This window comes from Rhodococcus sp. GQ147 (assembly GCF_059759155.1).
The window spans coordinates 1-115,343 of sequence record NZ_JCAXDU010000001.1 but is presented as its reverse complement, the minus strand read 5'-3'; the positions used below and the strand labels follow the sequence as shown (position 1 = coordinate 115,343).

Below are 115,343 nucleotides of genomic sequence, written 5' to 3'. Positions count from 1 at the left end.
CAGAGCACGATGCCGGAGGAGCGTGGACGGCACGGTTCAGGCGTTCTACTTCTCGTCCCGCCGGGCGTTGGCGCCGCTGTCGGTGCTGTGGCCGTGCCGGTCGCGACCGGCGAACAGGACGATGCCCACGGCGGGGATCAGCAGGAAGAACAACCACGTGTCGAAGGTGAAGAACAGCACGAGCGCGACCAGCGGCGTCAGGCCCATCACGACCTCGCGCCACCGCTCGGGATCCTTCTTCGGGATGATCACCGGAAGATCGTCCCGGGTCGTGGCCGAGCTATCGGTGAGGTGGGCGGGCAGGTCGGTGAACAGCACGTCGAGATCACCGCGCGTCCCGGCCGCCGACGCCATCGCGCTGCGTTCGTCGAACTCCGACAGCGTCAGCCGGCCGAGCGCGAAGTGCTCGCCGAGCAGGTCGAGAGCCTCACTGCGTTCTGCGTTGCCGATCCGGACGTCGGGGTGTTCGGGCATGCCGGCCACACTAACCTGTGCCGTCGGACCGGCAACAGCCACGGGCACCTCTCGAAGAGCTGTGATATCCGCTACAGGATCTCTGCAACAGCAGAAGGACGCGGCCGGGTACCGCGAGGTCAGGACGGCCCGCGGCCCTCGCCGAGGAGCCGGTAGGCCCGGCGACCCGCGACGAACAGCACACCGAAGGCGATGAGCAGCGCGATCGGGTGCCGGAAGACGACGATCACGAGCAGCGCGACCAGGATGAACGGAACCAACGTGAGCAGCTGTTCCGCCAGATCGCGTGGCCCGGTGGTGGCCATCGCGGCCGGCGCCGAGGGCAGGTCGGCGAACAAGGGGATCAGGTCGCCACGCACCGTGGCCTGCGTGGCGAGTGCGACCCGCTCGTCGAATTCCGCCAGGCTGAGACGGCCCGCGGCGAAGTGCTCGCCGAGCAGCGCTACGGCTTCTTCACGCTCGGCGGTGCCGATGCGGATGTCGGGGCGGTCGGCCATGACTCCAGGCTAGTGGTTTTTCGCGCGCATGAGCCGGTCACGGGGGCCCGATACGGCGAGGTCCCCCGCATCGTGAGCGATGCGGGGGACCGTCGGCCGTACTGCTCGAGCGTTGCTCGGGCGGGGTCCTACTTGATCTCGGTGAGCACGGTGCCCTGGGTGACCGCGGCGCCCGGCTCGACCGCCAGGCCGGTGACGACGCCCGCCTTGTGGGCGTTGACCGGGTTCTCCATCTTCATGGCCTCGAGCACGGCGATGAGCTCGCCCTCGGCGACCTCCTGGCCCTCGGCAACCGCGACCTTGACGACGGTGCCCTGCATGGGTGCGGTCACCGCGTCGCCCGACGCCTTGCCGGCGCCGCCGCCACCGCGCTTGCGGGGCTTGGGCTTCTTGCGGATCACGCCGGCGCCGCCGCCATTACCGCCGAGCGAGAACTGCCCGGGCAGCGACACCTCGACGCGGCGTCCGCCGACCTCGACGACGACGTTCTGCCGCGGCAGGGCCTCGTCCTCGTCCTCGATCGGGGCACCACCGGTGTACGGCTCGATGGTGTTGTCCCACTCGTTCTCGATCCACTTGGTGTAGACGTCGAACTTCTCGCCGTCGCCCACGAACGCCGGGTTCTCGACGATGTGGCGGTGGAACGGGATGACCGTGGCCAGGCCCTCGACCTCGAACTCGGCCAGCGCGCGGGCAGCACGCTGCAGCGCCTGCTCGCGGGTCTCACCGGTGACGATCAGCTTGGCGAGCATCGAGTCGAACTGGCCGCCGATGACGTCGCCGGCGACGACACCCGAGTCGACACGCACGCCGGGGCCCGTGGGCTCCTTGTAGACGGTGATCGGGCCGGGAGCGGGGAGGAAGCCGCGACCGGCGTCCTCACCGTTGATGCGGAACTCGAAGCTGTGGCCGCGCGGGGTCGGGTCCTCGGTGAGCTCGAGCTTCTCGCCGTTGGCGATGCGGAACTGCTGACGCACGAGGTCGATGCCGGCGGTCTCCTCGGTGACCGGGTGCTCGACCTGCAGGCGGGTGTTGACCTCGAGGAAGGAGACGGTGTCGCCCTGCACGAGGTACTCGACCGTGCCGGCGCCGTAGTAACCGGCCTCGCGGCAGATGGCCTTGGCGGAGTCGTGGATGCGCTTGCGCTGCTCGTCGGTCAGGAACGGCGCGGGGGCCTCCTCGACGAGCTTCTGGAAGCGGCGCTGCAGCGAGCAGTCGCGGGTGCCGGCGACGATGACGTTGCCGTGCTGGTCGGCGATGACCTGGGCCTCGACGTGGCGGGCCTTGTCGAGGTACTGCTCGACGAAGCACTCGCCGCGACCGAAGGCGGCGACGGCCTCACGGGTAGCCGACTCGAACAGCTCGGGGATCTCCTCGATGGTCTGCGCGACCTTCATTCCGCGTCCACCACCGCCGAAAGCGGCCTTGATCGCGACCGGCACGCCGTACTTCTCGGCGAACTCGACGACCTCGTCGGCGTTCTTGACCGGGTCCTTGGTGCCGGCCGCCATCGGAGCCTTGGCGCGCTCGGCGATGTGGCGGGCGGTGACCTTGTCGCCGAGGTCGCGGATGGACTGCGGCGAGGGGCCGATCCAGATGAGGCCGGCGTCGATCACGGCCTGGGCGAAGTCGGCGTTCTCGGAGAGGAAGCCGTAGCCGGGGTGGATGGCGTCGGCGCCGGACTTGGCCGCGGCGTCGAGGATCTTGTCGAACACCAGGTAGGACTCGGCCGAGGTGTTGCCGCCCAGTGCGAACGCCTCGTCGGCGAGCTTCACGAACTGTGCGTCTGCGTCCGGTTCGGCGTAGACGGCGACACTGCCGTAGCCTGCGTCCTTGGCGGCTCGGATGACCCGCACAGCGATTTCGCCGCGGTTCGCGACGAGCACCTTCGTGATCTGCGCGCTGGCATGACTGGGCACGGAGCCTCCTGTTGATCGATCGTTAGGTTATTTCCGTCGACGGGCAGTCTAAGCGCCATTCGGATCGACGATGTAACCGGATGCCCGTATACATTACGGCGGCCGTTCGAGCGCACAATGCTACTCACCGGTAGGTGGGACTGCCGCCGTTTCCGGCCGTGCGATCCACGGTCCACCCACCGCGACCTCGTGCATCAGTTCGCGGGTGCGCGTCAGAAGGCTCGGGACGTTCTTATCCGCGACCGTATTGTCTGGAAATCGCGCCGACATGTTCACACCCTCGGGCGTGCGGTTGATCCAGACGTAGACGTCGTGGGTGAAGCTGCGGCTGCGCAGCGCCTGAGCGTTCCATTCGGGCCACTGGGCGGCCATCGGTACGAACCGCACGTCCATGTACGAGACGACGAAACGTGGACGGATGGGCACGCCGAGGAGTTCGCCCACCCGCGCGAACGGCACTCGTGCGCTCGCGCGGGTGCGGTGCAGTTCGTCGCCGGCCCGCATCGCCAGGGTCTCGAAATCCGTTGTGTCCGTGAGTTTCAGATCGATCGGACGCAGGCCGACGAACCATCCGAGCGAACCCGCCCAGATCGGCCCGGCGCGGGTGTGCGCGGGCGCGACGGTCCGGAACCGATCCGCACCGGTGAGTTCGGCCGTCGCCCGGCCGAAGCACGCCAGCACGCCGGCGAAGAATCCCGTCCCGGCGCGTCGGCAGCATGCGGAGAAGGCGCTCGCCTCGTCGTCGTCGAACCAGCGTTCCGACAGTCGTTGCTGGGGTGTGGCGTGCGCGGGTCGCGCCCCGATCGGGAGGGGGAAGGCGGGCGGTTCGCCGCCGCATTCGGTGAGGGTCCGCCGCCAGATCTGCACGGCCTCGTCGTCGTCGTCGAGATGCGCGGACTCGTCGCGTTCGGCGGCGCCGAAGTCGATGTAGCTGCCCACCGGGAACAGGTCGGCGGCGCGACCGGTGCGCTCCTCCTCGTAGAGCGCCGAGATCTCGTGCGCCACGAGCACCACCGAGTACCCGTCGATGATGGAGTGGTCGGCGCCGAAGAAGACTGTGAACCGCTCGTCGGTGTCCTTCGCGCTTTCTGCGCTGTCGGGATCCCCGTCCGGTGTCCGCTCGAGCGTCGCGAAGACGTAGGACGGCCACAAGTGCGGGGTCGTGTAGTCGTCGAACAGACCGAGCAGGTGCTCGTGGATGGTGTCGGGATCGGCGGGATCGTGCCGGATGGGTCGCACCGACACCCGGCCGGGGGGAGCGGTGCGCCGCACCAGACCGCCGCCGCTCTGCTCCTCGTCGAGGTGCGCGTGGCTGCGCAGCGGTTCGTGCCGATCGATCCAGCGCTGCAGGGCCCGCCGGAACCGCTCGGTGTCGAGGGGCCCGGGGACCTCGAAGGCCGTGCCGAGCCAGGAGTCGCGGCCCCCGCCGTACCGGACCCCCGAGGTGCGCCTGAGATGCGCCTCGTGGATGTACGAGGCGGGACGAGGGTCCTCGCGCCAGTCGTCCTCGGCCGCACACGGCAGCCATTCGGTGAGAACGCCCGGGGGGATCCGGTAGTCGGCGAGCTCGGTGAACTCCATGACCGCGTCAGGTTCGGAGATGCCGCTTGATGCGCGTGAGCATCGCGCTCATCCCTCGCAGCCGCAGCGGGCTGACCGCCTCGGCGAGACCGAGCGAGGCATAGAAGTCGTCGGGCACGTCGAGGATCTCCTGTGCGCTGAGACCGTCGAGTCCCTGCTGCAGGATCGATGCGAATCCGCGGGTGGTCGGGGCTTCGGCGGGTGCGCTGAAGTGGAGCTTCACCTGCGACCGGTCGGATGCGTCGACGGACAGGAACAGCGGCGACTGGCACTCGGGCACCGGCTCCATCGCCGCTTCCTCGAGTTCGGCGGGAAGCGGCGGGAGCTCGCGGCTGAATTCGAGAAGCAACTGCAGCTTGTCCTGACCTTCGACGGCAGCGAAGTCGTCGACGATCTCGGCGAGGGGGGCGGGAATGCTCATGCGGCCGGCGCTTCTCCGGGCTCGTCGCCCTTGGCGATGGGCACGCGGACGGCGTTGCCCCACTCGGTCCACGAACCGTCGTAGTTGCGCACGTTCGAGTATCCGAGCAGGTAGGTGAGGACGAACCAGGTGTGGCTCGAGCGCTCGCCGATCCGGCAGTAGGCGATCACGTCGGCGTCCTGGTCGATGTCGCCGTAGATCTCCTCGAGTTCGGGCCGCGCACGGAACCGGCCGTCGGGCGCCGCTGCCTTCGCCCACGGGATCGACACCGCGGTGGGGATGTGGCCACCGCGCAGGGCGCCTTCCTCCGGGTAGTCGGGCATGTGGGTGCGCTCGCCGGTGTACTCCTGCGGCGACCGCACGTCGACCAGCGGGCCCTTGCCCAGGTGCGCGAGGACATCGTCCTTGAATGCGCGGATCCGGGCGTCGTTGCGCTCGACGACCGGGTAACCGCTCGTCGTGGCGGCGGGGATGTCGAGGGTGGTGTCGCGGTTCTCGGAGATCCACGCGTCGCGTCCACCGTCGAGCAGGCGGACGTCCTCGTGGCCGAAGAGGGTGAAGACCCACAGTGCGTAGGCGGCCCACCAGTTGGACTTGTCGCCGTAGATGATCACGGTGTCGGTGCGGCGGATGCCCTTGCGATCCATGAGCGCGGCGAACTGCTCGCCGTCGATGTAGTCGCGGGTGACGGGGTCGTTGAGATCGAGATGCCAGTCGATCTTCACCGCACCGGGGATGTGCCCCACGTCGTAGAGCAGGACGTCCTCGTCGGACTCTACGACCTTCACTTCGGGATGACCGAGATGAGCGGACAACCACTCCGTCGACACGAGACGGTTGGGATCGGCGTATACCGCGAACGAAGGGTTGCTATCGGGTGCGACGGGCACATGGGCTCCTGAGGCTGTGGTGGCAGGTGCGCCGTCGATTCTAGGCGGTACCGTGACGGGACGTGACCCGCAGTGACACCCACGGCGACCGGCCGGCCCCAATCGAGCTCGCATCGCGGGAGCACATCGACCTGCTGGTCCGGCGGTTCTACGAACGGGCCCTCGACGATCCCGTGCTCGCGCCGGCCTTCGACGTCCTCGCCGTGATCGGACTCGACGACCATCTGGTAGTGGTCGGCGACTTCTGGGAGCAGATCCTCTTCCGCACCACCCGCTATCGCGGAGCGTTCGTGCCGGTGCACCGGGCGCTGCACGGACACCACGGACTGACCCCCGCCCGGTTCGAGCGGTGGTTGCAGTTGTGGTGCGGGACCGTGGACGAGATGTTCCACGGTGTGGATGCCGAACGTGCGAAGACCAAGGCCGAGGCGATGGTGAGCTCGTTGCAGAAGACCTTGTACGGCGGCACGGCCCGATAGTGCCGGGTACGGCTCAGTTCTCGAGCGCCTCGACGGGGATCGCGGCGTTCTCGGCCCACAACCGGGCGACGGAGATGCCGACCTCGGCGAGGAGGCGCCGCACCAGCGGGAGCCCGATGCCGATCACCGACGACGGATCGCCTTCGATGCCCTCGACGAACCAGCCCCCGTGACCGTCGAGCGTGAAGGCCCCGGCCACCTCGAGCGGCTCACCGCTGTCGAGATAGGCCTCGAGTTCCTCGTCCGTGGGGATGCCGAAGTGCACCACGGTGCCGCTGTGGTCGGCGGCCTCCGCGACGACCTCGTCGTCGCGGAGACGGAGCACGGCATGACCGGTGAGCAGCTCGCCGCTGCGGCCTGCCATCGCCCGCCAGCGCTCGCGGGCCGCCTCGACGGTGCCGGGCTTGCCCTGCAGAGCGCCGTCGATCAGCAGCATCGAGTCGCAGCCGATGACGACGGCGTCGCGCAGCTTCTGCTCGCGCAGGACGGGCAGGATGTCGGTGGCCTTGGCGCGGGCAAGCTCGGTGACCACCTGCGCCGGCGGCGTGCCGGGGCCGAGGGACGCGATGAGCGCGTCCTCGTCGACCTCCGACACCTGCACCAACGGCTTCACGCCCGCCGCGTGGAGAACCGCGAGGCGGGCGGGTGAAGCCGAGGCCAGAACGAGCCGGGGCATGTCAGCCGCGGTTCGGGTACGAATACGGCGAGAACGGCGCCCACTGCCGGTGCGTCCGCGTCGGATCGCCCCAGGTCTCGGGCGGCCGGGTGTCGACCACCTCGTCGCCCGCCGACGCAGCGGCAGCGGCGAGCACGGCGACGAGAGCCGCGATCTCCTCGTCGGAGGGGTTGCCCTTGACGATGCGGATGGCAGCCGCGGTTTCGGCGACCGCGGTGCTCTCCTGGGCGGCTTCGGTCGCGTCGTCGGCGGCCGTGGCCTCGACCGCGGGCGGCTGCTCTTCGACTTCGAACTCGGTGATGATCTTGTCCTCTGCCGTCGCTGTCACAGGGCACCCCCCGGGTACGCGTCCACACAGGCATCGGATGCCCACCGGGTCGCTGTCATGTCGATCCCTCTCTCGGGTTCATCGCACGTCGTCGGCGACGTGCTACGCCGTACGGTCGCGGCAGGACCGAGCTGCGCCCGGTCCTGCCGCCGAGCGTCACAGCGGAATGTTTCCATGCTTCTTCGGCGGGAGCGAAACCATCTTCCGCTCGAGCAGGCGCAGCGCGGAGACGATCTGTCCGCGCGTGTGCGACGGCGGGATCACCGCATCGACGTAACCGCGCTCGGCGGCGACGTACGGGTTCACCAGGGTGTCCTCGTACTCGTTCTGCAGCTCGAGGCGCAGCGCGTCGACGTCCTGACCGTTCTTGGCGGCCTCGAGCAGGCGCTTGCGGTAGACGAAGCCGACGGCGCCGGAGGCACCCATGACGGCGATCTGCGCGGTGGGCCATGCGAGGTTGACGTCGGCACCCATGTGCTTGGAACCCATGACGTCGTACGCGCCGCCGTAGGCCTTGCGGGTGATGACCGTGATCTTGCCGACGGTCGCCTCGCCGTAGGCGTAGAGCAGCTTGGCGCCGCGGCGGATGATGCCGTTGTACTCCTGCTCGGTGCCGGGCAGGAAGCCGGGAACGTCGACGAGCGTGATGATCGGCACGTTGAACGCGTCGCAGGTGCGGACGAAGCGCGCGGCCTTCTCGGACGCGTCGATGTCGAGGCAGCCGGCGAACTGCGTGGGCTGGTTGGCGACGATGCCGACGCTGCGGCCGTCGACGCGCCCGAAGCCGACGATGATGTTCTTCGCGCGCTCGGCCTGGACCTCGAGGAACTCGTCGTCGTCGAGCAGGCGACGAATGACCTCGTGCATGTCGTACGGCTGGTTCGGTGAATCCGGGATGAGCGTGTCGAGCTCGATGTCCTCGGCGGTGAGGGAGTCCTCGATCGCACCCTCGATCGGGTCGCTCGGCGCGAGGCGCGGTGCAGCGGCCTGGTTGTTGCTCGGCAGGTAGGACAGCAGGTCCTTGACGTAGTCCAGGGCGTCCTGCTCGCCGTCGGCGACGTAGTGCGCGACACCCGACTTGACCATGTGGGTGTGGGCGCCGCCGAGGTCCTCCATCGTGACGTCCTCGCCGGTGACGGTCTTGATGACGTCCGGGCCGGTGACGAACATCTGGCTGGTCTGGTCGACCATCACGACGAAGTCGGTGAGTGCGGGGGAGTAGACGTGACCACCGGCCGCGGGGCCCATGATCAGCGAGATCTGCGGGATGACACCGGAGGCCTGCACGTTGCGGTGGAAGATCTCACCGTAGAGACCGAGGGAGACGACACCTTCCTGGATGCGCGCGCCGGCGCCTTCGTTGATGCCGATCAGCGGACGGCCGGTCTTGAGGGCCAGGTCCATGACCTTGACGATCTTCTCGCCGTAGACCTCGCCGAGGCTGCCGCCGAAGACGGTGGCGTCCTGCGAGAAGACGCAGACGTCGCGGCCGTCGATCGTGCCGTAGCCGGTGACGACGCCGTCGCCGAGCGGACGGTTGTCGGCCAGGCCGAAGTTGGTGCTGCGGTGGCGAGCGAGGGCGTCGAGTTCGACGAACGATCCTTCGTCGAGCAGCGCCTGGATGCGCTCGCGAGCGGTCAGCTTGCCCTTGGCGTGAACCTTCTCGACTGCGGCCTCACCGACCGGGACCTTGGCCTGTGCTTGACGGTTGCGCAGGTCGGCCAGCTTGCCGGCGGTGGTGTGGATATCGGGCGTACTCGCCGCCTCGGGCGCGGACGGCTCCTGGACAGTGGTCATGGCCAGTCAGCTTAGCGATCGTCATACAAGGCCGCTGCATCGAGGTCCCGAAGGCCGGACCACCGCTCCGGACCTACCGGCGGGTAGGTGGCGAAGGCCCACTTTAGGCTGTCTACATGGCATCCGACCGGCCCACGACCGATCTCCTCGCCCTCCGCACACCGCTCGACGAGGCGGCGTTGCGCGATGCCCTCGTCGGCGTCGAGCGCGAAGGTTTCTACACACGTCTCGACGTCGTCGCCGACACGGCCTCGACGAACGCGGATCTGCTCGCCGTCGCCGCGACCGGCGACGACCGTCGCGTGCTGCTCGCCGAGTTCCAGCACGGCGGCCGCGGTCGCCACTCCCGCACCTGGAACGGTGTGCCCGGCGCGCAGGTCATCGTGTCGGTCCTGCTGCGGCTGCCCGAGTGCCCCCTGCAGAACCTCGGTTGGCTCCCGCTGTTGTGCGGCATCGCCGCCGTCGACGCTGTGCGATCCGTGACCGGCGTTGCGGCACAACTGAAGTGGCCCAACGACGTCCTCGTCGACGGACGCAAGCTCGCCGGGATCCTCGTGGAGGTCGCGGCCACCTCGCCGGTGCCCACGGTCGTCGCTGGCATCGGCATCAACGCCACCCTCGGACGCGACGAACTGCCCGTCCCCACCGCCACCTCGCTGCTGCTCGAGGACGCCACCGAACTCGATCGCACGCCGCTCGCGCAGGCGCTGCTCGCCGGCTTCGGCGAGCGGATCCGGGCGTGGGCCCGGGCGGGATGGGACACCACCGAACTCGCCGCGGCCTACCGCGAACGATGCGGCACGGTCGGGCAGCGCGTCCGTGCGATCCTGCCCGGCGACACCGATCTGCACGGCGTCGCGACCGACGTCGACGACCAGGGACGGATCGTGATCCGCCCCGACGGCGGGGAAGAGTCCGTGGCGGTCGCTGCGGGCGACATCACACATCTGCGACCGGTCTGAGCACCCTGCGACTGCTCGCATCGGTACAAGACCGACATATGCCATCGTGGGCGGTATGGGATACCCGGAGGACGCCCTCGCACCCGAGGAAGAGTTGCTGCTGCACCGGCATCCGCACTGGAAGTCTCTCGTACTGCCGACGGCCACCTTCCTCGTGTCGACGATGGTCGCCGGTTTCCTGGTGGGACTCGTCCAGGCGCGGCTCGACGGTGCCGCCGCGACCTGGTGTGGCCTCGCCGTGGCCGCGGCGTGGATCGGCCTCGTCGGCTGGCGGTGCGTCCCTCCCTTCGTCGGGTGGCTCACCACGCACTTCATCGTCACCGACCGGCGCGTCCTCGTCCGCACCGGTGTGCTCACCCACACGGGTATCGACATCCCGATGGGCCGGATCAGCAACGTCCAGTTCCGGCACGGCCTCGTCGACCGGATGCTCCGGACCGGCACGCTCGTCGTGGTGTCCGCCGCCGACGATCCCATCGAGTTCGACGACATCCCTGACGTCCAGCAGGTGCACGCCCTGCTCTACCGGCAGGCCTTCGACGCGCAGAACCAGCGCCCCGGTGACCATCACACCACCCGCTACCGGCGCGACGAGCACGGGCATGAGCACCGCAAGGGGTGGTGACCGCGAGTCGCAGGTGCGCCGACGCGAGTCGCAGGTGCGCCGAGGCGAGTCGCAGGTGCGCCGACACGACCCGCCGGTAATCCCGACAAAGCGAACCGCGATCCGTACGCTGGCGTGGTGACTGCCGTTCTACTCGCCGAAGACGACGACGCAATCGCTGCACCGCTGTCCCGCGCACTGGGACGCGAAGGGTACGACGTGACCGTCGAGGACAACGGTCCGGCCGCGCTCGAACAGGCACTGTCGGGCAGGTTCGAACTGCTCATCCTCGACCTCGGTCTACCTGGGATGGACGGACTCGAAGTGTGTCGCCAGATCCGGGCGAGCCGCTCCGATCTGGCCGTGCTCATGCTCACCGCCCGCACCGACGAGGTCGACTTCGTCGTCGGTCTCGATGCCGGCGCCGACGACTACGTCGGCAAACCGTTCCGTCTCGCTGAGCTCATGGCGCGTGTGCGCGCGCTGTTGCGCCGGCGCGGCGGCCCGGAGAACGACGACATCGTGGACGTCGCCGGGATCCGGCTCGAACGTGCCGCGCGCCGTGTCCTCGTGGACGGCTCCGAGGTGACGCTCGCCAACAAGGAGTACGAGCTCCTGCGTGTGCTGCTCGAACACGCGGGGCAGGTCGTCTCCCGCGACGCGATCCTCGAGGAGGTGTGGGGCGACGCCGACCTGCGCGGTTCGAAGACGCTCGACATGCACATGTCGTGGTTGCGCCGCAAGATCGGCGACGAGGGGCCGGCCGGGGAACGTCGCATCGCCACGGTGCGCGGTGTCGGTTTCCGGCTGAACACCGACTAGCGTCTCCGGCGTGCGCAGCCGCATCCTCAACGCCGTCCTGGCGACCGTGCTGCTCGTCGCGCTGTTGCTCGGCATTCCGCTGGCCTACACGGCGTTCCTGTTCGTCGAGGACACCGCCCGCCGCGACCTGCAGAACCGGCTCGAACGCATGGCCGACGAGATCATCGCCCAGGAGGGCACCGACGGATTCGTCGTCGGTGGTCTCGACACGAGTTCCCTGCGTCTGCTCGTCCCCACCGACGGGCGGGCTGTCGTGGTCTACCCGACACCCGAGAACGTCGCGGCGCGGCTGGACATCGGCACGCCGGTGCTCGGGGCGTCGATCGTCGAGTCGTTGTCGATGGGGACGTCCGGCTCGCTGCTCATCGAGGTGCCCTCGGAGAGCATGCGAACTCTGCAGCAGCAGGTGCTCGCCGCGGTGAGCCTGCTGGTGCTGCTGTCCGTCGCGGCGGGGGCGCTGGTCGCGGTGGCGACCGCCCGAAGACTCGCCGACCCGCTGCGCGACGTGGCGAACCGCGCGGCCCGTCTCGCCGAGGGCGACTTCCGCCCGGTGGCCCGGCGGCACGGTATCCCCGAACTCGATCGCGTCTCCGACGTGCTGGATTCGGCCGCCGTCGAGATTTCGCACCGCCTGCAGCGCGAGCACGCGCTCGTCGGCGACGTCTCGCATCAGCTCCGCTCCCGGATGACCGCGATCCGGCTGCGGCTCGACGAGTTGTCCACCCACGAGGATCCTGCCGTGGTGGAGGAGGCCGAGGCGGCCATGGCACAGGTGGACCGGCTGACCACCGCGATCGACGGTCTCGTGCGCCAGTCCCGCGACAGCAGTGCCGACCAGCGCACCGACGTCTCGGTGGTCGGCGAACTCACCGGTGTCGTCGCCGACTGGCGCGGTCCCTACGAGGAGGCGGGACGGGAGCTGGTGTTGCGCGGCGATCCGTCGTTGCGGGCGGCGGTGACCGGTTCGCGGTTGCGTGAGGCGGTGGCGGTGCTGGTCGACAACGCGCTCGTGCACGGAGGAGGCACGTGCACGGTCTCGGTGCGACAGGTCGCGACCCGCGGCGACGTCACGGTGTGTGTCGAGGTGGCCGACGAGGGAGAGGGTGTCAGCGACGAGGTCGCGCCGTACGTCTTCGACCGCGGCTTCTCCGGGGGCGGGTCGACCGGGGTGGGACTGGCGCTCGCACGTGCCCTCGCGGAGGCCGACGGCGGTCGCCTCGAACTGCAGCGACGCCGGCCGGCACTGTTTGCGCTGTTCCTCGGCGCGCCCCGCGATCGGGACACCTGTACGCCGACCGGCACGCGCGAACCCCGCTAGACCTTCTTCCCGTCAGGAGCGGTCGAGCTGCTCGCTGGGCTCGCCCAGGGGAGCGTCCGGGACCATCTCCTCCGGAAAGACGAACTTCTTGAAGCAGTAGAAGCGGAAGATCATCTGCAGCAGGTTGCCGATGATGTACGCGCTGACGAAGTCGGCGATGTTCTCCGTCGCGAGGCTCACCTCGGGTACGCGCAGGTCGAAGACGTAACTCGAGATCCATAGCGGGATGAAAGAGAGCACGACGCCGATACCGCTGACGAAGAAGAACAGGAACGCCTCGTGGGCGCGCTCGCGACCGCCGCGATTACGGAAGGACCATTCGCGGTTGAGGATGTACGAGCAGATCACCGCGACGACACCGGCGATGATCTTGGCGGTCACCGGCTTCTCGGACAGAACTGTGAGCTTGAGCGTGTAGAAGATCGCCGAGTCGATCACGAAGGTGGTGCCGCCGACGATGGCGAATTTGATCAATTCGCGATGCCGGAGCAACAGCCCCCGGAAAGGCTGGGGAACTCTGCTCAACGCTTCATCGACGATTGTCACTTGGAGAAGTGTACGAAACGAAGAGGTGGATTTCCGAAACCCGACCGCACATGTCGGCATTCCCACACCGCTGGGCGGGCCGGTGGGAGGTCCCTCGACGCTCGGCGGGGGAGCAGCGGAACGACGTCACGACATGCTGTGACACCATGGACAGCCGTGACAGGCAGACCTGAATCGTCCCCCAGATCCGATACGCCCCGCACCCTGACGACGGGCATGCCGGTCGTCACGATGATCGGTGGTGGACAGCTCGCGCGGATGACCCATCAGGCGGCGATCGCGCTCGGCCAGACGCTCCGCGTCCTCGCCGGGAGCGCCGACGAACCCGCCGCGCAGGTCAGCCCGAATGTGGTGCTCGGCAGCCATGACGACCTCGACGCCCTCCGCCGCGCCGCGACCGGCGCGCACGCGCTGACCTTCGATCACGAGGGTGTCCCGACCGAACATCTCGAGGTCCTGCAGCGCGAAGGCGTCGCGGTGCTGCCGCCCCCGCAGGCCCTGATCTACGCCCAGGACAAGATCGCGATGCGCAAGCGGCTCGGTGAGCTCGGCGCACCGATGCCGAAGTTCGCGGAGATCACCTCCGTCGAGGATGCCCGCGCCGCCCTCGACGCGCTCGGCGATCCGTACGTGCTCAAGGCCGCACGCGGTGGCTACGACGGCCGTGGCGTGTGGATTCTCGACGACCACGCCGAACTCGAGCGGGTCGTCGCCGACCAGCTCGCTGCCGGTGTCCCGCTCCTCGCCGAGGAGAAGGTCGAGTGGACGCGCGAGCTGTCGGCGATGGTCGCGCGGTCCCCGTTCGGCCAGGGCGCGTCGTGGCCGGTCGTCGAGACCGTCCAGCGCGACGGCCAGTGCGCCGTCGTCATCGCACCCGCCCCGAACCTGCCCGAGGACGTCGCCACCGCCGCCGAGCAGCTCGCGCTGCGCATCGCCGGTGAGCTCGGCGTCGTCGGTGTCATGGCGGTCGAGCTGTTCGAGACGCGCTCCGGTGAGCTGATCGTCAACGAACTGGCGATGCGTCCGCACAACTCCGGTCACTGGGGCATGGACGGTGCCCGCACCGGCCAGTTCGAACAGCACCTGCGCGCCGTGCTCGACTACCCGCTCGGCGACACGAGCCCGATCGCGCCGGTGACAGTGATGGCGAACGTGCTCGGCGCGCCCGAGGCGCCGGCGATGAGCATGGACGAGCGACTGCACCACCTGTTCGCCCGGATGCCCGACGTGCACGTGCACCTCTACGGCAAGGGTGAGCGCAAGGACCGCAAGATCGGCCACGTCAACGTGCTCGGCGCGCCGTCCGGGTCGATCGACGATCCCGAGTACGTCGCCGCCGTGCGCGAACGCGCGGAACGCGCGGCGCACTGGCTCTCGCACGCGGTGTGGACCGACGGTTGGAACGAACACACGGGAGAAATCGGTGAGTGACGTGGCACAGTGTGCACAGGTCGGCCTGATCATGGGCAGCGACTCGGACTGGCCGACCATGCAGGCCGCGGCCGAGGCGCTGGTCGAGTTCGGGATCCGCTTCGAGGTGGGTGTCGTCTCGGCGCACCGCACGCCGCAGCGGATGCTCGACTACGCCAAGGACGCCGCCGGCCGCGGGATCAAGGTCATCATCGCGGGCGCCGGCGGCGCCGCCCACCTACCCGGCATGGTCGCCTCGGCGACCCCGCTGCCGGTGATCGGCGTTCCGGTGCCGCTGAAGTACCTCGACGGTATGGACTCGCTCCTGTCGATCGTGCAGATGCCCGCCGGTGTCCCCGTCGCCACCGTCTCGATCGGCGGCGCCCGCAACGCGGGTCTGCTCGCCGCGCGCATCCTCGGTGCCTCCGATCCGGCGCTGCGCGAGCAGATGGAGAAGTTCCAGGCGGGTCTCGAGCAGATGGTGCTCGAGAAGGACGAGGCGCTGCGGCAGAAGCTGCTCGGCTGACGGAGCGTCGCCGTGCAGACGACCCCGCTGCTCGAACGCTGGAACCGGTGGGCCCGCGGGCACACCGGAGTGATCGACGGGGCGTTGGCCGCGGTGCTCGCCCTGTTCGGGGTCGCCCTGCACGTGGCGGACGCGCGATCGGTGGCGGGTCTGTTCGTCACCCTCGCGCTCACGCTGCCGCTGGCCTGGCGCAGGACCCGCCCGGTGGTGGCGGGTTCGCTCGTCGCGCTCGCCGCCTACGCGCACCTGCTCGTCCTGCCGGAGGTCCTGCCGATCGCGGCGATCGCGGTGCCGATCGCGGTGTACGCGCTCGCCGCCTACGCTCCGCGGTGGGCCGCCAACACCGCGCTGCCCGTCGCGGTGGTTGGGGGCGCACTCGCCGGAGTGCTCTATTTCGGCTACGACGGCCGCACCGCGCTCGAAGCGTTCGTGACGGCCACCTTCGTCGCGGTCTTCCTCGCTGGTGTGTGGGCGTTCGGCCGGGTCCGCGGGTTGCGTTTGCGCGAGATGGATTCGCTCACCGAGCGCAACCGGTTGCTCGAACTCGAACGCCTCAAGGAGGCCGAACTGGCCGCCACCCAGGAGCGCACCCGCATCGCCCGGGAGATGCACGACATCGTCGCGCACTCGCTCACGGCGATCATCGCGCAGGCCGACGGTGGTCGCTACGCCGCCGCGACGAACCCGGAGGCGGCCGCAGGGGCGTTGACCACCATCGCCGAGACCGGGCGTCGCGCGTTGACCGACATGCGCGGGTTGCTGTCGGTGCTCCGTGAGGACACGCCGCGCGAGTTCACCACCACACCAGGCGTCGGCGACGTGCCGGCGCTCGTCGAGCAGATGCGCACGAGCGGGCTCGAGGTCGAGTTCTCGGTCGACGGGCAGAGCCGCGAGGTGCCCGAGGGACTGGGGCTGTCGGTTTACCGGATCGTGCAGGAATCGCTCACCAATGTCCTCAAGCACGCGGGTCCCCGCGCCCGCACCCACGTCCGTCTCGACTGGCGGCCCGACACGCTCGTCGTCGAGATCGTCGACGACGGCAGGGGAGCGGCGGCGCTCGTCGAGGCCCGCCCGGGTGGGCAGGGGCTGACCGGTATCGAGGAGCGGGCCCGGCTGCACGGCGGTCGCGCGGCGGCCGGTCCGAGGGACGGTGGCGGCTACCGGGTCCGTGCCGAACTGCCCGCACCGGCGGTCTCCCCCCTAGGGTGGCGTCCGTGACCGAACCCGCCCGCGACACCCGATCCGACACGACCATCCGTATCGGGCTCGTCGACGACCAGCAACTCGTGCGCGCCGGTTTCCGCATGGTGCTCGAATCGCAGCCGGACATCGAGGTCGTCGTCGAGGCGTCCGACGGCGAGGCCGCCGTCGCCGAACTCGAACGGGTCCGCGCCGACGTCGTGCTGATGGACGTGCAGATGCCGCGGGTCGACGGGATCTCGGCGACGCGGTCGTTGCTGCGCTCGGCCGACGCGCCGAAGGTCGTGGTGCTCACAACCTTCGACAACGACGACTACATCGTCCAGGCGATCGCCGCCGGTGCGAGCGGCTTCCTGCTCAAGGACGCGCCGCCCGAGGACCTGCTGGCCGCGGTACGGACGGTGCACCGCGGTGACGCCGTGATGGCCCCGCGCGCCACCCGCTCACTGCTGCACCATGTCTCGCCGTTGCTCGACGGTGCGGAGCGGCGCGCGGTGCCGGTCGCGGTGCCCGAGGATCTGACTCCACGCGAACTCGAGGTGCTCGTCGCGATGGCACACGGCCTGACCAACGGGGAGATCGCCGAGCGGTTCGTGCTCTCCGAGACGACCGTCAAGACCCACGTGGGCCGGGTGCTGGCGAAGACGGGATCGCGCGACCGCGTGCAGGCGGTGCTGTTCGCCTTCCGCGCCGGTCTCGTGCATCCCGACGATCTGCTCGGCTCGGGGGAGTAGGACCGTGGTGCCATCCCGGAGACGACCGGTCCTCCCGGGGTAGGACACCGGGGCGGCGAAGATCGACTCGCGGGTCGATGTGCGTGCGCCGCATCGTTTCTAGCGTCGAAGCATGACTTCGATCAGCTCTTTCGTACCGGCATGTTCGGCTCAGGGGGTCGCCCGCGTCTACGGGCGCGGCGACGCCGAGGTGCGTGCCCTCGACGGGGTGTCCGTCGCCTTCGCGCGGGGACGCTTCACCGCGATCATGGGACCGTCCGGATCCGGCAAGTCGACACTCATGCACACCCTCGCCGGTCTCGACGGTGTCGATTCCGGGCGCGTGATCCTCCACGGCGACGGCCGCCGCGCGGACGTCGAGATCAGCACCGCCCCCGATGCGGTGCTCACCGAACTGCGCCGCGACCGCATCGGATTCGTCTTCCAAGCGTTCAATCTGCTGCCCGTGCTCACCGCCCGCGACAACATCCTGCTGCCGATGCGGCTGGCCGGCTCGCGCCCGACGCCCGAGTGGTTCGACGAGGTGACCGGCCGGCTCGGTCTGACCGACCGGCTCGACCACCTTCCCCACGAGATGTCCGGCGGTCAGCAGCAACGCGTCGCCGTCGCGCGGGCGCTCCTGCCGCAGCCCGACGTGATCTTCGCCGACGAACCCACCGGAAACCTCGACTCGCAGTCCGGCGGGGAGGTGCTCTCGATGCTCCGGTCGAGCGTGCGGGAGACCGGTCAGACCGTGGTGATGGTGACGCACGATCCGGTCGCGGCCTCCTACTCCGATCGGGTGGTGCTGCTCGCCGACGGCCGGCTCGCCGGTGAGATCGCGCAACCCACAGCGGATTCGGTGATCGATGCGATGCGCGACCTGCGCACCTCCCGAACGGTGGTGCCGGTCCGATGAGGCATCTCGTCCTGGCCCAGGCCCGCGCCCATCGGGGGCGGTACGTCGCGTCCGTGCTGGCGGTCTTCGTCGCGGTCGCGTTCGTCGTCACCACCCTCGTGCTCGGCGACACGGTGAGTGCGTCGGTCTCGAAATCCACGGCGGCCCGGTATGAGGGGGTCGCGGCAGTCGCTCTTCCCGCCGACTCCACCGTCGCACCCGACGAGGTGCTCACGCTGGTCGCTACGACACCGGGCGTCGAGGCGGCGGCGCTCGACGTCAGCGGTCCCGTCCGGCTGATCGGAGCCGACGGGTCGTCCTCGAACGGCACCGCGACGAGCATCGCACCCGAGGGCGCCCTGCGGTGGCAGCAGCTCGGGGACGGACGCTGGCCGTCGAACCCGGGTGAGGTCGCCGTCGGCTCGTCGTCCGGCCGGGCGATCGGTGACGAGATCACCGTCGCCGGCCCGACGGGTTCCGTCCCCCCGACCACCGTGGAGGTCGTCGGTGTCGTCGATCTCGACGGATCACCGCTCGCCCTGAGCCCGGGATCGGTCTTCGGCGACGCCGCGCAGGTGCGGTCGTGGTCCGGGGACACGACGGACTGGGAGGTCCGTGCAGTCGGTGACGCCGACGCCGTGCGAGCGGCACTCGCGCCGGTGCCGGGCGTCGACGTCGTGCCGGGTGCCGATCGCGCCACGGCGGTCGCCGACGACTACGTCGGGGACGTCGCCCTGCTGCGCAACGTCCTGTTGTGCTTCGCGGCGATCTCGGTGGTCGTGGCCGGCCTGGTCATCGCCAACACCTTCTCCGTCCTGCTCGCCGCGCGCACCCGCGAACTGGCCCTGATGCGCTGCGTGGGCGTGACGTCCACCCAGGTCCGCCGCAGTGTCCGCGGCGAGGCGTTCGTCGTCGGCCTCGTCGCGGCCGTCCTCGGTGTGCTCGGCGGGTCCGGACTCGCCGCGGCCGTGGTGTCCGCGGCGCGGGCCGTGGACGCCCCGATCCCGCTCACGTCGGTCTCGGTGACGGCCACCACGGTGATCGCGGGTCTGATCGTGGGAACGGGCATGACGGTGGTCGCCGCGAACGGTGCCGCGCGGGCGGCGACCCGCGTGCGGGCGCTCGCGGCCCTGCAGCCCCTCGAGACCCGCCCCGAACCGGTGCGCGATTCGTGGGTGCGCCGCATCTGTGCCGCGCTGGCGATCGTCGGGGGCACGGCCCTGCTCGGTCTCGGGGTCGTCATGGCGAACGTGCTCGTCGCGTGCCCGGGTGGACTGCTGCTGTTCGTCGGTGTGGTGCTCGCCTCCCGCCGTCTCGTGCCCGCCGCGGTCGGTGCGGTGGGGGACGTGCTCGCCCGTGCCGGTGGCCCGCTCGCGGTGCTCGCCGCCGGCAACGCCCGGCGCAATCCGCGCCGCACCGCGTCGACGGCCACCGCGCTGTTCATCGGCGTGACGTTGACCTCGACCCTCGTCGTGGGGATCGGCACGCTCGAGGCCGGGGCGCCGGACGTGATCGACGAGCAGTTCCCCGTCGACATGGCCGTGACCGCGCCCGAACGCGACGGGCTCGCACCGGAGGTGACCGCGCGGCTGACGGCGGTCGACCGGGTGAGCAGCGGCGCCGAACTCGCGGCGGTCGACCTCACGATCGGCGGCACGGAGGCGTCGGTCCTCGGCGTCGATCCCGCGGCGATGGCCTCGACCGTCCGGACCGACGTGCGCCTGCCCGAGGCCGGGACGATCGTGCTCGAACGCTCTCTGGCGAGGTCGGTGGGCGTGGACGACGGAGCCGTCATCACCGTCGGCGGCCCGGCGGGCACCCGCGAGCTGACCGTCGCCACGACCGAGCCGGGGATGCCCGACATGATCGAGTGGAGCGACCTGACCGCCGTCGCCGGCCCCGTCACGGCGGACACCGTGTGGCTGAAACTCGATCGAGGAATGTCGGACGAGGACCTCGTCGCCGTTTCCGACGACCTGTCTCGGGTCGCCGCGGCCGAGGTTCCGGGCAGCGAGGTGGTCGGTGCGGTGCAGATGCGGCAGATGCTCGAGAAGATCCTCGACACGATGCTGCTGATCGTCGGCGGGCTGCTGTCCGTGGCCGTGGTGATCGCCCTGATCGGCGTGGGCAACACGATGGCGTTGTCCGTGCTCGAGCGGCGACGGGAGACCGCGATGCTGCGCTCGGTGGGTCTCTCGCGGGCCGGTGTGCGGAGTCTGCTCGTGCGGGAGGCGTCGATCATAGCCGGCGTGGCGTCGCTGCTCGGCGTGGTGCTCGGCCTGCTGCTCGGGGCGGCCGGCACGGCCTCGGTAATCGGCCCGGGCCACATCGCACCAGGTTCGGTGCCGTGGTGGCAGCTCGCGGCGATCGTCCTGGTGGGCGGTGTGGCGGGCGTCGTCGCCTCGCTCGTCCCCGCCCAGCGCGCGAGCCGGGTGTCGCCGGTCGCGGCGATGGCGGGGTGACGGTCGGTCCTCCGCCCGACGGTGCTCCCGGTCGACCGGAACGCGCCCGAGTCCTTCCGCGGCTCGGGGGCGTTCGTCGTCGAATCGGCGGTTCGAGACGACCGGCCGAGAACTAGGCCGACGAAGTCGGCAGAGGATCGGACCGATCGAGTCGGCGTAGGCTCGAGCCGTGTCGGGACGGGACCGGAAGCGTGCCAGGGCGATACGGGTGTCGCGCGGGGTCCCGTCGGTGCGGTTCGTCACCGCGCTCGCGACGGTGTGGGGCAGGGCCTGGGGCGGCTCGGTGTCCTTCGACGACGAGTTCGGCTTGTTCGTCTGCAGCGGTATGCGCGGTGGCTTCGCGCGCGGCGGCACCACCGTCGGCGGTGTCTTCCTCACCCGTAGGCCACCGACGCGGGCGCTGCTGCGCCACGAATCCGTGCACGCGGACCAGTGGGCCCGTTACGGCATCGGCTTCGCGGTGCGTTATCTGTGGGAGGAACTCCGCAACCCGGGCTCTCGCAACAGGTTCGAGATCGAGGCGGGACTCGCCGATGGCGGCTACCGCGCGGAGCGCGGGATCACCCGTCCAGACGAACCGTGATCTTCTCGCTCGCGACGCGGCGTTCGGTGGCCTCCGGGTCGGGATTGCTCACCTGTACAAGCGACGCCCGGGCCGCGAGCACCGCGAGCAGTCCGGCGACGAGAGCGTCGGGCTGCGACCAGGACCGGGACGACAACACGCGGTCGCCGCTGCCGATACCCGCCGCCGACGCCGACTCCGTGGCGGCAGCGAGCACGTCCGACTGCGAACGTCCGGCGAGCACGGCGTCGCCCGCACCGGAGGGTCGGAACTGGTCGCCGTGCATCCGCACGTCCGTCGCATAGTCCGTGATCCCTGGCGGCAGGTCGCGCACGGGGGCACCGAAGGCGTCGAGCGACAACGCCGCGACCTCGGCAACCGTGTCGACTTCGTCCAACCGGTCGGGGGTGACGAGAGCGAGATCGGCATCCGGGTCGGCGTCGAGGACGACCTCGGCCCCTGCCCACCACACGCCCAGCAGGACCGCGGCGCTCTGCCAGTGGGCGGGAAGCAGCACCGCCACCCGACCTCCCGGAAGGACTCCGAACTGGTCGCGAATCATATTGGCCGTCTTGGCAGCCCAGTTGGCGAGGGTGAGCGCCGACAGTTCGATCCGCGCGCCGGTCGCGTCGTCGTACCAGGTGATCCGCGGACCCGCCGGATCTTCGGCGAGGATCGGGTCGAGCAGTGCGTCGGTCAGGGTGGTCACGATGTCCTTCTTCTCGGATTCTGTTCGCGCGACTGTCGGTTCACACAGGTGTCAGTTCACGCAGCGCGGGCCGTCGGAGCCCGCATCGATGGGCGGTGCGGCGGGAGCCGGGGTGGCGGTGCCACCGGCCGGGCTCACGCCGATGTCGGAGGCGGATGCGGCGGTGGACGAACCGGAGTACGACGACGAGCCGGGGCCGGTGTAGTCGCCGGCGAGCACGACCCGCACGGTGCCGGCCGGGAGCGAGGGATCGGACTCGGTGGCGAGACCACCGAGCGCCGCGGCCACCGCGCGGGTCTCGTCGGAGTCCTCATCGGCACCGAAGACCGTCGACGTGCCCACACCGGAACCGGTGTAGTTGCCCACCTCGCCCTCGACGTAGCCCTCCTCGGACAGAGCCGTGGAGACCTGGGAGGCCAGGCCGGACACGGATCCGGCGTTCGCGACGTCGACCGTAACGGTCGACGCGTCGATGTCGGGAGCGGGCACCGGGGTCGAGGTGGTCTCGCTGCCGTCCGGTTCGCGGCCGATCAACTCGGCGACGAAGGAGCGCACCTCGTCCGGATCGACCTGCACGACCGACTCGCCGTAGTCGGTCATCGCGTTGATGTCCTGCACCGGGATCGTCGAGAAGGTCACGTCGCCACCGGCGAGGCCCTGCAACTGCGTCGCGAGCGCCATGATGTCCCAATCGGAGTCGAGCACCACCGAGCGCTGCACTGCGGCGGTCAGCTGACTCACCTTCGACGGGTTGGACAACGTCTTGGCGCTGAGCACCTTCTGTGCCAGCGACGCCATGAACACCTGCTGCCGCACGATCCGGTCGAGATCGCCGCGCGGCAGGTCGTGACGCTGGCGGACGAAGCTCAGTGCGTCCGAACCCTGCAGGGTCTGCTCACCGGCATCGAAACGGGCACCCGACAGCGGCTCGTCGACCGGTGCGTTCAGGCACACCTCGACACCGCCGACGGCGTCGGTGAGCAGCACGAAGCCGAGGAGTCCGACCTCGGCGTAGTGGTCGACCGTCACACCCGTCAGGTCGGCGACCGACTCGATGAGCGCCTCCCGGCCTGCCTGGGTCGATTCCTTCTCGAGTTCGGCCTCGGTCGCGTCGGCGTCCGCTTCGACGAGCTCGGCGCGCCGGTTCGCCTTCGTGGCGCCGTAGGCCGCGTTGATCTTCGACATCCCGATCTCGGGCACCTCGACGTAGGTGTCGCGGGGGATCGACATCGCAGTGGCCGACCGGCCGTCGTTCGGCACGCGGATCAGGATGATCGTGTCGGTGTTGTTCGCTACTTCTTCGCCGGCGCGCAACGCGTCGAGCTCGCGCTGGGAGAGAGGATTGCCGTGCGCGTCGGTGCGGCTGTCCGTGCCCACCAGCAGGATGTCGACGGCGCCGTCCTCGCCGTCGCCGAGGGCCAGGCCGCGGACCGAGGCCAGCGACGACTGCAGCGCGTCGACGCTGCGCCACGCCGCACCGGTGACGACCAGCACGAGGCACGCCGCGATCGCGACGGCGATCTGCCACGGCCTTCCGCTGTACACCCGTGCCTCCGCCGGTGCTCCGGGGCTGCGTGAGGGCGGCTCGCGACGCGCGGAACGCCGGGACTGCCGGGGACCGGGATCCGACCCGTACCTGCCGTCGGCAGCTGTCGGATCGCCCGCGCGGGTGCGACGTCCCGTGGGGGCGGGACGTCGGCCGGTGCGGCGACGCGGCTCTGGCGGCACCTGGTACTCCTCCTGTGGGTGGTACGGGGTCTGTGGATGTAGCTCTCGGTTGAAGGCTACTGGTGGGGACGCTCGCCCGGCGCGCACCACTCCGGCGTGCCAGACTTCTCCGGGTGCGTAGCGTTCTCGTCACCGGAGCCCGTGGCCAGCTCGGCCGTCATCTCGTGAACCGCGGCACCGCGGCGGGGATACCGATCCGCGGTGTCGGATCGTCCGAGGTGGACATCACCGATCCACAGGCCGTGGCCGCCGCGGTCGAACCGGGATCCGTGGTGATCAACGCCGCCGCGTACACCGCCGTCGACGCGGCCGAGACCGACGAGGACCGGGCCGCTGTGGTGAACGGCACGGGCCCGGGCGTGTTGGCCGCCGTCTGTGCCGACAAAGGTGCCCGTCTCGTCCATGTCTCCACCGACTACGTCTTCGCCGGCGACGCGACCGAGCCCTACTGCGTGGACGCGCCGACCGGCCCGCGCACGGCCTACGGCCGCACCAAACTCGCCGGTGAACGGGCGGTGCTGGAGGTGCTTCCCACCGCGCACGTCGTGCGCACCGCCTGGGTGTACACCGGCGACGGCAACGACTTCGTCGCGACCATGCGGCGGCTCGAGGGCGAGCGGGAGACCCTGCGCGTCGTCGACGACCAACGCGGTTGCCCCACCTACGCGCGCGACCTGGCCGACGGACTGATCGAACTCGCCGAGCACGGTGACCGGATCCCCGGTGGGATTCTGCATGCCACGAACGCCGGAGAAGCGACGTGGTTCGACCTCGCCCGGGCGGTCTTCGAGGAGATCGGCGCCGACCCGGAGCGGGTGCAACCCTGTGGCAGCGACGAGTTCGTCCGCCCCGCGCCGCGGCCGGCCTATTCGGTGCTCGACGACAGTGCCTGGATCGGTGCCGGCCTGACGCGCTTCCGTCCGTGGCGGGAGGCACTGCACGAGGCGATCGCCGGTAGCGGAACCGTGCCGCCCGCGCGATGACGTGGGAGGAAACGGCCCGTGAGGTGTCGCACACCGTCGAGGTCGCTAAGGTGACCGGCGTGGATTCGACGCTGGCCGTGGTGACGGTGACCTATTCGCCCGGTGAGCACCTCGAGAACTTTCTCACCTCGCTCACCTCCGCGACCGTTCTGCCGACGCAGGTGATCCTGGCCGACAACGGTTCGATCGACGGTGCTCCCGAGGCCGCCGACGCGGCACACGAGAACGTGCGACTGCTCCGGACCGGGGGAAACATCGGATACGGCGGGGCGATCAATCGCGCGGTCGCCGAGATCGACCCGTCCGCGGAGTTCGTGATCGTCGCGAACCCGGACGTCCGGTGGCACCCCGGTTCGATCGACGAACTGCTCGAGGCGGCGCGTCGCTGGCCGCGAGCCGGCTCGCTCGGGCCGCTGATCCACGAACCCGACGGAAGCGTCTACCCCTCGGCACGCACCGTCCCCACCCTCGCCTCCGGTGCCGGTCACGCGCTGCTCGGCACCGTCTGGCCGGCCAATCCGTGGACGCGTCGCTACCGGCAGGAGAACGAGGAGATCAGCGAACGCCCCGTGGGCTGGCTGTCCGGATCGTGCCTGCTGCTACGGCGAGCGGCCTTCGATTCGATCGACGGCTTCGATTCACGGTACTTCATGTACATGGAGGACGTGGACCTGGGCGACCGGCTCGGACGAGCGGGCTGGCTCAACGTGTACGTGCCGTCCGCGGTGGTCACGCACGCCAAGGGCCACGCGGCCGGACGGCACCCCGAACTGATGCTTCCGGCACATCATGAGAGTGCCTACCGCTTCCAGGCGGACCGTCACCCCCACGGGTGGCAGGCACCGCTGCGGTGGGCTCTGCGGGCCGGGCTCGCGGTGCGATCGCGAGTGGCGGTCGCAGCGGCCGTGCGGGAGCGTCGGAACGGGAGGACCGACCGGAACATTCGGGTCGGCACGACAGTGAACAGGGGAGACGATGACGAGTGAGTCGGCACCGCACACCGATGCGGTGATTCTGGTCGGCGGACAGGGCACGCGGCTACGCCCGTTGACGCTGTCGGCACCCAAGCCGATGCTGCCCACCGCGGGGGTGCCTTTCCTCACCCATCTGCTCGCGCGGATCCGTGAGGCAGGCATCAAACACGTCGTCCTCGGCACCTCGTTCAAGGCCGAGGTCTTCGAGCAGCACTTCGCCGACGGTTCCGACTTCGGTCTCGAGATCGAGTACGTCACCGAGACCGAGCCGCTCGGCACCGGCGGCGGTATCCGCAACGTGCTGCCGAGGCTGCGCGCCGACAACGTGATGGTCTTCAACGGCGACGTGCTCGGTGGCACCGATCTCGGTGCGGTGCTCGACACCCACGTGCGGACCGAGGCGGACGTGACCCTGCACCTGGTGCGGGTGAGCGATCCGCGTGCCTTCGGCTGTGTGCCGACCGACGAGGACGGCCGGGTGACCGCCTTCCTCGAGAAGACTCAGGATCCGCCGACCGATCAGATCAACGCCGGTTGCTACGTCTTCCGCCGCGAGATCATCGAGCAGATCCCCGAAGGCCGTCCGGTGTCGGTGGAGCGCGAGGTGTTCCCGGCGCTGCTGACCGAGGGCAAGAAGGTGTTCGGGCACGTCGACGCGGCCTATTGGCGCGACATGGGCACCCCGGAGGATTTCGTCCGCGGCTCGGCCGATCTGGTCCGCGGTATCGCTCCGTCCCCGGCGCTCCCGCCGCAGCGCGGCGAGTCGCTCGTGCATCCGGGTGCCTCCGTGGCCCCGGGCGCCCTGCTCATCGGCGGCACGGTCGTCGGCCGCGGCGCCGAGATCGGTGCGGGTGCCCGCCTGGACGGCGCGGTGATCTTCGACGGTGCGCGGGTCGAGGCCGGTGCGGTGGTCGAACGGAGCATCATCGGTTTCGGTGTACGGGTCGGTCCGCGGGCCTTGATCCGCGACGGTGTGATCGGTGACGGCGCCGATATCGGTGCGCGATGCGAGCTGCTGCGCGGTGCCCGGGTGTGGCCGGGAGTGAAGATCCCCGACGGCGGTATCCGGTTCAGTACCGACGTGTGAGTCGAGAGGTCGAAGTGGGTTTCGAAAGATACGTGGCCCTCGGTGATTCGTTCACCGAGGGAGTCGGCGACCCGGATCCGGCGCGTGCCAACGGGCTGCGCGGTTGGGCCGATCTCGTCGCCGGTGAGCTGGCGCGGCACTCGGAGAGCTTCGCGTACGCGAACCTCGCCATCCGGGGCCGGTTGCTGCGACCGATCATCGACGAGCAGCTCGAGACCGCCGTGGCGATGCGTCCCGATCTCGTGACGATCTATGCCGGCGGCAACAACCTCATGCGTCCGAAGCTCGACCTCGACGCGCTCGCGGCGGAATACGACGAGGCGATCGGCAAGCTCGCCGCGACCGGCGCCCGCATCCTGATGTGGACGGCCTACGACGGCAGCTGGGCGCCGGTCTTCGGGATGCTGCGCGGCCGCTGGGCCGTGTACAACGAACTCGTCCGGGCGATCGCCGATCGACACGGGGCGACCATCGTCGACTTCTGGCGGTTCGACGAGTACCGCGATCTGCGCATGTGGGACTTCGACCGGCTGCACATGTCCGCGGCCGGCCACCACAACATGGCGATCCGCGTGCTCGATCTGCTGGGCGTCGCACACGGTCTCGGACCGGTGGAGTTCGACGAGGCACCCGTCCTCACACGGGCCCAGGAACGCGCCGCGGACCGCGCGTGGATGCGCGAGTTCCTCGTCCCCTGGGTGGGCCGGCGGCTGCGCGGAGTATCCTCCGGCGACGGCATCACCCCGAAATACCCCGACCTCGGCCCTGTCCGGTTCTGACCTCACGGCCCGGTTCCGACCTCACGCTCGTCCCGGCAACCCACCGGGACGAGCGTGGTCGTCTCAGGCCCGTCGGGCCGCGGCGAGCCGGACCATGTGCGCGATGGTCTCGTGCTCGGCCTCCGGCGGAAGCGCGTCGACGGGCCACCACTGCAGGTCGGTGGATTCGTCGCTGCGCACCGGCCGGGCACCGACGGGTGCGGTCACCAGGAACCGCAGGTCGAGGTGACGGGTGGGCACGCCGAGGGAGCACGTGATCGGATGCGTGTGCGCCGACAGCAGTTCCGGATCGATCACCAGATCGGCGATGCCGGATTCCTCGGTGGCCTCGCGCAGGGCCGCGTCGACGACCGTGTCGTCCGACGGCTCGCAGTGACCGCCGAGCTGGATCCACCGCCCCACCCGCGGATGCAGGGTGAGCAACACGTTGCGGTGGTCGGCGTCGAGCACGATCGACGACGCCGTGATGTGGCCGGGCACGTGTTCGCGCAGGCACCCGTCGGGCGCTGAATCGAGGAACGCCAGCATCGTGTGCCGCAGCGATTCGGCGTCTTCCGAGTCGGTGCGCCAGGCGGTGAGCCGGTCGATCGCCGAGGCGTGCAGGGAACGCGCCGACACGACTACAGCTCCACGAGGGCGTCGCCCGGGTCCGCGGGTTCGCGCGGTTCCGGTTCGGTGAGCGGGTAACCGACGGCGACCGCCCCGAGCGGCGACCACTCGGCAGGAAGACCGAGTTCCTCGCGGACCACCTCGGGAGCGAAGATCGTCGAACCGATCCAGCAGCTGCCGAGCCCGCGGGTGGCCAGGGACACGAGCAGGCCCTGCACCGCGGCGCCGGCGGCGACGGTGAACATCGTCGCCTCGGCCGCGGTGCGACGGGCATCCGGATAATGGTGTGCGCCGTCGGGCACCCAGAAGGGGACGATCACCTCGGGTGCGTCGTAGAGGATCGCGCCGCGGGAGATCCGGCGTTCGACGGCCACCGGGTCGAGTCCGTCGCCGTGGAGATCCTCGGCCCACCTGTCGCGCATGCGGTCGAGGAGCCGGCGGCGCACCTGCTCGGTGCGCACCCACACGAACCGGACCGGACGGGTGTGATGAGGTGCGGGTGCGGTGAGGGCCTCGGCGACCGCCTCGCGCAGATCCTCGGGATCGACGGGCTCGGAGGCGAACTGCCGCACCGACCGGCGCAGCAGCAGCGCCTCGCGCCGACCGCGTTCGAGAGCCTCCTCGGTGCCGAGCCAGAACAGGTCGTCCTCGCCGCTGCGGATCAGGGCGCGGGCGGTGGATCCGTCGTCGGGCAGGCCGAGTCCGCGTACCACGGCGACGGGCACACCGCCGAGCTTGCCCTTGACCAGATCGCCTGCGGCGGCGATCTCGTCGGCGACCGCCACGGACGTCACCTGCAGTTCGTTGCCCTGCGAGTCATGGGAGCCGGCGTAGCCGTGCAGGACTGGAAGCCCGGACGAGCCGATCGCGGCGTCGGTCTGGCCGTTGCGCCAGGCGCGGCCCATGGTGTCGGTGACCACCACGGCGACCCGGACGCCGAGCAGCGCACCGATCCGTTCGCGGAGCGCCGCTGCGCTCGCATCGGGGTTCTCGGGCAGCAGCGCGAGTTCGGCGCTGTCGACATTGGATCCGTCGATGCCGGAGGCTGCCTGCACGATGCCGAGCTTGTTCTCGGTGATGAGGGTGCGGCCCTTGCGTGCCAGCACGCGCACCGCTTCCTGGTTCACCAGGCGCCGGCGGAGCGCGTCGCGGGCGTCGGGATCGGTGGGCGCGGCCACGATCCGTCCCTCGACCTTCGAGACCACTTTGCTGGTGACGACGAGGACGTCCCCGTCGGCCAGCCACGGTGCGGCCTGAGCGACGGCTGCGGCCAGGTCGTCGCCGGGCCGGAATTCGGGAAGCCCGGCGACGGGCAGGATCTCGATCGGGCCGCCCGGCGCGTGGTCGCGCACTGCAGGGTCGGCGACGGCGTCCGGCATCACAGGGTCACTCCGGCGAGGTCGAGGGCGGCGCGGGCCATCTCGGCCGTCGCGTCGGTGTCGGTCATGAGCAGGGGAACGGATCGGACCTCGACGCCTGGCACCTCGGCGTTGTCGGTCGAGTGCACGAGCCAGCCGTCGAGAATGCCTGTGCCCGAGCGGGCGCCGTAGTACCGGCCGACCGCCTCGGCGGTGGTCTCCACTCCGATGACGTCCAGGCACGCATCGGCCATGCCGCGCAGGGGCTTGCCGTCGATGACGGGGGACAGGCCGACGACCTTCGCCGACGTGGTGCGCAGCGCCCCACGGATACCGGGGATCGCGAGGATCGCTCCGACGCTCACGACGGGGTTCGACGGGGCCAGAACGACGGCATCGGCGTTCTCGATCGCCTCGAGCACACCGGGAGCGGGCTCTGCCTCTTCCGCGCCGATGTGGGCGAAGCTGTGGGTGGGCACCTGGGCGCGGTGGCGGACCCACCATTCCTCGAAGTGCACGGCCCGCTGTTCACCGTCCTCAGGATCGGTGATGACGACGTGGGTCTCGCTGCGGTCGTCGGAGACCGGCAGCAGGGTCACACCCGGCTTCCACCGCGTGCACAGTGCTTCGGTGATCGCGGAGAGCGGATAGCCGGTCCGCAGCATCTGCGTCCGGATGAGGTGGGTGGCGATGTCGCGGTCGCCGAGACCGAACCAGTCGGGGATCGCCCCGTAGGCGGCGAGTTCCTCCTTGGCGTTCCAGGTCTCACCGGCGCGGCCCCAGCCGCGTTCGGTGTCGATCCCACCGCCGAGGGTGTACATGCAGGTGTCGAGATCCGGACAGATCCTCAGGCCGTGCATCCACACGTCGTCGCCGACGTTGACGATCGCGGTGATGCGGTGTGCCGCGTCCGGATTCGGCTCCACGCCCGGAGAAATATCGAGAAGCCGGCGCAAACCTGAGAGAAAACGCGCCCCACCGACACCTCCGACCAATACAGTCACATTCACGGCCCAAGCCTAAGCGGTGCGTCGCCTACCCGGTCGCGCACCGTCCGAAACGCGTTTCGGCAAAGCGGCCGATGATATGTGAACAACGCCGCTCCGCTTGACCGCGACACACCCGAAGTGTCTAATCACATACATGTCATTCGATAATCGAATTCGAGATCCCTTGCGGTGAACCCGCATTCGAACGAGTATTCGAAGGATGGCAGCGGGTTGATCCCCGGTCATGATTCGGCGCTGCAGGTGAGGAGGGACAATGGCCGGCGAGCGCGACAGCTTCGAGCTCACTCGAAGCGATACTGCAGTCGAGGCTGTCTGTGACTACCCGGACGTCGGGGTGCCCGTCCTGAGTTTGATCTCGGGATTCGGTGACCCAGCGGACGGCGAGGAGCAGTGGCAGGAGCGTGCGCTCTGTGCGCAGACCGATCCGGAGGCATTCTTCCCCGAGAAGGGTGGCTCCACCAGAGAGGCCAAGCGCATCTGCATGGGGTGTGAGGTCCGGGACGAATGTCTCGAATACGCTCTCGCTCACGACGAGCGGTTCGGTATCTGGGGCGGGCTCTCCGAGAGGGAACGCCGTCGCCTCAAGCGCGGAATAGTCTGACGAGGAGTTCGGCCCGGTACGGGGAGTGCGGGACCGAGTGAAACACCGAATCGGATGACGAAGGCCGGGTTGCGGCCGTGGGGGACGAGCAACCCGGCCTTCGTCATGTATCCGGAACGTTTCTCAGTCCTCGTCGTCCTCGTCGAGTGTCGGATCCACCACTTCCGGTTCGACGCCGAGATAGGTGGCCACCTGGTGCACGAGGACGTCGTGCACCAGATCCGTCAGATCGTCCGGATCCTTCGCGCGCACCTCGAGAGGTCGGCGGAACAACACGATCCGCGCCCGGGTGGCAGCGCCTCGTCGATCGATCCCCGCCGGCACGAGCCGGGACAGCGGCACCGGCCCGTCGGCAACCACCTCGTCCGGCCAGTTGACCGAGTCGGGGTCGCGTGCCCGGATCTTCGGGACCTCGTCGACGGCGATGTCGAGTTTGGTGAGGCGGTCGTGCCAGCGCGCGTCGATCGGCGCGAACGCCCCCAATACGAGCAGGTCGAATTTCTCTGCGCGTGTCTTCCACGCCGGCAGGCTCTGCGGGAACAGGGGACCGCGGATTCCCCTGCCGCGGCGTGCCACGGCACGGGACGACACAGGGCGGGAACGTCGTGCGCGGACCATGCCATGGACACTACGACACGAAAATCGCTCCACCCTTTCGGTGTGTCCGAATAGTCCTGGCGCGTCCGGCGCGCTACGCTCCCAGTCGTGAGAACACTGCGTCGATGCTGCCGGCCTGGGTGCAAGAACCCTGCTGTTGCGACGCTGACCTACGTGTACTCGGACTCCACTGCCGTTGTCGGTCCCCTGGCGACCGTCGCGGAACCGCACTCGTGGGATCTCTGCGAGATGCACGGTTCGCGCATCACGGCACCCAAGGGCTGGGAACTCGTCCGATACGAGGGAGCGTTCTCGTCGGCCACCCCCGACGAGGACGATCTGACCGCCCTCGCCGAGGCCGTACGCGAGGCCGGCCTGGGGGAGCGTTCCCGTTCCGACGCGAGCGACGACGACGCCGAGCAACCCCAACGGGCCGTCGTGCCTCCCACCGCACGCACCGGCCGACGCGGTCACCTGCGTGTTCTTCCCGATCCCACGTCCTGAGCCGTTCGCACTAGGCTGAGCGAGTGCGATGTCGCGGAGGACGGTATCGCACGAGTCGAGTTCAGGAGCTAATACAGTGGCGAGAGCTGCCGAGTCGGTGTCAGCAGTCATCAAGGCCTACGACGTACGGGGTGTCGTCGGAGAGCAGATCGACGAAGAGTTCGTCCGCGAGGTCGGAGCGTCGTTCGCACGCCTGTTGCGCAGTGAGGGCAGCGCGGACCGTGTGGTGATCGGGCACGACATGCGCGCCTCGTCCCCCTCGCTCTCGCAGGCCTTCGCCGACGGGGTCACCGCCCAGGGACTCGACGTGGTGCTGATCGGCCTCGCATCCACCGACCAGCTCTACTTCGCGTCGGGCCTGCTCGACGCACCCGGCGCGATGTTCACGGCCAGCCACAATCCCGCGAAGTACAACGGCATCAAGCTCTGCCGTGCCGGTGCCAAGCCCGTCGGTCAGGACACCGGTCTGGCGCAGATCTCCGCCGACCTCGTCGAGGGGGTGCCCGCCTACGACGGCGAGCGCGGCAACATCACCGAGCAGGACGTCCTCGAGGACTACGCCTCGTTCGTCCGCGGCCTGGTCGATCTCGCGGAGATGCGTCCGCTGAAGGTGGCGGTCGACGCCGGCAACGGCATGGGAGGCCACACCGTCCCCGCCGTCTTCGGTGCCCTGCCCGTCGATCTCGTGCCGCTGTACTTCGATCTCGACGGCACCTTCCCGAACCACGAGGCCAACCCCCTCGACCCCGCCAACCTCGTCGACCTCCAGCGTCTGGTCGTCGAGTCCGGTGCCGACGTGGGCCTGGCCTTCGACGGCGACGCCGACCGCTGCTTCGTCGTCGACGAGCGCGGCGAGCCGGTCACCCCGTCCGCGGTCACGGCGCTCGTCGCCGCCCGCGAACTCGCCAAGGAACCCGGCTCGACGATCATCCACAACCTCATCACCTCGCGCGTGGTGCCCGAACTCGTCGCCGAGCAGGGCGGCAAGCCGGTGCGCACCCGGGTCGGGCATTCGTTCATCAAGCAGCAGATGGCCGAGACCGGTGCCGTCTTCGGCGGGGAACACTCGGCGCACTACTACTTCCGCGACTTCTGGGGTGCCGACTCCGGCATGCTCGCGGCGCTGCACGTCCTCGCCGCACTCGCCTCGCAGGACGGTCCGCTCTCCGAGTTGATGAGCTCCTACAACCGGTACGCGGCGTCGGGCGAGATCAACTCGACGGTAGCCGATGCTGCCGAGCGCACCGAGGCCGTCGTCGCGGCGTTCGAGGACCGCGCGGTATCGATCGACCGGCTCGACGGTGTCACCGTCGACCTGCCCGACAACGCCTGGTTCAACCTGCGTGCGTCCAACACCGAGCCGTTGCTGCGGCTCAACGTGGAGGCCCGCACGGACGGTGAGGTCGAGGCATTGGTGAAGGAGATCCTTTCCGTCGTTCGTGCGTAGGCGGAGGGACAACGGGAATAATCGAAGTGCCGGGACAGGTCGTGCCGGTGTCGGTTCGGCGGAGCACCGATCTCGGGTCGGTGGCCCCACCGGGCCCTGTCAGCCGGCTCGCCGAGGTCGCGGCGGCGGAAGGAAGGTGATGCGGTCGTGACGGCACCCTCACCGCTGTTCGACTTCGACGATGCGGGCGGTGTTCTCGCCGCCGATGTCGACGGCATCCTCAGGAGCGCGGCCCTCGGTGGCGCCCAGATCCGCGCGGTCGCCGCGGCGGTCGACGAAGGTCTGCTCGGCCGGCTCACCGACATGCACCCACGCAGTGTGGTCTTCGTCGGCACCGACGCCCGCGCCCGCTCGGCCGCGGAACTGGTCGTCGCGATGTTCGGTGGGCAGGCCGGTGTACCGCTGATCTCCGCGCCGACCACACCGCCGTGGGTCGGCGCGCTCGATGTCGTGGTGGTCTCGGGAAACGACGCCGGCGATCCAGAGCTGGCGCGCAGCATCGACGCCGGACTGCGTCGCAGCGCTGAGGTCGTCGTCGACGCCCCCGACGAAGGTCCGGTGCGGGCGGTCTCGGCCGGTCGCGCGATGTTGTTGCCGCCGCGCGTCCGGGTCCAGACCCGGTACGTGCTCGCCCGGCACGTCGCGGTGTTCTGTGCGGTGCTCGGCGTGTTGCAGCGCGCCGTCCGGATCACCGGTGTCCCGACGCTCGCCGAGGTCGCCGACACGGCCGACGAGGAAGCGGCGCGCAATCATCCGGCGAACGAGGTCTTCCACAATCCCGCAAAGTCGCTCGCGGTGCGCATGCAGTCGCGTCGCGTGGCGTTCGCGGGAGACTCCGCCGCGACGACGGTGCTCGCACGGCACGCGTCGGAGGCCCTGCTCCAGGAGGCGGGTGTGGTCGCCGGCGCTGCGGCACTGAGCGACGTGCTGGTCGCGCGCGACCGGCTCACGAATGTGGTCACCGCGAGCGGTGAGAACTACGACCCGTTCTTCCACGACGAGGAGCTGGACGGACCGGCGCCGATCGCACCGGCACGGGTGTTCGTGCTCAGCACCGACCCCGACCGCTCGGCGGCGCAGCGCAGGACGGCGGCACTTCCGGATGTGGAATTGATGTCCGTGATCGGAGAATTCGAATCGAGCACGGTTCCGACCGTGCTGGAACAGGTGGCAGTGTTGACCGTCCGCACAGAGATGGCGGCCGCATATCTCGGATTGGCAGGGGGGAGATAGTGCACCGACTCGAAGGTGCGGTGCGCTCGTACGCCTGGGGATCGCGGACCGCGATCGCCACCCTGCGTGGCCGCAATGTGCCGTCCCATCATCCCGAGGCCGAGTTGTGGCTCGGTGCGCACCCGGCCGATCCCGCCAGGCTGGTGGATCCGGACGGCGACGAGCACTCGCTGCTCGACGTGTTGTCGGCCGATCCGCAGCGACACCTCGGTGATCGCACGGTGGGGGCGTTCGGTCCCCGCCTGCCCTTCCTGCTCAAGCTACTGGCGGCGGAGGAGCCGCTGTCGCTGCAGGCGCATCCCAGCGCCGGCCAGGCGGCCGAGGGCTTCGCTCGTGAGGAAGCACTCGGCATCCCGATCGACTCGCCCGTCCGCAACTACAAGGACGCCAGCCACAAGCCCGAACTCGTGGTGGCGCTGACCCGGTTCGAGGCCCTGGCCGGCTTCCGTGACCCGAAACGGACCGTGGAGCTGTTCGAGGCGCTGGCCGTGCCGGAACTCGACCCCTATGTGGGACTGCTCGCGGGCCAACCCGATTCGAGCGGTCTGCGGGCGCTGTTCACCACCTGGATCACGTTGCCCCCGCCCGCTCTCGCAGCGTTGCTGCCGCGTGTGCTCGACGGTTGCGTCACCTATCTCGCGGCCGGACGGGACGGCGAACGCGATTTCGTTCCGGAGGTACGCACGGCCCTGCAGCTGGCGGACTTCTATCCCGGCGACGCCGGAGTGCTCGCCTCGCTGCTGCTCAACCGCATCACCCTGCAGCCGGGCGAGGGCCTGTACCTCGACGCGGGAAATCTGCACGCCTACCTGCACGGCATGGGTGTCGAGGTCATGGCGAACTCCGACAACGTGCTGCGCGGTGGTCTCACCCCGAAGCACGTGGACGTGCCCGAACTGCTGCGGGTGCTCGACTTCGGTGCGGCCTCGGTGCCGATTCTCGAAGCCGTGCCGGAGGCCTCGGCGGAGACCGGGTCGGGGCAGAGTCCGATCGAACGCCGCTACCGCACCCCGGCACCGGAGTTCGCGTTGTCCCGCATCGATCTCGGCGCGGGCGACGCCCTCGGGGTCGGTGCCGACGGACCACAGATCCTGCTGTGCACCGCAGGCGATGCCCGCGTCGAGTGCGACGGCGAGTCGGTGACGCTGAGGCCCGGCGACTCGGCGTGGTTGTCGGCGTGCGACCGGAATCCGACCGTCCACGGTTGTGCCGCGGACACCCAGGTCTTCCGGGCCCGGCTCGGGGAGATACCGGGATCGGCGACCGACGAGTCTTGAAGCAGAGTCCCGGTAGGGACGGAATCGAACCGAAGGCGAGCCCGCACGGGCTCGCCTTCGTCGTTTCCGGATGCACCTTCGTGAGATTTACAAAATCGGCTATATGTCTAGACCTAGGACGAACAGTGGCCTAGAGTCAAGATATGAGTGGTGTGCGTCACCGTGCGGTGGCGTGCCCGGCGCCATCAACGGTGACGAAGGAGACCCGACATGAGTACGGCATCCGCGGATTCGGTGGATCGACCCGACCTTCAGTGGCGCGACCGGAAACGCCATCTGTGGCTTCTGGGGCTGGTGCCCCCGACGGCGCTGTTCGTCGCAGCCGCCCTGGTGTGGGGCGGTAACGAACTCGGTCTGCAGAGCGTCACCCCGGTCCTGTGGTGGATAGGCCCCCTGCTGATCTACGTCCTCGTCCCGCTGCTCGACCTGTTCGTCGGCCCCGACGGCGAGAACCCACCCGACGAGTTGTTCGAGCAACTCGAGAACGACCGCTTCTACCGCTACTGCACCTACCTCTACTTGCCCTTCCAGTTCGCGTCGCTGGTCTTCGCCTGCTACCTCTGGTCGGCCGACGACCTGTCCTGGCTCGGCATCGACGGCGGGCTCGGCGTGATGTCGAAGATCGGACTCGCGATCTCGGTCGGCGTGGTCGCGGGCATCGGTATCAACACGGCACACGAACTCGGCCACAAGAAGATCGAATTCGAACGGCGACTGTCGAAGTGGGCGCTCGCCCCGTCGTTCTACGGGCACTTCTACATCGAGCACAATCGCGGCCACCACGTGCGGGTCGCCACCCCGGAGGATCCGGCCTCTGCCCGGTTCGGGGAGAGCTTCTGGCGATTCCTGCCCCGCAGCGTCGTCGGCAGCCTGCGGTCGGCGTGGCGCCTCGAACGGGCCCGCCTCGAACGGCTCGACAAGCCGGTGTGGAGCGTGCACAACGACGTCCTCAACGCGTGGGCGATCTCCGTCGCGCTGTACGCGGTGCTCCTCGGTGTCTTCGGTCTGTCGATCGCGCCGTATCTCGTGATCCAGGCGGTGTTCGGGTTCTCGTTGCTCGAGGCCGTGAACTATCTCGAGCACTACGGTCTGCTGCGGCAGAAGACCGCGAAGGGGCGCTACGAGCGCTGCTCGCCCGCGCACAGCTGGAACAGTGACCACCTGGTGACGAACATCTTCCTGTACCACCTGCAGCGGCACAGCGACCATCACGCCAACCCCACGCGGCGCTACCAGACCCTGCGCAGCATGGAGATCTCACCGCAACTGCCCGCGGGTTACGCGACGATGATCACCCTCGCCTACATCCCGCCGCTGTGGCGCAAGGTCATGGACCACCGCGTGCTCGACCACTACGACGGCGACATCACCCGCGTCAACATCGAACCGCGTCGACGCGAGAAGATCCTGACCCGCTACGGAGCATCGGATCCCACTACTGCGGAAGGGGAGTGATCGTGGCGTCCTACCGCTGTCCCGTCTGTGAGTTCGTGTACGACGAGACCGCCGGCGTTCCCCGTGAGGGCTTTCCGGCCGGCACCCCGTGGTCCGACGTGCCCGACGACTGGCCGTGTCCCGACTGCGGAGTCCGGGAGAAGACCGATTTCGAGGAGTACACCCAGTGAGTACCGACTACCGTCTGTTCCGTTGTCTCGTCTGCGGATTCGAATACGACGAGGCCGAAGGGTGGCCCGACGAGGGCATCGGACCCGGCACCCGGTGGGAGGACATCCCCGACGACTGGTCGTGCCCGGACTGCGGCGCCGCCAAGGCCGACTTCGAGATGGTCGAGATCGTCCGCCGGTGAACCGCTGCACGGGGGATCACTACCCGTCTTGCTTTGACGAGCACATCCGTGCGTGAGAGCGTTCCCACCATGCCGAACGCGCGGGTTCCCTTCCACGAGGCAAGTCGGGTGCTGCTGCGCTCGACGATCCTCGACGCCATGCGCGAGCTGCTACACGAACGCGACTGGTCGGCCGTCACCATGAGCGACGTCGCCCGAGCCGCCGGTATCAGCCGGCAGACCCTGTACAAGGAGTTCTCCTCCCGGCAGGGGCTCGCCCAGGGATATGCGCTGCGTCTGGTCGACGAGTTCGTCGATGCGGTGGCCGATTCGGTGTACGCCCACGTCGGCGACGCGCGGGCCGCGCTCGTGGACGGATTCACCTTCTTCTTCGAGGCGTCCGCCGCCGACCCCCTGGTGCAGTCGCTGCTGAGCGGGGAGGCCAAACCCGACCTGCTGCGGTTGATCACCACCGACGCCGCCCCCATCCTCGAGCGGGGCGCCGGTCGCCTCACGGAGACCTTCCACCACAGCTGGATCGCGGCGTCCGAATCCGACGCGGGGATCCTCGCGCGCGCTGTCGTGCGGGTCGCGCTGAGCTTCGTCTCGATGCCCCCGGCCTCGGGGCGTGATGTCGCCGCCGACCTCGCCGATCTGCTCGTGCCGTTCGTCGAACGGGCCGCCATACGCGGTTGACGTCCGGGCGTCGTACCGGAAGGTGCGGTGGACGGATCCCGTCGGGGGACGATCTGCCGGGCCTCTTCTTGCGCAGGTTGTATAGCCTGGAACCAACATCGTCTGCCGACAGGAAGAGGCATCTGCACGTGTCTGACACCACGCTCGTAGCCGACCGGGTCAACGGTCTCGATTTCAAGGTCGCCGATCTGTCCCTCGCCGAGTTCGGGCGCAAGGAGATCCGGCTCGCCGAACACGAGATGCCGGGCCTGATGGCGCTGCGTCGCGAGTACGCGGAGGTGCAGCCGCTGAAGGGCGCACGGATCTCCGGCTCGCTGCACATGACGGTCCAGACCGCTGTGCTCATCGAAACGCTCGTCTCCCTCGGCGCGCAGGTGCGCTGGGCGTCATGCAACATCTTCTCCACCCAGGACCACGCCGCCGCGGCCGTCGTCGTCGGCCCGCACGGCACCCCCGAGGAGCCCAAGGGCGTCCCGGTGTTCGCCTGGAAGGGCGAGACCCTCGAAGAGTACTGGTGGGCGGCCGAGCAGATGCTCACCTGGCCCGGCGAACCCGCCAACATGATCCTCGACGACGGCGGCGACGCCACGATGCTCGTGCTCAAGGGCGCCCAGTTCGAGAAGGCCGGCGTCGTCCCGCCGAGCGACGAAGAGCAGGACTCCGCAGAGTACAAGGTCTTCCTCGAGCTGCTGCGCCGCTCGCTCGCGGCCGACTCGAAGAAGTGGACCACCGTCGCCGAGTCCGTCAAGGGCGTCACGGAGGAGACCACCACGGGCGTCCTGCGCCTGTACCAGCTCTCCGCGGCCGGCGAGCTCGCGTTCCCCGCGATCAACGTCAACGACTCGGTCACCAAGAGCAAGTTCGACAACAAGTACGGCACCCGGCACTCGCTGCTCGACGGCATCAACCGCGGCACCGACGTCCTCATCGGCGGCAAGGCCGCGCTCGTGTGCGGTTACGGCGACGTCGGCAAGGGCTGCGCCGAGGCCCTGCGCGGCCAGGGCGCACGCGTCTCGGTCACCGAGGTCGACCCGATCAACGCCCTGCAGGCCATGATGGACGGCTACGACGTCGTGACGGTCGAGGACTTCATCGGCCAGGCCGACATCGTCATCACCGCCACGGGCAACAAGGACATCATCACCTTCGAGCACATGAAGGCGATGAAGCACCAGGCCATCCTCGGCAACATCGGCCACTTCGACAACGAGATCGACATGGCCGGCCTCGAGCGGGCCGCCGACGTCACGCGGATCAACATCAAGCCGCAGGTCGACGAGTTCACCTTCGCCGACGGCCATTCGATCATCGTCCTGTCGGAGGGCCGCCTGCTCAACCTGGGCAACGCCACGGGCCACCCCTCCTTCGTGATGAGCAACTCGTTCGCCAACCAGGTGATCGCCCAGATCGAGCTGTGGACCAAGCCCGACCAGTACGACAACGAGGTCTACCGCCTGCCCAAGCACCTCGACGAGAAGGTCGCGAAGATCCACGTCGAGGCACTCGGCGGACAGATCACGAAGCTGACCAAGGAGCAGGCCGAGTACATCGGCGTCGACGTCGAGGGCCCGTACAAGCCCGAGCACTACCGCTACTGATCCCGGCAACGCGACGGGAACGCAGAGCGCATGAGTGATCGGAAATCACAGGGCACATGGGTGATCTGATCGTCGTCGAGGGTCTCGATGGGGCCGGCAAGCGGACCTTGTCCGCCGGTCTCGTCGAGACCTGGCGCGAGGCCGGACGGAAGGTCGCGACGCTGGCCTTCCCGCGGTACGGGCAGTCGATCCACGCCGATCTGGGCGCGGAGGCGTTGCGCGGGCAGCACGGCGACACCGCCTCGAGCGTCGAGGCGATGGCGTTGCTGTGGGCGCTCGACCGTCGCGATGCTGCCGACGAGCTGCGGAAGCTGCTCGCCGACAACGATATCGTGCTGCTCGACCGGTACGTCGCGTCCAACGCCGCGTACACCGCGGCGCGCCGGAACCAGGATGCGACCGGCCCGGCGGTGGAGTGGATCCGCCGTCTCGAGTTCGAACGGTTGGGGCTTCCGGTGCCCGATCTGCAGGTGCTGCTCCGCGTTCCGGTCGCCCTCGCCGCCGAGCGTGCCCGTAACCGCGCCGCGACCGAGGTCGACCGCGATCGCGACGCCTACGAGCGCGATGCCGGTCTGCAGGAGCGCACCGGCGCGGTCTACGACGGGCTCGCGCAGCAGCAATGGATGTCTCCGTGGGAGGTCGCAGGCCCGCAGACCTCCCCGAGACAACTCGCCGTTGACATCTCAAATCTGCTTCACGACGCTCGAGGGGTGACACGATAGAGGCTATGAAGCCGAGGATTCTGGTAGTCGACGACGACACCGCGCTGGCCGAGATGCTCACGATCGTGCTGCGCGGCGAGGGATTCGAACCGTTCGTGGTGGGGGACGGCACTCAGGCGCTGGGTGCCGTGCGCGAGATCCGGCCCGACCTCGTCCTGCTCGATCTCATGCTCCCCGGCATGAACGGCATCGACGTGTGCCGTGTGCTCCGCGCGGATTCCGGTGTGCCGATCGTGATGCTCACCGCCAAGTCCGACACCGTCGACGTCGTGCTCGGCCTCGAATCGGGCGCCGACGACTACATCGTCAAGCCGTTCAAGCCGAAGGAGCTCGTCGCACGCGTGCGGGCCCGGCTGCGTCGCACCGAGCAGGAACCGGCGGAGGTCCTGAACATCGGGGACATCACCATCGACGTCCCCGCCCACAAGGTCACCCGCGGCGACGAGGCGATCTCGCTCACGCCCCTCGAGTTCGACCTGCTCGTGGCGCTCGCACGCAAGCCGCGCCAGGTGTTCACCCGTGAGGTCCTGCTCGAGCAGGTCTGGGGCTACCGGCACGCCGCCGACACCCGGCTCGTGAACGTCCACGTCCAGCGTCTGCGCGCGAAGGTCGAGAAGGATCCCGAGAATCCCGAGGCGGTGCTCACGGTGCGGGGGGTCGGCTACAAGGCCGGACCGCCGTGATTCGAACCTACCGGCTTCGGCGGCGTATCACGCGTAGGACGCTGCCGCTGGTGAGGTGGTCGCGGTCGATGAGCAGCCGACTCGCGCACACCTGGCGACGATCCCTGCAGCTCCGGGTCGTGACCTCGACCCTCACGCTGTCGCTGATCGTCATGTTCGTGCTCGGAGTGGTACTCACGAGCCAGATCACCGACCGACTGCTCGAAGTGAAGATCGACGCGGCGACCGAGGAAATGGATCGCTCGCGCGCACTCGTCGAGGGACAACTCGCGGGCGCCGACGACTCCGGTTCGCTCGCGGTCCGCCTCGACGGTGCCGCGGCGATCCTCACCAGCCGTGGCAGCGACGGGGGACAGGACACCGGCGTCGCCGGAACCTTCGACCCCGTCCTGATCGTTCCCGGCGACGGTCCGCGGGCCCCCACCTCGAGCGGGCCCGCCGACCAGATCCCGCAGAACCTGCGTGCCTTCGTCCAGAACGGGCAGATCGCGTACCAGTTCGCGACGGTCGCCGATCCCGACGGCTACACCGGGCCGGCCCTGATCATGGGCAGCCCCACCGACTCCGACATCTCGACACTCGAGCTGTATCTCGTCTTCCCGCTCGGCGGTGAGGAACGCACCCTCGCCCTCGTCCGCGGCACCCTGCTCGTCGGTGCCGTGGTCCTGCTCGTGCTGCTGGCCGCGATCTCGATGATCGTCGCGCGGCAAGTCGTGCTGCCCATCCGGTCGGCCTCCCGGATCGCCGTGCGCTTCGCCGACGGACGGCTCAAGGAACGCATGCCGGTCCGCGGTGAGGACGACATGGCGCGCCTGGCGATGTCGTTCAACGAGATGGCCGAGAGCCTGTCGCGGCAGATCACCCAGCTCGAGGAGTACGGCAACCTGCAGAAACGGTTCACCTCCGATGTGAGCCACGAACTGCGCACCCCGCTCACGACCGTCCGTATGGCCGCCGACCTCATCCACGACGGCAGCAACGAGCTCGACCCCGTCCTCAAGCGGTCCTCCGAACTGCTCGTCGCCGAACTCGACCGCTTCGAGGGCCTCCTCAACGATCTGCTCGAGATCAGCCGGCACGACGCGGGTGTCGCCGAACTCGCCTCCGAACGACTCGATCTGCGGATGTGCGCGCGTGCCGCCGTCTCGACCGTGCGGCACCTCGCCCGCGAGACCGCCACCGAGCTCATCGTCGACCTTCCGGACGAGTCCGTCGAGGCCGACGTCGATCCGCGCCGCGTCGAACGCATCCTGCGCAACCTGCTCGCCAACGCGATCGATCACGGCGAGGGCAAACCCATCCTGCTGCGGTTGCGCGCCGACGACGCGGCCGCGGCCTTCGTCGTGCGCGATCAGGGCGTGGGCCTGCGACCGGGGGAGGAGAAACTCGTCTTCAACCGGTTCTGGCGCTCCGATCCGTCGCGGGTCCGGCGCTCCGGCGGCACCGGCCTCGGTCTCGCGATCAGCGTCGAGGACGCCAACCTGCACAACGGCAAGCTCGAAGCGTGGGGCGAACCGGGACGAGGTGCCAGCTTCCGGCTCACCCTCCCGCGCGAACGCGGACGTAAGGTGGGTCGCAGCCCCCTGCCTCTCGTACCCAGCGCCGCGAAGGCCGTGCAGGGCAAGCCCCCGCCGGGTGACGACACCCCGGAGCGGCCTTCGACGGGAGAGATCCCGACCGACCCTGCGAGCACATCGTCCGAAGGAGCCAATACATGAGCCGCTCGACTCCGCGTGCAGCGGGCGTGCTCGTCGTACTCCTGACCGTGGCCGGACTCGTGCTGTCGGGATGCGCCACGCTGCCAGATTCGTCGTCACCGCAGGCCATCGGAACCCTTGAACGCGGCCCCGCGACCACCGAGGTCGCCGCTCCCGTGCCCGGTCGCGAGCCCGACCTGCTCCTGCGCGACTTCCTGCAGGCGAGCACGGATCCGACCAACCGCCACCGCGCGGCCCGGCAGTTCCTCACCCCCACGATGTCCGAGTCCTGGGACGACGCGGCGAGCGCGACGATCGTCGACAAGGTCGACGTCCTCGTCGAGGAACGCGACGGCGACAGCGCCACCTACGTGGTGCGGGCCAGCACCGTCGGCTACCTCGAGGAGGGCGGCATCTACCGTCCCGCCGACGGGGAGTTCGAGGCGCGGTTCTCCCTGGTCCGCACGGACGGGGAGTGGCGCATCGACCGGTTGCCGGCCGGCGTCATCATGGACCGCCCGCGCTTCCTCAACACCTATCAGCGCCGCTCGCTGTACTTCCTCGACCCGACCGGCACCGCCGTCGTCCCCGACCCCCGCTGGATCACGGGTACCCCCGAACAGACGGCGTCGCAGTTGATCGGGTTGCTCGTCGAAGGGCCGAAAGAGGTCCTCGCGCCTGCGGTCAAGAATCTCCTCGAGGACGTCACCGTCATCGGCTCGGTGACGAAGGCGGACGGCCGCACGACCGACGTCGGCGTCGGACTCGGCGGTATCCGCATCGACTTCCAGGGGGTCGGCTCGATGGGCCGGCAGGATCGCGAATTGCTCGCCGCGCAGGTGATCTGGACCCTCGCCAACGCAGACATCAGCGGCCCGTACCAGCTCCTCGCCGACGGCCAGCCCCTCGACGAACGGTTCCCGAACGGGTGGACCACCGCCGACGTGGCATCGATGAACCCCCTTGCCGCATCGAGCGTGACGGTGGGCCTGCACGCGCTGCTCGACGGCGCGCTGGTGAGCGTCGCAGAGACGGGTGTGACCCCCGTACGCAGCTTCTTCGGTGCGTCCGACGACCTGCAGTCGGTCGCCCTGTCGCTGGACGGAGAGCTCGTCGCCGCAGTCGAGAACACCGGCAAACCGGCACCGGAACCGGCCGTGCAACTCATGGTGGGGGCCTACAGCGAGGGCGGTGCCGAGCCGGCGGTCGACGGCGAGTCGATCACCCGGCCGTCCTGGTCTCCCAACAACAATTCGGTGTGGGCGGTCGTCAACGGGACCTCGGTGGTGCGCGCGGTGCGCGAACCCGGCACCGGGCGGGTCACCGTCGTCGGGGTGGAGGCGGGCGCGGTCCGCGGTCTCGGCGACCGCATCACCGAACTGCGCCTGTCGCGCGACGGTGTCCGCGCCGCCATGATCATCGACGGGCGGGTCTTCGTCGCGACCGTCGTGCCGACCACGACCGGCGAGTACTCGCTCACCAATCCGCGCGAGATCGGCTTCGGTCTCGGTGGTCCCGCGCTCGCCTTGGACTGGAGCACGGCCGACACGATCGTCGTCTCCCGCGCGTCGGCCGACGTGCCCGTCGTGCAGGTCGCGGTGGACGGCTCACGCATCGACGCACTCCCGAGCCGCAATCTCACCCCTCCGGTGGTGGCCGTGGAGGCGTCGACGGCCAGCGAGTTCGTCGCCGATTCCCGGACGGTCTTCCAGCTCAACAACCGCGATCCCGCGGGCGACCGGTACTGGCGCGAGGTACCCGGACTGGCCGGGATGGCGGCGATCCCGGTCCTTCCCGGCTAGAGCGTGCCGACGGTGACGCCCAGGCGTCGGTGACTTCGGGCACACTCCCGGTGTGCTCACCGCCTTTCTCGATCTCGTCCTGCCCGCCCGGTGCGGTGGGTGCGCCGCTCTCGGAGCGAGCTGGTGCCGGGCGTGCGCACGCGAGCTCTCCGATCACCCCGTGGCCGTCGCGCCGCGCGTCGACCCCGGGACCCCGGTGTGGAGCCTGGGCCCGTACACCGGCCCCAGGCGCCGCGCGGTGATCGTCGCGAAGGAGCGTGCCCGCCGGGATCTCGCCGAGCCGCTCGGGCTCGCGTGGGCCGTCGCGATCGCGCGGCTGCGCCGATGGAGCGAGCTGCCCGAGGGTCCCTTGATCGTGACGCCCGCCCCCACCCGGACGCGTGCGGCGCGGGCACGCGGAGGCGATCCCGTCACGCGTGCCGCCCGGGCCGCCGCGACCCACGACCGTCGCCTCCACGTGCATCCGATCCTGAGTGTGGCGGCCGGGGTGCGTGATTCGGTGGGGCTCTCGGCAGCCGACAGGCAGCGCAACCTCGCCGGCCGTGTCGGGGTGCGCGCCGACGGTCTGCCGCGCACGATCCCGGTCCTCGTCGTCGACGACGTGCTCACCACCGGAACCACCGCGCGCGAGTCGGTGCGGGCACTCCGACGCGCCGGATTCGACCCTCTCGGAGTGCTCGTGGTCGCCCACGCGTGAGCCCGCGGACGGGCCCGGAAAGTACCTCACCGAGTGACCGGAAGGCGACGCGATGGGAAATCGCGCGGGAACGGTGGCACACCTCCGCGTTACGTACTACCGTCGCCATCAGACCCGGAAACAACAAGGTAGACGGGTGGAAACGCCTGTTCTTCCGATTCCGGGTGAGCGCGCTCTCGCGCTCATACATCATGCCGGCGCGCGGGCTGCGCCGGCCGTAACTCGGGAGGTACGCGTGACGACCCCTTCGAAGTCCAGAGGTTCCGTTGCAGAGGCCGATGCAGCCACGGAAGGCCCACGTGCCGACGTTGTCGTGAAAGGACGCAACGTCGAGGTCCCCGATCACTTCCGGATCTACGTCTCCGAGAAACTCGCTCGGCTCGAACGTTTCGATCCGACGATCTTCATCTTCGACGTCGAGTTGCAACACGAACGCAACAGGCGTCAGAGGAAGAGTTGTCAGCGGGTCGAGATCACTGCCCGCGGAAAGGGACCTGTCGTACGCGCCGAGGCCAGTGCCGACAGCTTCTACGCTGCCTTCGAGTCTGTGATCAGCAAGCTCGAATCGCGCCTGCGACGGACGAAGGAGCGCCGCAAGGTCTCCTACGGTGAGAAGACGCCCGTGTCCGTGGCGGAAGCCACCGCGGCCCTCGCCCAGGATGACGAGCTCGCGATCTCGCCCGACCTGTCGCTCGGCGACAGCGAGAAGGAGCCTCAGGACGGTCCCGGTCGCATCGTCCGGACGAAGGAACACAACGCTGCGCCGATGACCGTCGACGACGCCCTCTACGAGATGGAACTCGTCGGTCACGACTTCTACCTGTTCCACGACAAGGAGACGGACAAGCCGTCCGTGGTCTACCGGCGACACGCCTTCGACTACGGTCTGATCAGGCTCGTGTGACACTGCCGGGAGTGACCGAAGGCACCTCGCCATCGCGGTCACTCCCGCGCAGCGCCTACCATGGAATCCGGCCGGGGTCCGATAAGGCCTCGGCCGGATTTCTTGTCCGTGCAGGTACCCGAGATTGAGGACGAACACACCAGTGCTGTCGCTGACGAAGCTGCTCCGGATCGGTGAAGGTCGCATGGTCAAGCGGCTCAAGCACATCGCCGAGCATGTCGATTCCCTCTCCCCGGACTTCGAGGCCCTGACCGACGCCGAGCTCCGGGCCAAGACGGACGAGTTCCGGAGCCGCTACCAGGATGGCGAGACGCTCGACGATCTGCTTCCGGAAGCCTTCGCGACCGCCCGGGAGGCGTCCTTCCGTGTGCTCGGCCAGAAGCACTATCTCGTCCAGATCATGGGTGGCGCGGCGCTGCACTTCGGCAACATCTCCGAGATGAAGACCGGTGAGGGCAAGACCCTCACCTGCGTGCTGCCGGCCTACCTCAACGCGATCTCCGGCGACGGCGTCCACGTCGTCACCGTGAACGACTACCTCGCCAAGCGCGACGCCGAGTGGATGGGCCGCGTGCACCGTTCCCTCGGACTCGAGACCGACGTGATCCTGTCCGGCATGACCCCGGCCCAGCGCCGCGCGGCCTACTCCGCGGACATCACCTACGGCACCAACAACGAGTTCGGTTTCGACTACCTGCGCGACAACATGACGCACTCGCTCGACGATCTCGTCCAGCGTGGCCACAACTTCGCGATCGTCGACGAGGTCGATTCGATCCTCATCGACGAGGCCCGGACCCCGCTGATCATCTCGGGTCCCGCCGACGCGTCGAGCAAGTGGTACTCCGAGTTCGCGCGCATCGCCAAGTTGCTCAAGCCCGAGGTGCACTACGAGATCGACATCCGCAAGCGGACCGTCGGTGTGCACGAGGCCGGCGTCGAGTTCGTCGAGGACCAGCTCGGCATCGACAACCTGTACGAGGCGGCCAACTCGCCGCTGGTGAGCTACCTCAACAACGCCATCAAGGCCAAGGAGCTCTACGCCAAGGACAAGGACTACATCGTCCGCAACGGCGAGGTCGTCATCGTTGACGAGTTCACCGGCCGCGTCCTGTCGGGCCGCCGCTACAACGAGGGCATGCACCAGGCGATCGAGGCAAAGGAAGGCGTCGAGATCAAGGCCGAGAACCAGACGCTCGCCACGATCACGCTGCAGAACTACTTCCGCCTGTACGACAAGCTGTCGGGCATGACCGGTACGGCCGAGACCGAGGCCGCCGAGCTCCACCAGATCTACAGCCTGGGTGTAATCCCGATCCCGACCAACCGCCCGATGGTGCGCGTCGACCAGGGCGATCTGATTTACAAGACCGAGGAAGCGAAGTTCGCGGCCGTCGTCGACGACGTCGTCGAGCGTCACGAGAAGGGCCAGCCGGTCCTCATCGGTACGACGAGCGTCGAGCGGTCGGAATACCTGTCGCGGCAGTTCACCAAGCGAGGTGTGCCGCACAGCGTGCTCAACGCGAAGTTCCACGAGCAGGAAGCGCAGATCATCGCGCAGGCCGGCCGGTCCGGCGCGGTGACGGTCGCGACGAACATGGCCGGTCGCGGTACCGACGTCGTGCTCGGCGGCAACCCCGATATCCTCGCCGACATCGAGCTGCGCAAGCGCGGCCTCGACCCGGTCAACACGCCGGACGAGTACGAGGCGGCTTGGGACGAGACCCTCGAGCGGATCAAGGCCGAGTCGAAGGCCGACGCCGAGAAGGTGCGAGCGGCCGGTGGCCTGTATGTGCTCGGCACCGAACGGCACGAGTCGCGTCGTATCGACAACCAGCTCCGTGGCCGTTCCGGTCGTCAGGGCGATCCGGGCGAGTCACGGTTCTACCTCTCGCTCGGCGACGAGTTGATGCGACGCTTCAACGGCGCCGCGCTCGAGTCGATCATGACGCGACTGAACCTGCCCGACGACGTGCCGATCGAGGCGAAGATGGTCTCCAAGGCCATCAAGAGCGCGCAGACGCAGGTCGAGCAGCAGAACTTCGAGATCCGCAAGAACGTCCTCAAGTACGACGAGGTGATGAACCAGCAGCGCACCGTCATCTACGAGGAGCGTCGCCGGATCCTACGCGGCGAGGACCTCGAGGGTCAGGTGCAGCACATGCTCACCGACGTGATCACCGCCTACGTCGACGGTGCGACCGCCGAGGGCTACGTCGAGGACTGGGATCTCGAGCAGCTGTGGACGGCGCTCAAGACCCTCTACCCGGTGGGTGTCGACCACAAGACGCTCGTCGCCGAGAACGAGGACCTCGACCGCAACGGTCTGCTCGAGGTCCTTCTCGAGGACGCCCGCGCCGCCTACGCACGTCGCGAGGCCGAACTCGAGGCCATTGCCGGTGAGAACGCGATGCGCGAACTCGAGCGTCGCGTGCTGTTGTCGGTTCTCGACCGCAAGTGGCGCGAGCACCTCTACGAGATGGACTACCTCAAGGAGGGCATCGGCCTGCGCGCGATGGCGCAGCGTGATCCGCTCGTCGAGTACCAGCGCGAGGGCTTCGACATGTTCACCGCGATGCTCGAGGGCCTGAAGGAGGAATCGGTCGGATTCCTGTTCAACCTCCAGGTCGAGGCCGCGCAACAGCAGCAGTCCGCGGGTGTGGCGGTCACGCCGGCCTCTGCGGCGGCCGCCGCGCAGGCGGCCCCGAGCCTCGCCAAGGCTGCTCCCGCCCGACCCGCACAGCCGGCCCCGGCGGCACAACAGGCACAGCCGGCACAACAGGCACAGCCGGCGGCACAACAGGCACAGCCGGCTCCGGCGGCGCAGGCGGAGCCCGCACCGGCCGCGCTGCGGGCCAAGGGTCTCGACGAGACCGAGCGGCGTCTGACCTACACCGGTCCCGACGAGGACGGCCGCGCCCACGTCGCGCGTACGACCGCCGGTTCCGACGCGCGCTCCGCGCCCAGGCAGGCGGGCACCCGCAAGGAGCGTCGTGCCGCGGCCCGGCGCGATGCGAAGACCAACCGGCGACGCTGAACGCGCTGAGTCGAAGACTCACGTAGGCGCTGAGTCGAAGGCTCACGTAGGCGCTGAGTCGAAGGCTCACGTAGGCGCTGAGTCGAAGGCTCACGTAGGCGCTGAGTCGAAGGCTCACGTAGGCGCTGAGTCGAAGGCTCACGTAGGCGCTGAGTCGAGGACTCACGATCACCCCACGACCCTGTGGCTCACCCGAGCCACAGGGTCGTGATCGTCCAGCGGTGCGGAGCACGAGGACGGGGACGCTTGCGCACCATCCGGCCGGCGAAGGCGAACACCCGGTCCCCGCGACCGTAGCTGCCGAACAGTTCCACGGTGTCGGCGTCGACGGGACGCACCCGCGTCCGCAGCAGTATCGCGGTGCTGCGTCCGGCACGCGGAGGCCGGCCCGCGGTGATCGTCGCGACGAGACGCGGATCGAGGACCGTGGTGGACTGCACCGCGGGACGGCGGCCGTCGACGACCTCGAGGACCAGGCGCACCGCCGTCTCCGCGACCCGCACGACACCCGGATCGAGCACGATCGCGGGTCGGTCGCTCGGCCCTGTGGCCGGACCTTCGATGCTCGGGCCCTCGGCCGGACGTCCGGTTCCGTCGCGGCGGAGCGTGGCGCGTCCCGAGCGTCCGTCGTGCGGCGTGGGCCGACGGGCGACGTGGCTGCGGGGACGGTGGCAGCTCTCCTCGACCGGAGGTTCGAGGCGGGTGAGGCGGCGCACGTAGCGCCCGGTGTGATGCGACATGGGCTCTCCCGAAGGGCATGAGAACGGATCGTCACGGTGACACCGTGACGGCGGATCGGTTCGGGAGAGGACGAACCGCGCACATGATGCCACATCTCCGGGCGACGGTCCCGGTTCGACGCGCGCGGGATGCGCTGCGCGAGCAGGACGTCCAGGACCTACGGTGGTGTCGTGATGCGAGGACTCGTACTCGACGTCGGTGGCGTCCTGGTCGGGCCGGGAAGCGACCCCGACACCTTTGGCGCGGCCGTGACGGTCCTGCGCGCGCGTGGGGTGCGGACCGCCCTGCTGAGCAACGATCCCGGTGGGCCCGGAGCGCAGTGGCTGCGCGATCTCGAGGGTCCGTTCGTCGACCGCGTGGTGCTCTCGGGTGACGCACGTGTCGCCAAACCCGACCCCGAGAGCTACCTGCTGGTCGCCCGGCTGCTGGACCTCGAACCCGGCGAGTGCGTCTTCGTCGACGATTCGGTCGGCAATGTGCGAGGCGCCGCCGCTGCGGGGATGGTCGGCGTACACCATGATGGTTCACACGACGTGCCGGGCGAACTGGCCGTACTCTTCGATCTCGATCCCGAGGAGATCGGGAGCGGAGCCACGGACGGCGCCGAGTCGTGGTGGCGATGTTCGGGAGGTTCGGGTCAGGAGGGGGAACGGGGTCGATGACGAGCCGGATGACGGCGCAGGACGCGTCGTACTACTACCTGGAGACGAGCAACACGCCGATGCACGTCGGGTCGCTCGCGATCCTCGAACCCCCCGAGGGCGGTCTCGACTACGAGAGCGTGCTGCGGTTGGTCGAGCAGCGACTGCCCGAGGTGCCCCGTTACCGGAAGAAGGTGCGTGAGGTCGCATTCGGGCTCTCGCGACCCGTGTGGGTCGACGACCGCGATTTCGACATCACCTACCACGTGCGGCGCTCCGCGCTGCCGAAACCCGGCTCCGACGAACAGCTGCACGACCTCGTCGCGCGTCTGGTCTCGCGACCGCTCGACCGCACGCGACCGCTCTGGGAGATGTATCTCGTCGAGGGGCTCGCGAACGATCGGGTGGCGCTGTTCACGAAGTCGCATTCGGCGCTCGTCGACGGCGAGGAGGCCCTCGACATCGTCCAGGTGCTCTTCGACAAGGAGCCGGTGCCGCGTGAGGTCCCCGAGGAATTGTGGATGCCCGAACGCGAACCGTCGGAGTCCGCTCTGCTCGTCGGAGCGCTCGCCGAACTCGTCGCGCGCCCGGGGGAGGGGATCGCCGCCGTGCGATCGGCCGTGGGCGATCTCACGGCGACCCTCACCGAGACCGTCGACGCCGTCGGCCGGATCGCCCGCACGGCAGCGCAGTCGGCGCCCGAGACTCCGCTGAACACGCAGATCTCGAGGAGCCGTCGGTTCTCCGTGGTGCGCTCCGATCTGGAGCCCTACCGCAAGATCCACTCCCGCTACGGCTGCACGATCAACGACGTGGTGCTCGCGGTCCTCGCCGGCGCGTTGCGGTACTGGCTGCTCTCCCGCGGGGAGCCGGTCACCGAGGCGACGGTGGTGCGGGCGATGGTCCCGATGTCGGTGTACACCCAGGATCCGGACGACTGCGGCGACAACGACACGATCCAGGTGCACCCGCAGGGCGAGGTGTCGTCCTTCCTGCTGGATCTGCCGGTGGGGGAGCCGAACGCGGTGGTCCGGTTGTCGCACATCGCGCATGCGGGCGAGGCCTACTCGCGGCAGCGGCGGCGGGTGGCGGCGCAGACGATGGTCCGCTTGTCGGGCTTCGCCCCGGCGACGATGCACGCGGTGGGAGCCCGGGTCGCGATGGGTTTCTCGCAGCGGATGTTCAACCTCATGATCACCAATGCGCCCGGTCCGCAGCACCCGCTCTACCTCACCGGATCCCGGCTGCTCGAGATCTTCCCGGTCTCGCCGCTGCTGAAGAATCAGGCCCTGAGCATCGCGTTGACGTCCTACGACGGCAAGATCTACTACGGTTTGAATGCGGATCGTGATGCGATGCCCGATGTGGACGTGGCAGCGACGCTGATCCAGGAATCTCTCGAGGAGTTGACGGATGCCGGCAGGTGAGAAGTGACGCGTGTCTATGTACCGGCAACGCTCGCGATGTTGCAGGGCCTCGTCGCCGACGGTGAGGTCGACGCGGTGGGCCGGACGGCCTTCGCGGTGACCCCCGCTCTGCGCGAGGCCTACACGGCGGGCGACGACGAGGAGCTCGCCGAGGTCGCTATGGCCGAGGCGGCACGCGCGTCGCTGCGGTTGCTCGGGTCGGAGGAGCCGAACGATCATCCGTCCTTCGCGTCGCGTCGGGTGGTGATCGCGGCCGACGTCGACGAGGTGAAGCCGCGACCGGATCTCGACGATGCGGTCGTCAAGCTCGCCGGGCCGATCACGATGCGTGCGGTTGCGTCGGTGCACATCGACCTGCAGGAGGCGGAGGCCGACGTCGCGCGGGCACGCGAGATCGTCGATGCCGCCGAACTGGGCGACGAGGAGGCCGAGTTCGTCCTCGGCGACGCGGAGGACCACGAACTGGCGTGGTACGCGGCCCAGGAACTGCCCTTCCTGCTCGAACTGCTCTGACCTCGCATATCGCCACGTCATAGGTGTGACGACCGTCTCTCGCTCAACCTACGCTTCCGTAACCTCTGATAACCTACGGAGCCGTAACCGGAGTGAGGAGAAACGGTCGGATGGGCCTGAAGGAATGGATCGAGAAGCCTGCGGCACACGTCGCGCCAGGGGAGAAGTCGCTCTCCAACGTCCTGCGTGGCGCGGTGGCCCGGCTGACCACCCCTCTGCTCCCCGACGACTACCTGCATCTGGTCAACCCGCTGTGGTCCGCCCGTGAACTGCGCGGGCGCATCGTCTCGGTGCGCCAGGAGACCCCCGATTCCGCGACGATCGTCATCCGTCCCGGCTGGGGCTTCGACTTCGGATACGCGCCCGGCCAGTACATCGGCATCGGTCTGCATGTCGACGGTCGCTGGCACTGGCGCTCCTACTCGCTGACCTCGTCGCCCACCTGGGACGACAAGGTCATCTCCATCGCCGTGAAGGCGATGCCCGAGGGTTTTCTGTCCAGCCACCTCGTCGGTGGGGTTCCCGAGGGCACCGTCGTGCGCCTCGCCGCCCCGAAGGGCGATTTCGTCCTGCCCGACCCGCCGCCGGCGAAGATCCTCTTCCTCACGGCCGGCAGTGGCATCACGCCGATCATGTCGATGCTGCGGACGCTCGACCGGCGTGCGGTCGAGCGCGAACTCGACCTGCCCGACGTCGTGCACATCCACTCCGCGCCGACGGCCGAGAACGTGATGTTCCGGTCCGAACTCGAGCGTTTCGACGCCACCCACGATCGCTTCCGCGTGCACGTGCGTCACACCCGTGAGAAGGGCAAGTTCGCGCTCTCGGAGCTCGACGAGGTGTGCCCCGACTGGCGCGAGCGTCAGACCTGGGCGTGCGGTCCCCAGCAGATGCTCGACGACATCACCGCGCACTGGGCCGCGGAGGGCATCGAGGATCAGGTCCACCTCGAGCGCTTCGCCGTCAGCCGCGCCGACACCTCTGGCTCGGGCGGAACGATCACGTTCGCGAAGTCCGGCAAGACCGTCACTGTGGACGGCGCCACGACGATTCTCGAGGCCGGTGAGAGCGTCGGTGCGCTGATGCCTTTCGGTTGCCGCATGGGAATCTGTCAGACTTGTGTTGTGCCGCTCGAGAAGGGGCACGTCGTCGATCTGCGATCCGGCAAGGAGCACGCAGAAGGCGAACGCGTCCAGACCTGCATCTCCGCCGCTGCCGGCGACTGCACACTGGACGTGTAGACACCGACAGCAAACCTCCGAAGGATCCCGCTTGGCCATCACCGACATCCGCGCGTTCTCTCATCTGACCGAAGACGACATCGTTGCTCTTGCAAACGAATTCGACGCGATTCGACGGGATGTGGAGAATTCGCGCGGCCCGCGGGACGCCCGCTACATCCATTCCGTCATCCGTGCGCAGCGTGTGCTGGAGGTGGTCGGACGCTGCGCGCTGTTCGGTTCGCGTCGACGGTCGCGCTGGATCATCGGTACCGCTGCGCTGTCGCTCGCGAAGATCATCGAGAACATGGAACTCGGGCACAACGTGATGCACGGGCAGTGGGACTGGATGAACGACCCCGAGATCCACTCGACATCGTGGGAATGGGATCAGACCGGTCCGTCCGAGCACTGGAAGCGCGCCCACAACTACGCGCACCACACCTACACGAACATCGTGGGCATGGACGAGGACGTGGGATTCGGCATCCTGCGGATGACGCGCGACGAGAAGTGGCGTCCGCGCAATCTCGCGCAGCCGATCGCGAACATCGTCCTCGCGCTGACCTTCGAGTGGGGGATCGCGCTGCACGACCTCTCGGCGAAGAAGGAACTCGAGGGCGTCCCGCCCGTGCAGTGGAATTCGGGGCCCAACAAGGAATTCGCAGCGAAGGCCGGCCGGCAGGTCGTCAAGGACCTGGTGTTCTTCCCGGCGCTCACCGGGCCGGCCTGGCGCAGCACGTTGTCGGCGAACCTCACCGCGAACGTGATCCGCAACATCTGGGCGTATCTCGTGATCTTCTGCGGCCACTTCCCCGACGGCGCAGAGAAGTTCACGACCGAACACTACGAGAACGAGACGCGCGGAGAGTGGTATCTGCGCCAGTTGCTCGGTAGCGCAAACATTTCCGGTGGGCGTGCGATGGATTTCCTCACCGGGAATCTCAGTTATCAGATCGAGCATCACCTGTTCCCGGACTTGCCGAGCAACCGCTACCCGGAGATCGCCGCCCGTGTACGGGCGCTGTGCGGCAAGTACGACCTGCCGTACACGACCGGTTCGCTCGCCCGGCAGTACTGGCTCGCCCTGCGCACGATCCACAAGCTCGCGTTGCCCGACCGATTCCTCAAGGCGACGGCCGACGACGCCCCCGAGACCTCCTCCGAGCGCAAGTTCGACAGGTGGCGCCCGGAGGCGCCCGCGGTGGTCACCGAGGCGTCCACCGGACGTCACCGGGGTCTGCTCACGGCGCTGCGGGTCCATGCCGAGCATGCGGTAGCAGAACGTCGTCGTCGCCTGGTGAATCGGGTCACCGGCGACCTTCCGTCACTCTGTGATTCGCGCCACAGCTCCGAATCCGGCTAACCTACGGGACCGTAACCTACGGTAGAGTAGCCCGCATGGCGATATCGGATGTCAAGGAGTACGCGCACCTGACGGAGGCGGACGTCGAGGCCATCGGCCGCGAACTCGACGCCATCCGGCACGATATCGAGGAGTCCCGCGGTGAGCGCGACGCTCGGTACGTCCGCAACACGATCCGGCTGCAGCGCGGCCTCGAGATCGGCGGGCGCCTCGTGCTGCTCGGCTCGAACAAGCGTCCGCTGTGGCTGCTGGGCACGGGCATGCTCTCCCTGTCGAAGATCATCGAGAACATGGAACTCGGGCACAATGTGATGCACGGGCAGTGGGACTGGATGAACGACCCCGAGGTGCACTCGGCCAACTGGGAGTGGGACAACGTCGACCCGTCGGCGCACTGGAAGATCACCCACAACTACCTGCATCACAAGTACACCAACATCCTCGGCATGGACGACGATGTGGGATACGGCCTGCTGCGCGTCACCCGCGACCAGCGATGGAAGCCGTTCTACCTCGGCAACGTCGCGTACAACGCCATCCTCGCAGCGCTGTTCCAGTACGGCATCGCCATCCAGCTGCTCGAGCTCGGCAAGGTCGTCCAGGGGCGCGACGACCGCGAGCTCACCAAGGCACGCGGCAAGGAGGTGCTCGCCAAGCTCGGCAAACAGCACCTCAAGGACTACGTGATCTATCCGGCGCTCACCGGCAAGTCCTGGAAGTCCACGATGAGGGCCAACGCCACGGCCAACTTCGTGCGCAACATCTGGACCAACGCGGTGATCTTCTGCGGTCACTTCCCGGACGGTGCGGAGAAGTTCACGAAGCAGGACATCGAGACCGAGACGCGTGCCGAGTGGTACCTGCGTCAGATGCTCGGCTCCGCGAACATCTCCGGCGGTAAGGTCATGGACTTCATGACCGGCAACCTGAGCTACCAGATCGAGCACCACATCTACCCCGACCTGCCGTCCAACCGGTACGCGGAGATCGCGGTGCGCGTGCGTGAGCTGTGCGAGAAGTACGACCTGCCGTACACCACCGGCCCGCTCGCGGTGCAGTACTGGAAGTCCTGGCGCACCATCGCCAAGCTGTCGCTGCCCGACAAGTACCTCAAGGACGACCGCGACGCCGCCCCGGAGACCGCTTCCGAGCGGGGCTTCGGCGGAGCGCCGGAGATCGATCCGGCCACCGGCCGCCGCGTGGGTCTGGCCACCACCATCGAGAAGACACGCAAGCGCGGATTCGTCCGCCGCGCGCTCGGCATGCGCTGACGGTCACGAGAACGAGCACGAACCCCGGCACCTACAGGTGCCGGGGTTCGTGCGTTCGGCCGGGGTTCGTCGGTTCACCAGGGGTCGTTGGACGCGAGCGCCGTGAGCAGTTCGCGCACGGCCATCGCCCGGTTGTGCGACTTGCCCTCCAACGAGTCGAAGGCACATTCGGGATCGGCGGGCGGGCCGAGATGCGTGCACCCGCGCGGGCAGTCCTCGACCGCTTCGGCCAGGTCCCCGAACGCCGCGACGACGTCGTCGGGCCCGATGTGCGCGAGCCCGAACGACCGGATGCCCGGGGTGTCGACCACCCACCCGCCCTCGGGCAGATGCAGGGCCACCGACTGGGTGGAGGTGTGACGTCCCTTGCCCACCCCGGAGACCTCGCCGGTGGCGCGGTCGGCGTCGGGGACGAGCCTGTTCACCAGTGTCGACTTGCCGACCCCCGAGTGCCCGATCAGGGCGGTCACGCGACCGTCGATCCGCTCGTGCAGGGCGGTGAGATCGTCGTCCTGACCGACGAGCAGCACCGGGATGTCGAGATCCGCGAAGTGCGCGGCGAACTCGTCGGGATCGGCGAGGTCGCTCTTGGTCAGTCCCAGCAGGGGAGCGAGACCGCCGGCATAGGCCGCGACGAGTGCGCGTTCGACGAGTCCGGTCCGTGGTGGGGGATCGGCGAGCGCGACCACGATGAGCAGCTGTTCGGCATTGGCGACGACGATGCGCTCGAACGGATCGGTGTCGTCGGCCGTGCGCCGCAGGACGGTGCTGCGGTCCTCGACCCGCACGATGCGCGCGAGCGTGTCGGGGCGACCGGAGAGATCGCCGACGACACCCACCTGATCGCCCACCACGATCGGGGTCCGGCCGAGCTCGCGTGCCCGCATCGTCGTCACGATCCGGTCGGGATCACCGCCGAGCGCGACACCCCACCGCCCGCGGTCGACGGAGACGACCATGCCCTCCTCGGCATTGCGGTGGGCCGGGCGGTCCTTCGTGCGCGGCCGCGAGCCGCGCCCGGGGCGGACCCGGACGTCGGACTCGTCGTACTCCCGCCGCCTCAGGAGTCGCTCCCCGTCAGCAGCGACTCCCACAGGCCTTCGAAATCGGGGAGCGTCTTGGCGGTGGTGCCGATGTCCTCGACCTCGATCCCGTCGACGACGAGCCCGAGGATCGCACCGGCCGTGGCCATCCGGTGGTCGGCGTAGGAGTGCCAGATACCACCGTGCAGCGGCGTCGGCTCGATGTGCAGGCCGTCCTCGGTCTCGGTGATCGAACCCCCGAGACGACCGATCTCGGTGGCGAGCGCCGCCAGCCGGTCGGTCTCGTGACCGCGCAGGTGCGCGATACCGCGCAGGTCGGAGGGCGAGGCGGCGACCGCGGCGAGGGCCGCGACGGTCGGCGCCAGCTCGCCGACGTCGTGCAGGTCCACGTCGATGCCTCGCAATTCGCCCGGGCCGCGCACGGTCAGCGTCCCGTCGGCCCACGTCACCTCGGCGCCCATCTGCTCGAGGATGCCGCGGATCGCGTCGCCGGCCTGGGTGGTCGACTCGGGCCACAGGGGCACCGAGACGACACCACCGGTGACCGCCGCGGCCGCGAGGAAGGGCGTGGCGTTCGACAGGTCGGGCTCGACGGTGACGTCGACGGCCTTGATCGTCGTCGGGGGCACCCGCCAGGTGTCGGTCTCGGAGGTGTCGACGGGGACCCCGGCCGTTCGGAGCATCTCGACCGTCATCTCGATGTGCGGCATCGACGGCACCGGTTCACCGGCGTGGCGGACCACCACGCCCTCGTCGAAGGCGGCCCCGGACAGCAGCAGACCCGAGACGAACTGCGAGGACGCGGAAGCGTCGATGGTCACGGAACCGCCGCGCACCGCACCGCGGCCGTGCACGGTGAAGGGCAGCCGGTCGCCGTCGATGTCGGCGCCGAGGGCGCGCAGGGCGTCGAGCACGGTGCTCATCGGGCGGACGCGGGCCTGTTCGTCGCCGTCGAACCGCACGTCGCCGTCGGCCAGTGCGGCCAGCGGCGGTACGAACCGCATGACGGTGCCGGCCAGTCCGCAGGCGACCTCGCCTCCGCGCAGGGGGCCGGGGGTCACGTCGAGGGTGGTGCCGCCGTCGCGCTCGGTGACGGTCGTGCCGAGCGTGCGCAGGGCCCCGATCATCAGGTCGGTGTCGCGGCTGCGCAGCGCGCCGGTCAGGGTGGACGGCCCGTCGGCGAGTGCGGCCAGGATCAGGGCACGGTTGGTGATCGACTTCGATCCCGGCAGCGTCACCGACGCTCGAACCGGGGACACGGCGCGGGGTGCTCTCCACAGACTCACCCGACCATCTTCGCCCATCCGGACCGGTGCGGGCACCCTCGCCCACCCGGTGCGCGCCGGTGTCGGTTCCGTCACCCGGCGATGCCACACTCGACGGCATGTGCGGAAGGTATGTCTCCACCGCCGACCCGGCGACGCTCGCCGTCGAACTCGACGCACTCGACGAGACCGGCGACGACAGCAGCCGGGACGGGCGGGGGCCCGACTACAACGTCGCGCCGACGACCGAGGTGCTCACCGTTGTCGCCCGGCACGACGGGGAAGATCCCGACGGTCCCGTCCGCCGCCGTATCCGCCGCATGCGATGGGGACTCGTGCCGCACTTCGCCGAAGAGGTGGGTGGAAGCGCACCACTGATCAACGCGAGATCCGAATCGGTCGCCATCAAGCCGAGCTTCGCGCGGTCGCTGCGCTACAAGCGGTGCCTCGTCCCGATGGACGGCTGGTACGAATGGCAGGTCGAACCCGCGCCGGACGGCAAGCCTCGCAAGGTGCCGTACTTCATGGCGCCGGCCGACGGCTCGCGGATCTGCATGGCCGGGGTGTGGGCGGAGTGGCGCGACCCGCGGAACCCGAAGGCACCGCCGCTGTCGAGCACGGCGATCCTCACCGCTCAGTCGGTCGAGCAACTCGGCAACGTGCACGAACGGATGCCGCTGATCCTCCCGCCGGAGCGGTGGGATGCGTGGCTCGACCCCGACAGTCTCGGCCATCCGGATCTGATCGTGCCGAGCGTCGAGGCGATCTCGGCGATCGAGATCCGCCGCGTGTCCGCGAAGGTCAACAGCATCCGCAACAACGGCCCCGAACTGCTGCAACCCGACGACGGCGCCGGCGATCAGATGGTGCTGTTGTAGGCGCTGCCGGAGCGGACGGGCCCTACGGACCGGCCGTGATCGGTGCCACGACGGCGCCGGTCAGCCGGATCAGATCGTGCGGATCCAGTTCGATCTCGAGCCCTCGCCGACCCGCGCTGCACAGCACCCGGTCCCACTGCTCGGCGGAGACGTCGATCACGGTGCGCAGACGCTTGCGCTGCCCGAGCGGGGAGATGCCGCCGACGACGTACCCGGTCGCGCGTTCGGCGGCGGTGTGATCGGCCATCACGGCCTTGCCGCCGCCCAGCGCCCCGGCTGCGGCCTTGAGCGACAGCGTCGCCGGGACCGGGATCACCGCGACGGCGAGCTTGCCGTCGGACAGCGACACCACCAGCGTCTTGAAGATCTGTTCGGCGGAAACCCCGAGGTGTGTGCCGAGTTCCTCGACGGCTTCGGCGCCGAAGGACGACGACCTCGGGTCATGTGCGTATTCGTGGACCCGGTGCGCGACCTTCTCGCGCTTCAACAACACCGTCGCGGGAGTGGATGTCGAGGCCATCCGATCACTCTAGAGAACCGGAGGTGGGGAACAAGCGCGGTGGGCACGGCGTTGCACACCGACGGGTGGATCCACCGGCCACCCGAGACCCGACGATCGGAGAATTCGTGGCAGTGCTGTGCCCGCCTCGACCGGACGCCATCGGACGTCCCCCCGATCCGGACGCCGTCGGACCGGTAGCCTTCTCGACAGGCGTCGATGAAGGGATCGGTGTGATCGAGGAGTCTGTGGAAGAACTGACCGAGCGGTTCGAGCGGGACGCGCTTCCCCTGCTCGATCAGCTCTACGGCGCTGCGCTGCGGATGACCCGCAATCCCTCCGACGCCGAGGACCTCGTACAGGAGACCTACATCAAGGCGTTCTCCGCCTTCCGGTCGTTCCGCGAGGGCACCAACCTCAAGGCCTGGCTGTACCGGATCCTCACCAACACCTACATCAACTCGTACCGGAAGCGTCAGCGGCAACCCGCGCAGTACCCGACCGACGAGATCACCGACTGGCAGCTCGCCGCCACGGCCGAGCATTCGTCGACCGGTCTGCGGTCCGCGGAAGTCGAGGCACTCGACGCGCTTCCCGACGACGACATCAAGGCGGCGTTGCAGGAGCTTCCCGAGGAGTTCCGCATGGCCGTCTACTACGCCGACGTCGAAGGGTTCCCCTACAAGGAGATCGCCGAGATCATGGGGACGCCGATCGGCACCGTGATGTCGAGACTGCACCGGGGTCGCAAGCAGCTGCGGGGCCTGTTGGCCGACGTGGCGCGCGATCGCGGTTTCATGCGGGAGAAGGCCGTGGACGCCACAACCGGAACATCGGATCAGCCCGAGAGCGGAAAGGGAGCACCGCAGTGAGCGAACCCGACTTCGATCGACTCGACTGCTCGGCGGTCATCGCGGACGTCTACCTGCTTCTCGACTCCGAATGCGACGCCGGTTCCCGCGAGAAGCTGCAGCGGCACCTCGACGAGTGCGGCACCTGCCTCGAGGCCTACGGGATCGAGGAGAAGATCAAATCGCTGCTCAGCCGCAAGTGCGGCGGGGAACACGCACCCGAGGGCCTGCGGGAGCGGCTCATGCTGCAGATCCGCCGCACCGTGGTGATCACCGAGACGGACAGCGCCGAGTCGTAGGCGGGTTCACTCGTACCGAGTCGTAGGCGAGTTCACTCGTACCGAGTCGTAGGCGAGTTCACTCGTACCGAGTCCTGGGTGAGACCCCCGAACGTGACAGGGGCCGGAAAGCTGCTGCTTTCCGGCCCCTGTCCGCGTCTCAGGCGTTGGGACGCTTGCCGTGGTTGGCGGCGTTACCCTTGCGGCTGCGCTTCTTGCGACCTCGCTTACCCATGGTGGGATCTCCTTTCTCGTTCATTACAGTGTTTCACGTGCGGTCGAGTGGTCCTGTCGGCAGGTCCGCCGCCGGAGCGTGAAACGAGGTGTTCGATGGCGGAAGACGTACGCGCGGAGATGGTATCGACCGTGTTCGAGGTCGTCGTGCGAGAGGGTGACGTGGTGGCCGAGGGCGACACGCTGGTGATCCTCGAGTCGATGAAGATGGAGATTCCCGTGCTCGCCGAGTCGGCGGGCACCGTGACCTCCGTCGGAGTCTCGGTCGGGGATGTCATCCAGCAGGGCGACCTCATCGCCGTGATCTCCTGACGGCGGGTATCTCCTGAGTACGAAAGCGGTTCCCGTGTCCACACTCAGTTCGTTGCTCGCGAGGTACACGGATCTTCCGGGCGCGGCCGTCGATCACCTCCAACGTGTCGTGGGCGAGTGGCAGTTGCTCGCCGACCTGTCGTTCGCCGACGTCCTCCTGTGGGTCGACGCGGCGCCGTCCGGAATCGTGTGCGTCGCACAGTGCCGACCCACCACCGCCTCGACGGTGATCCCCGAGGACGCCGTCGGCACGCTCGTCTCCGACAACGAACATCCTTACGTCCGTAAGGCTTTCGAAACCGGAGAGATCGTCGACGTCAAGTCGTCCCCGGGCGCCGGGATCAACATCCGTCAGGCCGTGCCGGTGCGCTGGGACGGTCGGGTCGTCGCGGTGCTCAGCCGCGACGCCGCCCGCGTGTCGCGGCGGTCGGCCAGCGCGCTCGAGACGGCCTATCTCGAATGCGCCGACGACCTCTACCGGATGATCAGCGAGGGCACTTTCCCGACGCCCGAGGCGCGCTCGGACACCAAGTCGAGTCCGCGTGCGGGCGACGGATTCATCCGGCTCGACCGGAAGGGCAAGGTCGTCTACGCGAGCCCCAACGCGCTGTCGGCCTATCACCGGATGGGTCTGAACTCCGACCTGATCGGTCAGGATCTCGTCGAGACGACCCGCGCACTGGTCACCGACCCCTTCGAGAGTCGCGACGTCACCGACTACCTCCGCGGGGCCGTGGAGGGCCGTCTGGGGCAGCGCATGGAGATCGAGGCCCTCGGGGCCACCGTTCTGATCCGTGCGTTGGTCCTGAACCCGGGAGGGAAGATCCGGGGCGCCGCGGTGATCGTCCGCGACGTCACCGAGGTCAAGCGACGCGACCGGGCACTGCTGAGCAAGGACGCGACCATCCGCGAGATCCACCACCGTGTCAAGAACAACCTGCAGACGGTCGCCGCGCTGCTGCGACTGCAGGCGCGCCGAACCGGGAACGCGGAAGCCCAGCAGGCCCTGGGGGAGGCGGTCCGTCGCGTGACATCCATCGCCTTGGTCCATGAGGCGCTGTCGATGTCAGTGGACGAGGAGGTCGATCTCGACGGTGTGTTCGACCAGCTGATCCCCATCGTCGTCGACGTGTCGACGGTCGGCAGCCAGATCCGGGTGGTGCGGGAGGGGAATCTCGGCGTGTTCCCCGCGGATCGCGCCACGCCTCTGGTCATGGTGCTGACCGAACTCGTCCAGAACGCCGTCGAGCACGCCTTCGATCCGGGCGTGAACGGCACGGTCACCGTCAATGCCCAGCGTTCGGCCCGCATGCTCGACGTCGTGGTCCGCGACGAGGGGAAGGGTCTTCCCGAGGGGTTCAGCCTCGAGGCGTCGAACCGGCTCGGTCTGCAGATCGTCCGGACCCTCGTGGCTGCCGAGCTCGGCGGATCGTTGGAGTTGACGTCCAACGAGTTCGGCGGGACCGATGCACGCCTGCAACTACCGCTGGGCAAGGTGCCGGTCGCCTGATCGTCCTTACGACCGTGCACGTAAGAAGGCCCGGCCTCCCCCGTAGGGGAGCCGGGCCTTCGAACGTCTATCGGAGTTGCTCAGACCGCCGTACGAGCGCGGGTGCGGGCGTTGCGACGCTTGAGGGCGCGGCGCTCGTCCTCGCTCATACCGCCCCAGACGCCGGCATCCTGGCCGGATTCGAGCGCCCAGGAGAGGCATTCGGCGGTGACGGGGCAACGGTTGCACACGAGCTTGGCATCCGCGATCTGCGCGAGAGCCGGGCCGCTGTTTCCCACGGGGAAGAACAGTTCCGGATCCTCGTCGCGGCAGATGGCCTTGTGGCGCCAGTCCATGCTTCTACTCTCCTTCGATGGTGCGTGTGCACCGGCTGATTGGTCAATGCGTGTTCACGCCTGTGGCACGGAGTGTTTCCGCGCGGTTACTTGTGAATGCTTTCACGAACGAGCGTGGAGTCAATAGAATCGACCACGATCGTGGGGAAGCTCACGCTGGTGTGGGCTACGAGTTCGCCAATCCCTCTTTCTACTCCCCTCGAGCCGAGAAGGCAGTGGCAATCACAGAATTCGTGCTTCTCTTTCTGTCGCTGTCCCGCTGGGGGGATCGTCAGCGGGGCGCGACGACATCGAGGATCGACGCCACGGACACGAACTCGACCTCGGTCCGGAGTCCGAGATAGTCGCCGTCGACCTGAAGTCCGATCGGGCGCGAGGCCCGGGCGCGCACGCGCGCGACATCGTCCGCACGCACCAGATGCGGCGACGCCGGCTCGCCGCGGGCGGCCAGAAGTTGTCTCACCACCCGCAGGCTCGGAAGTACCCGGGTCGTCGTCATAGCAAACACACCCAAACCGGTGTCGAACGAGGTGCCGGGATTCGTGTGCACCGGCCGGGACTCGAGATAGGTCCACGGACTCGAGTTCGACACGAACGCATAGTGCACCCCCGAAACAGGTTCGGATCCGGGCATCTCGAGCGTGAGCGCCGGTTCGGCCCGCTTCGACGCGAAGAACCGGGCCACCGCGTGCCGCACGTAGCGCGCCGTCGTCACCTTCTTGCCCTCGGCGCGGCTCAGGTCTATGGCCTCGCACACCTGGGCGTCGAGACCGAGGCCCGCGTTGAAGGTGAACCACCGCCCGTCGCAGTGGCCGAGGCCGATCCGGCTGGTCCTGCCCTCCTGCAACGACTCGAGTACCTGCGCGGTGGCCTCGAGTGGATCGGCGGACAGTCCCAGGGATCGCGCGAACACGTTCGCCGAGCCGCCGGGCACCACCGCGAGTCGCGGCAGGGTCGGATCGGCGCCTCGGTCGGGGGAGGGGCCGAGGAGGCCGTTGACGATCTCGTTGACGGTGCCGTCGCCACCGTGCGCGACGACGACGTCCATCCCGTCGGCGTGCGCCGAACGCGCCAGTTCTGCGGCGTGCCCGCGGTGGGTCGTGTGCGCGACGGTCAGCGCGAGCCGGCCTCTCAGGGCGTGAGCGAGGCGGTCGCGACCGGCCGGGGTGGTCGTCGTCGCATTCGGGTTCACGATCAGCAGGGCGCGCACGGAACATCAGCCTAAGTGGTGCCCGGCGGGTCCACTACGCTGGACGGGTGCCTCTCGAAACACCTCGCAGCAGCGTTCCGTCGACCGTGCGTGCCGCCGGTTGGCTCGTCGTCCTCGAGGGCGTCGTCGCGATGGGATTCGCGGTGTACTCGATCATCCGCGCCGCCTCGGGCGAACACGATCAGTCGGTCACCAATGGCTACGGCTTCGCGCTGTGGCTGTTCATCCTGTTCGGCGGGGTCCTGGCCGGCGGGATCGCGCTCGTGCGCGGTGTGCGCTGGGGACGTGCCGTGGCGATACTCGCGCAGCTGTTGTTGCTGCCCGTGGTGTGGTCGCTGCTGACGGACTCCCACCAGCCGGTCATCGGCACTGTGCTGGCGCTCGTCGTGGTCCCCACGCTCGTGCTGCTGTTCAGCCCGCCCACGTCGCGGTGGCTCGCGCACGAGTACGCGCCCGACGTCGACGAGTGATCCGGCTCAGCTGCCGAGCGCTTGCAGGGCAGGGCCGCTGAGCCTGAAGGTCGTCCACTCGTCCTGCGCGACGGCACCGAGGGATCGGTAGAAACCGATGGACGGCTCGTTCCAGTCCAACACCGACCAACTCAGGCGGGTGTAACCGCGCTCCACGCATTCGTGGGCGAGCGCCGCGAGCAGTGCCCGTCCGTGTCCCTTGCCGCGGTGTTCGGGACGGACGAACAGATCTTCGAGGTAGATCCCGTGCACGCCGTCCCACGTGGAGAAGTTCCGGAACCACAACGCCACCCCGACGACCCGGCCTTCGGTGCCGTCCTCTCCGGATTCCTCTGCGACGTGCGCGTACACCGAGGGCTGCGGCCCGAAAAGAGCCTCGTGGATCTGCTCGGGCACCACGGTGCACTCGTGCCGGGCCTTCTCGTATTCGGCGAGGTCGTAGATCAGCCCGGTGATCGCGGGGACGTCCTCGGGTGTGGCTCTGCGGATCACGGCGGGCTGCCTCCTGCGGTCTCGTGGGCGGATTCACCTCGCGCTGCGCCGCCGAGTGCGCGAGGATCGGGGTCGTGGCAACGGTACTTGCAGTGGCAAATCAGAAGGGTGGCGTCGCCAAGACGACCACCGTCGCGTCGTTGGGGGCCGCGCTGTCGGCGCTGGGCCGGCGGGTGCTCGTCGTCGATCTCGATCCTCAGGGGTGTCTGACCTTCTCTCTCGGGCACAACCCCGACAAGCTCGAACAATCCGTGCACGAGGTGCTCGTGGGCGGTGTCGAGACGAAGGACGTTCTGCTCGGGACAGCGGAGGGGATGTCGCTGCTGCCGGCGACCATCGACCTCGCGGGTGCGGAGGCGATGCTGCTCATGAAGCCGGGGCGTGAATACACCCTGAAGCGGGCGCTGGCGTCGGTGGAGGACGACTACGACGTCGTCGTCATCGACTGCCCGCCCTCTCTGGGCGTCCTCACCCTCAACGGGCTGACCGCGGCGCGGTCCGTGCTCGTTCCGCTGCAGTGCGAAACGCTCGCGCACAGGGGAGTCGGGCAGCTCCTGCGCACGGTGAACGAGGTGAAACAGATCACCAATCCGGATCTCGAACTGCTCGGCGCGCTGCCGACCCTGTACGACTCGCGGACCACGCACAGTCGCGACGTGCTCGCCGATGTCTCCGACCGGTACGACCTGCCGGTGCTGGCCCCGCCCGTACCCCGCACGGTCCGCTTCGCGGAGGCTTCCGCCTCGGGCGCGACGGTGCTGGCGGGACGCAAGAACAAGGGCGCCGAGGCGTACCGGGCGCTCTCCGAGAACCTGCTGCGCTACTGGTCGGGGGAGGCGGAACTCGAGACTTTCGAGACCGCCGTCGCGGACTGAGACGTCAGCACCGACCGGGACGGCTCGCTTTCAGCACCGACCGGGACGGCTCGCTTTCAGCACCGACCGGGACGGCTCGCTTTCAGCACCGACCGGGACGGCTCGCCATCAGCGCAGTGCCACGAGCTCATCGCCGCGTTGCTCGACCACGACATTCCCCGCGACGGCGACGTTCACCGTGGAGACCGTCCCGCGCTCGACGTCGATGCGCGGGCCGGGTTCACCGGTCCGTGAGTCGACTCCCACGAGGGCGTCCTCGACGGGAAGGAGCAGCGAACCGGCCATGATGTCGCCGTTGCCGAGAGTGTCCTCGACGGTCCACTGCGGGGCGAAATCGGTGGTGGACAATGCGACGGTGTCGCGGCCCGTCCACCACACGAGCACGCCGCCGCGCTCGAGGGCGGAGTCGTCCGATTCGCCGGCAGGACGCGGCAGGGCGTGCGTGTCGAGGAGGACGCCCTCGCTGTCGAAGACCTCGATGCGCGGCCCGTCGTTGTCGTCCGGGGCCAGGTAGACCGCCGTGCGGTCGCCGACCACCGCGACGATGCGGGAGTCCCCGCCCGCTTCCGGCAGCACCGACGACGCGAACTCCTCGGGCTTGGTGCTGTCGTCGGGGGTGGGATCGAGAAGGGTGAGCCGATTGGTCGGCTCGTTCGCGCACTGCTCGAGCACGGCCAGCACTTCGGCGCCCGAATCCGCCGAGCGCAGTTCGCAACCCGATCGTGGCTGCGCGTTCGGGTTCACCGGTGCGTCGACGCGCCCGTACTCGACCGTGCGCACCAGATCGGAGCGCCACATCTCGAGACGTGACTCGCCGAAGGCGATCAGGTGCGAACCGGCGCCGACGACCCGGATCGGATCGTCGGCGTCGCTCGACCGTTGCGCGCCCCGAGAGCCACTGCCCGAGTCGAGCGCGGTGACCTGACCGCATCCCCGCGGGCCGCGATAGACCGAGACCACGTCGCCCCAGGCCTCGGTGACCGCGCACAACGCCCGGTCGCGGTCGTACCGCCAGCGTTCCTCGCCGGATTGCGGGTCGCGGCCGACGACCGCACCACCGTCTGCCGTGGCGACCGTGCCGCCGGACACCACCGGTGCGGTCGTCGCCGTACTCGGAGCACGCCACAGTTCGGCGAGCGTGCGCGGAAGAGATTGCGCGGCAGCGAGAGTGGGGACAGGACCGTCCCAGGTGGTCGACGTGGTGCCCCGCGCATCCGAGTTCAGCCAGACGACACTCGCCGCCACCAGAGCGGTGACGACGAGTGCGGCTGCGACGAGAAGGTCGGTGCGGGTGCGGCGCTCGGGCGCGAGCACGTGGTTATCGGGCAGACGACGTCGAGACCGCTTCCACGTTCGACGTGTCCTGCTGCTCTGCGCGACCGGCCGGGCCCTCGCCCGAGCGGGTGCGACGGCGACGACGGCGACGACGTGCCGGAGCGGCCGCCCCGGTGTCCTCACCCGTCTCCGCTGCGGCAGGCTCGTTCTCGACCTTCACCGAGTCGTCCGAACCGGTTGCGGCCACATCCGTTGCGGAGCCGTCGGCAGACTTTCCGCGGACGGTACGACGGCGGACCCGGTTGCGCTTCGGGCGGGATCCGCCCTCGCGCTCGACGCGCTCGGGCTTCTCACCGTTCTCCGAGGCGGCGGGAGCGGCCTTGCGGACGCGTCCGGTGGCGTCGGACGGGATGTTCAGCTCCTCGAACAGGTGCGGGGAGCTCGAGTAGGTTTCGATCGGATCCGGGATACCGAGATCGAGAGCCTTGTCGATGAGCTGCCAGCGCGGCACGTCGTCCCAGTCGACGAGGGTGATCGCGATACCGGTGCGTCCGGCGCGACCGGTACGGCCGATGCGGTGGACGTAGGTCTTCTCGTCCTCGGGGCACTGATAGTTGATGACGTGGGTGACGTCGTCGATGTCGATGCCGCGGGCGGCGACGTCCGTGGCGACGAGCACGTCGATCTTGCCGCTGCGGAACTTGTCGAGTGCCTTCTCACGCGCGATCTGACCGAGGTCGCCGTGCACCGCGCCGCACGCGAAACCGCGCTCGACGAGGTCGTCGGCCACCTTCTGCGCCGTGCGCTTGGTGCGGGTGAAGACCATGGTGGCGCCGCGACCCTCGGCCTGCAGTACGCGGGCGACGAGTTCGGCCTTGTCGAGTGCATGCGCCCGGTAGATGAACTGCTGGGTGCGCTCGTGCACGGCCGACGATTCGGCCTCCTCGGCCCGGATGTGCGTCGGGCGGTTCAGGAACGTGCGGGCGAGGGTGATGATCGGGCCGGGCATGGTGGCCGAGAACAGCATCGTCTGACGACGGTCGGGGACCATCGTGAGGATGCGCTCGATGTCGGGCAGGAAGCCGAGGTCGAGCATCTCGTCGGCTTCGTCCATGACGAGCACGCCGATCTTGCCCAGGATCAGATGGCCCTGGTTGGCGAGATCGAGCAGACGGCCGGGAGTACCGACGACGACGTCGACACCCTTCTTCAGTTCGTCGATCTGCTGCTCGTAGGGGCGCCCACCGTAGATCGACAGGACCTCGAGGCCCGACTTGCGGCTGCCGGGCAGGTACTTGGAAGCGTTCACGAGGTCGTTGGTGACCTGGATGCACAGCTCGCGGGTCGGGACGATCACGAGTGCACGGGGAGTGCCGTCGAGGGTGGTCGTGCCGGAGCCCTCGGTGGCGATGCGATGCAGGAGCGGAACGCCGAAGCCGAAGGTCTTGCCCATACCCGTACGGGCCTGCCCGATGAGGTCGTCGCCGGCGAGGGCCAGCGGCAGGGTGAGTTCCTGGATCGCGAAGGTGCGTTCGATGCCGACCTCGGCGAGGGCGCGGACGATCTCGTCGCGGACACCGAGTTCGCCGAAGGTGGGGGGTACGTGGGTGGAGTCGAGTTGTGCGGAGACGGTCGTTTCGCTCGCGTCGTCTTCGTGGTCGATGGTGATCTTGCTCAGGGGTCCGGCCTTCCTGGTCTCGGCACGCACGCACGAGGGGGAAAGGCGACCGGCCTGCACCTCAGCGCGAGCGGTTTCCACCAGGCTCGGCGAAGCGCGGCAGCGATCCGCAGTTCGAGTGCGCGCACATTATCTGGGAAGCTCGCGGGCCACGGTCGGCGGCTCGAAGCGCGGGCTTCCCGATCCATTGTACCGGTTCCGGCGCATTCCACGAGGTAGTACTACGCTTCGTCGTCATGGGAGCCGATACGCCGCAGTCCACCTCCGAGTCCGGCACGACGCCGGGCGGACCCGCAGTCCCCGCCGATCACCCCGGTGTCGCAGAGCTCTTCGCGTTGCTCGCGTACGGCGAGATCTCGGCGTTCTACCGGCTCGCCGAGGACGCACGGTTCTCCCCGTCCCTGCGCGGGCGGGTCGCCCTCGCAAGCATGGCAGCTGCGGAGATGAGCCATTTCGAGACGCTCCACACCGCGCTCACCGATCGTGGTGTGGAGATCTACGCGGCGATGGAGCCCTACCGCAAAGCCCTCGACGCCTACCACGCCTCGACCACTCCGTCGACGTGGCTCGAGGTTCTCGTGAAGGCATACGTCGGTGACAGGATCGCCGCAGATTTCTACTGTGAGATCGCCGACATGCTTGCTCCCGAGGTGTCCACGGTGGTCCGGGAGGTCCTCGCCGAGACCGGCCACTCGGAGTTCGTGGTGCATGAGGTCCGTGAGGTCGTCGAGCGCAGCCCGCTGCAGAAGGACCGCCTGATGCTGTGGGGACGCCGGCTGCTCGGCGAGGCCATCACCCAGGCGCAGTACGTCCTCGCGCAGAACGAGGAACTCGCCGAGCTGGTGATTCTCGCGTCCGGTGACCTGGCGAACATCGCCGCGCTGTTCGATCGCATGCAGGTCGAGCACGCCGAGCGGATGTCGGTGCTCGGACTGCATTAGCCTGGGGCTGATAGCAGTACCAGCTCGGTTTCAATGCATGAGAATCGGAGGTCCACCGTGGAGGTCAAGATCGGCGTCGCGGACAGCCCGCGCGAAGTTGTCGTCGTCAGCGACCAGACGCCCGACGAGGTGGAGAAGCTCGTCCGGGCCGCGTTGAACGGCGCCGACGACGGGGTGCTCGCCCTTGTCGACGAGAAGGGCCGCAAGGTTCTCGTGCAGGCCGCCAAGATCAGCTACGTGGACATCGGTCCTGCCACGCTGGGCAAGGTCGGCTTCGCCGCCAACTGAGAGCGACCGACGAGAACGGGCCGGGGCATGTCGCCCCGGCCCGTTCGTCGTTCTCGGTATGTGTCGTCAGCGACGACGGTGCTCATATGTCGTCAGCGACGACGGAGTTCCGGCTGCAGCGGCACGTGCTTCAGACCGCCCCAGGCCAGCGCGACCGTGGTGTCCACGGCGTCCTCCTTGGGGATCGGGCGTGCGGCGTCGAGCCAGTAGCGTGCGGTGAACTGGCTCGTTCCCACCAGGCCGACCGCGAGGATGCGGGCCCGGTACGGATCGAGACCGGAGTCGTGGCTGACGAGGTCGAAGACGGCGTCGACGCACGCCTCGGTGGCCTGCTCCACTCGCCGCGACACCTGCGGTTCGCCCATCAGATCGGATTCGAAGACGAGCCGGAATCCCTGGCTGTCGTTGTCGACGAAATCGAAGAAGGCCTGCACTGCGGCGCGCACGCGCTGACGGTTGTCGGTGGTGGACCGCAGGGCCTGACGTACGCCGTTGATGAGGGTGTCCACGTAGTTCTGGAGCACGGCGCAATACAGTTCGAGCTTGCCGGGGAAGTGCTGGTACAGGACGGGCTTGCTCACTCCGGCACACTCGGCGATCTCGTCCATGCCGGCCGAGTGGTAACCGCGTGTGACGAATACCTCGCTGGCAGCCTCGAGCAACTGGGCACGACGCTCGTCACGCGGCATCCGGGCGCCCCGTTTGCCGTTGGAACCCCGGCCGGATGCTCGTTCGGTGACGTCGGTCATGCTTACTCCCAATCTGCACTACTTCCGAACGTGGCCTGTACCACCTCGGCGCTCCTCGTCTCTGCACGTTACAGGTGAAGTCGCGTGTCGAACGGATCGGCCTACCGCCCAGTATCCGTTCCCGGTGCACGAATGGGGGCGCAGGTTCGGCGCTTCGGATATCGAAATGGTCTCGATATGACATCCTGACATCCGTGATCGAGCGTGGAGGAGTGCGCGAGAGCAGGGGCCCGCAGGGCTCCTCGCCGACAGATCCTTCCCCGACGCTGCCCGGTTCGTCCCGGTCGCGAGGAACGGAACGACCCGAGGCGGGTCGCCGGTCGCACCAGCCCCTGCGTGCCGTGTGGGACCCGGTGGGACGGCCGGACCGGCCGCCGCGCCGACCCCGACCCGAACGGGACGTCCGCAAGCAGACCCGCGTGGGCAGGTTCGTCGCCACCTACGGCTGGCGCGCCTACGCCGTTCCGATCCTCGCCGTCGTGACCCTGATCGTGCTGTGGGACGCCGCGCGTGGCGCCGGAGCGGAGGAGCCCGCCGACCAGACCGACGCGAGCGAGGTCACCGAGATCATCGTCGAGGCCCCGCAACCCGAGGGAACCTTCCCCGAGTCGCTCGAGTCCGGTGCGCTGCCGGAGGGCGGCCCATTCACGGAGGTCGGTGCGCGGGAGTGGCGGGTCGTGCCCGGCACCACGGGTCAGGTCGGCGCGGGGCAGACCCGTGTGTTCACCTACACGGTGGAACTCGAGGAGGGCATCGACACCACCGGCTACGGCGGCGACGCGGCCTTCGCGTCGATGGTCGACCGGACCCTCGCCGACCCGCGCAGCTGGATCGGGGACGAGGCGGTCGCCTTCCGCCGGATCGACACCGGCGAGCCGGACTTCCGGATCTCCCTCACCTCGCAGATGACCATTCGCGAAGGATGCGGCTACGACATCCCGCTCGAGGGATCGTGCTTCAACCCCTCGATGGAGCGGGTGTTCCTCAACGAAGCGCGGTGGGTGCGCGGTGCCGTCGCCTTCCAGGGCGACATCGGGTCGTACCGCCAATACCTCGTCAATCACGAGGTCGGTCACGCCATCGGCCTGGCGCAGCACGACGCCTGCACCATCGACGGTGGTCTGGCGCCGATCATGATGCAGCAGACCTTCGGAACCGCCAACGACGACATCGCCCGCCTCGACCCGGACGGCGCCGTCCCGGCCGACGGACTGCGGTGCCGGTTCAATCCCTGGCCGTACCCGCGGGCGTAGGCGCCGGTCGGGGTCGACGGGCCGGGCGGAGTCGACGGGCGAGGTGGCGGTCGACGGGCGGAATGGGGGTCGCAGCAGGGAATGGCACCATGGACGGTGACGCAGGACGCATCGCGACAGGAGAACCCGTGACCGCAACGACACCGTCGACGCGCCGATCCCTTCCGCCGTTGGTGGAACCCGGCCCGGAGCTCGGTCGCGAGGAGGTCGCGCGGTACAGCCGTCACCTGATCATCCCGAATGTCGGGGTCACCGGCCAGCGTCGCCTGAAGAACGCGCGGGTGCTGTGTATCGGCGCCGGCGGCCTGGGTTCGCCCGCCCTGCTGTATCTCGCGGCGGCGGGGGTCGGCACGATCGGCATCGTCGAGTTCGACGACGTGGAGACGTCCAACCTGCAGCGCCAGGTGATCCACGGCCGCTCCGACGTCGGACGGCCAAAGGCGGACAGTGCCCGCGACAGCATCCTGGCGATCAACGACGGTGTGACTGTGCGCCTGCACGAGACGCGCCTGGAGTCGAGCAATGCCGTGCAGCTGTTCGAGCAGTACGACCTCATCCTCGACGGCACCGACAACTTCGCGACCCGCTATCTCGTCAACGACGCCGCGGTCCTCGCGGGCAAGCCCTACGTGTGGGGCTCGATCTTCCGGTTCGAGGGCCAGGTGTCGGTGTTCTGGGAGGACGCTCCGGACGGACGCGGCCTGAACTACCGAGACCTCTACCCCGAGGCCCCGCCGCCGGGGATGGTTCCCTCATGCGCCGAGGGTGGTGTGCTCGGTGTCCTGCCCGGCACGATCGGCACCGTCATGGCGACCGAGGCGATCAAGCTCATCACGGGGATCGGTGAGCCGTTGCTCGGCCGCCTCATGATCTACGACGCGCTTGCGATGTCGTTCCGGACGGTGACCCTGCGTCGCGATCCGGGACGGGTGCCGGTCACCGAACTCGTCGACTACGAGGCCTTCTGCGGGATCGTTCCCGATGCCGCCGCGTCGGCGCGATCGGCCGTCACCCCCAGCGAGTTGCGCCGGATGCTCGACGAGGGCCGCGACCTCGCGCTGATCGACGTGCGCGAACCTGTCGAATGGGAGATCGTCCGTATCGACGGTGCCCGGCTCGTGCCGAAGGACTGCATCCTCTCCGGTGAGGTCCTCGCCGACCTGCCGCAGAACACGCCGATCGTGCTGTACTGCAAGACGGGAATCCGATCGGCCGAGGCACTCGAAGTGCTTGTGCGAGCCGGATTCTCGGACGCGACACATCTGCACGGCGGGGTGATCGCGTGGGCGCAGCAGGTGGATCCCTCGCTACCGGTGTACTGACGGTGACCTCGTTGTGACCTGAAACAGCGGAGTGCCTTCCCGATCCGAGCGGTGTGCGGCGGTAGGTTGAGCTGCGTGAGCTCACTCGAACCGCCTCAGCACGTGTGCTCCACATTCGGTCTCCGCGACGTCGAACCGGTCCCGCTCGGGCCCGACTGGGACGGCGGTTTCCGGTGTGGAGACGTGGTGCTGTCCCGAGTCGCCGATCATGCTCGCGCGGCCTGGTCCGCCAAAGTGCGGGAGACCCTGACCGTCGACGGTGTGCGGCTGGCCCGTCCGGTGCGGTCCACCGACGGTCGCTACGTGGTCTCCGGATGGCGCGCCGACACCTACATCGTCGGTACGTCCGAGCCCAGGCACGACGAAGTGGTCTCGCTGTCGCTGCGGCTGCACACCGCCACCGCGCAGCTCGAACGTCCCCGTTTCCTCATGCAGCCTCCGGTCGCACCCTGGGAGGACGTCGACGTCTTCGTCGCGGCCGACCGCGCGGCCTGGGAAACCGTGCCCCTGCGCAGCGCCCGCGCGGCGGGTGCGCCCGAGACGGTGACCCCCGACGGCCGTAAGAGTCTCGACCTGATCAACCAGCTCGCGACCTTCCGCAAGCCCGTGCACCTGCCTGATCAGCTCGTCCACGGCGACCTGTTCGGCACGGTCCTGTTCGCCGGGCGTGCGGCGCCCGGTCTGACCGACATCACTCCCTATTGGCGCCCGGCCTCGTGGGCGGCCGCCGTCGCCGTCGTCGACGCACTGTCGTGGGGCGGTGCCGACGAAGGGCTCATCGGTCGCTGGGAGGACCTGCCGGAATGGCCGCAGATGCTGCTGCGCGCGGTCATCTTCCGTTTGGCCGTGCACGCGCTGCACCCGCGCTCGACCGAGGACGCCTTCCCGGGCCTGGCGCACACCGCCGACCTCGTGCGGTTCCTCCTGTAACACCTCACAGGGCGGCCGGGGCCGGGGTGAGCAACTCTTGACGCGACGGTCACCGCGGGCAGCACCGTAGCAACACCCGTTTCCTACCTTGGGGATCAACACGGACCCGAGGAGGAACGGCGATGACGACCTTCATCGAAAAGGAAAGTCTCAGAGACAAATTCGCGCGCAAGCACAACATCGAGCGGTGGGACGCCGAGGATGTGGAGGCGTGGGAGGCCGGCGGCAAGCAGGTCGCCAAGCGCAACCTGATCTGGTCGGTGATCGCCGAGCACGTCGGCTTCTCCGTCTGGTCGATCTGGTCGGTGATGGTGCTGTTCATGCCCACCGAGGTGTACGGCATCGACGCCGCCGGCAAGTTCTTCCTGGTCGCCGTCCCCACGCTCGTCGGCGCGATCCTCCGCATCCCCTACACCGTCGCCACCGCCCGCTTCGGTGGCCGCAACTGGACCATCTTCAGTGCCCTCGTACTGCTGATCCCCACCATCGGGGCGCTGTACCTGATGCTGAACCCGGGTCACTCCTACACGACGTTCATGCTGGTCGCGGCACTTGCCGGTGTCGGCGGCGGCAACTTCGCCTCGTCGATGACCAACATCAACGCCTTCTACCCCCAGCGACTGAAGGGCTGGGCCCTCGGACTCAACGCCGGCGGCGGGAACATCGGTGTCCCGGCGGTCCAGCTGATCGGCCTGCTCGTCATCGCCACCGTCGGCAACACCGAGCCCTGGATCGTGTGCGCGGTCTACCTGGTCCTGTGCGCCGTCGCCGCGCTCGGCGCCGCCCTGTTCATGGACAACCTCCGTGATCAGAAGGCCGACCTGCGGGCCATGGGCGCCGCGCTGAAGTTCCGCGACTCGTGGATCATCTCCTTCCTCTACATCGGCACCTTCGGTTCGTTCATCGGCTTCAGCTTCGCCTTCGGTCAGGTCCTGCAGATCAACTTCCTCGCCGGCGGCGACACCCCCGCCCAGGCCGCACTGCACGCCGCGCAGATCGCCTTCATCGGCCCGCTCCTCGGATCCATCTCGCGCCCGCTCGGCGGAAAGCTCGCCGACCGCATCGGCGGCGGGAAGATCACCCTCTACACCTTCGTCGCGATGGCCCTGGCCGCCGCGGTGCTCATCGTCGCCGGCACCCTCGACGACCGCACCACCGGCGCCGCGACCGGCGGTGTGCTGACCGCCATGGTGCTCGGCTTCATCGCCCTGTTCCTGCTCTCCGGGCTCGGCAACGGCTCGGTCTACAAGATGATCCCGTCCATCTTCGAGGCCCGTGCGCAGGATCTCGACGAACTGGATCGCGACGAGAAGGCCGCCTGGTCGCGCAGCATGTCCGGTGCCCTCATCGGCTTCGCCGGTGCCATCGGCGGACTCGGCGGCGTGGGCATCAACCTCGTCTTCCGCGCCTCCTACGGCGGCGAGGCGCAGTCCGCGACGATGGCCTTCTGGGTCTTCGCGATCTTCTACCTCGTGTGCATCGCGGTGACCTGGTTCGTCTTCCTCCGCCGCCCTCACACCACCCCCACGAGCGAGCCGTCCACCGAGGCTCCCGCCCCGGCCCGCGTCGCAGTCTGACCGATCCCCGGCACGAAGAAAGAGAACATCATGAGCCGCAAGAACGTCGTCGTCGTCGGACACGGAATGGTCGCCCACCGCTTCGTCGAAGCCCTTCGCGTCCGCGACGAGCAGAACAGCTGGTCGGTGACCGTGCTCGGCGAGGAGGCCGACGCCGCCTACGACCGCGTGGGACTGTCGTCCTACGTCGGAGCCTGGGACCGCAAGGAACTCGCCCTCGCCGGAAACGACTACGCAGCAGACGACCTCGTCGACCTGCGTGTCGGCACCCGCGCCGTGGGAATCGACCGCGCGGCCCGCACCGTCACCACCGCCGGCGGCGACGTTCTGCCCTACGACAGCCTCGTCCTCGCGACCGGCTCGTACCCCTTCGTGCCCCCCGTGCCCGGCCACGACCTGCCCGGCTGCTTCGTCTACCGCACGCTCGACGATCTCGACGGCATCCGCGCCGCCGCCGAACGCGCCAAGGCCGCCGGCCTCGCCGGCATCGTCATCGGTGGTGGCCTGCTCGGACTCGAGGCCGCCAACGCGCTGCGCCTGCTGGGCGTGACCCCGCACGTCGTCGAGTACAACAACCGGCTCATGCCCGCCCAGGTCGACGAGGGCGGCGGCCGTGTCCTCGACCGTCTCGTCACCGACCTCGGCCTCGTCACCCACACCGGTGTGGGCACCGAGAAGATCGAGGCCGGACCTGAGGCGCTCCAGGTGACCTTGTCCGACGGCTCCGTCCTCGAGGCCGGGCTCGTGATCTTCTCCGCCGGCATCCGTCCCCAGGACGAACTCGCCCGCGAGGCCGGACTCGAACTCGGCGGCCGCGGCGGTGTGCTCACCGACCGCACCTGTCGGAGCACCTCGGACGAGGCCGTCTACGCGATCGGTGAATGCGCGGCCGTCGAGGGCACCTGCTACGGACTCGTAGCCCCCGGCTACAGCACCGCCGAGGTCGTCGCCGACCGGCTCGTCGGCGGCACCGCCGAGTTCCCCGGCGCCGACCTGTCGACGAAGCTCAAACTGCTCGGCGTGGATGTCGCGAGCTTCGGCGACGCCCACGCGACGACGCCCGGCGCCCTCGAGGTCGTGCTGTCCGACTCCGCGAAGGGCACCTACGCCAAGCTCGTCGTCTCCGACGACGCGAAGACCCTGCTCGGTGGCATCCTCGTCGGCGACGCCTCCGCCTACGGCACGCTGCGACCGCTGGTGGGCCGCGAACTGCCGGGTGATCCGGCCACGCTGATCTCCCCGGTGGGGGAGAAGCCGGGCGCCGGCGCGCTGCCCGACGACGCCGAGGTGTGCTCGTGCAACGGTGTCACCAAGGGCGCGATCTGCGGCGCGATCTCCGAGGGCGCCTGCGACATCGCGCAGATCAAGTCGTGCACGAGTGCGGGCACCACCTGCGGCGGCTGCCTCCCGAGCATCAAGCAACTGCTCGCCCAGTCGGGTGTGCAGATGTCGAAGGCCCTGTGCGAGCACTTCGAGCAGTCGCGCGCCGAACTGTTCGAGATCGTCCAGGCCACCGGCATCCGCACCTTCTCCGTGCTCATCGCGCAGTACGGAACCGGACACGGCTGCGACATCTGTAAGCCGGTGGTCGCCTCGATCCTCGCGTCCACCGACTCCGACCACATCCTGCACCCGAAGCAGGCAGGTCTGCAGGACACGAACGACCACTTCCTCGCCAACATCCAGAAGAACGGCACCTACTCGGTCGTGCCGCGCATGCCCGGTGGCGAGTGCACCCCCGAGCAGCTCATCGTGATCGGTGAGGTGGCACGCGATTTCGGTCTCTACGTGAAGATGACCGGCGGTCAGCGCGTCGACCTGTTCGGTGCCCGCGTCGAACAGCTCCCGCAGATCTGGAAGCGTCTCGTCGACGCCGGCATGGAATCCGGCCAGGCGTACGGCAAGTCGCTGCGCACCGTCAAGAGCTGTGTCGGCTCCACCTGGTGCCGCTACGGCGTGCAGGACTCGGTCGGGATGGCCGTCGCCCTCGAATTGCGTTACCGCGGACTGCGATCGCCCCACAAGCTCAAGATGGGTGTGTCGGGTTGCGCCCGTGAATGCGCCGAGGCACGCGGCAAGGACGTCGGTGTCATCGCGACGGAGAACGGCTGGAACCTGTACGTGTGCGGCAACGGCGGCCAGTCGCCCAAGCACGCACAGCTCCTCGCCGGTGGTCTCGACGACGAGACCCTCGTCCGCTACATCGACCGGTTCCTGATGTTCTACATCCGCACCGCCGACCGGCTCCAGCGCACCGCGCCGTGGCTCGACGCACTCGAGGGCGGTCTCGCGCACCTCGAGGAGGTCGTGTGCGACGATGTCCTCGGCATCGCCGACGATCTCGAGGCCGCGATGGCCAAGCATGTCGAGGGCTACAAGGACGAGTGGGCCGGTGTCCTGGAGGATCCGGAGAAGCTGGCGCGGTTCGTCTCGTTCGTCAACGCGCCCGAGCAGCCCGACCCCACGGTCCGCTTCGACGACAGCGGCCCCCGCAAGGTCCCCGTCCTCGTGGGTATGCCGGGCATCGGACCCGGAACCGGGGCGTGACGACCGCTTACCCCGAGGGAACGAGCGGGTAACGCGCTCGAAACACCCGGCACCCACACTTCAGGACAGCAGTTTCAAGGAGGACAGCGATGACCGTCATCGAGACGCACACCGTAGGGGGATCGACGCGCGACAGCGTGTTCGACGGGCGACTGGAATGGACCTCGGCCTGTCCGCTCAGCCATCTCATTCCGGGCCGCGGCGTGGCCGTGCTGCTGCGCGGCGGCGAGCAGGTGGCCCTGTTCCTGCTCGACGACGGAACGCTGCGCGCAGTAAGCAACTTCGATCCGTTCGGCCGCGCCGCGGTGATGTCCCGCGGTATCGTTGGCGACCGAGGCGGAGAGCCCACCGTGGCGTCGCCGCTGCTCAAGCAGGTCTTCTCCCTCGACGACGGCCGGTACCTCGACGATCCGTCGGTGCGTCTGCCCGTCTACGAGGTGCGCGTATGGGCGGGAGTCGTCCAGATCCACAGCCTCGTCCCCCGTGACCAGCGGCACGAGGGGCCGACCGGAGAGGGTTCGTGAGCGACGACAACGCGCCGTTGCGGGGATTCACCATCGGCGTGACGGCCGCTCGGCGTGCCGACGAGTTCGCCACGCTCCTCACCAGGCGTGGGGCCGAGGTCGTGCACGCCCCCGCCATCCGCATCATCCCGCTGTCCGACGACGACGAGCTCGAGCGCGTCACCCGCTGCATCGTCGCGCAGCCCCCGGACATCACGATCGCCACCACGGCGATCGGATTCCGCGGGTGGATGGGTGCAGCGGAGGGCTGGGGACTCGCCGACGACCTCGCGCAGGCACTCGGCTCGAGCCGGATCCTCGCCCGTGGCCCGAAGGTCACGGGCGCGATCCGGGCCGCCGAACTCCGCGAGGAGTGGTCTCCTTCCTCGGAATCGTCCGCCGAGGTGCTCGAACTTCTGCTGAAGGAGGGGGTCGCTGGCCGCCGCATCGCGGTGCAGTTGCACGGCGAGCGCACCGAATGGGAGCCTGGGACCGACGTGTGCGATGCGCTGCGCGCTGCGGGCGCAGACGTCGTGCCCGTCCCGGTCTACCGATGGACGGCCCCCGAGGATCTCACCGCGCTCGACCGGATGATCGAGCAGATCGTCGAACGCGGACTCGACGCCGTGAGCTTCACCAGTGCACCGGCCGTCGCGTCGATGCTCATGCGGGCCAAGGAGACCGGCTGGCTCGAGCCGATGCTCCGGTCGCTGCGGACCGGCGTCACCGCGGTGTGCGTCGGTCCCGTCACCGCGGCACCGCTCACCGAACTCGACGTACCCGTCAGCATGCCCACCCGATCCCGGCTGGGCTCGCTGGCCCGGCACATCGCCGAGGAACTGCCCCGGCGGGCTGTGCGCATCGAGGCCGGCGGTCACGTACTCAGCCCGCGAGGGCGCTGCGTGATCGTCGACGGCACCGTGCGGTGCCTTCCCCCTACCGGGATGGCCCTGATGCGCACACTCGTCGCGCGCGCCGGTCTCGTCGTCTCCCGCGAGGAACTCCTCGCGGCCCTGCCCGGTGGTGGCGGCGACACTCACGCCGTCGAAACCGCGGTCGCCCGGGTGCGCTCGGCTCTCGGCGCACCGGCGATCGTGCAGACCGTCGTCAAGCGCGGCTACCGCCTCGCCGTCGATCCGGAAGGAATGCATCCATGACCGGTACACACGCCGACCCGGCGCTGCTGCTCGTCGCGCACGGCACCCGCAATCCGCGCGGTGTCGACATGATCGCGGCGCTCGCCGATGCCGTCTCCTCCCGCGTCGGTCCCACCCGTGTCGCCTTCGTCGATGTCCTCGGACCGTCGCCCTCGGAGGTCCTGCGCGACACCGGCCGTCCGACCGTGCTCGTCCCCGCCTTCCTCGCCTCCGGCTATCACGTGCACACCGACGTTCCGCGCGAGGTCGCGGCCGGCGGGAACGACGCGGTGACGATCACCCCCGCGCTCGGTCCCGATCCTGCTCTCGCCCGTGTCCTCGTCGAGCGGTTGCGGCAGGCCGGCTGGGTCGAGGGCGACGACGTCGTTCTCGCGGCCGCCGGCTCGTCCGACCCTCGCGCCCGCCACGACGTCCACGTGACGGCCCGCATGGTCTCGTCGCTCGTGCAGACCCCGGTGCGCGTCGGATGGATCGCCACCGGAGAACCGCGGGTCGCGACCGTCGTGGACGAGGTCCGCGCCGGCGGCGCACACCGGGTGTTCGTCGCGTCGTATCTTCTCGCCGACGGTCTGTTCCACCACCGCCTGGCGGAGGTCGGTGCCGACGGCGTCGCTGCGCCGATCGGTGTCGCCGAACCCGTCGTCGACCTCGTGGCCCGGCGCTACCGCTCCGCGGTCGACGCGTTGCGCCTCGCTCCCGTGGGAGCGGCTCGCCACCGCGCCTGAATCAGCGGGGGAGCGGCAGCAATTCGACGCGGTCGCCGTCCACCGCTCCCGGTGGCACCACGGCGATCGCGCTGCGCCCGATGAGGCCGGCGAGATGCGCGGTACGAATCGTGTTGTCGCACAACCATCGTCCCTGCACGTCCTGGCGGGCGGGGAGCAACCGCGTGATGTCGCCGACGACCTCCGAGGCGTTCGCCAGCGGAGCGGTCACAGGAGTCGCCGGGGTGCGGAGGGTGCGGCCGTCGACGATCGCAGGCAGCAGCACCAGCAGCGTCGACACCGCCGCCACCGGATTCCCGGGCAGTCCCAGCACGGCACGGCCGTCCGGCAGCGTCGCCGCGACCTGTGATCCGCCGGGCTTGCACCGCACCCGTTCGACGACCACCTGCGCGCCGGCCCGCGCCAGCGCACCGCGCAACTGATCGGCGGCGCCACCGCCCGTCGCGCCCACGATGACGATCGCATCGGCATCGGTGCCCGTGAACAACGCATCGAATCCGTCGGCGGTGTCGCGGAGATGCCCTTCACCGACCACCGTGGCGCCGCACCAGCGGACGAAGTCCGGGAGTACCGGACCCAGCGAGTCGCGCGTCTGCCCCTCGCGCAGAGGGCCGGTGCGTCGGATCTCGTCGCCGGTGAGCACTATATGCACCCGTAGAGGACCTCGCACCCGGAGTTCGGTGACCTCACCGCTGGCGGCCGCGGAGGCGACCGCCGGGCTCACGGCGGTGCCGGCCTCGGCGAGGACCGTCCCCGACTCCCAGTCCTCCCCGCGGCGCCGCGCGTCGTCGCGCACGGGCGCATCGGGCAGGCGACTGACGAGACCGCCTTCCATACGGACGAACTCGTCGCGCACGACGGCGGTCGCGCCGGCCGGCAGGTGGGCGCCCGTCGCAATCCGGGCCGCTTCCCCGTCGCCGAGCGTGAGCGAGCCTCCGTCGCCCGCGTAGCGGATCTCGTTGCGCAACAACCACGGTCCGTCGCCCGCCACCGCGTAACCGTCCATCGCCGAGGTGCGGACGCGAGGCAACGCCTCCACCGCGACGAGCGGAGCCGCCAATGTGGCGCCCCGCGCCTCCTCGACCGGGACGGTGCGGAAAGGCAACGGCGACAACGCTTCCCGTAGGATTCTCCGCGCCCGGTCCGGATCGGCGGCCACACGGGCGGTCGCGGATCCGGCGCGCGCCGCCTCCAGATCGGCAGGGGTGTCGCAGTCGGTCGCCTCGGACACCGAGACGGTGACGTACCGCTCGGGCAACAACGCCTTCATGGGCCGGTTCGCGACGTCTCCACCGAGAGAGTCCAGACGCGCGGCCAGCGCCGGTGTCCGCCACGCGGCGAGCAGGAACTGCACCCGGCCGGTGTCGTCCACCGCGAAGGCGGCCTCGGCCGTCGCATCCTCGTTCAGGGCCTCCAGCAGGGCCGCAACCGTCGTCGGTGTGACGAACGGAAGGTCGGCGGCGAGAGTGACCACGAGATCGGCGACCGGATCCGCCGCTGCCAGCGCCGCGACCGGACCCGCACCGGGCGGTGTCTCCTGGATCTGCAGCACGTGGAGGTCGAGATCGTCGCGGTGCGGACCCACCACCGTCACCCGCGCGCACCCCTCGACCGCGCCCAGGGCGGTGTCGAGCATCCTGCGGCCGCCGACGGTCAGAGCGGGCTTGTCGACGCCTCCCATGCGGGTCGCGCGGCCTCCCGCGACGATCACGGCTTCGACGTGGGTGAGCGTGCTCATGCCTTCATGCTGCCTCATCCGCCGCGCTCGTGATCGTCTGTACTCGCCGTGTCCGGCACCGATCGCACTGCCGTGTCGCGGATAGACTGCCGGGTATGTTCTTCGGCTGGCGGAACGGCGCGGCGGTGTTCGTCGTCCTCATGTCCTGGCTCGTCTCCGCGGTCGTTCCGGTCACCGCGGTCTCCACCGGCGACACCGCCGGATTGCTCCTCGGCCTGCTGGTGGTGGTCGTCGCAGCACTCACGTTCGTCACCGCCGCGGAGGATCCGCTGTTCGCCTTCGGTCGCAGCATCCGGGGCCCGACCTCCGAGGAACGACGTCTGCGCGGCGGGTTCCGCCGCCACTCCCACCCCGACACCGCCGGACGGCCACGTCCGCGCTCACCCGGTTCCGTCCTCGCCCTCGACGCTCCGTCCGACGAGGAACACCGGGAGATTTTCCATGTTCGATCCCTATCCACACGGCACACCCGCCGTGTCCGTCCGCAGCGCCCACCGCTCGTTCGGTGACCTGACCGTCTTCACCGGGGGTGAACGTCGACGTCGCCCCCGGCGGATGTTGCGCCGTGATCGGCGCGAACGGCACCGGCAAGTCCACCCTGCTCGGATGCGTCGTCGGCGTCGACCGACTCGACGAGGGCGTTGTCGAGATCCACGGCGTCCCCGTCGACGAGAGCTCGCCGACGCTGCGACGGCAGGTCGCCGCAGTCCTCGGCGACGTGGCGACATTCGCGCATCTCACCGCGCACGAACACCTGCAACTCGTCGCCACCGGTCACGGCGTGACCGACCCGTTCGACGCGGCGACACAGGTCCTCGAGACGGTCGGTCTCGCCGCGTCGGCCGATCGACTGCCGCTGACCTTCTCGAGCGGGCAACGCCGCCGGCTCGCGCTGGCCTCCGCGCTGGTACGGCCCCGGCGGTTGCTCGTCCTCGACGAACCCGAACAGCATCTCGACGACGCCGGTCGCCGGTGGCTGGCGTCCACACTGGAAGCCGAGAAGCGCGCGGGCGGCACCGTGCTGATGGTCTCGCACGATGTCGCGCTGGTGGACGCGGTCGCCGACCAGGTGGTGGAGGCGGACCGATGGAGCTGACCGGAACCGTCCCCAGCGCGCGCGACCTCCGCGCGCTCCGTCACGCCTTCGAGCGCCGGCGCGCGCCGCTGGTGGATCGTCCGGCCCTCGCTGTGCTGGTCGTCCTCGGCTTGTATGTCGGCGGGGGACTGGCGTGGTGGTTGTTCTCCCTTCCGGCGACGACCTTCGCGTGCGGGGACCCGATCGTGCGCGATTCGGGGTGCACCTCGGCGTGGGGATGGGCCGTCGTCGCGATCGCGGTCGCTGCGGGGACGGCGTCCACCCGGGCCGCAGGTCCGGTGACGTGCGGTACCGAGACGGAGTTCTGGCTGCTGTCCACACCGGTGGATCGCGGTGCGGCACTCCGCCCGAGAGTCGCGGCGCTCCTGATCTGCGGTGCAATCGCGGGTGCTCTCGCGGGACGGTTCGCGACGTTCGTGACCACCCCGGAGGGGCGCGTCGCGTTCACATGTCTCGCTGCCGCCTCTCGGTGTCGGTGCCGTCGCCCTTCCGATGCTCGTGCAGTGCCGGGTACTCGTGCCCGCGGTCGTGCGGGTCGTGGTCGGGCTGTGCCTCGTCGCCGTTCCGGGCGTGGTGACGGTCGCCGCCGTCGGCGTCGCGGTGCCACCGCCGGGACCGTTGTTCGTGGTGGGGGCGTGGATCGCCGTTGCGGCACCGGCGGTCTCGGCGTTGCGTCGATGCGACAGGATCGCTGCACCGGAGTGGAGGGTGGGATCGGACACCGCGGTCGGTGTGTCGGCGTCGTTCACGGCACTCGATCCTTCGCTGCTGACAGGCGTGGTCGAACGGAAGGCCTGGTTGCGCATCGGATCCCGCCGCTCGCGGGCCCTGCCGCGCCGCCGGATCGCGGCACTCGTCCGTTCCGATCTGCTCCGCCATGTCCGTAGGCCCACACCCGTGCTCGTCGCGTGCGTGGCGCTGCTCGGCGTCGTGGTGCTGATGTCGGTCGTATCGCCGCCCGCCGCTGTCGTGGTGCAGCTCGTCGCCGTCTTCACCGTGGCGACGATCTTCGGTGCGGGTCTGCGCGACGTGAGCCGCGATCCCGATTTCGCCGTCCTGCTCGGTACGAGCGACACGTATCTGCGTCGCGCACTCTCGGCGGTCCCGGGGTCGGCCGCGGTCGTCGCCGGTGCCGTGACGGGATTCGCCGGGAGTGCGTCGGTGGCGAGCGTCGTGATCGTCATCGTCGGTGGGTGCGCGGCCGCCTATCGGATGCGCACGCGACCTCCGATCGGGTACGACGGTCTGATCCTCGAGACGGCCGTCGGGCAGATTCCGGTCGATCTGCTCCGGCAGTGGGCGCGGGGACCGGACCTACTCGTCGTCTGCGCGTGGCTCGCCGCCGTGCTCGCCTGAGCCCGGCGGGAACCGGTGTCGAGCACGGGTGAGATCGATCCGGTCGCCGGAGATCGGGACGCCCTCGAGTTCGAGACGCGCGAGTTGCCGGCGCGCGAGGTGCGAGGCCGGTCGCCCGGACGCCGGGACCACGCGGTGCCACGGCAGGTCGGCGGAATCGGTCCGCATGATCCATCCGACGGTGCGTGCACTCGACAGGCCCGCGGCACCGGCGATGTCGCCGTAGGTCGCGACCCGGCCTGCGGGCACGGAGGCCACGAGTTCGCGGACCCGCTCGATCTGCTCGTCCGTGGTGACCACCGGCTACACCATCCGGGCCACGAGTTCGGCGGTCTCGGCGGGACGCGCCTGGTCGATCATGTGGTCGCAGTCGAATTCGAGCAGGGTCAGGTCGTCGCCGAGTCGTTCCGCCAGGTCGCGACGGAAATTTGACGTGGTGTACGAGGGTTGCACCTTCCCGGCCTGCACGAAGATCGTCGGGATACCGGCGGGCGGAAGGACGGGTCCGCGGGCCAGCTCGCCCCACGAGGTCACCAGCGCAGGTACGCAGATCCGCCAGTTGACACGCCCCGAGTCGAGTTCGACGAGGTGCTCGGCGATCTCCTCGTCGAGCAACTCGGGGGCCACCTCGCCCCAGTCGCCGTGGACCTTCTCGGCCCGCGCCTCCGCCTCGTCCGTGTAGTCGGGGTTGTGGAGGGTGAGGTCGGCGATCTCGAGCATCCGGTCGGCCGGGAGGCCGATCGCCGGATCGAGGAGTACCAGCGCCCGCACCCTGTCGGGCACCGCGGCGGCGAGATGCACCGCGAGGGCACCACCGAAGGAGTGGCCCACCACGGTGACGGGACCGGTGGTGTGTGCGTCCAGCACGGCCTTCAGGTCGGCGATGTGCGCCTCGCACGACCACGGGGGAGTCCACGGCGACCGGCCGTGACCCCGGAGGTCCGGAGCGACGAACCGCAGGTGGGGCAGGTGTCGTTCGGCAAGGTTCCGCCAGCGTCGGCCGTGACCGGTGAGTCCGTGCAGGGCGAGGACCTCCGGTCCGTCGACGGGGCCGAACAGATGGGTGTGCAGAAGATCCGTGGCACTCACGCCGACCACTATCCCAGTCGTGACTCCGCGGTGTGCCCCGGACGCTGTCGTACCCGTCTGGTGGGATGGGGTCATGCTCGACGTCGATACCGGCATCCCCGACCTGCACCCACCACGGGCGCAGGTCACCGACCTGCCCGCCACCGTCTCGCGCATGTCCGAACCGCAGATCCCCGATCGCGTCCGCCGCCCGGCCGCGCGCCTCGTGCGCAGGTCCGCCGAGGCGCCGGTGGCCCGCGAGTGGCCCGACGACGTGCGCGTGCTGTTCGACGACGCCCCGCCCTCCCTCCGCTGGCGGCCGTGGCAGGTCCTCGGCGGTCCCGGCACGGGCAAGACGTCCCTGCTGGTCGACCTCGCGGTCCACCGCATCGCCTCCGGCGCCGATCCCGAGTCGGTGCTCATCCTCACGCATTCGCGGCGGGCCGCCACCGCCGTGCGCGAGGCGATCACGGCCGGTCTGATCGCGCTCGGCGACGGCGCAGTGCCCCGCGCCACACGCGAGCCGCTCGTCCGTACCGTCCACTCCTACGCCTTCGCGGTGCTGCGGTTGCAGGCCTCGGCGCACGGCAATCCGCCGCCCCGTCTGATCACCGGCGCCGAACAGGACGCCGTGCTGCGCGAACTGCTGCGCGGCGACATCGATGACGGCGCCGGGATGTGGCCCGAGCGGTTGCGTCCGGCACTGGGCATGACGGGCTTCGCCGTCGAACTGCGCGACCTGATGTTGCGCGCCAACGAGCGCGGTCTCGGCCCGGAGGATCTGGTCGCGCTCGGGGAGCGCCGCAATCGGCCCGAATGGGTCGCGGCCGGGCGTTTCGCGGAGCGCTACGAGCAGGTGATGCTGCTTCGCGGTGCCGTCGGTCTCGAAGCTCCGGAGGCCACCGCTCCGGCACTCGACGCGGCCGAACTCGTCGGCGCGGCGCTCGCGGCGTTCGCGACCGATCCCGATCTGCTGGCCGCCGAGCGCGGCCGCATCCGCCACCTGCTCGTCGACGACGCCCAGCATCTCGATCCGCAGGCCGCCGACCTGGTCCGCGTGATCGGTACCGGCACCCGCACGAGCACGATCGCCGGCGACCCCGATCAGGCCGTCTTCGGCTTCCGCGGCGCCGACACCTCCTTCTTCGAGAGCCTCGGCGAGGCCGACGGATCGCGCCGCATCGTGTTGGATGTCAACCATCGTGCCGCTCCCGAGGTGGCGTCCCTCGCCGACGGGATCACCCGCAGACTGCCGGGCCTGCCGCCGCACCGGGGTATGGCCGGGAACCGCGTCGAGGAGGGCGATCCGGGGCAGGTCCGCGTGGCGGTGTGCTCGTCGCAGGCCAAGGAGGCGGCACTGGTCGCCGACACCCTGCGCCGGTCCCATCTCGTCGACGGTGTGCCGTGGTCGCGCATGGCGATCGTTGTCCGGTCCGTGCCGCGGGTACTCGCGCCGCTGCGTCGCGCGCTGCTCGCGGCGGGCGTCCCGATGACGACCGCCGCCTCCGAACTCCCGCTGGCCCGCCAGCACAGCGTCGCGGGACTGCTGCTCGTGCTGCGCGCGGTATCCGACAGTGGCTTCAGCGGGGACGAAGCACTTGCCCTGCTGTCCGGGCCCATCGGCGGGGCCGAACCGGTCGCGCTGCGGAGACTGCGGCGTGGTCTGCGGCGGGTCGAGCTAGCATCGGGCAACGACCGCGACTCCGCCGAACTGCTGCGCATCCTGCTCACCGAGGGCGACGACACCGCCGGGAACTCGCATCTGATCCGCGGGCTGACCGACGTCGAGGCGGCACCGCTGAGGAAGGTGCTCGGTGTGCTGCGCAAGGCCCGCTCGGCGGCGCTGCGCGGGGGCGGTCTCGAGGACGTGCTGTGGGAGGCATGGCAGGCCACCGGACTCGAACGGCGATGGGCCGCCGCGTCGGCCTGGGGTGGGCCGATCGGGGCGCAGGCCGACCGCGATCTCGACGGCGTCGTGGCTCTGTTCGACGCCGCCGCCGACTACGTCGACCGTCTGCCCCGCGCACACATCGCCGGGTTCGTCGACTATCTCACCGAGCAGGAGATCCCTGCGACGGCTCGCACCCGTGTCGCCGCCGAATCCGAAGCGGTCACGGTCGTCAGCGCGCACTCCGCCGCCGGTCGCGAATGGGACGTCGTGGTGGTCGCCGGTGTCCAGGAAGGGCTGTGGCCGAGCCTGCGCGCCCGCGGCACCCTGCTCGGCATCGAGGCCCTGATCGACGCGGTCTCCGGTGCCGACGGCGGCGACGAGGCCGGTGCGCGGCTCTCCCGCACCGCACCGCTGCTCGCCGAGGAGCGGCGCCTGTTCCTGGTGGCGTGCAGTCGCGCCCGCACCCACCTTCTGGTGACCGCCGTCGATTCGGTGAGCGGCGACAGCGAACTGGTCCGGTCCCGTTTCGTCGACGAACTGCGCGGTGTCGGCACCGACGACCTCGACGCGTCCGACGACCTCCTGGCCGAACCGGTGCCCGACGAGGTCCGCACCCGCGTGCTGGCCCTGCCCGCCCTCGTCGCCGAACTGCGCAGCGTGGTCTGCGATCCCGAGATCGCCGAGACCGAACCCGAACGACAGCAGCGAGCCGCCCAGCAACTCGCGCGGCTCGCGCTCGCCGGGGTGCGCGGCGCCCACCCCGACGACTGGTACGGCACGGCCGATCCCAGCACCGCCGACCCGCTGTGGGATCCCGACGACGACGCGGTGCGATTGTCGCCGTCCACGGTCGAACAGCTCACGACGTGTCCGCTGCGGTGGATGTTCGAGCGCCACGGCGGTTCCGACGGCGAGAACAGCCATGCCGTCACCGGCACGCTGGTACATACCCTCGTCCAGGCGCTCGCCGGGCGGATCCCTCCCGACCGCATCGACCAGGCCCTCGAGAAGGCATGGGACTCGGTCGATCTGGGTGCCGAATGGTATGCCCGCCGCGAGCTCGAACGCACCCGCCGCATGCTCGACACCTTCTCGACGTGGCTGCAGGGCACACGCGGAGAGCTCACCGAGATCGGCGTCGAGATCAAGGTCGACGGCATCCTCGAACCCGATTCCGACGACAAGCCCCGCGTGCGGCTCCGTGGTCGCATCGACCGGCTCGAACGCGACGCCGAGGGCCGCCCGGTCGTCATCGACGTCAAGACCGCGAAGAACCCGGTGTCGAAGGACGCCGCGCGCGATCATGCCCAGCTCGCCGCCTACCAGGTGGCCGCGGCGGCCGGCGCGATCGAGGGCGAACCGGCATCGGAGCCCGGTGGCGCGCGCCTGGTCTTCGTGGCGAAGCCGCACAACAAGGAAGGCGCGACGCAGCGCGTGCAGCCGCCCCTCGACGAGGACGGTCTCGCGCAGTGGCGGGAGATCATCCACGACGCGGCGGCCGCGACCCGCGGCCCCCGCTTCGTTGCGAGAGTCAACGACGGGTGCCGGCACTGCCCGGTGCTGTCGAGCTGCCCGGCACACGACGAAGGCAGACAGGTGACAGGGGAATGAGTGCACCACGGGTGAGCGCGAAGCGCCTGGCGGAGGCACTGGGACAGTTGCCGCCGACGACCGAGCAGGCCGCCGTCATCGAGGCCTCGCCCGGCCCGATGCTGGTCGTCGCCGGGGCCGGTGCCGGCAAGACCGAGACGATGGCCGCGCGGGTGGTGTGGCTCGTCGCCAACGGTCTCGTCGAACCCGAGCAGGTGCTGGGCCTGACCTTCACGCGTAAGGCCGCGCAGCAGCTCACGGCCCGCATCCGGGCGCGCCTGGCCAAGCTCGCCGGATCGGCGCTCCTGCGCGACCTCGATCCGAGCGGCGGGTTGCGCGCACGGATCCTCGGCAGCGAACCCGAGGTGAGCACATACCACGCATACGCCGGTCGTCTGCTCACCGAGCACGGTCTGCTGCTGCCCATCGAACCGTCGGCGACGCTGCTGTCCGAGACCGAGCTGTGGCAGGTCGCGCACCGCGTGGTCAGCTCGTGGGACGGCGAACTCGACACCGACCGCAATCCCGCATCGGTGACCGAGGCCGTTCTCGCCCTGTCCGGCCAGCTCTCCGAGCACCTCGTCGAGCCGGATCTGCTGCGCGACGCCCACGTCGAACTCGAACAGCTGGTGCATACCCTCCCGCCCGGCCCGGGGCAGCGCGGAGCACCGTCGAAGACGCTGCTCGGATACCTCGAGACCCAGCACGCGCGGTTGCAGTTGCTTCCGCTCGTCGAACGGCTGTCCGAGACACTGCGCCGCGAAGGTGCTCTCGACTTCGGGAGCCAGATGTCGTTCGCCGCGCGGGTCGCCCGCGATCACCGCGAGGTGGGAGCCGGGGAGCGGGAACGATTCCGGGCTGTGCTGCTCGACGAGTACCAGGACACCGGGCACGCCCAGCGCGTGTTACTCGCCGCCCTGTTCGGCGGTGGCGCCGATCCCGGTCTCGCGGTCACCGCGGTCGGCGATCCCATGCAGTCCATCTACGGCTGGCGCGGCGCGTCGGCCGCCAACCTGCCGCGGTTCGCGACCGACTTCCCGGCGGCCGACGGCGAGCCGGCACCCACCCGCGAACTGCTCACCAGCTGGCGCAATCCGCCGCAGGCCCTCGAACTGGCGAACGTCTCGTCCGAACCTCTGCGCGATCGCGGGGTATCGGTCAGCCGGTTGCGTCCCCGCCCCGACGCGGCCGCCGGCGACGTCCGCCTCGCGTTGCACTCCGACGTCGCGGTGGAACGCGACTGGGTCGCCGACCGGATCGCCGACGAGTACGCCGCCGCCCGCGAGGCCGGACGCACACCGCCGACCGCTGCGGTCCTCGTCCGACGCAACGCCGACGCCGCTCCGATCGCCGAGGCGCTGCGCGCCCGCGACCTTCCGGTCGAGGTCGTCGGCATCGGCGGGTTGCTGCACACGCCCGAAGTCGCCGACGTGCTCGCGATGCTGCGCCTGGCGGCGGATCCGCTGGCCGGGAGCGCAGCTGTGCGGGTGCTCACCGGCGCCCGCTGGCAGCTCGGTGCCGCCGACCTGAAGGCACTGTGGGAGCGCGCCCAGGAACTGGCCATCGCGGGACGCTGGGGTGTCGCCGGTGCGGTGACCGATCCCGACGCGCTCGAGGACGCCCTCGATTCGGCGCTGCCCGGTGAATATGCCGACCAGGCCGGTCTCGCTGATGCGATCTCCGATCCCGGCGACAGCAGCCGCTATTCGAAGTTCGGCTACGCGCGCATCGTCGCGCTCGGTCGCGAGCTGACCTCCCTGCGCGAGCGGCTCGGCCAGCCGCTCACCGAACTCGTCGCCGAGGTCGAGCGTGTGCTCGGTATCGGCATCGAGACCGAGGCCCGCGTGGGCCGCCGACGCGGTGTCGCCGGCCGCGAGCATCTCGACGCCTTCGCCTCGGTCGTCGCGTCCTACGCGGGGCGGACCAACGCGACCCTGCCCGGTTTGCTGTCCTATCTCGCGGCGGCGGAGGAGATCGAGCAGGGGCTCGCGCCCGGTGAGGTGGAAGTCGACCCCGACCGCGTGCAGGTCCTCACCGTCCACTCCGCGAAAGGCCTCGAATGGGAGGTCGTCGCCGTCCCACATGTCGCTGCCGGGGTCTTCCCATCCTCCACCGCCGCCGCGACCTGGCTCGGTTCGACGACCGAACTTCCCCCGCACTTGCGGGGCGACCGGGTGCTGCCCGCCGACGATCCGGGCAGCACCGACGGTGTGCCCGTGCTCGAGCTCGACGACCTCTCCGATCGCAAGATGCTCGAGCGGGCCATCGACTCCCACAAGGACGCGCTCAAGCGCCGCAAGCTCGACGAGGACCGTCGGCTGTTCTACGTCGCTCTCACCCGCACCGAACGAACACTGTTCGTCTCCGCCCACCACTGGGCAGACACCGGATCCGAACCGAAGGGACCCTCGCAGTTCCTCGAGGAACTGCACGAGATCGTCACGGCCCGGCCCGAACTCGGTGCGATCGACCACTGGGCTCCGGAACCCGAACCGGAGGAGGAGAACCCGCTCACGGCCTCACCGCGCAGCGCACTGTGGCCGCGCGACCCGCTCGGTGCCCGGCGCACCGAGGTCGAACGCGGCGCGGCACTGGTCCTCGCCGAGTTCGACCGGACCGACCTCCCGACCGAATACGACGACGATCCCGATGAGTGGGCCACCGACGTCGATGCGCTCCTGGCCGAACGCGAACAGCGCGCCGAGCAGAGCGCCGAGGTGGTGCTGCCCGCACAGCTGTCAGTCAGCCAACTCGTCGATCTCGCCACCGATCCCGACGCCCTCGCCGCGCGTCTGCGTCGTCCGTTGCCGTTCCGGCCCAATCCGCTCGCGCGTCGCGGCACTGCCTTCCACGCGTGGCTCGAGCGCAGATTCGGCGCGACGCGCCTGCTCGACCTCGACGAGCTTCCCGGTGCCGACGACGAGGACGGCGACGATTCGCACTTCGACCGGCTCCAGGAGGCATTCCTGCGGTCGAAGTGGGCGTCGCGCAACCCCGTCGAGGTCGAGGTGCCGTTCGAAACGGCCCTGGGCGGCACCGTGATCCGCGGACGTATCGACGCCGTCTTCGAGGATCCGGACGGCGGTTGGACGGTCATCGACTGGAAGACCGGCGCCGAACCGGAAGGCGAGAAGCTCGCCGCGGTGGGTGTGCAGCTCGCCGCCTACCGGCTCGCCTGGGCCCAGTTGATGGCAGCGCGGACCGAGCGGCTCACCGGCCGACCGGCCGAACTGCCGCTGCACAAGGTCCGAGCGGCCTTCCACTACGTCCGCACCGGACGCACCGTCGCGCCCGAGGAACTGCCGAATGCGGCGATGCTCGAACGCCTCGTGCTCGAGGCGGGGAATCTGCGAGGGCGTGCCGACGGCGAGTGACGCAACCTCAGGGGCGCTGCCCGATACCGGTGGCCACTTCGTGTGCCCGGCGTCCGGCGGTATCGGGTGCAAGGGGAGCGGTGGGCATCCCGGCTCCCTCCCGCAGTCCCGACAGGAATTCCTCGAGGATCTCGGGCGGCGAATACTGCGGTTCCCAGCCCAGTTCTGTGCGGGCGCGCGTGCTGTCGAGCAATGGAAGTTGCAGCACGGTGTCGAGCAGGCCGGGGGAGGCCGGAACGAGATGTGCGTGCCAGGCCGCCCGCACGGCCTTGCGGAGTGCTGCACGCGGTACGGGGATCTTCCTGGCGGAGAACATCTCTGCCAGGAACGCGCCGTCCACGGGCGGTTCCGTGGCGAGGTTGAACGCGCCGCGGACGGGCCGGACGGTCGCACGGACGAAGGCGTCGGCCACGTCGCTCGTGTGCAGTACCTGGGCACGCAGATCCTCGACCAGCGGCATCACGGGGAGCAGTCCGCTGCGCAGCAGGTTTCCCGGGAGCAGGGGGCCGACGAACAGGCGTCGCTGTGAGGTCGCCGATTCGCGCTTGAAGAGGAAGTAGGGCCGCATCCGTACGATGCGCATCTCCGGCGCCCGCAGTTCGAGGGTGTCGAGAAAACGTTCCAGATACGACTTCTCGCGGGGATAGGCGGCACCCGGCCACCCATGTGTGGGCCAGTCCTCGGTGACGCGATCCGTCGAGCGTCCGGGCGAATAGGCCGCGACCGACGACGAGTAGATCAGCGCGGGAACCTTCTCCGCGGCAGCCGCCTCGAAGACAGAGATCGCGCCGAGCACATTGTTCTCCCAGGTCACCTCCGGGCGGTGCGTGGGTTGGAACAGCCAGGGCAGGTGGATCACCGCGTCCGCGCCCCGCACGATGGGGCGGAAGTCGTCGGTGGTGGTGTCGGCGACCGTGAAGGTCGCCTTGGGGGACGTCCATTCCGTCGGTCGTCGCGCGACGCCGGCGATCTCGGCGACGTCGGGTTCGCGTCCGAGCGCCTCGACGATCCCGGTTCCCAGATTTCCGGTCGCGCCGACGACGACCACCTTCAGACCACGTGCGGTGTCCATACCGAACGCATACCCGCTCGCTGTGACCTCACTCACCGCGTGTGGTCAGCTCAGCGGGAGGATGTGCGGCGGACCTTCAGTGCCTCGGTGACGAGCGGGACCTGCAGCGGGAGCCGGGCGAGCGACACCGCCTTGGCGGCGGGGGAGAGCTTCGGGCTGCGCAGCCACGTCACGGCCATCTGCACGTTGGCGGGGAAGACCGCCAGGAACAGCGCCGCGGCCAGGGAACCGCCGAGGCGCCGGGTGCGGGGCACGGCGAGCGCGCCGGCGACGGCGATCTCCGCGACCCCCGAGGCGTAGGTGTAGGTGCGGGCATCACCCGGCAGGGCGCGGGGCACCATGCCGTCGAACGGTTCCGGTCGCACGAAATGCAGGACCCCCACGCCGAGAAGTAGACCTGCCAGCCGGATCGCAGAGCGCTGCGACGCTTTCGTGGACATGCGTGCCACACTAGCGCGCGGCGGTACGCTGCGATCCGGTATCGGGCGCAGTTCGTTCGGTACCGCGACGACCGAGGGTGGCCACCAGTGGAGGCCGACAGCAGGAAGGTGGGACACCGCGATGCCCGGGAGGTTGCGTGCGCGGTTCAGCCGCTCCGATCAGCTCACCGAGCGCCCCGACTTCGCGCTCGTCGGTGTGCTGCGCGTACCCCAGGAACAGACGAGTCCCGGACTCGCGATCGCGCGTCGCATCGGCTACGCGTTCGCGGCGCTGTTCCTCGCGGTCGTCGTGGTCTACCTCGATCGCGATGGCTACCGCGACGCCCAGGGCGACGAACTGTCGCTGCTGGACTGCGTCTACTACGCCACGGTCTCGCTCTCGACCACCGGCTACGGCGACATCACCCCGTTCACACCCGAAGCGCGCCTGATCAACATCTTGCTGATCACCCCGCTCCGGGTGTTCTTCCTCATCGTGCTCGTCGGTACCACTCTGTCGGCACTGACCGAGAGTTCCCGGCAAGCATTCAAGATCCAGCGTTGGAGGCGCCGCGTGCGTAATCACACCGTCGTCATCGGTTACGGCACCAAGGGCCGTACCGCAGTCGACGCGATGCTCGGCGACGGGGTACCCCCGTCCGAGATCGTCGTGGTCGACACCGATCCGGTGGTTCTCGAGTCCGCGGCCGGCCAGGGCCTCGTGACGGTCCAGGGTTCGGCGACGAAGTCCGATGTGCTCCGGCTCGCCGGGGTGCAGCACGCGTCGGCGGTGATCGTCGCCGCGAACCGCGACGACACCGCGGTGCTCGTGACCCTCAGCGCCCGCGAGATCGCCCCGCGCGCGAAGATCGTCGCCGCCATCCGCGAGTCGGAGAACACCCACCTGCTGCGTCAGTCCGGTGCCGACTCGGTGGTCATCTCGTCGGAGACGGCGGGGCGACTGCTCGGCATCGCCACGACCACGCCGAACGTTGTCGAGATGATCGAGGACCTGCTCACCCCGGAAGCCGGGTTCGCCATCACCGAACGCGATGTCGACCCCAGCGAGGTCGGGGGATCCCCGCGGCATCTCAAGGACATCGTGCTCGCCGTCGTCCGCGACGGGCGGATGTGGCGGATCGGTTCGCCCGAGGTCGACGCGCTCGAAGCGAACGACAAACTGCTCTACATCCGGCTGGTGGGTTCGTCGCCGGGCGCCATGCGTGGCTAGGGTGCTGATGTGACCGGTTTCGCTTTGTCGGGTACCCCGCTGCTCTCACGTACCGTCGTCGACCGGGCGGAGGAACTGCGTTCGGACGAGGACGCCCTGCGCGCCGGCTGGGCCGGTGCGAAACTCCTGCGGGTCGATCGTCGCAACCAGGTCCGTGTCTCCGACAACGCGCTCGTGCTCGCTGAGGCGTCCGAGCTCGGTCCCGAACCGGTCGAGGGCGCGATCTTCCTGGGTATCCGCGACGGACACCACGTCTGGGCGTCTCGCGTCCTGGCGCAGACGGGCACGGTGGCCGATCTGCGGCGCATCGGCGAGCGTCTCGACGATGCCGACGCCGATCTGATGGTCAGCGCGGTCGCGTTGCTGAACTGGCACGACAACGCCGGCTACAGCGCGGTCGACGGCTCGCCCACCCGTCCGACGATGTCCGGCTGGTCGCGGATCAGCACCGAGACCGGACACCAGGAGTTCCCTCGCACCGACCCGGCGATCATCTGCCTCGTACACGACGGACACGACCGGGTGCTGCTCGCCCGGCAACCGGTGTGGCCCGAGCGGCGATTCTCCGTTCTCGCAGGCTTCGTCGAAGCCGGTGAGTCGCTCGAATCGTGCGTGGTGCGGGAGATCCGTGAAGAGGTCGGTGTCGAGGTGCGCGACGTGCGGTATCTCGGCAGTCAGCCCTGGCCGTTCCCTCGATCGCTCATGCTCGGATTCGCGGCGATCGCCGATCCCGAGCAGGCGCTGGACTTCCGCGACGGGGAGATCACCGAGGCGCGGTGGTTCACTCGTGACGAGGTCCGCGCGGCGCTGGCGACTGGCGACTGGGCGTCCGCCGAGGACGCCCCGCTGTTGTTGCCCGGTTCGATCTCCATTGCGCGCGGGATGCTCGAGGGCTGGGCCAAGGAGTAGCAGGCCGTGCGGTAGAGGGCACAGGATCGAGTCGGGCCCGGACACGGGAGAGGCCGGCCGCGACGAACGCGACCGGCCTTACCGGAAGAGCGGGAGCTACAGACCCAGAGCGCGCTGGACCTCGGCGAGCGACGGGTTGGTCGCGGTGCTGCCGTCGGCGAACTTGACGGTGGGCACCACGTGGTTGCCGTTGTTGACGCTGCCGACGAACTCCGCGGCGGCCGGATCCGACTCGATGTCGATCTCGGCGTATGGGATGCCGTTCTGGTCGAGCTGGGTCTTCAGCCGCCTGCAGTAACCGCACCAGGTGGTGGAGTAGACGGTGAGGGCGGGTGCGTCGGTGGGCGTCATGTCTTCGAGAACATCACAGCCGCCGAACATGTTCCGCGACGGGGTGAGCTGTGGTCCTCACCACACCAAGTGATCTCACCGGTGGGCTGCGCTGTCGGCGGTCGCTGTCATGATGGAGGCCATGTGTGCGGATGTGGTGGACGGTCTCGACCCCGAGCAGGCAGCAGCGGTGCTCGCCCCACGCGGGCCGGTCTGCGTGCTCGCCGGCGCCGGTACCGGCAAGACCCGCACGATCACCCGCCGCATCGCCCATCTCGTCTCGGCCGGTCACGTCTCCGCGAGCCAAGTCCTCGCCGTCACCTTCACCGCCCGCGCGGCAGGGGAGATGCGTTCCCGCCTACGCGCCCTGGGCATCGGTGGCGACGGTACGCAGGTGCAGGCCCGCACCTTCCACGCCGCTGCGCTGCGGCAGCTGCGGTACTTCTGGCCGCAGGTGGTCGGCGACACACCCTGGCAACTGCTCGATCGCAAGTTCGCGGCGGTCTCGCAGGCGGCGCACCGGTGCGGCTTCCCGACCGACACCGACACCGTGCGCGACCTGCTGTCCGAGATCGAATGGTCCAAGGGCACGCTCGTCGCGCCCGAGGACTATCCCGCCGCGGCCGCCCGCGCCCACCGCACCCCACCGGCCGATCCCGAGCGGGTCGCGCGTGTCTACGAGACGTACGAGCAGCTCAAGACCCGGTCGGGCGACGGGATGTATCTCGACTTCGACGACCTGCTGCTGCACACCGCCGCGGCCCTCGAGGACAACCTCGCGGTGGCCGAGGAGTTCCGCGACCGCTACCGCTGCTTCGTCGTCGACGAGTACCAGGACGTCACGCCGCTGCAGCAGCGCGTGCTCGACGCGTGGCTCGGCGCGCGCGACGACCTCACGGTGGTCGGCGACGCCAACCAGACCATCTACTCGTTCACGGGCGCCACCCCGAAGCACCTGCTCGACTTCTCCCGCCGGTTCCCCGACGCCACGGTCGTGCGCCTCGAACGCGACTACCGCTCCACGCCGGAGGTGGTCGACCTCGCCAACCGCGTGATCGGTGCGGCGCGGGGCCGCATCGCCGGCACCCGGCTCAAGCTCATCGGTCAGCGTCCGTCCGGGCCGGAGCCCACCTTCGCCGAGTTCGACGACGAACCCGCCGAAGCGCAGGCGGTCGCCAAGGCCGTCGCGAAGCTGATGGGCAAGGGGGTCCCGGCGGCCGAGATCGCGGTGCTCTACCGCATCAACGCCCAGTCCGAGGCCTACGAGCAGGCGTTCACGCAGGCGGGTATCCCGTACCAGGTGCGCGGCGGTGAAGGTTTCTTCAACCGCGCGGAGGTCCGGCAGGCGGTCAACGCCCTGCGTCAGGTGGGTACGCGCGACGACCTGCCGGAGGATGCCGGTCGCGGTGCCGGGCTGCGCAGCCTCGTCCGGGCCACCTTGGTGCCGCTGGGCCTGACCGACACCGAACCGGTGGGTGCGCAGGCACGCGAGCGCTGGGCGTCGCTCGTCGCGCTCGTGCAGCTCACCGAGGAACTGCTCGAGCACGAACCCGATCTCGATCTGCAGGGTCTGTTGCGCGATCTCGCGGCCCGTGCCGAGGCGCGCCAGCCACCGACGGTCCAGGGCGTCACCCTCGCGTCGCTGCATGCGGCGAAGGGCCTCGAATGGGACGCCGTCTTCCTCGTCGGACTCACCGACGGCACCCTGCCGATCACTCATGTCACCGGCGACAAGGACACACCGCCCGACGAGGCCGGCATCGAGGAGGAACGGCGGCTGCTCTATGTCGGTGTCACCCGAGCCCGTGTGCACCTGCAACTGTCGTGGGCGTTGTCCCGCACGGCGGGCGGACGTCGGTCGCGGCGACGCTCTCGATTCCTTCACGGGCTCATCCCCGACAGTTCACCCGCGTCGAAGATCGCCGAACCGTCCTCCCCGCGGAAGAAGCGCCCGCAATGCCGCGTCTGTGGCAAGCCGCTCATGGGCACCACCTCGACCATGCTCGGCCGCTGCGAGGGTTGCCCATCCGATCTCGACGAGAATCTGCTGGTCGCGCTCAAGGAATGGCGCCGGGCGCGTTCGAAGGAGATGAAGGTTCCGGCCTACGTCGTCTTCAGCGACAACACTCTCGTCGCGATCGCCGAACAGCAGCCGCGCGACGATCGTGCGCTGGTCGCCATCCCGGGGATCGGGGCGAAGAAGCTCGAGCAGTACGGTGCCGACGTGCTCGCCCTCGTGCGGGGGGAGCGCACCGTCGACACCCTCGACCTCTGACGACTACCCGACCGTGTTCATTCGGCGCACAGGCAGAAGTAGTGCCCGGCCGGTCGCGGAACACCCGGAAGGTGCTTTTGTTCGAGCCGTCGTCGGCGCGCAACGCATCGAGCCCGAGGACGAGGCGTTCGGCCTCGTCGAGGTCGGGCAGGAGTCTCGTGGTCGCGAGGGACATGCCCTCCGACTTTGGTGCGGGGACGAAGAACGCGGCACGAAACCGCAGGTAGAAAATAACTTGTGCCGATCGTGCTCACGAATCTAGTCTGGATGACGATGTCACGGGAGACGGTCCGTGCGCGACGAGAAAGTGAGGTGGCCCCGATGCTCGGTTTCGATGCTTTTGCAGCGGCAGCGGCCCCTCGTGTCGCTGGGGCCGCCGCTACCACTCGCACCGCCACATCTGTGGCACCCGCAGTGGCAGCCGCGCCGCGTGCACGCCGACGTGTGCACGCCGCCGCCGTCTCGTCCGTGGTCGGAAGTCGATCGGGAACTGTTTCCCGGTAGACCTTTCGTCTCCTCCAGGCCACGGACCCCGCCCAGCGGACCGTGGCCTTTCTCGTTCTCCGGCCGGGTTCGCATCGCATTCCACCGAACCAACGAAGGAGCTCACGTGCCGAGCGAATACCCGTCGAGCCTGCCGAACCGAACGGAAGGAGACGAGATGCGTTGTAACGACATCCTGTCGCGCAGCGACACTTTCGCGGTCTCCCGCGCCGACCGCGACACCCTGCCGTGCCACGACAACGACCCCGACCTCTGGTTCGCTGAGACCCCGGCCGATCTCGAGTACGCCAAGACGCTGTGTGCGGGCTGCCCGGTGCGTGCCCAGTGTCTCGACGCCGCTCTCGAGCGGGAGGAACCCTGGGGCGTGTGGGGCGGGGAGATCATCGACCGTGGTGTCGTCGTGGCCCGCAAGCGGCCGCGGGGCCGGCCGCGGAAGAATCCGCTGCCCGAACCCCGCAAGGAACTGGTCTGTGCGTGAATACGGTTGCCCGGCTTTGTCACTCCTCGACGAAGCCGGGTAGCCATTCACTGAGGATGCGCATGTACGGTGCCTCGGCGTCGAGCTGAGCGCAGATGCCGACCGAGCCGAGCAGCACCCGGAACACACTCACGTACTCGGGCGGAAGATTCAGCGTCCGAGCCGTCTTGAAGGTCGAACTCGAGAAGTCCGTGGCCGTGCCCGCCACCCGCTGCAGCCATGTGCGGGTGAAGTGGAACGACTCGGTGTGGATCGGGTCGGTGAACGGCCGGAGGTAGTCGGCGATCTCCTCGTCGGTGACCGTGCGGCCGGGCAGGACGAACTTGTTGTCGTAGAGCAGCCGGGTGAGTTCGTCGAAACGTTCCTCGAGGGCGAGTCGGACCATCCGTCCGAGCACCGGCGGGAAGCCGTCGGGCATCGACGCCGTGGCCCCGAAGTCGATGACTCCGAGACGGCCGTCGTCGAGAAGCATGAAATTGCCCGGATGCGGGTCGCTGTGGAGCAGACCGGCGCGCGCGGGCGAACAGAAGTGGAACTCCGCGAGCAGCGCACCGGCCCGGTTGCGCTGCTCCCGCGTGCCACCGCTGATGATCACAGACAGCGGAGTGGCCGAAAGCCATTCGGTCACGACGACTTTCGGGGCGCTCGCGACGACACGCGGGATCACGAACTTCTCGTCGCCGGCGAAGGCCTTCGCGAAGGCTCGCTGGTTGTCGGCCTCGATCCGGTAGTCGAGCTCTTCCTCGGTGCGTGCGGACAACTCGTCGAGCAGCGCACGCACATCGGCACCCGGCATCATCGTGGCGAACAATCCGGCGAACCGGGACAGCGTGCGCATGTCGGCGCGCAGAGCCTCGTCGGCGCCCGGGTACTGGACCTTCACCGCGACCTCGCGTCCGTCCGACCACACGGCCCGGTGCACCTGGCCGATACTGGCCGACGCGACGGGCACGTCGTCGAACGACTCGAAGCGCTCACGCCACTTCGTGCCGAGTTGCTGGTCGAGCACGCGGTGCACGGCTTGGGCGGGCAGTGGAGGGGCCTCCGCCTGCAGTTTGGTGAGCGCCTCCCGATACGGCTCGGCGAACTCCTCCGGGACGGCGGCTTCCATCACGCTCAGGGCCTGGCCGAACTTCATGGCGCCGCCCTTGAGTTCGCCCAACACACTGAACAACTGTTCGGCGGCCTTCGCCGTCATCTCGGCGTCGATCTCCTCCCGATCTCCACCGGCGAGTCGACGGCCGAAACCGACAGCGGCGCGCCCGGCGATTCCCAGAGGAATGCTCGCGAGCTTGGCAGTGCGGGACGAGCTTCTGCGAGGGATGTCTGGCACGCCCCCCATCATGCCTGACCGACCCGAGCGATGGCCGAGCAGTCGCACCGGGGGTGACGGAACCATCGGCGCGTGACGATGCGGTGGGTTCGCAGGTCCAGTTCGAGTGTGCGGTCGACCGCCGGGGTCACGGACGGATCTGCGGAGAGGAACGCCTCGATCTGGCCGACGGCCATCGCCGCGGTCGCCGACGTCACCGCCCTGCCGGCGTGGCCCTGCCGCCCGTACAGCTGACTCGCCAGTCGCGGCCAGGACGGATCGAGATCGGCCCGCACGAGATCGGCGCAGCGCAGACAACTGCTCCGGCCGGGGAGTACGAACGGGCCGACGATGCCGCGTCCGTCCCTGATCCGCACCGCGAGATGGGGGACACCGGCCCGCACGAGCATGTTCACGAGATGGGGGTCGGGCACCTGCCCGTCGGCGAGGACGACACAGTCGGCCGGGTCCTGCAGTTCGTCACCGGACGACGAGCGCACCCACCGCACATCCCATACCGGGAGATCCTCGACGATCGCCGAAGCGAGCGGACCCGAGCCGTGGACCCGCACCCGCCGCGGTCGCGCCGGACCGGGCGACGCGGGGACCTGCCGGACCGCACCCGTCGCGGTGAGCTCATCGAGCACCTGCCGGACCCGTCCGGACGGAAGCCCGCGCTCGGCTGCGACGTCCAGCACCTCGTCGAGGGTGAGCCGGCCGTCGAGCAGTCGGACGAGAACGCCGAGGTCGAAGCTGTCCATGCCCTGGGGTGGCAGGACGACGGTCGCGGTGCCGGGACCCCAGCCGAGCTGGAGCGAGCCGTCGGACCGCTCGAGCACGGCCAGTTCCGGATCGACCCGGAGAACCGCAGCCTCGGCCGGCGCGGGATTCGTGGTCGTCTCGCGCGATGCGGTGATCATGGAGACAGACTGACAGTATCCGCGCCCGTGGACGGCTCACGAGGAGCAGTTTGTCCACAGGCGCGGGTGCCTCTATCGGGTCGTTCTAGGAGGTGCTGTCGTCCCCGGGCCGGTCCTCGCCGGATCCGTCCTCGGCCGCGCGATCCCGTTCGGCCTGCTCACGTTCCATGGTCGCCTGAAGCTGGGCGATCGGATCCTCGAAGGCTCCGGTGCCACCGCCGATCACACGATCGACGAAGGCCGTCGGGTTGTCGAGATCCGACGAGTCCGGCAGCAGGTCGGGATGCGCCCACACATGGTCGCGGGCCTCGGTGCCGGCGTCGGTGGTGAGGCGTCGCCACAGCGCAGCGGCCTCGCGCACCTTCCGGGGCCGGAGCTCGAGGCCGACGAGCGTAGCGAAGGTCTGCTCGGCCGGTCCGCCCGTGGCGCGGCGACGGCGCAGGGTCTCGGTGAGGGCCGAGGCACCCGGGAGCCGCTCGCCGAGCGCGTCGGCGACGACCGTCTCGACCCAGCCCTCGACGAGCGCGAGCATCGTCTCGAGTCGTTCGAGTGCGGCCTTCTGCTCCGGGGTGGTCTGGGGTTCGAACGCGCCCTGCTTGAGGATTTCCTCGAGCTTGGACGGGTCGGTGAGTGCCGACGGGTCGAGTCCCTGGGCGAGATCCTCGATCGACGACATGTCCATGCGGATGCCGCGTGCGTACTCCTCGACGGTCGCCAGCATCCGCTGACGCAGCCACGGCACGTGGCTGTAGAGGCGCTGGTGGGCGGCCTCGCGTGCGGCGAGGAAGACGAGCACCTCCTGAGCGGGCTGCTCGAGTCCTTCACCGAAGCTCTCGACCGCGGCCGGCAGGAGAGCGGCGGTGCCCTCCGGGCCGAGGGGGAGACCGATGTCGGTGGAGGTGAGCACTTCCTTCGACAACTGGCCGAGGGCCTGGCCGAGCTGGGAGCCGAAAGCAACCCCACCCATCTGCGAGAACATCCCGAGCATGGGCCCGGCCATCGCACGGGCCTCCTCGGGCAGACCGTTCAGCATCATGCCGTTGACCTGCTCGGCGATCGGATCGCACAGGCGCTTCCACGTCTCGAGCGTGTTGTCGAGCCAGTCGACGGGCGTCCACGCCACGACCTTCGACGCACCCGCGGGCAGCGTGGTGGCCGCGTCGAGCCACAGTTCCGCGAGGCGCGCAGCGTCCGTCACGGCGTCGGCGGTACGGGGCGAGACCGGGTCGACGGACCCGATCTGCTGACGTGCGAGCTTCGTCGCGATGTCGTAGTTGACCGGACCCGAGCCGCCGCCGGAACCCATGGCGCTGCCCATACCGGCGAGCATCTGGCCGAACTGGCTGAGCATCTGACCGAACTGCGCGGGATCGAAGCCCTGACCGCCGAACGGGTTGTCGCCCCCACCGCTGCCGGGGAGTCCGAATCCGAAGGGCATGCCGCCACCGGCTCCGCCGCTACCGGAACCCTCGTCCTTCCTACGGTCGGGGTCGTCGTCGGGATTCGAGAATCCGAAGGGCGTGTCGCTCATGTATCCAACGGTACAAGGCGTCCAGGGCGGGGACCGGCGTCGTGGTCACGCTCATGGCGAACACGACACGGTCGTGGTGTGAAGGGGGTGGTCGGGCGACCGTTACCCTGGCCGGGTGAATCGTCGCTACGTCCTGCCGCTCGCGCTCGTGCTCCCGATCCTCGTCATTGTGGTCGTGGCGTTCAACGTCCGGGCGCCGTACGTGGCGCTCGGCCCCGGCCCCGTCTTCGACACGCTCGGGGAGATCGAGGGCACCCCGGTCGTCGCGCTCGAGGGGATCGAGGCGGACGAGACCGAGGGCAGTCTGTTCATGACGACCGTCGGGGTCACCGACAATCTCACCCTCGCGCAGACCTTCACCGCCTGGATCAGCGGGCGCTACGGCGTGGCGCCGCGCGAGCAGGTCTACCCGCCCGACCGCAGCAAGGACGAGGTCCAGGCCGTCGACCAGGCGCAGTTCGCCCAGTCGGAGCGGTCCGCCGAACTCGCCGCCCTGCACTATCTCGACCTGCCGGTGACCCTGCGGATCGCCGAGGTGGGCCAGGACGCCCCTGCCGCCGGGTTGCTCGAGGCGGGCGACCGGATCGTCGCCGTCGGCGGCGAGGAGATGCGCACGGCCGGCCAGGTCCAGCGCGCGGTCGGCGACGTGCCGCCCGGTGAGTCGGTGGACGTCACCGTCCGGCGCGGCGATGCCGAGGAGTCGTTCGACGTTCCCGTCGGTCCCCGGCCCGGCGATCCGGACAAGGGCTTCCTGGGCATCGCCACCGAGGAGGTTCCCGAGGTGCCCTTCGAGGTCACCTTCAACCTCGCCGACATCGGCGGACCGTCCGCCGGCCTGATGTTCAGTCTGGCCGTGGTGGACAAGCTCAGCCCGGGCCTGCTCAACGGCGGTCTGGACGTCGCCGGTACCGGCACCATCGACTCGGACGGGATGGTCGGTCCGATCGGCGGGATCACCCACAAGCTCACCGCGGCGTCGGAGGACGGCGCGACCGTCTTCCTGGTGCCCGCCGAGAACTGCGCGGAGGCGCAGAGCGGCGCCCCCGAGGGTGTGCAGCTCGTGAAGGTCGAGACGCTCGAGGGTGCGATCGACGCGCTGGCAGCGATCGCGGACGGGCGCGACGCGCCCGCCTGCAGCTGATCCCGCCCGTCGGCAGCCGATCCCGCGCGCCGCACGGGGGCCGGCAGTGCGGTGATCGCCGTCTCAGTAGTCGTCGTCGCTCGCCTCGAGGGTCGCGTACAACGCGGCCACGACGTGCGGGGCGAGGTTGTCGTAGGTCCGCAGTTCAGTGCCCGCGAACGGATCGTCGTCGTCGAGGGGGCGCAACTGAAGGAGCGAGAGTGACGGCCCGTCGCGCAGGACCGCGGAGATGAGGCGGGCGGCGCGTCGTTCCGGGTGACTGTGCGCTGCGAGCCGGGCCGCCTCGTCTGCCGCGTGGGCGTCGGCGAGCAATGGCGTGAAGGCGTCGTCGAGTTCGTTCTCGGCGCTCGGCGGCAGCACGACCACCTCCTGCACGAGAGCGCACCCGGCAACCGATCCGGGCCAGGTGGTCGTGGCGAGGAACTCCTCGAGTGCGGGACTGCCGCCCTCGACGTCGTCGGGGAAAGATTCCTGCGCGATCGGGGTGTACTCGTGTCCCTCGTCGAGCTGGTCGGCGAGGGCGGGTTCGGCGGCTGCGAGAAGCACGGTCGGGACGAGCGCGAACATGACGGGAGGGCGGTCCCAACCCTCCACATCCGCGAAATCGATGATCTCGTGGACGGCGCGCGCGAGTCCTTGTTCGGAAGGTACGGGAAGACGTTGGTTCACCGGCCTATCCTGGCACCCGTACGCGGGTGTGCGCTGCCGGACCTGCGTCGTGCGACCCCCTGTACGAGGATTCCGTAGAGTGGGGCGAAACGGTCACTCCGTGAGAACGAGGCGTGCTCGCACGCTTTCGTCGAGCGCGAGATGTACAGATGCGGTGCGATCGCGCCGCCGGACGAGTTGGGAGCGTGGCACGTGGGCATGAGGCCCCCGACCGGAGTACCTACATTGTCGAAGCGGAGCAGAGTTCTGCTGATCCTGGCAGTGGTGGCCGCAGTGCTGCTCCTGCTCGGACCACGGTTGGTGGACACCTACACCAACTGGCTCTGGTTCGGCGAGGTCGACTTCCGGGACGTATACGTCAAGGTTCTCCTGACGCGGATCGCACTGTTCCTGGCGGTGGGGTTGTTCATCGGCGGTGTCGTCTGGCTGGCGATGCTGCTCGCCTACCGGTCGCGCCCGGTCTTCGTGCCGACCACCGGACCCAACGATCCGGTGGCGCGCTACCGCACCACCGTGATGACGCGCATGCGCGCCTTCGGGATCGGTATCCCGGTCGTGCTCGGTGTGCTCTCCGGTCTGGTCGCCCAGGCCGGCTGGGTCACCGTCCAGATGTTCTTCAACGGCGGCGACTTCGGCACCACCGATCCGCAGTTCGGTCTCGACGTCGGCTTCTACGCCTTCGACCTGCCGTTCTACCGCTTCCTGCTCAACTGGTTCTTCGTCGCGATCGTGCTCGGGTTCATCGCGAACCTCGTCACCCACTACATCTTCGGCGGCATCCGCCTCGCCGGTCGCGGGGGAAGCATGTCGACGGCCTCGCGTGTGCAGCTCGCGGTCCTCGCCGGCCTGTTCGTCGCGTTCAAGGCGTTCGCCTACTGGCTCGATCGGTACGAACTGCTGTGGAGCAGCCGCAAGGAACCCACCTTCACCGGCGGTGGCTTCACCGACATCAATGCGGTGTTGCCGGCCAAACTCATCCTGCTCGCGATCGCCGTCATCTGCGCGATCGCGTTCTTCGCCGCGATCTTCCTGCGCGACCTGCGGATCCCCGCGCTCGCGACGGCGCTGCTCGTGCTCTCGTCGATCCTCGTCGGCGCGGTGTACCCGCTCATGGTCGAGCAGTTCTCGGTGCGCCCGAACGCTGCCGACAAGGAGAGCGAGTACATCGAGCGCAACATCGCCGCGACCCGCGAGGCGTACGGCATCACCGACGACAAGGTGGCGTACGAGGACTACCCGGGTGTGGGCACCACCTCGCCCGAGAACATCCCGGCCGACATCACCACGATCGCGAACGCCCGCCTGCTCGACCCGAACGTGCTTCCCCGCACGTTCACGCAGCAGACGCAGCTGAAGAACTTCTACGGCTACCCCGAGTCGCTCGACATCGACCGGTACGAGCTCGACGGTCGTATGGAGGACTACATCGTGGCGGCGCGTGAGCTCTCGCCGACGAGCCTGACCGGCAACCAGACCGACTGGATCAACCGCCACACCGTGTACACGCACGGCAACGGTCTCGTCGCGGCGCCCGCCAACCGCGTGAACGCCGCCGCGAGTGCCTCGGCGGAGGAGGCCGCCAACAGCAACAGCGGCTATCCCGTCTACTTCGTCAGCGACCTGGCGTCGCTCGCTGCGGAGAACCAGGTCATCCCCGTCGAGCAGCCCCGCATCTACTACGGCGAGGTCATCGCCGAGGCCGATCCGGACTACGCGATCGTCGGCAACAGCGCCGACTCGTCCGGTCCGCGCGAGTACGACACCGACACCGAAAAGTACACCTACACCGGCTCGGGCGGCGTCGACATCGGCAACTGGTTCAACCGGCTCGCCTTCGCCGCGAAGTACGGCGAACGCAACATCCTGTTCTCGAGCGCCATCGGCAGCGACTCGAAGATCCTGTTCAACCGCGACCCGCGTGAGCGCGTGACGAAGGTCGCGCCGTGGCTGACGGCCGACGGCGACGCCTACCCGGCCGCGATCGACGGCCGCATCAAGTGGGTCGTCGACGCGTACACCACGCTCGACTACTACCCGTACGCGCAGCGCGCGTCGCTCGAGGGCCTCGTCGAGGACAGCATCGACCAGAACACCGGCCGGTTGCTGCCCCGCAAGGAGGTCTCGTACATCCGCAACTCGGTGAAGGCGACGGTCGATGCCTACGACGGCACGGTGACGCTCTACCAGGTCGACGATGAGGACCCGGTCCTGAAGGCGTGGATGGGTGTCTTCCCTGATGCGGTGACCCCGCAGGACCAGATCTCCGACGAGCTGCGGGCGCACTTCCGGTACCCGGAGGATCTGTTCAAGGTGCAGCGCGAGATGCTCGCCAAGTACCACGTCGACGACCCGCGCGAGTTCTTCACGAACAATGCGTTCTGGTCGGTGCCGGCGGACCCGACGGTCGACACCAGCGCGAACCAGCCGCCCTACTACCTGCTCATGGGCGATCGCGAGACGGCGGATCCCCGGTTCCGTCTGACCTCGGCGATGGTGGGTTACAACCGGCAGTTCCTGTCGGCGTACATCTCGGTCGAATCCGACCCGGAGAACTACGGGAAGTTCACGATCCTGCAGTTGCCGACGGATACGCAGACCTTCGGTCCGGAGCAGACGCAGAACGCGATGATCTCCGACACCCGAGTGGCTTCGGAACGGACCCTGCTCGAACGGTCCAACCGGATCCAATACGGCAACCTGCTCACCCTGCCCATCGCGGACGGCGGCATCCTGTACGTCCAGCCGATGTATACCGAGCGCAACGCGACGGCGGGTAGCACGTCGACCTTCCCGCAGCTGTCGCGCGTGCTCGTCAGCTACCGGGAGCCGGGTGCCAGCGGTGGCGTCCGGATCGGTTACGCACCGACTCTCGCCGGTGCGCTCGACCAGGTGTTCGGTCCCGGCGTCGGCGACGCGGCCACCGCTCCCGGTGGCGAGGCGCTGCCCACCGCTGAGGTGGAGGACGAGACGCGGGGCGAGGTGATCGAGGGCACCACGGACGAGAACCAGCCTTCCGATCAGCAGCAACAGCAGCCCACCTCGCCGGCGCCGACGACTCCCGCGAATCGCGATGCCGCGGTCGCGGAGCTCGATTCGGCACTCGCGGAGCTGGCCAACGCGCAGACCAGCGGCGATTTCGAAGCCTACGGACGGGCGCTGCGGCGGGTGCAGCAGGCCGTCGATGCCTACGAATCCACTGGCGGCTGAATCCACCGGCGGCTGATCCGGTAACGGAAACCGACACGACGAAGGCCCGCGGTTCGCACCGCGGGCCTTCGTCGTGTTCGCAGAGACGGTCTGCGTCAGCGACCGGCCAGCGTGATATCGACGATCTGCGCGAACTCGGCGCCGAAGCCGTACTGCTGGGCGAGCTGGTTCGCGGTGTCGACGGCCTGGGTGACCTCGGCCGGCAACTCGGGGGCGGCCGGAGCCGCGGGTGCCGGAGCCTCGGGTGCCGGTGCGGGCGCCTCGGGTGCGGCGGGAGCCGGCGCGGATTCGGTTGTCAGGTACTGACCGCAGACGGGCCACGCGCCGGGGCCCTGTGTCTGCAGGACGTTCTCGGCGACACGGATCTGCTCCGCCTTCGAGGCTTGGTCCGCGCGGCCGCTGCCGCCGTTGGCCTCCCAGGTGCTCTGCGAGAACTGCAGGCCGCCGTAGTAGCCGTTGCCGGTGTTGATGGCCCAGTTGCCACCGCTCTCGCACTGGGCGACGCCGTCCCAGTTGTGCTGGGCGGCGGACGCGGTGCCGGTGGCGAGCGCGAACGGAACCGCGGCGAGTGCACCGGTGACGACGGCAGTGCGGAATGCACGCGTGCTGAAGTTGGTCATTCTGTGGAGTCCTTCCCGCGCTCGCGGAGCGCGACGGCCCTCGTCGATCTCGGTCGACGGAGAAATGTCTCCGTCCGGATCGGGGACCACGTCGGTTGCGTCCCTGCCCCTCGGGTCTTCGTAGGCACCGGATCCCGCGGGGCAGAGTGGCGGCGACGGGCCGGTGGTGGCTCGGCTGTTTCGAGCCGGGACCGACAGTACAAAGCGCTCCGCGGCGCGTCATCCCCCGCCGGGAGAGGTGTTTGTCCACCTGATGGGATGGGACGATTGAGTCTTCGCAGCTCAGGAAGGTGATAACGGGGGTCGATGCAAGATCGTTACACCGCCGTTATGTGGCGATAGTCATGGTGGAAATGTGAACCGAGACACCTCGGGGTTGCGATTTCGGTTGTCGTCGAGGCCCATCCGCGTCCGACGAGGCGATTTGCATTCCGTTTCCGTGCTCGTGTAGGTTCATTCATGCAACGCGGGGTGGAGCAGCTCGGTAGCTCGCTGGGCTCATAACCCAGAGGTCGCAGGTTCAAATCCTGTCCCCGCTACCACCACGAAGGCCGGTCGTCTCGGACGACCGGCCTTCGTTCGTTCGAGGGGGTCACCCCCGAGCGGTGGTGTACCCCTTCTCGGGATCCTCGGGCAGATCCATCTCCACCAGCACCCGGCGCAGCAGCTTCCCGGTGGCGTTGCGCGGCAGCTCGTCGAGGAAAACCACCTCGCGCGGAACCTTGTACCGGGCGAGATTCGACTTCACGAACGCCTTGATGTCCTCGGCGTTGCGGGAGGAGTCGGGGGAGGGAACCACGAAGGCTCGCAGCCGCTGCCCGAACTCGGGATCGGGGACACCCACCACGGCGGCGTCGAGTATGTCCTCCCGCTCGGCGAGTAGGTTCTCGACCTCGAGCGGATAGACGTTCTCGCCGCCGGAGACGATCATGTCGTCGTCGCGACCGTTGACGAAGAGCAGGCCGTTCTCGTCCCAGTGCCCGATGTCGCCGATCGACAGCAACCCGCCGTTGCGTTCCTTGTCGCGACCGTCGGTGTAGCCGGCGAAGGACAGGCGGCTCGAGACGAAGATGCGGCCGGGGACGTGCGGCTCGGTGATGCGGTTGCCGTCGTCGTCGAACAGCACCACCCGACACGTCACGGGAGGGCGACCGGCCGTGCCGGGGGCCTGCCGGATGTCGTCGGGGGTCGCGACCGTCGCGACGGCGCATTCGGTGGAGCCGTACAGGTTGTAGAGCACGTGTCCGAACGCCTCCGTCGTCCGGCGACACACGTCGGGCGAGAGCGACGAACCCGCGGAGAAGACGATCTTCAGGCTCGAGGTGTCGTACTCGGCGATCTTCTCCGGTCCGAGGTCGAGGATCCGCTGCAGCATCGTCGGGACCACCACCAGCACGATCGCTCCGTGCTGCTCGACGAGGCCCAAGGTGTCGACGGGGGAGAAGCGCCGCATCATCACCACGGTCTGACCCAGTGCGAGGGCGAGCGCGAACTGCGAGACGCCGGTGCCGTGGAAGGCCGGGGCGGCCATGAGCATCGTCTGCCCGGGGCGCAGCGGAACCCGATCGAGGAACTGGACCGACGCGAACGGTGACGTGCGGCCGCGCGGCGCGCCCTTCGGGGTGCCGGTGGTGCCGCTGGTGAGCAATACGAATCCACCGAAGACCTCCGGCGCGGGCAGGGACGAGCCGTCCAGCCCTTCGATCGACTGCTCCAGCGTCGGGATGCCGGGGACCTCGTCGTCCGCCCAGGAGACGTACCGGCGCACGTCGTCGGGGAGCGCGGCTGCGACCTCGGCGAATTCGCTGTCGAAGACGAACGTCGAGACCTGTTCGCGCGCTGCGACATCGACGAGTTGCCGCGGCGCGAAACCGGTGTTCATCATCACCAGTCGCACACCGAGCTTGGCGGTGGCGAGCATCGTCAACACGAGACCGCGGTGATTGCGGGCCATGATGCCCATGACCGATCCCGGCTCCACCCCGGCGCGTTGCCACGCACGCACGAGGGCATTGGAGCGGGCCTCGAGTTCCTTGTAGGTGACATCACCGGCCTCGTCGATCAGGGCGACGGCGTCGAGACCGCGTTCGGCCTGTGCGTGCACGGCGCCGGCGAAGGGGCCGTACTTGTTGGCCGCCATGATCGTCCCGATGCTGTGGTCCACGCGCGGAAAGTGCAGCAGACCTGCGCGATGGAGTACCGCGAGTGATCCGATGGTGTCCTTGACCTGGCCGATCGTGTCGTCGAGCGTGATCCGCCCACTCGTGATCCTGCCGAGAATGTCCTGACCGAGCATCCGTCCCCCTAGCTATGTGTCGGCGTCAGCACACACAGTAGCCGTGACGTAGCTCACATTCCAGGCAATCTTCCACGGATGATCTTCCTGGAACGGGTAGAGCCCTCGCCGCACCTGCGGCGAGGGCTCTACCCCGATGGATCCTCCGACACGTCCGGTACCGTGCGCAGACACCGGTCCCATCCTTCCGGCGCCCGCGGACGGACCCCATGCCTCGAGCGTTATTTCAGTTCGGAGGACGACTTTCCGAGCACCCGCCGAGCGACGATGAGCTGCTGGATCTGCTGGGTGCCCTCGAAGATGTCGAGAATCTTCACAGGAATGGGGGGCTACCAGGGGCAATCGAGTTCGTGCAGGTCATCGTCTGTTTGATGTGTGTGGCCTGTGGGGTGTTTTCGAGCGCTAGAGCGGCGGAGTCGGGACCGACTCGGGACCGTCTCACGCCGGTAACGCGAAAACAGGCCGGGTGCGATGATCCGATCATGAAACTTCGTGCTGCACTCATCGCCCTGCCCGCTGCCCTCCTGCTCGCCGCCTGTGGCGGATCCACCGACGCCGACGACGCCTCGGCGGAGACCACAACGACCGTTGCCGCGGCGCCGGCTATCTCCTGCTCGGAGTTCGGCTCGGTGGGGGAGAACACCGAGGTGATCGAGACCGTGCGCGCACTGCCGTCGATCGCCGGCCACACTGTCACCTCGGTGCGCATCTCGAAGGACAGCGACTACCCCGATCAGTGGGCGCTGGCCGTGACGCTGTGTGATCCGTCGATCGAGAACGTCGACGCCCTGCGCTCGGTGGCAACGAGCTTCGCGAAGGATGTGAAGGCTCAGCCCTGGGAAGGCGAGGTGTTCGCTGTGTACGTCGGTAACGACTGGCTCGTCGACGGCGAGCTCGCGCCCGAGCAGAAGCTGAAGGACGGCGACTTCCAGATGCACCTCTGGAATGGCAAGCCGTCCGAGGCTGCCGAGAACAAGAACTGGGAAGTCATCGCCGGCTGACATTCGATAAGATGTTCGAGCGCGGGCGGTGGGGCTTCGGTCCGGGAAGCACCGCCCGCGCCCTTCCCCATGAACGACGAAAGCGCCCCACCTCGCGATGAGGTGGGGCGCTTTCGGGGCGTATCAGGACTCGACGATGAACCAGTCGCGGAAGGCCTCGTCGGGCATCACGAAGAAGTCGCCTCGAGGGGGCTTGACCACCCACTCTCCTTCGACGACAGGGATCCGTTTCCCGACCTCGTCGCGGAAGGCGAATCTACCCGTGCCCGCAGAGTCCTTCTCGCAGTGGCGATCGTGCGCGACTAGCCATGCGCCCAACTCGTCAACAGTGTTCGGCGTCGCCTGGATCGCCTTGACGGTACGGCCCTTGTACTCGTTCATCTGTGAACTCTCTCGTCGATCAACTTGGGATGGGTGTTACCGCGACTGCGGAACGAGCGCCGTTTAGATCGTATGGCCGGAGAGGACTGTGGGTGACCACGACACGAAACGACGAATGGCCCCCGCTCTCCGGAGAGAACGGGGGCCATGTCATGCGGGGCATAGGGATTGGAGTTATGCCCCGAGATCCAGCTGGAGCTGCTCGTGCGGGGCGATAAAGGCTTGGTCGTCCGGAATCGGTAGGCCAAGCTTCCGGAGGTCTCGCCATCCGCCATCCTTGGAGGACCCTCGCCTCTTGGTGCGGACACGATGGCAGTTCGCGCAGACCACCTCACACTTGGCGATCTCGGCGAGCAGCACATCGCGGTTCTTGCGGATGCCGACCTGCCCGATGGTGAAACTCTTCTCCACGCCGGGCAGGTGGTCGAAATCGAGCGCCTCGGCGTGCTCGCGATAGCCGCAGTCGACACATCCCCGCTCGAGCTTGTACTCATGCAGGAACTCGACGTTCTCTCGGTACGACTCCCGCATGGTTCGGCGTGCGCATTCGCGGCACTCGTAACGCCGGACGATCCGGGCCTCGCCGTTCCTTCGTCGATCCCGGTAGAACATCGCGAGTGGTTTCGTCTCGCCGCAGATACGGCAGGTCCGCCACGCGGTAGAGTCAGTCATCGTCGAACTCCTTGTCAGTTCGGCCATGCCCCGGGAGTGTTGACGCACTCGCCGGGGTCCTTTTCGTTTGTCGCTCCGACTGTACTTTCAGAGACCGACAGCCCCGCCCCGACAGGACTCGGGGCGGGGCACTTGGATGCGTTACGGGGCGGATGCCAGCCCGTCCGTCTCCCATTGATCTGGGGTGATCTGCTCGGGCATGGACCCGACCATTGCCATCCACCACTCGATGGTCTTCCCGCGGATCGCGATCTGTTCCTCCGGCGGGAGGTTGTGGATGCAG

The 115,343-nt window shown here is 69.1% G+C and carries 110 protein-coding genes, 1 tRNA gene and 1 pseudogene (1 of these 112 running past the window's edge); 70 read left to right on the top strand and 42 right to left on the bottom strand.

The annotated features are described in order from the left end of the window. From AC6CID_RS00560 to AC6CID_RS00530, 7 genes are all read right to left on the bottom strand, one after another. Positions 1–33, bottom strand: the start of a protein-coding gene (locus tag AC6CID_RS00560; protein ID WP_094980226.1) for a VanZ family protein. The gene continues 330 nt to the left of window position 1, outside the view; only the first 33 of its 363 coding nucleotides appear in the window; it begins with the start codon at positions 31–33; the stop codon falls past the left edge of the window. Positions 34–45: 12 nt separating this feature from the next. Beyond that, positions 46–474 (bottom strand): DUF1707 SHOCT-like domain-containing protein, encoded by a 429-nt coding sequence (locus tag AC6CID_RS00555; RefSeq protein WP_094981040.1) that lies wholly within the window; start codon positions 472–474, stop codon positions 46–48. 119 nt (positions 475–593) lie between these two features. Next, positions 594–971, bottom strand: a complete 378-nt coding sequence (locus AC6CID_RS00550) for a DUF1707 SHOCT-like domain-containing protein (protein WP_006550174.1) — start codon at positions 969–971, stop codon at positions 594–596. A 128-nt stretch (positions 972–1,099) separates the two neighbouring features. Further along, positions 1,100–2,890 (bottom strand): acetyl/propionyl/methylcrotonyl-CoA carboxylase subunit alpha, encoded by a 1,791-nt coding sequence (locus tag AC6CID_RS00545; RefSeq protein ID WP_006550175.1) that lies wholly within the window; start codon positions 2,888–2,890, stop codon positions 1,100–1,102. Between the two features lie 120 nt (positions 2,891–3,010). Continuing rightward, positions 3,011–4,471: a condensation domain-containing protein gene (locus tag AC6CID_RS00540; RefSeq protein WP_019288523.1), complete on the bottom strand. Its 1,461-nt coding sequence runs from the start codon at positions 4,469–4,471 to the stop codon at positions 3,011–3,013. A gap of 7 nt (positions 4,472–4,478) precedes the next feature. Then, positions 4,479–4,892 (bottom strand): SufE family protein, encoded by a 414-nt coding sequence (locus AC6CID_RS00535; protein ID WP_006550177.1) that lies wholly within the window; start codon positions 4,890–4,892, stop codon positions 4,479–4,481. Continuing rightward, positions 4,889–5,782: a sulfurtransferase gene (locus AC6CID_RS00530; RefSeq protein ID WP_024101525.1), complete on the bottom strand. Its 894-nt coding sequence runs from the start codon at positions 5,780–5,782 to the stop codon at positions 4,889–4,891. Before AC6CID_RS00530 ends, AC6CID_RS00535 begins: the two co-directional genes overlap by 4 nt. A gap of 62 nt (positions 5,783–5,844) precedes the next feature. On the opposite strand from AC6CID_RS00530, the gene AC6CID_RS00525 reads away from it, so the two are divergent. Further along, complete coding sequence (locus AC6CID_RS00525) at positions 5,845–6,261, top strand: group III truncated hemoglobin (protein ID WP_217579623.1); 417 nt, start codon at positions 5,845–5,847, stop codon at positions 6,259–6,261. A gap of 13 nt (positions 6,262–6,274) precedes the next feature. On the opposite strand, the gene AC6CID_RS00520 is transcribed toward AC6CID_RS00525, so the two are convergent. The 3 genes from AC6CID_RS00520 to AC6CID_RS00510 form a co-directional block, all read right to left on the bottom strand. Next, positions 6,275–6,937, bottom strand: a complete 663-nt coding sequence (locus AC6CID_RS00520; RefSeq protein WP_006550180.1) for a Maf family protein — start codon at positions 6,935–6,937, stop codon at positions 6,275–6,277. Between the two features lies 1 nt (position 6,938). Beyond that, positions 6,939–7,265 carry an acyl-CoA carboxylase subunit epsilon gene (locus AC6CID_RS00515; protein WP_217579624.1) on the bottom strand — a complete coding sequence of 109 codons (327 nt, stop codon included), beginning with the start codon at positions 7,263–7,265 and terminating at the stop codon, positions 6,939–6,941. Between the two features lie 156 nt (positions 7,266–7,421). Continuing rightward, the gene (locus tag AC6CID_RS00510; protein ID WP_019288520.1) at positions 7,422–9,062 is read right to left on the bottom strand and encodes an acyl-CoA carboxylase subunit beta; all 1,641 of its coding nucleotides are present in this window, start codon (positions 9,060–9,062) and stop codon (positions 7,422–7,424) included. Positions 9,063–9,178: 116 nt separating this feature from the next. Here AC6CID_RS00510 and AC6CID_RS00505 point away from each other — a divergent pair, with 116 nt between their 5' ends. The 4 genes from AC6CID_RS00505 to AC6CID_RS00490 all read left to right on the top strand — a co-directional run bounded on the left by AC6CID_RS00505 (position 9,179) and on the right by AC6CID_RS00490 (position 12,768). Next, the gene (locus AC6CID_RS00505; protein WP_072740420.1) at positions 9,179–10,024 is read left to right on the top strand and encodes a biotin--[acetyl-CoA-carboxylase] ligase; all 846 of its coding nucleotides are present in this window, start codon (positions 9,179–9,181) and stop codon (positions 10,022–10,024) included. 55 nt (positions 10,025–10,079) lie between these two features. Beyond that, a complete protein-coding gene (locus tag AC6CID_RS00500) occupies positions 10,080–10,649 on the top strand; it encodes a PH domain-containing protein (RefSeq protein ID WP_217579626.1) in 570 nt (189 codons plus the stop codon). 117 nt (positions 10,650–10,766) lie between these two features. Next, positions 10,767–11,450, top strand: coding sequence for a response regulator transcription factor (locus AC6CID_RS00495; RefSeq protein ID WP_024101522.1), 684 nt, complete (start codon positions 10,767–10,769; stop codon positions 11,448–11,450). A 10-nt stretch (positions 11,451–11,460) separates the two neighbouring features. Further along, the gene (locus AC6CID_RS00490) at positions 11,461–12,768 is read left to right on the top strand and encodes a sensor histidine kinase (protein WP_006550186.1); all 1,308 of its coding nucleotides are present in this window, start codon (positions 11,461–11,463) and stop codon (positions 12,766–12,768) included. Positions 12,769–12,780: 12 nt separating this feature from the next. Here the strand turns inward: AC6CID_RS00490 and AC6CID_RS00485 are convergent, their stop codons facing one another. After that, positions 12,781–13,314, bottom strand: a complete 534-nt coding sequence (locus AC6CID_RS00485; protein WP_024101520.1) for a GtrA family protein — start codon at positions 13,312–13,314, stop codon at positions 12,781–12,783. A 156-nt stretch (positions 13,315–13,470) separates the two neighbouring features. Between AC6CID_RS00485 and AC6CID_RS00480 the strand changes: the two genes are divergently transcribed. The 7 genes from AC6CID_RS00480 to AC6CID_RS00450 all read left to right on the top strand — a co-directional run bounded on the left by AC6CID_RS00480 (position 13,471) and on the right by AC6CID_RS00450 (position 21,106). Then, positions 13,471–14,745, top strand: coding sequence for a 5-(carboxyamino)imidazole ribonucleotide synthase (locus AC6CID_RS00480; protein WP_033097087.1), 1,275 nt, complete (start codon positions 13,471–13,473; stop codon positions 14,743–14,745). Then, entirely contained in the window at positions 14,738–15,250 is a 513-nt protein-coding gene (purE, locus tag AC6CID_RS00475) for a 5-(carboxyamino)imidazole ribonucleotide mutase (protein ID WP_006550189.1), read from the top strand. Before AC6CID_RS00480 ends, purE begins: the two co-directional genes overlap by 8 nt. Before the next feature lie 12 nt (positions 15,251–15,262). After that, on the top strand, positions 15,263–16,468 hold the full coding sequence (locus tag AC6CID_RS00470) for a sensor histidine kinase (RefSeq protein WP_039584819.1): 1,206 nt from the start codon (positions 15,263–15,265) through the stop codon (positions 16,466–16,468). Next, positions 16,456–17,184 carry a response regulator transcription factor gene (locus AC6CID_RS00465; RefSeq protein WP_006550191.1) on the top strand — a complete coding sequence of 243 codons (729 nt, stop codon included), beginning with the start codon at positions 16,456–16,458 and terminating at the stop codon, positions 17,182–17,184. Before AC6CID_RS00470 ends, AC6CID_RS00465 begins: the two co-directional genes overlap by 13 nt. Positions 17,185–17,296: 112 nt before the next feature. Beyond that, entirely contained in the window at positions 17,297–18,082 is a 786-nt protein-coding gene (locus tag AC6CID_RS00460; protein WP_019288512.1) for an ABC transporter ATP-binding protein, read from the top strand. Beyond that, complete coding sequence (locus AC6CID_RS00455; protein WP_498353451.1) at positions 18,079–20,523, top strand: FtsX-like permease family protein; 2,445 nt, start codon at positions 18,079–18,081, stop codon at positions 20,521–20,523. Before AC6CID_RS00460 ends, AC6CID_RS00455 begins: the two co-directional genes overlap by 4 nt. 169 nt (positions 20,524–20,692) lie before the next feature. Beyond that, on the top strand, positions 20,693–21,106 hold the full coding sequence (locus AC6CID_RS00450) for a hypothetical protein (RefSeq protein ID WP_228044581.1): 414 nt from the start codon (positions 20,693–20,695) through the stop codon (positions 21,104–21,106). Here the strand turns inward: AC6CID_RS00450 and AC6CID_RS00445 are convergent. Both AC6CID_RS00445 and AC6CID_RS00440 read right to left on the bottom strand, forming a co-directional pair. Next, entirely contained in the window at positions 21,084–21,794 is a 711-nt protein-coding gene (locus AC6CID_RS00445; RefSeq protein ID WP_498353450.1) for a TIGR03089 family protein, read from the bottom strand. The two genes, AC6CID_RS00450 and AC6CID_RS00445, sit on opposite strands and share 23 nt — an antisense overlap. Positions 21,795–21,845: 51 nt before the next feature. Beyond that, a complete protein-coding gene (locus AC6CID_RS00440; protein WP_006550196.1) occupies positions 21,846–23,339 on the bottom strand; it encodes an LCP family protein in 1,494 nt (497 codons plus the stop codon). Between the two features lie 296 nt (positions 23,340–23,635). Here AC6CID_RS00440 and rfbD point away from each other — a divergent pair, with 296 nt between their 5' ends. Genes rfbD through AC6CID_RS00420 form a run of 4 tightly spaced genes read left to right on the top strand, consistent with a single transcriptional unit; the run spans position 23,636 to position 27,345 of the window. Further along, the gene (gene rfbD / locus AC6CID_RS00435) at positions 23,636–24,505 is read left to right on the top strand and encodes a dTDP-4-dehydrorhamnose reductase (protein WP_006550197.1); all 870 of its coding nucleotides are present in this window, start codon (positions 23,636–23,638) and stop codon (positions 24,503–24,505) included. Between the two features lie 59 nt (positions 24,506–24,564). After that, positions 24,565–25,491 carry a glycosyltransferase family 2 protein gene (locus tag AC6CID_RS00430; protein ID WP_024101513.1) on the top strand — a complete coding sequence of 309 codons (927 nt, stop codon included), beginning with the start codon at positions 24,565–24,567 and terminating at the stop codon, positions 25,489–25,491. Further along, positions 25,481–26,566, top strand: coding sequence for a mannose-1-phosphate guanylyltransferase (manB, locus tag AC6CID_RS00425; protein ID WP_006550199.1), 1,086 nt, complete (start codon positions 25,481–25,483; stop codon positions 26,564–26,566). Before AC6CID_RS00430 ends, manB begins: the two co-directional genes overlap by 11 nt. Positions 26,567–26,580: 14 nt before the next feature. Then, on the top strand, positions 26,581–27,345 hold the full coding sequence (locus tag AC6CID_RS00420) for an SGNH/GDSL hydrolase family protein (RefSeq protein ID WP_064060252.1): 765 nt from the start codon (positions 26,581–26,583) through the stop codon (positions 27,343–27,345). 63 nt (positions 27,346–27,408) lie between these two features. On the opposite strand, the gene AC6CID_RS00415 is transcribed toward AC6CID_RS00420, so the two are convergent. The 3 genes from AC6CID_RS00415 to cofD are packed head-to-tail and all read right to left on the bottom strand — an operon-like array spanning position 27,409 to position 30,322. After that, the gene (locus AC6CID_RS00415; protein ID WP_006550201.1) at positions 27,409–27,963 is read right to left on the bottom strand and encodes an NUDIX hydrolase; all 555 of its coding nucleotides are present in this window, start codon (positions 27,961–27,963) and stop codon (positions 27,409–27,411) included. Positions 27,964–27,965: 2 nt separating this feature from the next. Beyond that, complete coding sequence (locus AC6CID_RS00410; RefSeq protein ID WP_064060266.1) at positions 27,966–29,333, bottom strand: coenzyme F420-0:L-glutamate ligase; 1,368 nt, start codon at positions 29,331–29,333, stop codon at positions 27,966–27,968. Beyond that, on the bottom strand, positions 29,333–30,322 hold the full coding sequence (gene cofD / locus AC6CID_RS00405) for a 2-phospho-L-lactate transferase (protein ID WP_072740421.1): 990 nt from the start codon (positions 30,320–30,322) through the stop codon (positions 29,333–29,335). The genes AC6CID_RS00410 and cofD overlap by 1 nt, the downstream gene beginning before the upstream one ends. A gap of 334 nt (positions 30,323–30,656) precedes the next feature. Here cofD and AC6CID_RS00400 point away from each other — a divergent pair, with 334 nt between their 5' ends. Beyond that, positions 30,657–30,923 (top strand): WhiB family transcriptional regulator, encoded by a 267-nt coding sequence (locus AC6CID_RS00400; protein ID WP_167414258.1) that lies wholly within the window; start codon positions 30,657–30,659, stop codon positions 30,921–30,923. 123 nt (positions 30,924–31,046) lie between these two features. On the opposite strand, the gene AC6CID_RS00395 is transcribed toward AC6CID_RS00400, so the two are convergent. Continuing rightward, positions 31,047–31,541, bottom strand: a complete 495-nt coding sequence (locus AC6CID_RS00395; RefSeq protein ID WP_033097091.1) for a metallopeptidase family protein — start codon at positions 31,539–31,541, stop codon at positions 31,047–31,049. 87 nt (positions 31,542–31,628) lie between these two features. On the opposite strand from AC6CID_RS00395, the gene AC6CID_RS00390 reads away from it, so the two are divergent. From AC6CID_RS00390 to secA, 16 genes are all read left to right on the top strand, one after another. Further along, a complete protein-coding gene (locus tag AC6CID_RS00390; protein ID WP_170318468.1) occupies positions 31,629–32,024 on the top strand; it encodes a DUF3499 domain-containing protein in 396 nt (131 codons plus the stop codon). Positions 32,025–32,100: 76 nt separating this feature from the next. Further along, on the top strand, positions 32,101–33,471 hold the full coding sequence (locus tag AC6CID_RS00385; RefSeq protein WP_498353449.1) for a phosphomannomutase/phosphoglucomutase: 1,371 nt from the start codon (positions 32,101–32,103) through the stop codon (positions 33,469–33,471). A gap of 147 nt (positions 33,472–33,618) precedes the next feature. Further along, positions 33,619–34,704, top strand: coding sequence for a tobH protein (locus tag AC6CID_RS00380; protein ID WP_498353448.1), 1,086 nt, complete (start codon positions 33,619–33,621; stop codon positions 34,702–34,704). Next, positions 34,704–35,981 (top strand): mannose-6-phosphate isomerase, class I, encoded by a 1,278-nt coding sequence (manA, locus tag AC6CID_RS00375; protein ID WP_006550209.1) that lies wholly within the window; start codon positions 34,704–34,706, stop codon positions 35,979–35,981. The genes AC6CID_RS00380 and manA overlap by 1 nt, the downstream gene beginning before the upstream one ends. Before the next feature lie 210 nt (positions 35,982–36,191). Next, positions 36,192–37,436, top strand: coding sequence for an alkane 1-monooxygenase (locus AC6CID_RS00370; RefSeq protein ID WP_498353447.1), 1,245 nt, complete (start codon positions 36,192–36,194; stop codon positions 37,434–37,436). 2 nt (positions 37,437–37,438) lie between these two features. Next, entirely contained in the window at positions 37,439–37,606 is a 168-nt protein-coding gene (locus AC6CID_RS00365; RefSeq protein ID WP_006550211.1) for a rubredoxin, read from the top strand. Beyond that, positions 37,603–37,788 carry a rubredoxin gene (locus AC6CID_RS00360; protein WP_019288502.1) on the top strand — a complete coding sequence of 62 codons (186 nt, stop codon included), beginning with the start codon at positions 37,603–37,605 and terminating at the stop codon, positions 37,786–37,788. The genes AC6CID_RS00365 and AC6CID_RS00360 overlap by 4 nt, the downstream gene beginning before the upstream one ends. Positions 37,789–37,857: 69 nt before the next feature. Then, positions 37,858–38,463, top strand: coding sequence for a TetR/AcrR family transcriptional regulator (locus AC6CID_RS00355; protein ID WP_039584805.1), 606 nt, complete (start codon positions 37,858–37,860; stop codon positions 38,461–38,463). Positions 38,464–38,591: 128 nt separating this feature from the next. Then, a complete protein-coding gene (ahcY, locus tag AC6CID_RS00350) occupies positions 38,592–40,061 on the top strand; it encodes an adenosylhomocysteinase (RefSeq protein ID WP_006550214.1) in 1,470 nt (489 codons plus the stop codon). 56 nt (positions 40,062–40,117) lie between these two features. Continuing rightward, positions 40,118–40,783: a dTMP kinase gene (locus AC6CID_RS00345; protein ID WP_498353446.1), complete on the top strand. Its 666-nt coding sequence runs from the start codon at positions 40,118–40,120 to the stop codon at positions 40,781–40,783. Positions 40,784–40,788: 5 nt separating this feature from the next. Then, entirely contained in the window at positions 40,789–41,466 is a 678-nt protein-coding gene (gene mtrA / locus AC6CID_RS00340; protein WP_024101503.1) for an MtrAB system response regulator MtrA, read from the top strand. Between the two features lie 68 nt (positions 41,467–41,534). Continuing rightward, positions 41,535–43,184, top strand: a complete 1,650-nt coding sequence (gene mtrB, locus AC6CID_RS00335) for an MtrAB system histidine kinase MtrB (protein ID WP_498353445.1) — start codon at positions 41,535–41,537, stop codon at positions 43,182–43,184. Further along, a complete protein-coding gene (gene lpqB / locus AC6CID_RS00330) occupies positions 43,181–44,965 on the top strand; it encodes an MtrAB system accessory lipoprotein LpqB (RefSeq protein ID WP_072740422.1) in 1,785 nt (594 codons plus the stop codon). Before mtrB ends, lpqB begins: the two co-directional genes overlap by 4 nt. 52 nt (positions 44,966–45,017) lie before the next feature. Further along, positions 45,018–45,662, top strand: coding sequence for a ComF family protein (locus tag AC6CID_RS00325; protein ID WP_498353444.1), 645 nt, complete (start codon positions 45,018–45,020; stop codon positions 45,660–45,662). Between the two features lie 235 nt (positions 45,663–45,897). Next, complete coding sequence (gene hpf / locus AC6CID_RS00320) at positions 45,898–46,566, top strand: ribosome hibernation-promoting factor, HPF/YfiA family (protein WP_024101500.1); 669 nt, start codon at positions 45,898–45,900, stop codon at positions 46,564–46,566. 184 nt (positions 46,567–46,750) lie between these two features. Beyond that, positions 46,751–49,603: a preprotein translocase subunit SecA gene (gene secA / locus AC6CID_RS00315; RefSeq protein WP_498353516.1), complete on the top strand. Its 2,853-nt coding sequence runs from the start codon at positions 46,751–46,753 to the stop codon at positions 49,601–49,603. 188 nt (positions 49,604–49,791) lie between these two features. Here the strand turns inward: secA and AC6CID_RS00310 are convergent, their stop codons facing one another. Then, entirely contained in the window at positions 49,792–50,343 is a 552-nt protein-coding gene (locus tag AC6CID_RS00310) for an Rv3235 family protein (RefSeq protein WP_019288495.1), read from the bottom strand. Between the two features lie 174 nt (positions 50,344–50,517). On the opposite strand from AC6CID_RS00310, the gene AC6CID_RS00305 reads away from it, so the two are divergent. From AC6CID_RS00305 to AC6CID_RS00280, 6 genes are all read left to right on the top strand, one after another. Further along, positions 50,518–51,006: an HAD-IA family hydrolase gene (locus tag AC6CID_RS00305; protein ID WP_498353515.1), complete on the top strand. Its 489-nt coding sequence runs from the start codon at positions 50,518–50,520 to the stop codon at positions 51,004–51,006. Then, positions 51,003–52,412 (top strand): WS/DGAT/MGAT family O-acyltransferase, encoded by a 1,410-nt coding sequence (locus AC6CID_RS00300; RefSeq protein WP_064060259.1) that lies wholly within the window; start codon positions 51,003–51,005, stop codon positions 52,410–52,412. The genes AC6CID_RS00305 and AC6CID_RS00300 overlap by 4 nt, the downstream gene beginning before the upstream one ends. 3 nt (positions 52,413–52,415) lie before the next feature. Further along, on the top strand, positions 52,416–52,925 hold the full coding sequence (locus AC6CID_RS00295) for a DUF6912 family protein (RefSeq protein ID WP_006550224.1): 510 nt from the start codon (positions 52,416–52,418) through the stop codon (positions 52,923–52,925). Between the two features lie 110 nt (positions 52,926–53,035). After that, positions 53,036–54,166, top strand: a complete 1,131-nt coding sequence (locus AC6CID_RS00290; protein WP_024101494.1) for a ferredoxin reductase — start codon at positions 53,036–53,038, stop codon at positions 54,164–54,166. A gap of 31 nt (positions 54,167–54,197) precedes the next feature. Continuing rightward, the gene (locus AC6CID_RS00285; protein ID WP_039584798.1) at positions 54,198–55,511 is read left to right on the top strand and encodes a fatty acid desaturase family protein; all 1,314 of its coding nucleotides are present in this window, start codon (positions 54,198–54,200) and stop codon (positions 55,509–55,511) included. A 35-nt stretch (positions 55,512–55,546) separates the two neighbouring features. Further along, a complete protein-coding gene (locus AC6CID_RS00280) occupies positions 55,547–56,782 on the top strand; it encodes a fatty acid desaturase family protein (protein WP_006550227.1) in 1,236 nt (411 codons plus the stop codon). Positions 56,783–56,856: 74 nt separating this feature from the next. Here the strand turns inward: AC6CID_RS00280 and rsgA are convergent, their stop codons facing one another. Both rsgA and aroA read right to left on the bottom strand, forming a co-directional pair. Beyond that, the gene (rsgA, locus tag AC6CID_RS00275; RefSeq protein ID WP_006550228.1) at positions 56,857–57,876 is read right to left on the bottom strand and encodes a ribosome small subunit-dependent GTPase A; all 1,020 of its coding nucleotides are present in this window, start codon (positions 57,874–57,876) and stop codon (positions 56,857–56,859) included. Continuing rightward, positions 57,843–59,129 carry a 3-phosphoshikimate 1-carboxyvinyltransferase gene (gene aroA, locus AC6CID_RS00270; protein WP_033097204.1) on the bottom strand — a complete coding sequence of 429 codons (1,287 nt, stop codon included), beginning with the start codon at positions 59,127–59,129 and terminating at the stop codon, positions 57,843–57,845. Before aroA ends, rsgA begins: the two co-directional genes overlap by 34 nt. 80 nt (positions 59,130–59,209) lie before the next feature. On the opposite strand from aroA, the gene AC6CID_RS00265 reads away from it, so the two are divergent. Further along, on the top strand, positions 59,210–59,968 hold the full coding sequence (locus AC6CID_RS00265) for an SOS response-associated peptidase (RefSeq protein ID WP_064060269.1): 759 nt from the start codon (positions 59,210–59,212) through the stop codon (positions 59,966–59,968). Between the two features lie 22 nt (positions 59,969–59,990). Here AC6CID_RS00265 and ybaK read toward each other — a convergent pair whose 3' ends face one another. Beyond that, positions 59,991–60,488, bottom strand: a complete 498-nt coding sequence (ybaK, locus tag AC6CID_RS00260) for a Cys-tRNA(Pro) deacylase (RefSeq protein WP_019288488.1) — start codon at positions 60,486–60,488, stop codon at positions 59,991–59,993. Positions 60,489–60,694: 206 nt separating this feature from the next. Here ybaK and AC6CID_RS00255 point away from each other — a divergent pair, with 206 nt between their 5' ends. Both AC6CID_RS00255 and rsrA read left to right on the top strand, forming a co-directional pair. Then, positions 60,695–61,339: a sigma-70 family RNA polymerase sigma factor gene (locus tag AC6CID_RS00255; protein ID WP_371683125.1), complete on the top strand. Its 645-nt coding sequence runs from the start codon at positions 60,695–60,697 to the stop codon at positions 61,337–61,339. Then, complete coding sequence (gene rsrA / locus AC6CID_RS00250; RefSeq protein ID WP_006550233.1) at positions 61,336–61,617, top strand: mycothiol system anti-sigma-R factor; 282 nt, start codon at positions 61,336–61,338, stop codon at positions 61,615–61,617. The genes AC6CID_RS00255 and rsrA overlap by 4 nt, the downstream gene beginning before the upstream one ends. A gap of 139 nt (positions 61,618–61,756) precedes the next feature. On the opposite strand, the gene AC6CID_RS00245 is transcribed toward rsrA, so the two are convergent. Next, positions 61,757–61,831 (bottom strand): 50S ribosomal protein bL37, encoded by a 75-nt coding sequence (locus AC6CID_RS00245; RefSeq protein ID WP_022597109.1) that lies wholly within the window; start codon positions 61,829–61,831, stop codon positions 61,757–61,759. 95 nt (positions 61,832–61,926) lie between these two features. Here AC6CID_RS00245 and AC6CID_RS00240 point away from each other — a divergent pair, with 95 nt between their 5' ends. Beyond that, positions 61,927–62,142, top strand: coding sequence for a biotin/lipoyl-binding carrier protein (locus AC6CID_RS00240; protein ID WP_006550234.1), 216 nt, complete (start codon positions 61,927–61,929; stop codon positions 62,140–62,142). A gap of 34 nt (positions 62,143–62,176) precedes the next feature. Next, positions 62,177–63,652, top strand: a complete 1,476-nt coding sequence (locus AC6CID_RS00235) for a sensor histidine kinase (RefSeq protein ID WP_064060261.1) — start codon at positions 62,177–62,179, stop codon at positions 63,650–63,652. 80 nt (positions 63,653–63,732) lie between these two features. On the opposite strand, the gene AC6CID_RS00230 is transcribed toward AC6CID_RS00235, so the two are convergent. Further along, complete coding sequence (locus AC6CID_RS00230; RefSeq protein WP_006550236.1) at positions 63,733–63,987, bottom strand: WhiB family transcriptional regulator; 255 nt, start codon at positions 63,985–63,987, stop codon at positions 63,733–63,735. 271 nt (positions 63,988–64,258) lie between these two features. Further along, positions 64,259–65,197: a diacylglycerol/lipid kinase family protein gene (locus AC6CID_RS00225; protein ID WP_498353443.1), complete on the bottom strand. Its 939-nt coding sequence runs from the start codon at positions 65,195–65,197 to the stop codon at positions 64,259–64,261. Positions 65,198–65,244: 47 nt separating this feature from the next. On the opposite strand from AC6CID_RS00225, the gene AC6CID_RS00220 reads away from it, so the two are divergent. Beyond that, positions 65,245–65,667 carry a hypothetical protein gene (locus AC6CID_RS00220; protein WP_024101488.1) on the top strand — a complete coding sequence of 141 codons (423 nt, stop codon included), beginning with the start codon at positions 65,245–65,247 and terminating at the stop codon, positions 65,665–65,667. Between the two features lie 6 nt (positions 65,668–65,673). Here the strand turns inward: AC6CID_RS00220 and AC6CID_RS00215 are convergent, their stop codons facing one another. Beyond that, the gene (locus tag AC6CID_RS00215) at positions 65,674–66,159 is read right to left on the bottom strand and encodes a GNAT family N-acetyltransferase (protein WP_006550239.1); all 486 of its coding nucleotides are present in this window, start codon (positions 66,157–66,159) and stop codon (positions 65,674–65,676) included. 74 nt (positions 66,160–66,233) lie between these two features. Here AC6CID_RS00215 and AC6CID_RS00210 point away from each other — a divergent pair, with 74 nt between their 5' ends. Then, the gene (locus AC6CID_RS00210; protein WP_024101487.1) at positions 66,234–67,034 is read left to right on the top strand and encodes a ParA family protein; all 801 of its coding nucleotides are present in this window, start codon (positions 66,234–66,236) and stop codon (positions 67,032–67,034) included. Between the two features lie 108 nt (positions 67,035–67,142). Here the strand turns inward: AC6CID_RS00210 and AC6CID_RS00205 are convergent, their stop codons facing one another. Then, the gene (locus AC6CID_RS00205) at positions 67,143–68,348 is read right to left on the bottom strand and encodes an Rv3212 family protein (protein ID WP_064060263.1); all 1,206 of its coding nucleotides are present in this window, start codon (positions 68,346–68,348) and stop codon (positions 67,143–67,145) included. Positions 68,349–68,352: 4 nt separating this feature from the next. After that, complete coding sequence (locus AC6CID_RS00200) at positions 68,353–70,017, bottom strand: DEAD/DEAH box helicase (RefSeq protein ID WP_064060270.1); 1,665 nt, start codon at positions 70,015–70,017, stop codon at positions 68,353–68,355. Positions 70,018–70,223: 206 nt separating this feature from the next. Between AC6CID_RS00200 and AC6CID_RS00195 the strand changes: the two genes are divergently transcribed. Together AC6CID_RS00195 and AC6CID_RS00190 are read left to right on the top strand one after the other, a co-directional pair. Then, the gene (locus AC6CID_RS00195) at positions 70,224–70,928 is read left to right on the top strand and encodes a ferritin-like fold-containing protein (protein WP_006550243.1); all 705 of its coding nucleotides are present in this window, start codon (positions 70,224–70,226) and stop codon (positions 70,926–70,928) included. A gap of 57 nt (positions 70,929–70,985) precedes the next feature. Next, positions 70,986–71,216 (top strand): DUF3107 domain-containing protein, encoded by a 231-nt coding sequence (locus AC6CID_RS00190; protein ID WP_006550244.1) that lies wholly within the window; start codon positions 70,986–70,988, stop codon positions 71,214–71,216. Between the two features lie 92 nt (positions 71,217–71,308). Here AC6CID_RS00190 and fasR read toward each other — a convergent pair whose 3' ends face one another. Continuing rightward, positions 71,309–71,965 (bottom strand): HTH-type transcriptional activator FasR, encoded by a 657-nt coding sequence (fasR, locus tag AC6CID_RS00185; RefSeq protein ID WP_006550245.1) that lies wholly within the window; start codon positions 71,963–71,965, stop codon positions 71,309–71,311. A gap of 194 nt (positions 71,966–72,159) precedes the next feature. On the opposite strand from fasR, the gene AC6CID_RS00180 reads away from it, so the two are divergent. From AC6CID_RS00180 to AC6CID_RS00145, 8 genes are all read left to right on the top strand, one after another. After that, complete coding sequence (locus AC6CID_RS00180) at positions 72,160–73,218, top strand: DUF3152 domain-containing protein (protein ID WP_371850681.1); 1,059 nt, start codon at positions 72,160–72,162, stop codon at positions 73,216–73,218. An 89-nt stretch (positions 73,219–73,307) separates the two neighbouring features. Continuing rightward, complete coding sequence (moeZ, locus tag AC6CID_RS00175; protein WP_498353442.1) at positions 73,308–74,540, top strand: adenylyltransferase/sulfurtransferase MoeZ; 1,233 nt, start codon at positions 73,308–73,310, stop codon at positions 74,538–74,540. 75 nt (positions 74,541–74,615) lie between these two features. Continuing rightward, on the top strand, positions 74,616–75,470 hold the full coding sequence (locus AC6CID_RS00170; RefSeq protein WP_006550248.1) for a TIGR02569 family protein: 855 nt from the start codon (positions 74,616–74,618) through the stop codon (positions 75,468–75,470). Positions 75,471–75,592: 122 nt separating this feature from the next. Next, a complete protein-coding gene (locus tag AC6CID_RS00165; RefSeq protein ID WP_024101481.1) occupies positions 75,593–77,047 on the top strand; it encodes a nitrate/nitrite transporter in 1,455 nt (484 codons plus the stop codon). Between the two features lie 30 nt (positions 77,048–77,077). Then, positions 77,078–79,594 (top strand): nitrite reductase large subunit NirB, encoded by a 2,517-nt coding sequence (nirB, locus tag AC6CID_RS00160; RefSeq protein WP_064061970.1) that lies wholly within the window; start codon positions 77,078–77,080, stop codon positions 79,592–79,594. Between the two features lie 89 nt (positions 79,595–79,683). Then, positions 79,684–80,118, top strand: coding sequence for a nitrite reductase small subunit NirD (gene nirD / locus AC6CID_RS00155; protein WP_006550251.1), 435 nt, complete (start codon positions 79,684–79,686; stop codon positions 80,116–80,118). Then, positions 80,115–81,254 carry a uroporphyrinogen-III synthase gene (locus AC6CID_RS00150; protein WP_006550252.1) on the top strand — a complete coding sequence of 380 codons (1,140 nt, stop codon included), beginning with the start codon at positions 80,115–80,117 and terminating at the stop codon, positions 81,252–81,254. Before nirD ends, AC6CID_RS00150 begins: the two co-directional genes overlap by 4 nt. Beyond that, a complete protein-coding gene (locus AC6CID_RS00145) occupies positions 81,251–81,979 on the top strand; it encodes a sirohydrochlorin chelatase (protein ID WP_024101478.1) in 729 nt (242 codons plus the stop codon). Before AC6CID_RS00150 ends, AC6CID_RS00145 begins: the two co-directional genes overlap by 4 nt. Position 81,980: 1 nt before the next feature. Here the strand turns inward: AC6CID_RS00145 and AC6CID_RS00140 are convergent, their stop codons facing one another. Continuing rightward, positions 81,981–83,717, bottom strand: a complete 1,737-nt coding sequence (locus tag AC6CID_RS00140) for an NTP transferase domain-containing protein (RefSeq protein WP_019288474.1) — start codon at positions 83,715–83,717, stop codon at positions 81,981–81,983. A 95-nt stretch (positions 83,718–83,812) separates the two neighbouring features. On the opposite strand from AC6CID_RS00140, the gene AC6CID_RS00135 reads away from it, so the two are divergent. The 4 genes and pseudogenes from AC6CID_RS00135 (at position 83,813) to AC6CID_RS00120 (ending at position 86,169) form a co-directional block, all read left to right on the top strand. Continuing rightward, entirely contained in the window at positions 83,813–84,226 is a 414-nt protein-coding gene (locus AC6CID_RS00135; protein ID WP_498353441.1) for a DUF6412 domain-containing protein, read from the top strand. Between the two features lie 20 nt (positions 84,227–84,246). Then, entirely contained in the window at positions 84,247–84,813 is a 567-nt protein-coding gene (locus AC6CID_RS00130) for an ABC transporter ATP-binding protein (RefSeq protein ID WP_498353440.1), read from the top strand. Continuing rightward, a pseudogene (locus AC6CID_RS00125) lies at positions 84,804–85,217 on the top strand (DUF6297 family protein); the annotation flags it as partial. The gene AC6CID_RS00130 and the pseudogene AC6CID_RS00125, both read left to right, overlap by 10 nt. Before the next feature lie 88 nt (positions 85,218–85,305). Beyond that, on the top strand, positions 85,306–86,169 hold the full coding sequence (locus AC6CID_RS00120) for a DUF6297 family protein (protein WP_498353439.1): 864 nt from the start codon (positions 85,306–85,308) through the stop codon (positions 86,167–86,169). Here the strand turns inward: AC6CID_RS00120 and AC6CID_RS00115 are convergent. After that, positions 86,128–86,469, bottom strand: coding sequence for an MGMT family protein (locus tag AC6CID_RS00115; protein WP_006550258.1), 342 nt, complete (start codon positions 86,467–86,469; stop codon positions 86,128–86,130). The two genes, AC6CID_RS00120 and AC6CID_RS00115, sit on opposite strands and share 42 nt — an antisense overlap. A gap of 3 nt (positions 86,470–86,472) precedes the next feature. Further along, positions 86,473–87,258 (bottom strand): alpha/beta fold hydrolase, encoded by a 786-nt coding sequence (locus AC6CID_RS00110; protein ID WP_498353438.1) that lies wholly within the window; start codon positions 87,256–87,258, stop codon positions 86,473–86,475. Between the two features lie 154 nt (positions 87,259–87,412). On the opposite strand from AC6CID_RS00110, the gene AC6CID_RS00105 reads away from it, so the two are divergent. Then, positions 87,413–90,739: an ATP-dependent helicase gene (locus tag AC6CID_RS00105; protein WP_498353514.1), complete on the top strand. Its 3,327-nt coding sequence runs from the start codon at positions 87,413–87,415 to the stop codon at positions 90,737–90,739. Then, positions 90,736–94,092, top strand: a complete 3,357-nt coding sequence (locus AC6CID_RS00100) for an ATP-dependent helicase (protein ID WP_498353437.1) — start codon at positions 90,736–90,738, stop codon at positions 94,090–94,092. The genes AC6CID_RS00105 and AC6CID_RS00100 overlap by 4 nt, the downstream gene beginning before the upstream one ends. Before the next feature lie 7 nt (positions 94,093–94,099). Here AC6CID_RS00100 and AC6CID_RS00095 read toward each other — a convergent pair whose 3' ends face one another. Then, positions 94,100–95,164 carry an NAD-dependent epimerase/dehydratase family protein gene (locus AC6CID_RS00095; protein ID WP_498353436.1) on the bottom strand — a complete coding sequence of 355 codons (1,065 nt, stop codon included), beginning with the start codon at positions 95,162–95,164 and terminating at the stop codon, positions 94,100–94,102. A 50-nt stretch (positions 95,165–95,214) separates the two neighbouring features. Next, positions 95,215–95,604: a DoxX family protein gene (locus AC6CID_RS00090; RefSeq protein ID WP_033097208.1), complete on the bottom strand. Its 390-nt coding sequence runs from the start codon at positions 95,602–95,604 to the stop codon at positions 95,215–95,217. Positions 95,605–95,725: 121 nt separating this feature from the next. On the opposite strand from AC6CID_RS00090, the gene AC6CID_RS00085 reads away from it, so the two are divergent. Both AC6CID_RS00085 and nudC read left to right on the top strand, forming a co-directional pair. Further along, complete coding sequence (locus tag AC6CID_RS00085; RefSeq protein ID WP_006550264.1) at positions 95,726–96,814, top strand: potassium channel family protein; 1,089 nt, start codon at positions 95,726–95,728, stop codon at positions 96,812–96,814. Positions 96,815–96,823: 9 nt separating this feature from the next. Continuing rightward, the gene (nudC, locus tag AC6CID_RS00080) at positions 96,824–97,723 is read left to right on the top strand and encodes an NAD(+) diphosphatase (protein ID WP_498353435.1); all 900 of its coding nucleotides are present in this window, start codon (positions 96,824–96,826) and stop codon (positions 97,721–97,723) included. A 96-nt stretch (positions 97,724–97,819) separates the two neighbouring features. Here nudC and AC6CID_RS00075 read toward each other — a convergent pair whose 3' ends face one another. Beyond that, positions 97,820–98,074 (bottom strand): mycoredoxin, encoded by a 255-nt coding sequence (locus tag AC6CID_RS00075; RefSeq protein WP_024101470.1) that lies wholly within the window; start codon positions 98,072–98,074, stop codon positions 97,820–97,822. A 112-nt stretch (positions 98,075–98,186) separates the two neighbouring features. Here AC6CID_RS00075 and AC6CID_RS00070 point away from each other — a divergent pair, with 112 nt between their 5' ends. Both AC6CID_RS00070 and AC6CID_RS00065 read left to right on the top strand, forming a co-directional pair. After that, positions 98,187–100,328 carry an ATP-dependent DNA helicase UvrD2 gene (locus AC6CID_RS00070; RefSeq protein WP_174556241.1) on the top strand — a complete coding sequence of 714 codons (2,142 nt, stop codon included), beginning with the start codon at positions 98,187–98,189 and terminating at the stop codon, positions 100,326–100,328. Positions 100,329–100,989: 661 nt separating this feature from the next. Continuing rightward, the gene (locus tag AC6CID_RS00065; protein ID WP_498353434.1) at positions 100,990–101,310 is read left to right on the top strand and encodes a WhiB family transcriptional regulator; all 321 of its coding nucleotides are present in this window, start codon (positions 100,990–100,992) and stop codon (positions 101,308–101,310) included. Between the two features lie 19 nt (positions 101,311–101,329). Here AC6CID_RS00065 and AC6CID_RS00060 read toward each other — a convergent pair whose 3' ends face one another. From AC6CID_RS00060 to AC6CID_RS00050, 3 genes are all read right to left on the bottom strand, one after another. Continuing rightward, a complete protein-coding gene (locus tag AC6CID_RS00060) occupies positions 101,330–102,655 on the bottom strand; it encodes an ABC1 kinase family protein (protein WP_033097113.1) in 1,326 nt (441 codons plus the stop codon). After that, on the bottom strand, positions 102,652–103,542 hold the full coding sequence (locus tag AC6CID_RS00055; RefSeq protein ID WP_019288462.1) for a hypothetical protein: 891 nt from the start codon (positions 103,540–103,542) through the stop codon (positions 102,652–102,654). The genes AC6CID_RS00060 and AC6CID_RS00055 overlap by 4 nt, the downstream gene beginning before the upstream one ends. A gap of 85 nt (positions 103,543–103,627) precedes the next feature. Next, positions 103,628–105,073 carry a zinc-dependent metalloprotease gene (locus AC6CID_RS00050; RefSeq protein WP_024101466.1) on the bottom strand — a complete coding sequence of 482 codons (1,446 nt, stop codon included), beginning with the start codon at positions 105,071–105,073 and terminating at the stop codon, positions 103,628–103,630. Between the two features lie 115 nt (positions 105,074–105,188). Between AC6CID_RS00050 and AC6CID_RS00045 the strand changes: the two genes are divergently transcribed. Then, positions 105,189–106,214, top strand: a complete 1,026-nt coding sequence (locus AC6CID_RS00045) for a YlbL family protein (protein ID WP_064061582.1) — start codon at positions 105,189–105,191, stop codon at positions 106,212–106,214. Positions 106,215–106,277: 63 nt separating this feature from the next. On the opposite strand, the gene AC6CID_RS00040 is transcribed toward AC6CID_RS00045, so the two are convergent. Next, complete coding sequence (locus tag AC6CID_RS00040; RefSeq protein WP_064061581.1) at positions 106,278–106,883, bottom strand: PPA1309 family protein; 606 nt, start codon at positions 106,881–106,883, stop codon at positions 106,278–106,280. A gap of 192 nt (positions 106,884–107,075) precedes the next feature. On the opposite strand from AC6CID_RS00040, the gene AC6CID_RS00035 reads away from it, so the two are divergent. Next, positions 107,076–110,090: a UPF0182 family protein gene (locus AC6CID_RS00035; RefSeq protein ID WP_174556232.1), complete on the top strand. Its 3,015-nt coding sequence runs from the start codon at positions 107,076–107,078 to the stop codon at positions 110,088–110,090. A gap of 95 nt (positions 110,091–110,185) precedes the next feature. Here the strand turns inward: AC6CID_RS00035 and AC6CID_RS00030 are convergent, their stop codons facing one another. Beyond that, on the bottom strand, positions 110,186–110,710 hold the full coding sequence (locus AC6CID_RS00030) for a transglycosylase family protein (RefSeq protein WP_006550275.1): 525 nt from the start codon (positions 110,708–110,710) through the stop codon (positions 110,186–110,188). Between the two features lie 465 nt (positions 110,711–111,175). Here AC6CID_RS00030 and AC6CID_RS00025 point away from each other — a divergent pair. Further along, positions 111,176–111,252: transfer RNA gene (locus AC6CID_RS00025), tRNA-Met, on the top strand. Between the two features lie 50 nt (positions 111,253–111,302). On the opposite strand, the gene AC6CID_RS00020 is transcribed toward AC6CID_RS00025, so the two are convergent. After that, positions 111,303–113,006 carry an acyl-CoA synthetase gene (locus AC6CID_RS00020; protein WP_498353433.1) on the bottom strand — a complete coding sequence of 568 codons (1,704 nt, stop codon included), beginning with the start codon at positions 113,004–113,006 and terminating at the stop codon, positions 111,303–111,305. Positions 113,007–113,488: 482 nt separating this feature from the next. Here AC6CID_RS00020 and AC6CID_RS00015 point away from each other — a divergent pair, with 482 nt between their 5' ends. Then, positions 113,489–114,007 (top strand): hypothetical protein, encoded by a 519-nt coding sequence (locus AC6CID_RS00015; protein ID WP_498353432.1) that lies wholly within the window; start codon positions 113,489–113,491, stop codon positions 114,005–114,007. A 123-nt stretch (positions 114,008–114,130) separates the two neighbouring features. On the opposite strand, the gene AC6CID_RS00010 is transcribed toward AC6CID_RS00015, so the two are convergent. Next, positions 114,131–114,388, bottom strand: coding sequence for a hypothetical protein (locus tag AC6CID_RS00010; protein ID WP_498353431.1), 258 nt, complete (start codon positions 114,386–114,388; stop codon positions 114,131–114,133). Positions 114,389–114,562: 174 nt separating this feature from the next. Next, the gene (locus AC6CID_RS00005; protein ID WP_432679119.1) at positions 114,563–115,087 is read right to left on the bottom strand and encodes a hypothetical protein; all 525 of its coding nucleotides are present in this window, start codon (positions 115,085–115,087) and stop codon (positions 114,563–114,565) included. Positions 115,088–115,343 lie beyond the last annotated feature (256 nt).

Bases quoted from the DNA above. Each gene is read 5' to 3' on its own strand.
- AC6CID_RS00555 (WP_094981040.1), bottom strand. From the start codon at position 474: ATGCCCGAACACCCCGACGTCCGGATCGGCAACGCAGAACGCAGTGAG.
- AC6CID_RS00550 (WP_006550174.1), bottom strand. From the start codon at position 971: ATGGCCGACCGCCCCGACATCCGCATCGGCACCGCCGAGCGTGAAGAA.
- AC6CID_RS00540 (WP_019288523.1), bottom strand. From the start codon at position 4,471: ATGGAGTTCACCGAGCTCGCCGACTACCGGATCCCCCCGGGCGTTCTC.
- AC6CID_RS00535 (WP_006550177.1), bottom strand. From the start codon at position 4,892: ATGAGCATTCCCGCCCCCCTCGCCGAGATCGTCGACGACTTCGCTGCC.
- AC6CID_RS00520 (WP_006550180.1), bottom strand. From the start codon at position 6,937: ATGCCCCGGCTCGTTCTGGCCTCGGCTTCACCCGCCCGCCTCGCGGTT.
- AC6CID_RS00510 (WP_019288520.1), bottom strand. From the start codon at position 9,062: ATGACCACTGTCCAGGAGCCGTCCGCGCCCGAGGCGGCGAGTACGCCC.
- AC6CID_RS00505 (WP_072740420.1), top strand. From the start codon at position 9,179: ATGGCATCCGACCGGCCCACGACCGATCTCCTCGCCCTCCGCACACCG.
- AC6CID_RS00500 (WP_217579626.1), top strand. From the start codon at position 10,080: ATGGGATACCCGGAGGACGCCCTCGCACCCGAGGAAGAGTTGCTGCTG.
- AC6CID_RS00460 (WP_019288512.1), top strand. From the start codon at position 17,297: ATGACTTCGATCAGCTCTTTCGTACCGGCATGTTCGGCTCAGGGGGTC.
- AC6CID_RS00455 (WP_498353451.1), top strand. From the start codon at position 18,079: ATGAGGCATCTCGTCCTGGCCCAGGCCCGCGCCCATCGGGGGCGGTAC.
- manB (WP_006550199.1), top strand. From the start codon at position 25,481: ATGACGAGTGAGTCGGCACCGCACACCGATGCGGTGATTCTGGTCGGC.
- AC6CID_RS00410 (WP_064060266.1), bottom strand. From the start codon at position 29,333: ATGCCGGACGCCGTCGCCGACCCTGCAGTGCGCGACCACGCGCCGGGC.
- AC6CID_RS00395 (WP_033097091.1), bottom strand. From the start codon at position 31,541: ATGGTCCGCGCACGACGTTCCCGCCCTGTGTCGTCCCGTGCCGTGGCA.
- AC6CID_RS00370 (WP_498353447.1), top strand. From the start codon at position 36,192: ATGAGTACGGCATCCGCGGATTCGGTGGATCGACCCGACCTTCAGTGG.
- AC6CID_RS00355 (WP_039584805.1), top strand. From the start codon at position 37,858: ATGCCGAACGCGCGGGTTCCCTTCCACGAGGCAAGTCGGGTGCTGCTG.
- AC6CID_RS00345 (WP_498353446.1), top strand. From the start codon at position 40,118: ATGGGTGATCTGATCGTCGTCGAGGGTCTCGATGGGGCCGGCAAGCGG.
- mtrA (WP_024101503.1), top strand. From the start codon at position 40,789: ATGAAGCCGAGGATTCTGGTAGTCGACGACGACACCGCGCTGGCCGAG.
- mtrB (WP_498353445.1), top strand. From the start codon at position 41,535: ATGAGCAGCCGACTCGCGCACACCTGGCGACGATCCCTGCAGCTCCGG.
- lpqB (WP_072740422.1), top strand. From the start codon at position 43,181: ATGAGCCGCTCGACTCCGCGTGCAGCGGGCGTGCTCGTCGTACTCCTG.
- secA (WP_498353516.1), top strand. From the start codon at position 46,751: ATGGTCAAGCGGCTCAAGCACATCGCCGAGCATGTCGATTCCCTCTCC.
- AC6CID_RS00310 (WP_019288495.1), bottom strand. From the start codon at position 50,343: ATGTCGCATCACACCGGGCGCTACGTGCGCCGCCTCACCCGCCTCGAA.
- AC6CID_RS00305 (WP_498353515.1), top strand. From the start codon at position 50,518: ATGCGAGGACTCGTACTCGACGTCGGTGGCGTCCTGGTCGGGCCGGGA.
- AC6CID_RS00300 (WP_064060259.1), top strand. From the start codon at position 51,003: ATGACGAGCCGGATGACGGCGCAGGACGCGTCGTACTACTACCTGGAG.
- AC6CID_RS00290 (WP_024101494.1), top strand. From the start codon at position 53,036: ATGGGCCTGAAGGAATGGATCGAGAAGCCTGCGGCACACGTCGCGCCA.
- AC6CID_RS00280 (WP_006550227.1), top strand. From the start codon at position 55,547: ATGGCGATATCGGATGTCAAGGAGTACGCGCACCTGACGGAGGCGGAC.
- aroA (WP_033097204.1), bottom strand. From the start codon at position 59,129: ATGGGCGAAGATGGTCGGGTGAGTCTGTGGAGAGCACCCCGCGCCGTG.
- AC6CID_RS00265 (WP_064060269.1), top strand. From the start codon at position 59,210: ATGTGCGGAAGGTATGTCTCCACCGCCGACCCGGCGACGCTCGCCGTC.
- ybaK (WP_019288488.1), bottom strand. From the start codon at position 60,488: ATGGCCTCGACATCCACTCCCGCGACGGTGTTGTTGAAGCGCGAGAAG.
- AC6CID_RS00240 (WP_006550234.1), top strand. From the start codon at position 61,927: ATGGCGGAAGACGTACGCGCGGAGATGGTATCGACCGTGTTCGAGGTC.
- AC6CID_RS00230 (WP_006550236.1), bottom strand. From the start codon at position 63,987: ATGGACTGGCGCCACAAGGCCATCTGCCGCGACGAGGATCCGGAACTG.
- AC6CID_RS00195 (WP_006550243.1), top strand. From the start codon at position 70,224: ATGGGAGCCGATACGCCGCAGTCCACCTCCGAGTCCGGCACGACGCCG.
- fasR (WP_006550245.1), bottom strand. From the start codon at position 71,965: ATGACCGACGTCACCGAACGAGCATCCGGCCGGGGTTCCAACGGCAAA.
- moeZ (WP_498353442.1), top strand. From the start codon at position 73,308: ATGGACGGTGACGCAGGACGCATCGCGACAGGAGAACCCGTGACCGCA.
- AC6CID_RS00165 (WP_024101481.1), top strand. From the start codon at position 75,593: ATGACGACCTTCATCGAAAAGGAAAGTCTCAGAGACAAATTCGCGCGC.
- nirB (WP_064061970.1), top strand. From the start codon at position 77,078: ATGAGCCGCAAGAACGTCGTCGTCGTCGGACACGGAATGGTCGCCCAC.
- nirD (WP_006550251.1), top strand. From the start codon at position 79,684: ATGACCGTCATCGAGACGCACACCGTAGGGGGATCGACGCGCGACAGC.
- AC6CID_RS00145 (WP_024101478.1), top strand. From the start codon at position 81,251: ATGACCGGTACACACGCCGACCCGGCGCTGCTGCTCGTCGCGCACGGC.
- AC6CID_RS00140 (WP_019288474.1), bottom strand. From the start codon at position 83,717: ATGAGCACGCTCACCCACGTCGAAGCCGTGATCGTCGCGGGAGGCCGC.
- AC6CID_RS00135 (WP_498353441.1), top strand. From the start codon at position 83,813: ATGTTCTTCGGCTGGCGGAACGGCGCGGCGGTGTTCGTCGTCCTCATG.
- AC6CID_RS00120 (WP_498353439.1), top strand. From the start codon at position 85,306: ATGCTCGTGCAGTGCCGGGTACTCGTGCCCGCGGTCGTGCGGGTCGTG.
- AC6CID_RS00105 (WP_498353514.1), top strand. From the start codon at position 87,413: ATGTCCGAACCGCAGATCCCCGATCGCGTCCGCCGCCCGGCCGCGCGC.
- AC6CID_RS00100 (WP_498353437.1), top strand. From the start codon at position 90,736: ATGAGTGCACCACGGGTGAGCGCGAAGCGCCTGGCGGAGGCACTGGGA.
- AC6CID_RS00095 (WP_498353436.1), bottom strand. From the start codon at position 95,164: ATGGACACCGCACGTGGTCTGAAGGTGGTCGTCGTCGGCGCGACCGGA.
- AC6CID_RS00090 (WP_033097208.1), bottom strand. From the start codon at position 95,604: ATGTCCACGAAAGCGTCGCAGCGCTCTGCGATCCGGCTGGCAGGTCTA.
- AC6CID_RS00085 (WP_006550264.1), top strand. From the start codon at position 95,726: ATGCCCGGGAGGTTGCGTGCGCGGTTCAGCCGCTCCGATCAGCTCACC.
- AC6CID_RS00075 (WP_024101470.1), bottom strand. From the start codon at position 98,074: ATGACGCCCACCGACGCACCCGCCCTCACCGTCTACTCCACCACCTGG.
- AC6CID_RS00070 (WP_174556241.1), top strand. From the start codon at position 98,187: ATGGAGGCCATGTGTGCGGATGTGGTGGACGGTCTCGACCCCGAGCAG.
- AC6CID_RS00065 (WP_498353434.1), top strand. From the start codon at position 100,990: ATGCGTTGTAACGACATCCTGTCGCGCAGCGACACTTTCGCGGTCTCC.
- AC6CID_RS00060 (WP_033097113.1), bottom strand. From the start codon at position 102,655: ATGATGGGGGGCGTGCCAGACATCCCTCGCAGAAGCTCGTCCCGCACT.
- AC6CID_RS00055 (WP_019288462.1), bottom strand. From the start codon at position 103,542: ATGATCACCGCATCGCGCGAGACGACCACGAATCCCGCGCCGGCCGAG.
- AC6CID_RS00050 (WP_024101466.1), bottom strand. From the start codon at position 105,073: ATGAGCGACACGCCCTTCGGATTCTCGAATCCCGACGACGACCCCGAC.
- AC6CID_RS00030 (WP_006550275.1), bottom strand. From the start codon at position 110,710: ATGACCAACTTCAGCACGCGTGCATTCCGCACTGCCGTCGTCACCGGT.
- AC6CID_RS00020 (WP_498353433.1), bottom strand. From the start codon at position 113,006: ATGCTCGGTCAGGACATTCTCGGCAGGATCACGAGTGGGCGGATCACG.
- AC6CID_RS00015 (WP_498353432.1), top strand. From the start codon at position 113,489: ATGAAACTTCGTGCTGCACTCATCGCCCTGCCCGCTGCCCTCCTGCTC.
- AC6CID_RS00010 (WP_498353431.1), bottom strand. From the start codon at position 114,388: ATGAACGAGTACAAGGGCCGTACCGTCAAGGCGATCCAGGCGACGCCG.
- AC6CID_RS00005 (WP_432679119.1), bottom strand. From the start codon at position 115,087: ATGGCCGAACTGACAAGGAGTTCGACGATGACTGACTCTACCGCGTGG.